Origin of the sequence: Pseudomonas sp. Lb2C2, from assembly GCF_052112205.1 — a bacterium.
In the GTDB taxonomy this organism is placed as follows: Bacteria; Pseudomonadota; Gammaproteobacteria; order Pseudomonadales; family Pseudomonadaceae; genus Aquipseudomonas; species Aquipseudomonas kilonensis.
Map to the genome: position 1 here is coordinate 740,034 of NZ_JAUTYW010000002.1, position 113,866 is coordinate 853,899.

The following is a 113,866-nucleotide window of genomic DNA, read 5'->3' on the forward strand; positions in this document are numbered from 1 at the left end:
GATCGCGGTCGCGCCGCTGCTTTTGGCAATCGCCAACAGCTTGTCCACCGCCAGGTAAGTACCGGCCGCCGCGCCTTCGCCCAGGCAGTGGGCTTCATCGGCCTGGAGGATATGCAAGCTGGCCGCGTCGGCCTGGGAATACACTGCGACGCCCTCGACCTTCAGCTCACGCAAGGTCCGCAGGATGCGGCAGGCGATGGCGCCACGGTTGGCGATCAGGATTTTTTCGAACATGGCATTGCCCCCTCAGGCATGTGTGCTGCCTGAACTGGGATGCGGGCCGTCCCGCAGTTTTCGATGGCCGCCGGGGTCGTCCCTGGCGACAAACCTCCAAACACCACTACTCCCCTTGTGGGAGCGAGCTTGCTCGCGATAGCGGCGGTACATCCAACCTTGATGTAACTGACAGACCGCTATCGCGAGCAAGCTCGCTCCCACAGGGGATCAGGGCGTTATTTGATGCACTGCCCCGACCGGCTCTGGCACAACACAAACAACCAGCGCCGCAGGCGGGTGAGTTTCAGTTCCATATCAACAGCTCCGCTGGCGTGGGGTTGTAGGCGTTGCACGGGTTGTTCAGTTGCGGGCAGTTGGAAATCAACACGATCACGTCCATCTCGGCCCGCAGGTCGACGTATTTCCCTGGTGCCGAGATCCCGTCTTCGAAGGTCAGGCCGCCATCGGCGGTGACCGGTACGTTCATGAAGAAGTTGATGTTCGGCCCGATGTCGCCCTTGCCCAGCCGACCGTCGTGGGCGCAGGCCCGCAGGTAGTTGTCGCGGCAACTGTGCATGTAGCGTTTTTCCAGGGCGTAGCGCACGGTGTTGCTTTCCTGGGCGCAGGCACCGCCGAGGGTGTCGTGGCGCCCGCAAGTGTCTTCGACGATGGTCAGCATCGGGTGGCCGAGGTTGGAATACAGCACGCTGCCGGTGCTCAGGTACACGCTGTTCTGCCGGCGCAGGGTGCGCTGCACATCGTAGCGCTCCTTGGGGTTAGCCAGGCTGTAGAACAGCGTATCGACCGCCTGGTTGCCTTCCAGGTCGAGGATGCGCAGGGTCTGGCCGGCCTTGACCTCCACCAGCCACGGTTCCCCGGCGGGGATGGTGGCGCGGTAGACGGCAGCATCGGGTTGCTTGTGTGCGGTGGCGATGGCGAGTGACATGGCAGCGATCCTCAGGCGAACAGGCGGTCGGTGTTGATGAAGCCGCGCTGGTTTTCCGGGCGCGAATGGCGACAGTGCTCGGCGACGCTGGCGTCAGCGTTCATCCAACTGAGCTTGAGCGGTTGCGGGGCGTATTGCGGGTTCGGGTCCATCGGGTGCTGCAGCGCGGTCAGCACCACCAGGGTGTCCATCGGTGCGTACATCTCGATGTAATCACCGGCCTTGGAGTTGCCTTCGACAAAGTGAAAGCCTCCAGCCTCATCGACATCGACCCGGCTGAACAGGTTGAGGGTCATCAGCAGGTCGGACAGGGCCAGCCCCCATTTGCCCAACTCCACCAGCAGGTTGTCGGTGCCGTTGCGAAAGAAGCCGTTGCGCAGTTCCTGGTAGCGGCCCTGACCGTATTTTTCAGCGACTTCCTCGGCGCAGAGCACACCGCCGAGGCTGTCGCTCCAACCGCAGGTGTCGGCGGTGATGGCCGCCAGCACCCGGCCCATGTCGGAGTAGAGGCAATGGCCGGTGGTGAGCTTGGCGGTGTGTTGGCATTTGAGGCTGTCGGGCAGGTTCAGGCGTTCGGTTTTTTCGTTGGCGTTGAGCAGCGTCAGGCTCACGTTGGCCCCGCCGCGCAGGTCGGTCAGGCGCAGCAGTTGGCCGCGCTTGAGCACGAAGGAACGGTGGCCGCCGCCGGGCAGCAGTTCTTCGGCGAAAGGTGTAAACAATTGGGTCGAGTCGGTCATGGAAAAAACTCCTTTCAAGCGATACGCAACGTGCCGGCCAGTCCGGCGGGCAGGGCGTCGACGGCGGCACGGGCGGTGCGGCGGTCGCTGTTCAATGGAATGTCGTAGGTAATGCGGGCGCCATAGGCGCCGGGGGCGTGCGGGTCGACACGGACCTTGTCGAACACCAGCAGGCGTGTGCCGAGGCTGAAACCTTCGGACAGGTCATGGGTGACCATGAACACCGTCAGCCGGGTTTCGCGCCACAGCTCCAGCAACAGGGCGTGCATGTCTTTGCGAATGCCCGGGTCGAGGGCGCCGAAGGGCTCGTCCAGCAGCAGGACGCGGGGCTTCATGATCAGTGCCTGAGCGATCGCCAGCCGCTGTTGCATGCCCCCGGACAGTTGCGCCGGGTATTTATCCAGCGCATGGCCCAGGCCGACCTTGTCCAGCAGTTGCGCGGCGTCGTCGCGGGCCTGGCGCTTGGCGCTGCCAAACAGGCGGCCCAGCAGCGGCGAGCGCGGCAACTCCAGGCCCAGGGCCACGTTGTCCAGCACGCTGAGGTGCGGGAACACCGAATAGCGCTGGAACACCACGCCCCGGCTGGCATCCGGCTCGCCGGCCAAGGGTTCGCCGTCCAGGAGAATCTGTCCGCGACTGGCGCGTTCCTGGCCCAGCAGCAAGCGCAGGAAGGTCGACTTGCCGCAACCCGAGGCGCCCACCAGGGTGCAGAACTCACCCTCAGAGACGCTCAGGTTCAGACGCTCCAGTACCACCTGGTCGGCATACTGTTGCCAGACGTTGTTCACCGTAATGAAGCTCATGCCTTCGCCCCCTCGTACCAGGGGAACGCTTGCCGGGTCAGTTGCTTGAGGCCCCAGTCCATCAGCCAGGCGAGCAGGGTGATCCACACCACATACGGCAAGATCACGTCCATCGCCAGGTAACGACGCACCAGGAAAATCCGATAGCCCAGCCCATCCGTGGAGGCGATGGCTTCAGCGGCGATCAGAAACAGCCAGGCCGAACCGAGCATCAGCCGCAGGGAAATCAACAGGCGCGGCAGCAGTTGCGGCAGCACCACCCGCAGCATCAGGGTCCAGGTCGACGCGCCGAGGGTCTGGGCCTTGATCAGCAGCTCGGGCGGAATTTCCCGGGCGCGCTGTTCCAGGTCGCGCGCCAGGCACGGTGTGATGCCAATCACGATCAGCATCACTTTCGACAGTTCCCCCAGGCCGAAGACGATGAACAGGATCGGCAGGATAGCCAGCGGCGGCACCATCGACACCACGGTGAGCAACGGCGACAGCGGTGCGCCAAACAGCGGCAACGTACCGGCGGCAATGCCCAGGCACAGCCCGGCCAGGGCGCTGATGCCCAGGCCGATGGCCAACCGACGCAAGCTCGACGCGGTGTCTTGCCAGAGCAGATAGTCGCCGCTGCGGGCATCGGCGGTGAAGGCCAGGCGTTTGACCGCATCGGCCATTTGCACGGCGCTGGGCAGGAGCTTGTCGTTGGGGTTGTCCGTCAACCGTTCGGCCGAGCCCATGAAGTAGGCGAACAACACCAGCGCGAATGGCAGGATCACCAGCAACAAGCGGCTGGGACGATCCGGGTAGCGGTTGATCAGGCGCATGCCAGGTCCTCCGGTTTACAGCTTGGCGTCGGCGGCCAGCTGTACGTAGGTCGGGTCAAAGCGCAGCTTGAGGTTGGCCTTGTCGCCGCGGGTCACGCCATTGGCGAACGTCATGCCGACTGCGTCGGTGCTCTTGGCGCCTTCGCCCAGCAAACCGTGCTGGAACGAGAACTCGGCTACCTTGCCCATGGTGGCGGGCAGTTGTTCGCCGGTGGCGAAGTTGAGCGCTTCCTTGGGTGTGGCGAACAATTTGGTGGTGTCCAGTTGCGCCTGGAAACCTTTGAGGTCGGTGCCCGACGCTTTGGCCATGTATTCCAGCGCAGCCTGGCTGGCGGCGTTTTTCGCGTTCATCAGCGCCACCACTTCGAACCAGGCGCCGGTCAACGCTTTGCCCAGGGCGGGGTTGTCCTGCAGGGTCTGGGTGTTGACCACCATCATGTCCATGATCTCGCCGGGAACCTGGCTGGAATTGAACACTTCGCTCACACCTGGCTGGGCCTTGATGTCCGAGAGCATCGGGTTCCAGGTGGTGACGGCCTTGACCTGGTCGGTGTTGAAGGCGGCGGAGATGTCGGCGTCGGAGGTGTTCACGACTTTCAGGTCTTTCTCGGCGAGACCAACCGAATCCAGGGCGCGGGCCAGCAGGTAATGGGACACCGACAGTTCCACCAGATTGACGTCCATGCCCTTGAGGTCGGCGACTTTCTTGCCTTCGCCCTTGAGGACGATGCCGTCGTTGCCGTTGGAGAAATCACTGATGATCAGCGCGGTGCTGTCCACGCCACCGGCGGCGGGAATGGTAAGGGCGTCCATGTTGGTCATGGTGCAGCCGTCGAACTGACCGGCGGTGTACTGGTTGATGGATTCGACGTAATCGTTGAGCTGCACGACATCGATCTTGATGCCGTATTTTTTCGCCCATTTATCGACGATGCCTTGGCTACCGGCGTATTCCCAGGGCATCCAGCCGGCGTAAATGGTCCAGCAGACGCTGAAGTGGTCTTTTTGGGCAGCGGCGGATGAGAAGCTCGCGAGGGCCGAGAGGGCGGCGAGGAGCAGGGCGGACAGACGAAGCTTGAGCATGGTAATTCTCCAGTTGATCAAGGGCGGACAGGAGCAACGCGGCACCGCGAACGGTGGCTTGTCTCCCGGGCTTTTGTCCCGCCGTGTAACCTCAACTGGAGGTCGCCAACTCTCGGACCAGCCACTCGCCAGAAGCGAGCCGGAACCCTAGTCAGCCATTGCAAATTGTGGTGCCGCGAACCTGTGATGACTCCTGCACGGAATTTGTTAAAGCGAGAGCCGTGCCAACTGGGGTCAAGGCCCGGTCCAGAGAGGGCGGGTGCCGCAAGTCGGTGTCTGGGGGCGGGCCGGGTGCGCAATTGTGGTGCCGCTGCGCACCGGCATGAGGCAAAGAGCTACATGTTTCAACTTATTGCTGGAGCGCACCAGATCTCGATTTCGCTGTCAGATTAATCGTCAGTCACCCAATAGATGACTGCCGCCCATCAGCGTCGCTGATGTGGCCCATCCGCGGTCCAGGAGGCCGCCATGTATCGACGACTGCTGCTCATTGCGTTTCTCGGTTTGACTCTTTCGGCCTGCGTGCCTTATTACGACGGAGACTCGAGCTACTACCGTTCCGAGGTCTACACCTCACCGGCACCGGTCTATTACAGCGGTGGCGGGAGTTACTATTCGGCACCGCGTGGCTATTACGCCCCGCGGTATTACCAACCGGCGCCGCGCTACTACTCGGCACCGCGTTACTACCAACATGGCCCACGCCACTACTCGCCACCGCGAGCGGCGTACCGACCTTATCCACACCGGGGTGGCTGGGACGGCCATAGCCGGGGTGGCTGGAATGATGACCGACGGGGTCGAGGCGGGCGTGATCATCGTGGACGCGGTGATTATGATCGTGGACGCGGCGATCACGATGGACGACGCAACCACCGCTGATCCCAGGGCAGAAAAAGGCGGCGCATCAAGCGCCGCTTTTTTATGTCTGCAATAAACCCGATGGGATAAGGCTTGTGGGAGCAAAGCTTGCTCGCGATGACAGGGGATCAGTCAGCCTCTCTGTGACTGGCATACCGCTATCGCGAGCAAGCTTTGCTCCCACAGATGTCACATCCCACAGATGTCACTCTCACAGAATGTCACTCCCACAGGGTGTCACTCAGGTTCTTTATTCGTTGGACAAATCCGCCAACGGATGCCGACCTTCCCACGCTTTGTGAAAGTGCGCCTCGACCGCCGCTTCGGGCACATGGTTGATGTCCGGCCAGTGCCAGTGGGGCTTGTGGTCCTTGTCGATCAGGCGCGCGCGTACGCCTTCGCTGAATTCCGGATGGCGGCAGCAGTTGAGGCTCAAGGTGTATTCCATCCGGAACACACCGGCCAAGGACAAATGGCGGGCCCGGGCGATCTGCTCCCAGACCAGACAAGCGGTCAACGGCGAGCCTTCGGTCATTGTCTTGGCCGCCCGGGCGATCAGCGGATCAGGGTGCTCCACCAGCAGGCTGAGGGCTTTCCAGGCGCAACGCACGTCGCTGACATCCAGCCATTCATCGATTTTCTGCCGGCGTGGCAGCCATTGGGCTTCGGGCATTTTGCCGACCGCTTCCTGCTGCAAAGCCTTGAGCAGGCTGTTGAGCTGCATCTCGGTTTGTTCCTGCCAATTGAGTTGCAGCAGGCCCTCGATCAGGTCGTCCTGTTGTTCATCCAGCAAAAAGCGGTCGGCCAGGTCCAGGTCGATGGCGTCCCGGGCATTCATGTGGGCGCCGGTCAGGCCGAGAAACAGCCCGAGCTTGCCGGGCAGGCGCGACAGGAACCAACTGGCGCCGACGTCCGGGTACAGGCCGATGCTGATCTCCGGCATTGCCAGGCGACTGCTTGGTGTGACGATGCGGGTACTGGCGCCTTGCAGCAGCCCCATGCCGCCGCCCAGTACATAACCATGGCCCCAACACAGCAGGGGTTTGGGGTAGGTGTGCAGGTTGAAGTCCAAGCGGTATTCCGCCGCGAAGAATTGTGCAGCCAGCGGCGGCACTTCGCCGGGATGGGCACGGCAGGCTTCCACCAGGCTGCGCACTTCACCGCCGGCGCAAAATGCCTTGGCGCCATTGCCGCGCAACAGCACACAAACAACCTGCGGCTCCCGGGCCCAGGCATCGAGACGATCACGCAAGGCGTTGATCATCGGCAGGGACAAGGCATTCAGGGATTTTTCGGCGTCCAGGGTGGCAATGCCGATACGGGCCCCGTCGATGCCGGTGAGCTCTTCGAAGTGCAGATTCATCGTGACCTCGATCAGAAATTGGAATGATCAGTATGACCGCTGCGTAGGAAAGTGCCGGTTCTGCGTCAGATCAATTGACAAGCCATGTAGGCTTTCCTAGGGTGCGCCCATTGTTTTTACCGGATGCAACCATGACTGCCGACGACCGTATCAAACTCGAACCGAGCTGGAAGCAGGCACTGCGTGCCGAGTTCGACCAGCCCTACATGGCAGAGTTGCGCGAATTCCTGCGCAGTGAATACGCCGCCGGCAAGGAGATTTACCCACCGGCACCGCTGATTTTCAATGCCCTCAATTCCACGCCGCTGGATAAGGTCAAGGTTGTGATCCTCGGCCAGGACCCGTACCACGGCCCGGGCCAGGCCCATGGTTTGTGCTTCTCGGTACAACCGGGCGTGCCGGCACCCCCCTCGCTGGTGAACATCTTCAAGGAATTGAAGCGCGATTTGAACATCGACATTCCAAATCACGGCTACCTGCAAAGCTGGGCCGACCAGGGCGTGTTGCTGCTCAACACCACCATGACCGTGGAGCGCGCCAACGCCAACGCTCACGCGGGCAAGGGCTGGCAGCATTTCACCGACCGGGTCATCGAAGTGGTCAGCGAACACCAGCCGAACCTGGTCTTCCTGCTGTGGGGCGCCCATGCCCAGGGCAAGCAGAAGCTGATCGACGCCACCAAGCATTTGGTGTTGACCTCGGTCCACCCGTCGCCGTTGTCGGCTTATCGTGGTTTCTTGGGCTGCGGGCATTTTGGCCGGACCAACAAATTCCTCGAGCAGCATGGCGAGGCGCCCATTGATTGGCGATTGCCGCCGCTTTAAATGGTCGGCAATAAGGGCCCCATCGCGAGCAAGCTCGCTCCCACAGGGTTCTAGGGCAACACAAATCCCCTGTGGGAGCGAGCTTGCTCGCGATGAAGGCAACTCGGTCTACAAGTCCGAATCTGGCCTGCGCATCCAATACCTGAACAACGGCTCCGCCAGAAACAGCACAAACAGCAATCGCATCACCTGTAACGCCGTCACCAAGGGCACCGACAGTTGCAACGTCTCGGCCGTCAGGCTCATTTCCGCGATGCCGCCGGGCATCATGCCGAGGGTCAATGAACGCAGGTCCAGCTGGGTCAAAGTACTCAGGCCCAAGGCCGCGAGAGTGGCGATCAGCATCGTCAACACCGTGCCGACCAGGGTGCGCCCCATGAACGACGGCGCCCGACGAAAGAACTGCCGGTTGAAATGACAACCCAATCCGCTGCCGATCAACCATTGGCCGACCTGGCTGGCGCCATTGGGCAGGCCGATGTGCAGGTCCCAACCGACGCTCACCGCCGCACTGACCAGCAATGGCCCGAACAACCAGGGATTGGGTTGGCGCAAGCGTTCCCAGACCCAGGCGAGCAGGGCGCCCGCCGGGAACAGGATCGCCAGCCACAGCCAGTCCACCGTGGTGGCGTGTTGCCCAGGGGCGCCTTCGCCCAACAGGTACTTGAAGGCCGCCGGCACGCACAGCACCACCACCAGCACCCGCAGGCTCTGGCCCGCCGCAACACGGCTGAGGTCCGCGCCGTTGCGGGCGCCGAGGTTGACCATTTCGCCGGAACCGCCCGGCATGCTCGAGAAGAAAGCCGTAGCGCGGTCCTCGCCGGTGCGCCGCATCAGCCAGACACTCACTACGCTGGACACGCTGGTGATCAGCGCGCCGAAGAAGATCAGGCCGAAGTGGCTCAGTACCTGTTCTATCACCACCGGGGTGAAGTGCAGGCCGATGCCGATACCCACCACCCATTGGCCGCATTTACGGCCGCCGGGGATTTCCATCAATTGCCACGGCGTGAGACAGCGCACCAGGATGATCGCCAGCAACGAGCCGACCATCCAGGGCAGAGGCCAGCCGATCAGGCTGGCCAGGTAACCGCCGGCCAGGCCGACCAGCGGTGTTCCCCACCACTGTCTGAAGGTTGCCTCAGACATTGGCCAGGGCGCGACGTTGCGCACTGCGGCGACGCCAGATCCGCAGCAGCGGCATGAACAGCATGATTGCCGTCAGGATCCAGCAGCCAAAGGTGATCGGGCTCGACCAGAGGATTTCCAGCCCACCATTGGAAATCGACAGCGCACGCCGCAGGTTCTGCTCCATCAGGCCACCGAGGATGAAGCCCAGCAGCACAGGCGACAGCGGGAAATCCAGCTTGCGCAGGATGTAACCGAAGATGCCGATACCGATCATCAGGAACAGGTCGAACGTGGTGGCATGCACCGCGTAGACACCAATCCCGGTGATGATCGCGATGACCGGTACCAGCGCCCAGTTCGGCACGGCCAGGATGCGGGTGAAGACGCGGATCATCGGGATGTTGAGGATCACCAGCATGATGTTGGCGACGAACAACGACGCGATCAGGCCCCAGACGATGTCCGGCTGTTGCTGGAACAGCAGTGGACCCGGGGTGATGTTGTACAGCGACAGCGCGCCGATCATCACCGCGGTGGTGCCCGAGCCGGGAACGCCGAGGGTCAGCATCGGCACGAGTGCGCCGCAGGCTGCGCCGCCGATAGCGGTTTCCGGCGCCGCGAGGCCACGCTTGTCGCCTTGGCCGAACGTGCCACTGGTGCCGGCGATGCGTTTTTCAGTCATGTAGGCCACGGCACTGGCCAGGGTTGCGCCCGCGCCAGGCAATACGCCCATGATGAAACCCAGTACGCCGCAGCGGATGTTCACCCAGAACACCGATGCCGCTTCCTTGAAGTTGAACATCATCCGCCCGGTGGCTTTTACCGCTTCCTGGCCGCGATGGGTTTTCTCCAGCAACAACAGGATTTCGCTGATGGAGAACAGGCCCAGCACCAGCACGACGAACTGGATGCCGTCGGTCAGGTGGATGTTGTCACCGGTGAAGCGATAGACGCCGCTGTTGGCATCGATCCCGACGCAGGACAGGAACAGGCCGATCAGCGCCGCGATAAACGTCTTGAGCGGCCGGTCGCCGGCCATGCCGCCGAGGCAGACAATGGCGAACACCATCAGGACGAAATATTCCGCCGGCCCGAACGCAATCGCCCATTTGGCCAGCAGCGGTGCGAACAACACCATGCCGCAGGTGGCGATGAACGCGCCGATGAACGAACTCCACGCCGACAGCGACAACGCCACGCCGGCCAGGCCTTGGCGGGCCATCGGGTAGCCGTCGAGGGTGGTCATCACGGTGGAGGCTTCACCCGGGATGTTGAGCAGGATCGAGCTGATGCGTCCGCCGTATTCGCAACCCAGGTACACCGCCGCCAGCAGGATCAGCGCCGATTCCGGCGGCAACCCCAGGGCAAAGGCAATCGGGATCAGCAGCGCCACGCCGTTGATCGGGCCCAGGCCCGGCAGCAGGCCGACCACAGTGCCGATCAGGGTGCCGGTCAGGGCCGTGACGAGGTTGTAGGGGGTCAGTGCAACGCCAAAACCCTGGCCGAGATAATTCAGGGTATCCATATCAATTCTCCAGGACGTCGAGCAGGCCCAGGGGCAGCGGCACGTCCATCAGCTTGTCGAACAACAGATAAAGACCGATGGCCATCAGGCTGATGATCACCACGCTCGGCACCCAGCGACCGCCGTAAAGGCGCGCCATCGGCACGCCGGTCAGGATGCTGGCGAGGATGAAGCCCAGGGGCTCGAAGGTCCCGGCGAAGACCAGCAGCAGCACCACGCAGATGCCGATTTTCTGCAAGGTTTCGCGGTCCAGGTGCGGATCGTCATCGCTGTGCACGACGGGGGTCGGGCGAAACAGCATGTACAGCAATGCCAGGCCCATCAGCCCTAGCATCAGCAAGGGAAAGGCGCGGGGACCGACCGGTTCGTAGGAAAAGGCGGCCTGGTAGGGCCAAGCCATCAGCGCCAGGCCGATACAGACCAGCAGCAGCACTGCGGCAAAAATACGTTGGATGGTGAGCATGACTAACTCCTGGGCGGCGCCGACAGTGCCAGCGCCGCCGCGAGAACAGAGACGGTTACTGGATCAGGCCGAACTCTTTGGCCAGCACCTTGTAATCAGCCACTTGCTTCTTCACGTAGGTGTCCAGTTCCGGGCCGGTCATGGCAAACGGGAACAGCTCGCGCTGATCGCGCAGCTTGGCGAACTCTTCGGAAGCCAGCAGTTTGTCGAAAGCGTCTTTCCACCAGGCGTAGTCTTCGTCGCTGACCTTCGGCCCGAGGTAGAAGCCGCGGACCACTGGCCAGACGATGTCGTAGCCTTGTTCCTTGGCGGTCGGAATGTCTTTCATTTCCGGCTCGTCGATGCGTTTCTCGGCAAACACGGCGAGCAGGCGCATGTCGCCGCTCTGGATGTGCGGCATGGAGTCGGAAATATCCGTACTGCCTACCTGGATGTGTCCACCGAGCAGTGCGGTGGCGATTTCGCCGCCGCCTTCGAGGGCCACGTAACGCAGGTCACGAGGGTTGATGCCGGCGGCCTTGGCGATAAGGGCGGTCTGCATCCAGTCCTGGCTACCGACGGTGCCGCCGGAGCCGATCACCACTGAGCCCGGGTCTTTCTTCAGGGCCTGGACCAGGTCGTCGAGGTTCTTGTAGGGCGAGTCGCTTTTCACGGCGATGGCGCCATAGCTGGTGCCGACGGCAGCCAGCCAGCGCACGGCGCTTTCATCGAAGCGACCGAATTTGCCTTGGGCCAGGTTCAGTAGCGAACCGCTGGACCAGGCCACCAGCGTGCCGGCGTCGGCCGGGCGCTGGGCGACCACTGCGTTGTAGGCCACCGCGCCGACACCGCCGGGCATATAGGTGACGCGCATCGGCTTGGTCAGCAGCTTCTGGTTGACCAGCGCGCTTTGTGCCAGCTTGCACGTCAGGTCGAAACCGCCGCCGGGGGAGGCCGGGGCGATGCATTCGGGGCGCTTGGGCTCTTTGGATGGATCGGCGGCGAGCAACTGCCCGGCGAACATCAGGCATCCGGCGGCCAGGGCTACTTTACGCAGTGATAGGTTCATTATTGTCTCCACAGGAGTTGTTGTTGTGTGTTGCCAATTGGGTGCTGCCGGATCCTCGCGGCCCCGGCAGCCTTCGGTTACCAGAGCGCGACGCTATAGCTGACCAGCAGACGCATTTCATCGGCATCGCGGGCTGAATAATTGGAACGATAGGTCGCGTTGCGCAGGCGTACGGCAACGTCCTTGAACGTGCCGCTTTGCACCACGTACTTGATCTCGCTGTTGCGTTCCCATTCCTTGCCGCTGTCGCCGTTGCGCAGCGAAATGTTGTCGCCGCTCACGTAGCGACTCATGAAACTCAGCCCCGGTATCCCCAGCTTGCCGAAGTCATAGTCGTAGCGCGCCTGCCAGGAACGCTCATCGGCTTCGGCGAAATCGTTGATCTGCACGAAGTTCACCAGGTATGGGTCGCTGCCATCGACATAAGGGAAGGCACTGTCACCGGACATGTGCTGGTAACCGGCGCTGATCTTGTGGCCGCTCAAAGCGTAGCTCACCAGGCCATTGAGGGACTTGTTGTCGATCTCGCCGCCGCGGGCCGCACCCTGGTCATCACTGATCGCCAGGCGCAGGTCGGCGCTGAACGTGCCGGGGCCGATGGCGTGGGAGGAGACCAGGCCGAGGAAGTGCTGGTTGTAGACTTCGCTGAGCTGGGCGAAGTGATAGCGGCCGGTGATCTTGTCGGTGAACTTGTAGTCAAGGCCGCCGAAACTGAAGTGTTCACCGGCCACGCTGCCGGTGAAACGGCCGTTCTTGTTGTTGAGGGCGATGTCCTCGTAATTGGTGTCGTTGCGATCCTTGGCGTTGTTCAAGCGCCCGCCCGTGAAGGTCAGGTTCTTGATTTCGTTGGAGGTCAACAAGCCGCCTTCAAAGGTCTGCGGCAGGATACGCCCGTCGTTGGGCTTGAGGATCGGCAGTTCTGGAATCAGGCTGCCGATTTTCAGTTCGGTGGCGGAGATCTTCACCTTGCCGGTCAGGCCCAGCTTGGAATATTCGTCAGCGGCGCGGCCGTCATCGTGGGTGGGCAACAGGCCGCTACCGGTACGGTCCGGGCTGGAATCGAGCTTGACCCCGAGCATCCCCAATGCATCGATGCCGAACCCCACGGTGCCTTCGGTGTAGCCCGATTGCAGGTTGAGCATGAACCCCTGGGCCCATTCGTCACGCTTGGATTGCTGTGCGCTGGTGCCGTCGCGAAAGTCGCGGTTGAAATACATGTTGCGGGTTTCGAAGGTTGCCGTACTGTCTTCGATGAAGGCAGCCTGGCTCATCGGCGAAAAACCGGCGAGGGCGGCGGCACTGGCTAGGGCGGTCTGGTTGAAGCGGGAAAGGCGAGCAGGCGCTGGGGCCTGGGGCTGCATGGACAGCATGGTGGTACTCCGCTTTATTGTTCTTATTTGGCGAAAACGCTTCGAGGCGTTTTTCGTTCGCGATGTGCGTCGCGACGGCAGCCGAAACTGTCCGTGGGAGGACTCTAACGGCCCAACCTTTCGCTAACCTTTCAAAAGCTTTCAGCGTGTTTTTTGGCTTCACAGTGGCAGATGCGGCTGTAAACTCCGCGCCAAAGAATGGCGTCGGCCATCCCTGAATCGAGGAATAACCCATGCGTGTCCTGCTCGTCGAAGACCATCTGCAGCTCGCCGAAAGCGTTGCCCAGGCGCTCAAGAGCACCGGTTTGACCGTGGACGTGTTGCACGACGGCGTCGCGGCCGACCTGGCCTTGAGCAGCGAGGAGTACGCCGTGGCGGTCCTGGATGTCGGGCTGCCGCGCATGGACGGTTTCGAGGTGCTGGCGCGTCTGCGGGCGCGTGGCAAGACCTTGCCGGTACTGATGCTGACCGCTCGCAGCGACGTCAAGGACCGCGTCCATGGCCTGAACCTGGGTGCCGACGATTACCTGGCCAAGCCATTCGAGCTCACTGAGCTGGAGGCCCGGGTCAAGGCGCTGTTGCGCCGTAGCGTGCTGGGCGGCGAACGCCAGCAACGTTGTGGCGGGCTGATCTATGACCTGGACACCCGTCGTTTTACCCTCGACGACGAATTGCTGACCCTGACGTCCCGCGAGCAAGCCGTGCTGGAGGCGTTGATTGCCCGGCCCGGGCGGGTGATGAGCAAGGAGCAACTGGCGGCCCAGGTGTTCGGCCTGGACGAAGAGGCCAGCCCCGACGCCATCGAAATCTACGTCCATCGCCTGCGCAAGAAACTCGACGGCCATGCGGTGGCGATCGTGACGTTCCGAGGCTTGGGCTACCTGCTGGAAAACCGCAATGCATAAGCCCGACAGCCTGCGCTGGCGGCTGCTCAGGAACCTGGCATTGCTGCTGGTGGTGCTGATGCTCGCCAGCGGCTTGAGCGCCTACTGGAACGGTCGCGAAGCGGCGGACACTGCCTATGATCGGACCCTGCTGGCCTCGGCCCGGACCATCGCCGCAGGCCTGTCCCAGCGCGACGGCAGCCTCAGCGCGGATGTGCCCTACGTGGCCCTGGATACCTTCGCCTATGACAGCGCCGGGCGTATTTATTACCAGGTCAATGACATCGACAAGAAACTGATTTCCGGCTACGAAAACCTCCCCGGCCCGCCGCCCGGGACGCCACGCACGGACGATTACCCGGCTCTGGCGCGCTTCTATAACGCCCAGTACCAGGGGCAGAACGTGCGGGTGGTGAGCCTGCTCAAGGCCGTGAGCGAGCCGAACATGAACGGCATGGCGGAAATTCGCGTGGCGGAGACCGAAGAGGCGCGGGTCAGCATGGCTCGCGGGTTGATGGCCGACACGCTGTTGCGCCTGGGCATGCTGGCCGTGGGTGCGCTGCTGTTGGTGTGGTTTGCGGTCAGCGCGGCGCTGCGTCCGCTGGAGCGCTTGCGCACGGCGGTGGAAGAGCGCCAGCCGGACGATCTGCGGCCGTTGCCGTTGGTGGAAGTGCAGCACGAATTATGGCCGCTGGTGCGGGCCCTCAACCATTTCACCGAGCGTCTGCGTGGGCAATTCGAGCGTCAGGCGCAGTTCATCGCTGATGCCGCCCATGAGCTGCGCACGCCCTTGGCCGCGCTCAAGGCGCGTCTTGAGCTGGGCTTGCGTGCCAGTGAACCGGCGACCTGGCGTGAAACCCTGGAAACCGCGGCCCAGGGCACCGATCGATTGACTCACCTGGCCAATCAGTTGCTGTCCCTGGCGCGCGTGGAAAATGGCGCCCGGGCCATTGCCGAAGGCGGCGCGCAGTTACTTGATCTCAGCCAGTTGGCCCGCGAATTGGGCATGGCCATGGCCCCGCTGGCCCATGCCCGAGGGGTGGCCCTGGCCCTGGAAGCTGACGAGCCGGTATGGCTTCGAGGCGAGCCAACCTTGTTGAACGAGCTGTTGAGCAATCTGGTGGACAACGCCCTGGCCCATACCCCATCGGGCGGCAATGTGATCCTGCGGGTTTCTGCGCCGGCCGTGCTGGAGGTTGAAGACGACGGGCCCGGCATCCCACTGCACGAACGGGATCGGGTGTTCGAGCGGTTCTATCGACGCAACCAGCAAGTGGCCGGTTCGGGGCTGGGATTGGCGATCGTCGGCGAAATCTGCCGTGCCCACCTGGCGCAGATCACCTTGCACGATGGGCAGGAACGCGGGTTGAAGGTGCGGGTGAGTTTTATCCCCGGATAAACCTGGCGATGCAAAACCCTGTGGCGAGGGAGCTTGCTCCCGCTGGGGTGCGAAGCAGCCCTAAGCTTTTGCGGCCGCTGCGCGCCCGAGCGGGAGCAAGCTCCCTCGCCACAAAAGCGTCTCCTGACCACAAAAGAGCAGCATGGTCAGAGAGGTCTTCATGGCTTCAGATGTTTCTAATAGAACATCGACCGCGCTTCTTCGATATCCGCGCAGCGGGCCTTGTTCTCCGGGTCGATGCCCAGTTTCTTGAAGGCTGGAACGCCGAACACGTCAATCTTGCTCAGGGGATGGTCGGTGTCCTTGTAGCAATACAGCGCAGCGACCTGCACCAGGTCGACATAATCGATTTGCTGGGAGTCCCGGGTGAAATCCAGATACAACCCCGGCAGTTTCACCAACCGCTCCGGAAACTCCCAGACGCTGAGTAGTTTGTCCCCCAGCACCGGGTGAATCGTTTCGATGACGTGGTTGAGGCTGACCGGGTCCGAGAGCAATTCATTGTTGTCTTGCGCATACGTCAGGATGGGCAGCACGCCGATCTGGTGCACCAGCCCACCCAGCGCGGCCTGGTCGGGTTTGAGTTGGGTGTAACCGCGACACAGCGCATAGCTGACGCCGGCGATCTCCAGGCTCTTGCGCCAGACTTCGCGCATCTTCAGTTCCACCACCTCGGAGCGGGCGTGGAAAATCTGCTCCATGACCAGGCCGATGGCCAGGTTGCTGCTGTAGTTGACGCCCAATCGAGTGATGGCCGTGTGCAGGTCGGTGACTTCCTGGGTGGCGCGCAGCAGCGGGCTGTTGACCACTTTTATCAGGCGTGCAGAGAGAGCCGTATCGCGGCCGATCACTTTGCTCAGGTTGCTGACGCTGATTTCCGGGTCTTCGGCGGCCCGGCGAATCTGCAGGGCCACTTCCGGTAATGTCGGCAGAACCAAGTCATCGTTATCGATGGCCTGCACCAAATCCCGTTGGACCTTATCCGCCAAATCGCTCATTTCGGTTCTCTAGGGTATTGCGGCAAATGCTGCGATCAGCGCTGGATTTCGCGGTCGCGATCCAGTTCGTAAGGCAGGTCCAACTGTTGAAGGCGTGGGCCTTCCAAGGTACCGAGGTGCAAATTGTCGTCTTCTGCTGCTTCGGCCTGCAATACCGCCAGCAGTTCAATGTTTCCTTCGCTGCGGGCGGCAATCACCACTTCGCCGATGGAACTGCCATGCGTGGGGGAGAACAGCGCCGTGCCGGGTTCCGGTAGTTCGCTGGCGTCCAGCTGCAAGCGGTACAGGCGTCGCTTGAGCTTGCCCAGGTATTGCATGCGGGCGACGATTTCCTGGCCGGTGTAGCAGCCTTTCTTGAAACTGACGCCGCCGACGGCTTGCAGGTTGAGCATCTGTGGGATGAACAGTTCGCGGGTGGTCGGCATGACCTGGCCGATCCCGGCGCGAATCTGGCCCAGCAGCCATGGGTTCAGGTCCGCCTCGGCCAGTTCTGCACGCAGGCGGGCCTGCAGCGTCTGTGCCTGTTCGGCGGGCGCCCACAGTTCGGCGCGGCCGGGAGAAACACGGACGGCGATCAAGGCTTCATGGCGTGCCACGCTGTCGGTGTCGCTCGGCAGTTCGAGGCCCAGGCCGGCCAGCGCCTTGTCGGCGTTTTCCAAGCCGAAGCGAACCCAGGCCGCGCTTTCGTCGGTGAGCTTGGATTTGGAGAATACGGCGTATTTTTTCAGGTCGGCCAGTTGCGGTTCGAGCAACTCGGTGGCCATGGCCATCAACACGCCGTCGCCTTCGAGCAGGATGCGAAAGCTCGATTGCATCCGGCCTTTCTGGGTGCAGCGGGCACCGAGGCTGGCCCGGCTGTCGCTCAGGTAGTCGAGGTTGCAGGTCAATTGGCCTTGCAGGAATTTGCCGGCATCCACGCCGCGGACCGCGAGAATGCCTTCGTGGGACAGGGTGCAGAAAAAAGCGGAATCAGCCATGGGTCATCGCATGATAAAAGGTCTGGTAGACATCATAAGGGGGCGCCCTTGAAATGGGTAGTTCACAAAGGATCGGTGATGCCCGACCAAAGCTGTCTGTTCCGCTGCGGCGGGGCCTGTATACTTGCGCTCTATTTGAGGAGCGCTCCATGGTCGAAGATGTTGAACTGAATCGCCTCTACTGGCACAGCCGCCGCGGCATGCTTGAGCTGGACGTGTTGCTGGTGCCATTCGTCAAAGAGGTTTATCCCCATCTCAATGAAGTGGACCGTGCCTGCTATGTCCGCCTGCTCGAATGCGAGGATCAGGACATGTTCGGCTGGTTCATGGAGCGCAGCGAATCCGAAGACCCTGAGTTGCAGCGCATGGTCCGGATGATCCTGGACCGTGTCCAACCCAAGTAATCGCTTCGAATGCCGCTGGCAGGCCTCCGGGCTGCTGCTGGCGGCTTACCTGCTGGCCCAGGTATTCGCCCTGGGGTCGTTGTTGCTGTTGTCCGTGCCCTCCTGGTGCGCAGCGCTTGGCGTCATAGTGTGCCTGGCCCATGGCGCCTGGGTGATCCCCCGGCATTTATTGCTGACCCATCGCCGGGCCTTCTGCGGGTTGCGGCGTAGTGCCGCGGGCTGGCAGCTCTGGAGCCGGGCCTATGGCTGGCGGGCTGTGCAACTGCGCCCCGATAGCCTGGCGCTGCCGATGCTCATCGTGCTGCGTTTTCGCGTGCCGGGTGAACGGCGCGTCCGCTCGCTGTGCGTGCCGCGCGATGCGCTGGCGCCGGATGTCCATCGGCGCCTGCGGGTGTGGCTCAGGTTCAGTCGGCGTAGGTGGGCGGCACCAGGATAGTGTCCAGTGCCTCGGGCAGCAGGTTCGGGTAGTCCAGGGTGTAATGCAGGCCCCGGCTTTCCTTGCGTTCCATGGCCGAGCGAATCATCAGTTCGGCCACCTGGGCCAGGTTGCGCAGCTCGATCAGGTCGCGGCTGACTTTATAGTTGCTGTAGAACTCGTCGATTTCATCCAGCAGCAAGCGCACGCGGTGCTGTGCCCGTTGCAGGCGCTTGTTGGTGCGCACGATGCCCACGTAGTCCCACATGAAGCGCCGCAGTTCGTCCCAGTTGTGGGCGATGATCACGTCTTCGTCCGAGTCGGTGACCTGGCTGGCGTCCCACGAAGGCAGGGCGGCTGGAATAGCGATCTGCGGCAATTGCGCCAGGATGTCTGCCGCCGCCGAGCGGGCGTAGACGAAACATTCCAGCAGCGAGTTGCTGGCCATGCGGTTGGCGCCGTGCAGGCCGGTGAAGCTGGTTTCGCCGATGGCATATAGCCCAGGCACATCGGTGCGGCCCTGTTGGTCGACCATCACACCGCCGCAGGTGTAATGCGCGGCCGGCACCACCGGGATCGGTTGTTTGGTGATGTCGATGGAAAACTCCAGGCAGCGCTCGTACACCGTCGGGAAGTGGCTCTTGATGAACGCTTCGGGCTTGTGGCTGATGTCCAGGTAAACGCAATCGATGCCCAGGCGCTTCATTTCATGGTCGATGGCCCGGGCGACGATGTCGCGCGGTGCCAGCTCGGCGCGCGGATCGAAGCGTTGCATGAAGCGCTCGCCGTTGGGCAGCTTCAAGTGTGCACCTTCGCCACGCAGGGCTTCGGTGATCAGGAAACTCTTGGCCAGCGGGTGATAGAGGCAGGTGGGGTGGAACTGGTTGAACTCCAGGTTCGCCACCCGGCAACCCGAACGCCAGGCCATGGCGATGCCATCGCCGCAGGCGCCGTCGGGGTTGCTGGTATATAGGTAGACTTTGGCTGCGCCACCGGACGCCAGGATGACGAAGCGCGCGCCGTAGGTGTCGACTTCGCCGGTGCCGCGATTGAGCACGTAGGCGCCGAGGCAGCGATCGCCGTCCAGGCCCAGTCGTTTTTCGGTGATCAGGTCGACCGCGACGCGCTGCTCCAGCAATTCGATGTTCGGCCGCTGTCGCGCTTGGGCGAGCAGGGTCTTGAAGATCGCCGCACCGGTGGCGTCGGCGGCGTGAATGATGCGCCGATGGCTGTGACCGCCTTCGCGGGTCAGGTGAAACTCGAAACCGCCGTCTTCGGTGCCCGATTGTTCGTCACGGGTAAACGGCACACCCTGGTCGATCAGCCACTGGATGGCTTCCCTGCTGTGTTCCACGGTGAAACGCACTGCTTGCGGATTGCACAGGCCACCACCGGCATTAAGGGTGTCGTCGACATGGGATTCAATAGTGTCGGTATCGTCCAGCACGGCTGCGACGCCGCCCTGGGCCCAGAAGGTCGAACCGTTGGCCAGGTCGCCCTTGCTCAGGACTGCAATGCGCAAATGTGCAGGCAAGGTCAGTGCAAGGCTCAATCCGGCGGCTCCGCTGCCGATTACCAGAACATCGTGTTGAAACTGTTGGCTCATTCGAATGGTTTCCGCTCAAGGCGACCCGGGTCGGGGTTGGCGCAAGACACCGCTTAAACGGGTCAGGCAGCCACGCAGCCCACTAGTATATAGAGGGGGGGATCGGCACAATAGTCGGGCATTCATGGCAATGTGAAACCAGCGTGACAGAAAAGCGACACGCTTCGTCGGATCGCTGGTTTTGGTTCAAGGTCGATAAGGCTACCGTTTCGAGGACAGAACGCAGTTTATCTCGTCACGGTTGCCTGATATTCAGTGCATAGCACTGTAAATAGAGGGAACTTTTGCCAAGCGCCTACGTTCAATAGACGGTTGTCTGCAAAAGGGAGCAGCATCGGGTTGGTGCAGGATTTCGATTGGAATCTCTGCCAACAGGCCCGGTGACAGATTATTCGCGCAGCCGGGGAATCTCCTGCTGCGTTTTTCGTGCGTGCCGAGATCAGAGCGCGCCGGAAACTTGCTTGAAAGGGGGAGAACTTTTGCGAAAAGCCCGAGTCTATGTTTGCAAGCCCGGTCAATTAGTAATGCAAGCCTCCTTCGAGCTTATCGAGGAGTGTTCATGCTAACCCAGGAAGAGGATCAGCAGCTGGTCGAGCGCGTCCAACGCGGCGACAAGCGAGCTTTCGATCTGCTAGTGCTGAAATACCAGCACAAAATTCTCGGGTTGATCGTGCGTTTCGTGCACGACACCCATGAAGCGCAGGATGTCGCTCAGGAAGCCTTCATCAAGGCCTACCGGGCACTTGGTAATTTTCGCGGGGACAGCGCGTTTTACACGTGGCTTTACCGCATCGCCATCAACACGGCGAAAAACTATCTGGTTTCACGCGGCCGCCGGCCGCCGGATAGCGATGTAAGTTCTGAAGATGCCGAGTTCTATGATGGCGATCATGGCCTCAAGGATCTCGAATCACCGGAACGTGCGTTGCTGCGGGATGAGATTGAAGGCACTGTCCATCGAACCATCCAGCAACTGCCCGAAGATTTGCGTACGGCTTTAACTTTACGTGAGTTCGACGGTCTGAGTTACGAAGACATTGCGAGCGTCATGCAGTGTCCTGTAGGCACCGTGCGCTCCCGGATCTTCCGCGCCCGGGAGGCCATTGATAAAGCCCTGCAACCTTTGTTGCAGGAAAACTAGAGACAGCGGCGACAGCCAAGAGAGGAACGCCATGAGTCGTGAAGCCCTGCAGGAATCGCTGTCCGCAGTGATGGATAACGAAGCGGACGAACTGGAATTGCGTCGGGTATTGAATGCCTTCGACGATGTTGAAACCCGTGAGACCTGGGCTCGTTACCAGATCGCCCGGGCTGTGATGCACAAGGACTTGTTGCTTCCACGCCTGGACATCGCTGCGGCCGTTTCTGCTGCATTGGCTGACGAAGCCGTACCGGCAAAAGCTTCTCGCGGACCATGGCGCAGCCTGGGTCGCCTGGCAGTAGCCGCTTCGGTCACCGTGGCCGTACTGGCCGGTGTGCGCCTGTACAACCAGGATGAGATTGCCGGCGTGCAAATGGCGCAGCAGTCCAACCAGCCAGGCCTGGTCGCTCCACAGGTCAAGGGCCCAGCGGTACTGGCCGGTTACAGCGAAGGCTCGGAAACCGCAGGCCCGATGGTCAACGGTGTTCTGCAAGGCCAACCTGGCTGGCATGATCAGCGTCTGCCCAACTACCTGCGTCAGCATGCTCAGCAAGCTGCCCTGAAAGGTACTGAAAGCGCGCTGCCTTACGCCCGTGCAGCCAGCCTGGAAAACCGTTAATAAGGAAAGCCATTGCGCGCCATACCTCTATTCACGCTTCTGCTTGGTGGCTGGTGTGCGATTCCAGCCCATGCCGATGAGGCTCAGGACTGGTTGAACCGCCTGAGTCAAGCCGAGCAACAGCAGAGCTTCCAGGGCACTTTCGTTTACGAGCGCAACGGTAGTTTTTCTACCCATAACATCTGGCATCGCGTCCAGGATGGAAAAGTCCGCGAGCGGTTACTCCAGCTCGACGGCTCGGCACAGGAAGTCCTGCGCATTGATGGGCATACTCAATGCGTCAGTGGCTCCTTGATCGCGGGGCTGGGCAATACGCCTGACGGCACCTCACGTACCCTCGATCCGCAAAAACTCAAGAATTGGTATGACCTGGCCGTCATTGGCAAGTCGCGCGTGGCCGGCCGTCAAGCGGTCATCGTTGCGTTGACGCCCAAGGACCAGCATCGCTATGGCTTCGAGCTGCACCTGGACAAAGAGACCGGCCTGCCGCTCAAGTCCCTGCTGCTCAATGACAAGGGCCAGCTACTCGAACGTTTCCAGTTCACCCGCTTGAACGTCGCCGCGCCGACCGATGGTGAGCTGCAAGCCAGCGCCGAATGCAAGGCTGTCGCCCAGGATCCGGGCAAGGCCGTTGCGGCGAAAACCGCCTGGCACTCGGATTGGCTCCCGCCTGGTTTCGAACTGACCAGCAGCGCTGCACGCAAGGACCCGGACACCCAGGTCCAGGTCAACAGTTTGATGTACGACGATGGCCTGGCGCGCTTTTCGGTGTTCCTGGAGCCGTTGAACGGTGCCAACGCCACCGATACCCGTACTCAGCTCGGCCCGACGGCTGCCGTCTCGCGCAGGCTCACGACGCCCCAGGGCGAAATGATGGTTACGGTGGTCGGTGAGATTCCTATTGGTACGGCGGAACGGATTGCGCTTTCCATGCGCTCCGACGTCACGGCGACTCAATAGCCTGCTGACTGCATGGGTGGTTCGATTGCGCGAGAGGCTGATGACGCCAGGGCTTGATCGAAGTGCCGAAACTTCCTGTCAGCATTTTCATTTGCAAAAACCCAGCTTTTTTTCTATAGGTCAGAGCCGCACGGCCCTGGCCTTGTCTGTTCCCGGAACAAAAATACCGGCGTATCTTTTCCTGGTATTCCTTGCTCCATATCGCTTAACCATGCTCGTCGTAACGGGAGCCGTATGTCGATACCACGCTTGAAAACCTATCTCTCCATCTTTGCCACCGTGCTTGTGCTCGGCCAGGCCGTTCCTGCCGTGGCGGTCGAATTGCCTGATTTCACGCAACTGGTCGAGCAGGCTTCGCCCGCCGTGGTGAACATCAGCACCACCCAGAAACTGCCGGACCGCCGTGTATCGGACCAGCAGATGCCGGACCTGGAAGGTCTACCGCCGATGCTGCGGGAGTTCTTCGAGCGTGGCATGCCACAACAACCACGCTCCCCCGGCGGTGGTCGCCAGCGCGAAGCGCAATCCCTGGGCTCGGGCTTCATTATTTCGCCTGACGGCTACATCCTGACCAACAACCATGTAATCGCCGATGCCGACGAAATCCTGGTGCGCCTGGCCGATCGCAGCGAGCTCAAGGCCAAGCTGGTCGGAACCGATCCACGTTCCGACGTGGCGCTGTTGAAAATCGAAGGCAAGGACCTGCCCGTGCTCAAGCTGGGCAAATCCCAGGACCTGAAAGCCGGCCAGTGGGTCGTGGCCATCGGTTCGCCGTTCGGCTTCGACCACACCGTGACCCAAGGGATTGTCAGTGCCATCGGTCGCAGCCTGCCGAACGAAAACTACGTGCCGTTCATCCAGACCGACGTGCCGATCAACCCGGGTAACTCCGGTGGCCCGCTGTTCAACCTCGCGGGTGAAGTTGTCGGCATCAACTCCCAGATCTATACCCGTTCGGGCGGCTTCATGGGCGTGTCCTTCGCGATTCCGATCGACGTTGCCATGGACGTGTCCAACCAACTGAAAAGCGAAGGCAAGGTCAGTCGCGGCTGGTTGGGCGTGGTGATCCAGGAAGTGAACAAGGACCTGGCCGAGTCGTTCGGGCTGGATAAACCCGCTGGTGCGCTGGTGGCACAAATCCAGGAAGGTGGCCCGGCTGCCAAGGGCGGCCTGCAAGTGGGTGACGTGATCCTGAGCATGAACGGTCAGCCGATTGTCATGTCCGCCGACTTGCCACACTTGGTCGGTGCCCTCAAGGCTGGCGCCAAGGCCAATCTGGAAGTGATTCGTGAAGGCAAGCGCAAGGATGTCGAATTGACCGTCGGCGCCATTCCTGAAGAGGGCAAGGAGCTGGATTCGCTGCCCAAGTCTGGCGTCGAGCGCAGCAGCAACCGTCTGGGCGTGGCTGTGGTCGAGCTGACCGAAGAGCAGAAGCGTACCCTGGAGCTCCAGGGCGGCGTAGTGATCAAGGAGGTACAGGAGGGGCCTGCCGCGCTGATCGGCCTTCAGCCGGGCGACATCATCACCCACCTGAACAACCAGGCCATCGGTTCCGCCAAGGAGTTCACCGACATCGCCAAGGCGTTGCCGAAGAATCGTTCGGTGTCGATGCGCGTCCTGCGCCAGGGGCGTGCGAGCTTTATCACCTTCAAACTGGCCGAATGATCGGTTAGCCGCTGAAAAAAAACCGCCTCGAGAGAGGCGGTTTTTTATTGTCTGGCAAATGCTCAGCCCATCATGTCCTTGACTATGCGTTCCTGCTCCATGAGTTCCCGCTGCCGGGCATCGATGCGTGACGACAGCGGGAAATTGGTGCCGGCGCGCCGTTTGGCGAAGTCCAACTGCTGAATGGCCTGACGGTAGTCGCCTACCAGTGCGAAGTACTCGGCACGAGCCTGATGCAGGCCGATGATATTGCCCGACAGCCCGCGGGTCTCGGCCACCATGTACCAGACGTCCGGATCGTCCGGGCGGGTCTTGAGCAAGGATTCCAGGGCCTTCTCGGCATCGGCGGGGCGGTTCTGCTTGAGCAGCAGATCGACGCGTACCTGGTTGAGCGGATAGTTGCCCGGGTATTGGCTCAGCATCCGCTCGACGCGCGATTGAGCGTCGGCGAGTTTGTTGCTGGTGATGTCCAGGTCCACCTGGGCGAGGTTGTAGATGATCTCGTTGGGCGATTTGGCCAGCAACGGCTTGAGGTTCTCCCGTGCTTCATTCAACTGGCCACCCTTGATCTGCGCGATCGCCAGGCCATAGCGCGCCACGTCGTTCTTCGGGTTCTCATCCAGCTGTGCCCGGAAGCGCTTGGCGCCCAGGCCCGGGGTTTCTTCATAGATCAACTGGACCCGTGCGCGAATCAGTTGATAGCGCACACTGTCCTCGATACCGCCCGGCTTGGCCTGTTCGGCGCGGTTGCGGGTGTCGGCGATCCGGGATTCGGTCACCGGGTGAGTCAGCAGGAATTCCGGGGGCCTGGCGTCGAACCGGTACTGGCGCATCAGACGCTCGAACATGGTCGGCATGGACCGTGGATCGTAGCCGGCTTTCTCGAGGTTCTGGATGCCGATGCGGTCGGCTTCCTGTTCGTTCTGGCGCGAGAAACGCCGTTGTTCCTGGATGGCCGCGGCCTGGGTCCCGGCGATGGCCGCGATCCCGGCATCACCGCCACCGGCGGCGGCAATCACGATGCCGGCCAGCAACGCGGCCATCATTGGCACCTGCATGCGCTGTTGGGCTTCGACGCCGCGGGCGAAGTGGCGTTGTGACAAGTGCGCCAGTTCGTGGGCCATGACCGAGGCGTATTCGCCTTCGGTCTGTGCGTTGAGGAACAGGCCGCCGTTGACCCCGACGATTCCGCCCGGTGCGGCGAAGGCGTTGAGCTGCGGGCTGTTGATCAGGATGAACTCCAGGCGCCGGTCGTTGACCTGGCTGGTTTCCACCAGTTTATAGACGCTGGATTCGACGTAGTCCTTGAGCTGTGGATCGTTGAGCTGTGAAACCTGGCTGCGCAGCAGCGCCAGCCAGGCGCGGCCCAGTTGGTGCTCCTGTTCTGGCGAGACGATGGCAGAACTGGCGTCGCCAAGTGACGGCAGGTCGTCGGCGAAGCCCGGTGAGGCAAGCAGGCAAGCGAGCGTCAGCAGGGTGGGGCGCAGAAATGTCATGCACGAAGCCTTAGTCGACAAAGACCTTACTGTAGCCGGACACCGGGCCCGGGACCAGATATTCTAGGCCGCTCAACGATATGCCGCGGAGTGAACCCATGACTGATGCTGTAGCCCACGATGCCGAACTGGACGCCAGCGGCCTGAACTGTCCGTTGCCGTTGCTCAAGGCCAAGCTGGAACTCAATCGCCTAGCCAGCGGCAGCGTGCTCAAGGTGATCGCCACGGATGCGGGCTCCCAGCGTGATTTCCGCACCTTCGCCCGATTGGCCGGTCATACGCTGCTGCGTGAAGAAGACGATAACGGCGTCTACCGTTACTGGCTGAAAAAGGCCTGAAAACCGACAGCGTCCCTTAAGGATTTTTAATGTTCAAAGTGTTACGCGACTGGATCCAGCGCTACTTCTCCGATGAAGAAGCTGTGGTCCTGGCAGTGCTGCTATTCCTGGCCTTTACCGCCGTGCTCACCCTGGGCGGCATGCTCGCGCCGGTGCTGGCGGGGATGGTGCTGGCGTACTTGATGCAAGGGTTGGTCACGACCCTGGAGCGCTTGCGGTTGCCGGGTGCGGTGGCGGTGGGCTTGGTGTTCGCCCTGTTCATGGGCTTGTTGTTGGTGTTCATAATCGTGATCGTGCCGCTGCTCTGGCACCAGTTGGTGACGCTCTTCAACGAGTTGCCGGGGATGCTTGCCAAATGGCAGTCCGTGCTGTTGCTGTTGCCCGAGCGTTATCCGCACCTGGTGTCCGACGAGCAGGTGTTGCAAGCCATTGAAGTCGTGCGCGGCCAGATCGGCAAGTTCGGCCAGTGGGCGCTGACGTTTTCGCTGTCCAGCCTGCCGCTTCTGGTCAACATCATGATCTACCTGGTGCTGGTGCCGATCCTGGTGTTTTTCTTCCTCAAGGACCGGGAAATGATCGGGCGTTGGGTCCGTGGCTACCTGCCGCGTGAGCGGGCGCTGATTACCCGGGTGGCCCAGGAGATGAATCGGCAGATCGCCAACTACATTCGCGGCAAAGTCATCGAGATTTTCATCTGCGGTGGCGTGACCTACATCGGCTTCGTCGCCCTGGGACTCAATTACGCCGCCTTGCTGGCGCTGCTGGTGGGCATCTCAGTGGTGGTGCCTTATGTCGGCACTGTGGTGGTGACCGTGCCGGTGGCCTTGATTGCGCTGTTCCAGTGGGGCTGGAGCGATCAGTTCATCTACCTGATGGCGGTCTACGGGATCATCCAGACACTGGACGGCAACGTGCTGGTCCCGCTGCTGTTCTCCGAGGCGGTGAACCTGCATCCGGTGGCGATCATCTGTGCGGTGCTGCTGTTTGGCGGGCTGTGGGGGTTCTGGGGGGTGTTCTTCGCGATACCCCTGGCGACGCTGTTCAAGGCGGTGCTGGATGCGTGGCCGAGCAAGGAGCCGGTGGTGGCGCCGTTGTTGTAGCTCTTTGAATAATGGTAGGGCTTATGCCCCATCGTCGGAACGCCGCCCGGAGCAAGCTCGCTCCCACACTGGATTGGTGGTGTTAGTCAAATCCCTGTGGGAGCGAGCTTGCTCGCGATGGCGCCAGTACAGGCAGCGAAAATTTCAGCCCTTGTTGAGGGCCTGGGCCGCCGCCAACACCGCATCCACATGCCCCGGCACCTTCACGCCACGCCATTCCTGGCGCAGCACGCCGTTCTTGTCGATCAGGAATGTGCTGCGATCAACGCCCAGGTATTCCTTGCCATAGAGCTTTTTCAGCTTGATCACGTCGAACAGCTGGCAGACGGCCTCGTCTTTGTCACTGATCAGCTCGAACGGGAATTCCTGTTTGCACTTGAAGTTCTCGTGGGACTTGAGGCTGTCCCGGGAGACGCCGAACACTTCGGTGTTGGCGGCCTGGAATTGCGCGTACTGATCGCGAAAACCCTGGCCTTCGGTGGTGCAGCCCGGGGTGCTGTCCTTGGGGTAGAAGTAGATCACCACCTGCTTGCCCTTGAGGGCGGCGAGGCTGACGGTCTGCCCGCTGGTGGCGGGTGCCTGGAAATCGGTAACCGGCTGGTCGACGGCAACGGCCATGAACGTTTCCTTACATTGGGTTTTGTGGGCGCCACGGTTCGATCAGCGCATCCAGGTTCATCGCATCGGCGAAGTCCAGGAACTGATCGCGCAGCCAACTGATCTGGGTGCCGGCCGGCAGGGTCACGGTGAACGTGGCGTTGAGCATGGTGCCGCCGGTCTGCGGAGCCTGGTAGGTGTCGCAGGTCAGGTTTTCCAGCTCGACGTGATGGTCCATGAAGAACTGGCACAGCTCGTTGATGATGTCCGGGCGGTAGGCCGAGCTCACATAGGCCACGTAGGGCAGGGCCTGGGGACGGTTCTCCAGGGCGGCGCTACGCACCACGTTGACGGTGAAGGCATGCTTCTTGGCCAGCACCGGCAGGCTGCCTTCCAGGCGCGCCAGGGCGTCCCAGCTGCCGGAGATCTCGAGCACGAGGGCACTGCATTCGCCATGACGGGTCAGGCGTGAGGTCACGACGGCGCAGCGATTTTCATGGCTGGCGCGGCACAGGACGTTAGTCAGCTCCATGGGGTTGGCGCCAAGGGCACTGATAACAAGGAATTGTTCGCGGACTGTGGGGGTGGACATGCAGCATTCCTAAAGCGATGAGCGGTCGGTACCTTTGCCGCTCGACACAGCGCCAGGCCCGGAAAAACGAACGGCTCAAGCCTTGTGCCCGGGGTTGCGCTGCATTCCGCGACAGCAGGAATGCACCAGGACAAACCCGGGATCGGGGCTTGCGGCGACGAAAACGGAGGCTGGAAACCGGCGTATGAGCTTGTCGGTACCGATCAAAGCCTGAAGGGTAGCGAAAACCATCGCCTAGGGGAATGGTAGTTCGCTTGTACAAGCATCTTGGCGCCAGTACCATTACCGCTCTCTTTTTCCGGCAGGAGCGGTTTCATGATTGCGGGCAGTATGGTGGCACTGGTCACACCCATGGATGCACAAGGGCATCTTGACTGGGCCAGCCTCAGCAAACTCGTGGACTTCCACCTTGAGAACGGCACCCATGCCATTGTCGCCGTCGGTACCACCGGCGAGTCGGCAACCCTCGACGTCAATGAGCACATCGAAGTCATCCGTGCCGTGGTCAAGCAGGTCAACGGTCGCATTCCCGTCATCGCCGGCACCGGCGCCAACTCGACTCGCGAAGCCGTCGAGCTGACCCGCAACGCCAAGGAAGCCGGTGCCGACGCCTGCCTGCTGGTCGTTCCGTACTACAACAAGCCGACCCAGGAAGGCTTGTACCAACACTTCAAGCACATTGCCGAAGCCGTCGACATCCCGCAGATCCTCTATAACGTTCCCGGCCGCACCTCCTGCGACATGCAGGCCGAAACCGTGATCCGCCTGTCCACCGTGCCGAACATCATCGGCATCAAGGAAGCCACCGGCGACATGAAGCGCGCCAAGGCCATCCTCGATGGCGTGAGCAAGGACTTCATCGTGCTGTCCGGCGATGATCCGACCGCAGTCGAGCTGATCCTGCTGGGTGGCAAAGGCAACATCTCCGTCACTGCCAACGTTGCCCCGCGCGAAATGGCCGACCTGTGCGAGGCCGCGCTCAAGGGCGACGCCGAGACTGCACGGGCAATCAACGAAAAACTGATGCCATTGCACAAGGACCTGTTCATCGAGGCCAACCCGATTCCGGTGAAGTGGGCCTTGGTTGAAATGGGCCTGATGCACGAAGGCATCCGCCTGCCACTGACCTGGCTGAGCACCCCCTGTCACGAACCGCTGCGGCAGGCCATGCGCCAGTCCGGCGTCCTGGTTTAATTGAGGAAGTACAACGCATGAAGCGAATGGCCGGACTTTCCGCACTTGCCTTGATTATCTCCAGCACCAGCGGCTGCGGATGGATCTGGGGGCCGGAAGGTTACTTCCGCGACCGTGGTAGCGATTACCTGCAGGCGCAACAGACTGCACCGATGCAACTGCCGCAAGACGTCAGCGTTGCCAAGCGCCTGGATCCGCTGCTGCCGATCCCGCGCAACGTAGCCGACGACAGCGTCAAGGGCGAATACATCGTCCCACGTCCACAGCCGCTGTCGGCCGTGGCCGATGCCAGCGACTACACCCTGCAGAAAAGTGGCGACTCCAGCTGGGTCATGGGCCAGCATCCACCGGCTGAAGTCTGGCCTGTGGCGATCCAGTTCTTCCAGGACAACGGTTTCCGCCTGGACGAACAGCGCCCGCAAACTGGCGAATTCACCACCACCTGGCAGCGCTCCGATGAATTGTCCGCCGCCATGGCCAAGCGCATGAGCGCCGCCGGTGTCGCGGCCGACAGCGAAACCCGCGTGCGGGTGCGTATCGAGCCAGGCGTGCAGCGCAACACCAGTGAGGTCTATGTGGTCAGCGCCGAGCGACCTGCCGGCAGCACCGCCGATGTGGCCTTCACCAACCGTTCGGTCAATACCGGCCTCGACGCTGCGCTGGTGGACGACATGCTTGCCAGCATGAGCCGTACCGCAGAGCAGGGTGGTTCGGTCTCGATGCTGGCGTCCAAGGAGTTCGATGCGCCGAGCCGCGTCAGCCTGAGCGAAGACGGCAGCGGTAACCCGGTGCTCAACGTCGGCTCCGACCTGGACCGTGCCTGGTCGAGCGTTGGCCGTGCGCTGGAGCAGGGCGAGTGGCGCGTCGAAGACATCAACCGCAGCCTGGGCCTGTACTACATCAACCTCGCTGAAAAGGCCGAGAGGAAGGACGAGAAGCCAGGCTTCTTCAGTGGCCTGTTCGGCAGCAAGCCGGACAAGGAAGAAATCGAAGCCCGCGCCGAGCGTTATCAGGTTCGCCTGAGCAAGGTCGGCGACAACGTCCAGGTCACCGTCGAGAAGAACATCAACACCGTGGCGCCGGCCGATGTGGCCCGCAAGGTGTTGGGCTTGATTCAGGACAACCTGGGCTGATCCGATGCGTTTTGCCGTTCTCGGCAGCGGTAGCCAAGGGAACGGCACGCTGGTAGCCAGCGCCGGCACGTATGTGTTGGTCGATTGTGGTTTCTCCCTGCGGGAAACCGAGAAGCGCCTGTTGCGCCTGGGTGTGCATCCGGCGCAACTGAGCGCGATACTTGTGACCCACGAACATGCCGACCACGTGCATGGCGTGGGTTTGCTGTCTCGGCGCTACAATCTGCCGGTGTACCTGAGCCGTGGCACACTGGAAGGCCTGCGCAAGCCCATCGAACCGGCCGGCTTCGTGGCCGGTGGCGAGCAACTGCGCATCGGTTGCCTGGATATCAGCGTGGTCAGCGTGGCGCACGATGCCCGGGAACCGACACAATATGTGTTCAGTGACGGCGAGCGGCGTTTTGGGCTGCTGACCGACCTGGGGTCGTATTGCAACAGGGTGATGGACAGTTACCGGGACCTCGATGCGTTGATGATCGAGTCCAACCACTGCCGCGACATGTTGGCGCGTGGTTACTACCCGTACTTCCTCAAGCAGCGGGTAGGCGGGGAACACGGACATTTGAACAACCACCAGGCAGCGTTCCTGGTGGCCGAGTTGGGCTGGCAAGGCCTGCAACACCTGGTCCTGGCCCATCTGAGCAGCAAGAACAACCTGCCGCAGCTGGCCCGGCAATGTTTTGTCGACACCCTCGGGTGCGACCCGGACTGGCTGCAACTGGCCGATCAAGATTCAGGGCTCGACTGGCGACATATCGCCTAGCCCACTACTTAGCAAGCGGAGCCCATCATGGAAAAACGTGAAGAACTCTACCGCGGCAAAGCCAAGTCGGTTTACAAGACCGACGACGCTGACCGCTTGATCCTGCTGTTTCGCAACGACACCTCGGCGTTCGACGGCAAGCGCATCGAACAGCTGGACCGCAAGGGCATGGTGAACAACAAGTTCAACGCCTTCATCATGCAGAAGCTCGAAGCCGCCGGCGTGCCGACCCAGTTCGACAAGCTGCTGGGCGACAACGAATGCCTGGTCAAGAAGCTGGACATGATCCCGGTTGAATGCGTCGTGCGTAACTACGCCGCCGGCAGCCTGGTCAAGCGCCTGGGCGTGGAAGAGGGTATGAAGCTCAACCCTTACACCTTCGAGCTGTTCCTGAAAGACGACGCCAAGGGCGACCCGTTCATCAACGAATCCCACGTCGTGGCATTCGGTTGGGGCACCGCCGAGCAACTGGTCCGCATGAAGGAATTGTCCCTCAAGGTCAACGAAGTACTGACCAAGCTGTTCGACGACGCCGGCCTGCTGCTGGTGGACTTCAAGCTTGAATTCGGCGTGTTCAGCGACGGCTCCATCGTCCTGGGCGACGAGTTCAGCCCGGACGGCTGCCGCCTCTGGGACAAGGACACCAAGAAGAAGATGGACAAGGACCGCTTCCGCCAGGGCCTCGGTGACGTCATCGAAGCCTACGAAGAAGTCGCCCAGCGCCTGGGTGTGCCGCTGTAATCGACGCAAGCATCTGATAGCACGGAAAAAATTTCGCTCGGGGGTTCGCTTCCGGCGAATGTGCTGGTATGATGCGCGCCACTGGAGAGATGCCGGAGTGGCCGAACGGGACGGATTCGAAATCCGTTGTACTGGCGACAGTACCTAGGGTTCAAATCCCTATCTCTCCGCCATTATTGTGTATGACTAAGCCCCTGAAATGGTTGAACATTTCAGGGGCTTTTTCGTTTTCGTCATCTGTCAGTCTGGCGTAAATCCTGTGGGAGCAAAGCTTGCTCGCGATTGAGGTAAACCAGCTGACAACGATATTGGCGACTCTACCGCTATCGCGAGCAAGCTTTGCTCCCACAGACTTTATCTCTAGCTGACAAGTATTATCCCTAGGCAGGTTCCGTATCCAAGCGTCGGGCGATGACATCGAGCATGTCGCAGCCATCCCTCAAGGGAATGCAGCATAGTTGTGCAAAGTCCTGGAGGACCACTGAGTCACTCGGAATGTCCCCTCGCATGGCGAGGTTCTCTAAAGCTGGGTGACCGCGCGAATTCTATAACCCGCCGTGTCGAGCAGGATGTGCAAAGGCGCAGAGGTATCGACGAAGAGGGGTTGATCGTCGGCATTGCTGGTAAGAGCCATGTATCTATTCATTTCAAACTCCGCTTGATTGAGGGCTTTCTTACCATTTGTCATTGAGTCGCCAAACCCAAGTCGCTCTTACGAACGACGCTTGGACTATAGGGCCTCGCTGGAGAAATCATCAATCAGATGATGAGTCAGAAAATTCTCTAAATTATGTGGGCGGGAAATGTCAGAAAATTCCCCGCAGCTATTGCCTCCCCCCGCCTTTTTTATCCCGCCCAACCCACTCCGCGACCTGCATAACCCCGGTGCCTGCCAGGCCCAAAGCTTTGTAACAATTAGACTAATGGTCTATAGCTCAAGGCATGGCTGCCGATAGGTAAGTTAATTCCCATGAAAGGAGTGACACCCCATGCTGCGGTTTTTTGCCGATCTGGGCTTTCGCTGGAAAATCACCCTTCCGATCGCATTCCTGGCTGTGTTGCTGGTGCTGATGGGGTGGGCGGGCATGCGCGGTATTGGTCAGGTGACTGAATCCAGTACGCAATTGACCAAACGTTATCTGCCGGCGATCAGCCTGCTGCTCAACGCTGATCGTGATCTTTATCAGGCTTTCGTTGCCGAACGTAGCCTGCTGGATGGTCATGCCAATGAGCATCTACAAGCGCTGAGCGCCAGTCATAGCGAGAATGCGAAGCAGGCTTATGACCGCGTGCAGAAATATGCTGCGATGCAACCTGGTGCCGAAGCGCAGGCGTTGGTCAGTCAGTTCAATGACAGTTTTGGGAAATGGATGCAGGTCTCCCGGCGCGTCCTCGAGCAGTCGGTAGGCGATCCGCAGGGTGCCAGCGCCCTGAGTTTTGGTGACAGTGAGCGCCTGTTCGAAACCATGCGCGACTCCATCGACAAGCTCGGTGAGCTGGAAGATGCGGCGTCCCATCGTGAAGGTGACGCAGCGATTGAAAACGGTGAGACGGTCGGCGTGCATCAAGGCGTGATTCTGCTGGTCGGCCTGCTTGGTTGCATCCTGGTGCTTGTCGTTCTGCCACTTGTGGTGCTGAGCCCTATGCGTCGACTGCTGCACCGCGTCGAGCAGATTGCCGAGGGTGGTGGTGATCTGAAAGGGCGTTTGGAGGTACGTTCGGCCGATGAGTTGGGCCAGCTCGGCAGTGCTTTCAACCGTTTTCTCGACAAGTTGCAGCCCCTGATCGCCGAAGTTGGACGGGTGACTGGGGAGGTCGATTCCGCAGCGCGTGCCATGGCCGATATGGCTGCGACGAATGACCGATTGATCAGCAGCGAACATGCGGCGCTCGATCAGGTCAGTACCGCCGCCACCCAGATGAGCGCAGCGGTGCATGAAGTGGCGCATAACGCGGCGAACGCCTCGGGTGCCGCGCAACAGGCGAGCAGTCAGTCTCGCGACGGCGCCGAGGTGGTCAGCAGCACCATCGAGTCGATCCGCCAGTTGGCCCAGGAAGTGGAGAGCGCTTCGGGCACGATCGAGGCATTGGCCCAGGAAACTTCCAGTATTGGCGCCGTGCTCGAGGTGATCCGTGGCATTGCCGAACAGACCAACCTGTTGGCGCTGAACGCTGCCATCGAAGCCGCTCGGGCCGGTGAGCAGGGCCGTGGTTTTGCCGTGGTGGCCGATGAAGTGAGGGCGCTCGCGGCCCGTACCCAGGACTCGACCAAGGATATCCAGGTTCGCATCGAGCGGTTGCAGAGCGGTGTCGCCAAGGCTGTACAAGCCATGCATGTGGGCAGCAGCAAGGCCCGGGACAGTGTCGAACGAGCTGCGGGCGTCGATCAGGTGCTCAGCGGTACCGGCGGTTCGATCCAGCGGATCAACGACATGGCCGCGCAAATCGCCAGTGCATGTGAGGAACAGAGCAGCGTCACTGAGGAAATAGCCCGCAATATTTCTGATATCCGTGATCTGTCCAACGAGGCGGCATCCAATTCTGCCCAGAGCATGCAGGCCAGCCAACAGCTTTCCAGCCTGTCGAGAAACCTGGCAGAACTGACCGGCCGCTTCCGCACCTGAGACAGGTGGTGTCGTGTCTACTGACGACCATTTGCGAGCCCTGCATCAGGACGGTTTCGTCCTGATGCCCGGTGTGTTGGATGCCCGGCAGATCGCCGACCTGCGCCACGCCATCGACCAGTTGAAGCCCCAGCATTGGGACTACAGCGGCGTCATCGATCATTACAAATGCGTGTTCAATCGCGATCCGTTCTGGCTGCCGTTCCTGGATGTGGCCGGGGTGATCGAGCTGGCCGAGGCGGCCCTGGGCGATGATTGCCATGTCATCGGCCAAACGGCCTGGCGCTGCCATCCCGGTTTTACCGGGGCGCCGTTGCATCTGGATTATCTGGCGATGCAATTGCCGCCAGGGCTGTTGGCCGACCCTGCCTTTGAACTGCCGATGCAGGTTTTTACCGCGCAGTTTTACCTGGATGACATCGACGCCGACTTGAGCCCGACCCAGGTCATTGCGGGCAGCCACAAAGCCGGCCGGGCACCAGTGAAGGGCGAAACGCAGTGGCAAGGGCGCTCCGCGCAGCCAGTGCTGTGCCGGGCGGGTGATGTGCAGATTCTGCGCAGCGAGCTATGGCACGCCGGCAGTGACAACCGGACCGCCGACCGCACGCGCTACATGCTCCAGGTGCACTACGGTCGGCGGATGGTCGCGCAGAAGTTTTCACCCTATCTGCACTGGCAGTTCAACCCTGAGGTGCTGGCCGCTGCCACACCTCGCCAGCGGCGGTTGTTGGGCGACCATCAGGAAGCGGAATACGATTGAGCCTGGCTCAGTCAGATCCACACATCGTTGACCGCCGTTCGCTCATTGGTTTCTTCGCCGGTATTGATGACGCCGCGAGGCTCGATCAACAGCAGTTTCACTTCCTGTGCTGCGCTGGGCTTGTGCTCCACACCTTTTTTAACCACGTACATCTCGCCTGGGCCAAGGGTCACCGCGCCATCGCGAAAGTCGATGCGCAGCTCGCCCTCCAGCACGATGAAGGTTTCATCGGTGTCGGCGTGGGTGTGCCAGACGAAGTCGCCTTCGAGCCGGGCGAGCTTGAATTGGTAGTCGTTCATCTCGGCCACGACTTTCGGTGTCCACTGTTCCTGGAACAGGCTGTATTTCTGGGCGAAGTTGATGGGGGTGTAACGGGTCATCGAGGCATGCTCCTTGGTCGCTGATGCGTCCTACTTTATTGTTCGTGCCAGCGTGCGTATTGGATGATCGTGCAGCTTTTTTGCAGTTGCCTTAGCGCAGCATTTTCAGCCAGCGTGCCGGTGAGATGCCAAAGGCCTGGGTATGCAGCCGGGTCATGTGGCTCTGATCGAAAAAACCGCAGGTCAGGGCCACTTCGCTCAGCGGCGTGCCGTTGAATGCCAGGCGCCGGGCTTCATTCAAGCGCCTTTGGGTGATGTAGCGATAGGGGCTGGTGCCGTACAGCGTCCGGAAATCCCGGGACAGACTCCAGCGGTCCCTGCCGCTTGCGTGCACCAGGTCGTCCAGGGTGATCACCTGGTCGAGGGCATCGTGAATGAACAGGCGGGCACGTTCCGCCGCCGGGTAGTCGATCAGCCGCCGTCCACGTCGGCTGCCCGCCGCGATGTCGAGTGCCTGGGCCACATCGTAGATGGCGTCCTCTTCCTCCAGCGGATCGAGGGGATGATCCAGGCCGTTCAGGAGCCGACGGGTGGCGATGTTGAGGCGAGGGTCGTTGGACAATCCTCCTTCGATGAAGGGCAATGGCTTGCCCCCCAGCACTTGCTGGATCACCGATGGTTCTATGTAGAACATCCGGTAGCGAAAACCCTCGCTCGTCCCGGCTTCGCCATCGTGCACCTCGTCCGGGTGCAGGACGATGGTGCCGCCGGGCTGGCTATGACGCTTGCTGTGGCGATAGTTGAAGCTCTGCACGCCGGAAAGTGTGATCCCGATGGCGTAGGTGTCATGGCGATGGGTGGTGTAGCCATGCCCGCTGAAATAGGCCTCGATGCGTTCCATTTTCCTCGATTCGGGCGCCCGCACCAGCCAGTCGTGGTTGTGGATTGTTCGAGTCATTGCACCGGGCTCCTGCTGTTGTGCGTATACCCTACCTGCCTGATGACATTCGTCACAGGTGGCAATGCAGTTCTCTCAAGAAAAACGATGAACCTGTGGCGAGGGAGCTTGCTCCCGCTTGAGTGCGAAGCGCTCACAAAAAGGGCTGCTTCGCAGCCCAGCGGGAGCAAGCTCCCTCGCCACAATGATTCAAACAAGCCAGAGAGATTGAGCCCAGGCCAATCTCACACAGCGCTGTTCATATCTCCTTCACAGGCGTTTCGCCCTGGACATTCTTGATCAGCCCGATGACATGAAGGCAGTCACTCTTGTTCACATAGGATTCGCCACTGGCGATCGTTTCGTGGTTGCCGGCTCTCAAGCGCCAGCGCCATTGGCCTTTTCCTGTGCTCGGGGTGCCTCGGGTCTGTCGATAAATTTCAAAATACATCGGTTCGCTCCCTGCGATTCATTCAGTCAAGACATGCGTTGAACATGTGGCTGCAAGCCTAGCCAAGTGGGTGGCTTTGGCTATGGGAAAATCGTATCCATTGGTTATCAAATATTGCTGGGCATGAGCCAGGATCGGGTATTCGACTATCTGCAGAAAAAAAGTCATGTTGCGAACATGCGGTCGGCTGAAGTTCAGGTCTGATCCTTGCGTTGCCCTGCTCGGTCCTGCTTAATACGTTTCGACGCCTAGGGCGGGAAGCCCGATGGAACTGAAAACACTATAAGAAAAAGAGCCATCAAGTGACTGAATATCCAGGAGCGGATCTGCAAGGTCGTCTAGCGCTTTCGCTTGTCATTCCGGTCTACAACGAAGTCCAGTCCATCGATGTGTTCATGGCCAGGATCGATCAGGTCTTTGCCCATGAAGCGTTGGTGAGCCTGGAGCTGGTGTTCGTCAACGACGGCAGTGTGGACGCCACATTGGTGCTGCTACTGGAACGGCAGAAGACCGACCCGCGCATTCGGATCGTCGACCTGAGCCGTAACTTCGGCAAGGAGGCGGCGTTGAGTGCCGGCCTGCAAGCCGCCCGTGGCCAGGCGGTGGTGCCGATCGATGTCGATCTGCAAGACCCTCCCGAAGTGATCCTGGAAATGATTGCCCATTGGCGCAACGGTGCCGAAGTGGTGCTGGGCCATCGGATCAACCGCGACTCCGACTCCTGGGCCAAGCAGGTTTCCGCCAACGGCTTCTACCGGCTGCACAATAAAATCGCCGACCACAAGCTGCCGGAGAATGTCGGCGATTTTCGCTTGATGGATCGCTGCGTGGTTGATGCTCTGCAAACCCTGCCTGAATCGCGCCGCTTCATGAAAGGGCTGTTTGCCTGGGTAGGATTCCGCACCACCTACGTGGACTACGTCAGGCCTGAACGGGCGGCTGGTGAAAGCAAGTTCAATGGCTGGCGCCTGTGGAATTTTGCCCTTGAAGGCATCACCAGCTTCAGCACCGAACCGCTGCGTATCTGGACGTACCTGGGGCTTGGCGTCTCGCTGGTGTCCTTTGCGTTCGCCATCTTCATCGTGCTGCGAACGCTGATTTCCGGGGTGGACCTGCCGGGTTATGCCTCGCTGATGGTGGCGGTCACGTTCCTGGGCGGGTTGCAACTGATCGGCATCGGCGTGCTGGGTGAATACCTGGGCCGCACCTATATCGAATCCAAGCGTCGACCGGTTTTCCTGGTGCGGCGCGTCTATGACGCCAAGGATTGACCATGGACCTCAAGGAAACCGACATCCTCGGTCCCGATATCGAGCAGCATTGGTACTACCGGTCGAAAGCGCGGGCCATGCTGCACATGCTCAAGGGCACCTCGGCCGGTACGCTGCTGGATGTGGGCGCCGGGTCAGGCTTTTTTTCCCATCACCTGCTGACCCATACCGCAACGGCCCAGGCCTGGTGCGTGGACATCAGTTACCCGGTCGACTCCGACGCCAGCACCGCCGGTAAACCGGTTCGCTACCGACGCGCCATCGACACGCTGGACGCCGACCTGGTGTTGCTGATGGATGTGTTGGAGCATGTGGATGATGACGTGGGCCTGCTCCAGGCCTACGTCGATAAAGTGCCGTCCGGCAGCCGCTTCCTGATCACCGTGCCGGCGTTCCAGTTTCTCTGGAGCGGGCATGACGATTTTCTCGAGCACAAGCGCCGCTATACCATCAAGCAGCTGGAAACCGTCGTGGCGCAGGCCGGTCTGCAGGTCCAGCAAGGTGCGTATTACTTCGGCCTGGTATTTCCCATTGCCGCCGGCCTGCGCTTGTTGCAGCGCAAGGTGTCCGGAGCCCCGGCCAAGTCGCAGCTTGCGCGGCATCATCCGTTGGTCAATGGCGTGCTGAGGTCTCTGTGCAGCCTGGAGCGTCCGTTCATGGGCGCCAATCGCATTGCTGGCCTGACGGTGTTCTGCCTGGCGCAGAAGCCGTGACCTGGACGCACTCGCCGTTGCTGCGACGTGCCTTGCGCTTTGCCATGACGGGGCTGGTTGTCACCGCAGTCCATGTGGTGGCTGCCGTGCTTTTCGTGCACCTGATCCTGGCAAACCCGCCACTGGCCAATGGTTTCGCCTTTGTCGTGGCGACTGTGGTGTCGTACCTGATCAACACCCTCTGGAGCTTTTCCAGCCGCCTGCATGGCCGCACCCTCGGCCGTTTCGTGGTGGTATCGATCGGTGGATTCTGGCTGGCGATGCTGGTGGCCTGGGTGGCGCAGCGCGTCGGCCTGGATTACCTGGCGGGCATCGCGGCCGTGGCGCTGGTTATCCCGGTGTTCACCTTCATCCTGCATAATTTCTGGACGTATCGATGACCGTTCGTGGTGAGCGTTACCCGGTTTCCTTGTTGCCCATACTGTTGGGCGCGCTGGCGTTTGTGCTGGTGATCGGCCCTCGGGTGCTGGACCCGACGAACATCGCCTGGCTGGGGGAGGGCGATGCGGCGACCCATTATATGGGCTGGGCGTTTTTCCGCAGTTCACCCTGGACCTTTCCGTTGGGCATGAACCCTTCCTATGGTCTGGAGTTGGGCAACGGCATCATTTTTTCCGATTCCAACCCGCTGCTGGCGTTCCTGTTCAAGCCCTTCAACGCCTGGCTTCCCGAGACGTTCCAGTATTTTGGCCTGTGGTTGCTGGCCTGTTTCATCCTGCAAGCCTGGTTCGCCTGGAAATTGGTTGGCCTGCTGACGCCGTCGCTGTGGATCAGGCTGTTGGGCGCCGGGTTGTTTGTGTTTTCGCCGCCGATGTTCCTGCGCATGGGCGGGCATCTGTCGCTGTCCGGGCATTTCCTGATCCTGGCGGCCCTGTACCTGGCGCTGCGGCCGGGCTTGCAGGCGCGGCGGCTGGCCTGGGGCGTGCTGCTAGCCGCGACGGCGTTGGTGCATGCGTACCTGTTGGCCATGGTGGCGTTGATCTGGCTGGCCGACCTTGCCAGCCAGGCCATCAAGGGCCGGTTGTCCCGACGCGATGCCTTGATCGAGCTGGGTGGCTTGTTTCTGCTGGTCGCGTTCTGTTGCTGGCAGGCCGGTTATTTCAGCGTGGGCGGTGGAACCGTGGCGGGCGGTTATGGCTTGTATCGCCTGAACGTAATGTCGCTGGTCAACCCCAGCGGCTGGTCACACACCTTGCGCGATATGCCCCAGGGCCCCGGGGATTACGAAGGTTTCAATTACCTGGGATTGGGTGTCCTCTTGCTGGCGATCTGCGCCGGCATGGCATTGCTGCAAGGTAACACCGGGTTGGTGAATGCCGTGCGCCACAGGCGACTGTTGCTGCTGGCATTGATCGGGCTGACGCTGTTTTCGCTGACCAACAACCTCGGCATAGGCATGCTGAATATGCATTACTGGCTGCCCAAACCCCTTGAGCTTCTGGCAAACGTCTTTCGCGCTGCCGGCCGGATGTTCTGGCCGGTGTTCTACGCCATCGTATTTACCGTCATTTTCCTGGTGATCCGCGGCAACAAGCCACGGGCAGCGGCGTGTCTGCTGGCCATCGCCCTGCTGGTGCAAGTCCTGGATACCCGCGCTGGATGGGCCGGCCTGCGTCAGAGCCGGATGATGCAGGCGGCTTCGAGTTGGCCTACGTCCATGAATGATCCGTTCTGGGCCAGTGCGGCTGGCCATTATTCGAAAGTCCGGACGCTGTTGCCGCAGAACCAGCCGGACAACTGGTTGCTGACCAGTCAATACGCCCTGACGCACGGCCTGGAAACCGATGGTGTATACCTGGGACGCATGGGGACTCGGGAAATCGAGCAAGCCCAGCAAAACGCCGCGCAGATGCTTGCCAGCGGCGTCTATGCAGCGGATTCGCTGTACATCCTCGACGCTCGCGCCGCGCTCCAGGCGGCGAAGACCGTCAATCGCCAGACCGACCTGTTGACCCGTATCGACGGCCTCGTGGTGCTGGCGCCGGGCTGGAAGTCTTGCACCCAATGCCCACCGTTTGCCGACGAGACACTGGACATGCAGGTCAAGCTCGGTGAGCGCCAGGTGTTCAGTCGAATCAACGCGATGTTGGCCAGTGGCTGGGGGCGCGTCGAGGATTGGGGTACCTGGTCGGAAGGGGGCGAGGCTGAGATTGTCTTGCGCATACCACCAGAGGCGCGTGCCATCTCGATCGAAGCAGCGGCATTCGTGCAGCCCACGCACGCGCGCCAGCGAGTGGACGTCTCGATCAACGGTGTGGTGGCGTTGTCGACGCAGTTCACGCGCTTGCAGGACAACACCCTTGAACTGCCCCTGACACCGGCCATTCGTGAGGCGATTGGCGCGAATGGGCAGGTGCGGGTGCATGTTCAGTTGCCTGATGCCATCAGTCCCAAGGCGCTGGGGTTGGGCAGCGACGAGCGAGTCATGGCGCTGGGCTTGAAATCATTGACCGTGAAGTAGGCTTTTCACTGTGGCGAGGGAGCTTGCTCCCGCTGGGCCGGTCCGACGCCTCGGGCGAAGCGGCCCCTAGATTTTTGCGGTTGCTGCGCAACCGAACGGGAGCAAGCTCCCTCGCCACAAAAGCAGTGTGCCTCTTCCAATTTATTTGACGGTACTGCACAGGCGCCCGGACTTTTTGCGCATAGACGCACAACCCCAGGCGTTTCTACACTGCAGCCAATCAAGGGATCGAGGGCAGTGGATGAACCGCAACGAATTGCGCAAGGCCGACATCAACCTGATGGTGGTTTTCGAAACGCTGATGCTTGAGCGTAACGTGACACGGGTGGCGGAAAAACTGTTCCTGGGCCAGCCGACCATCAGCTCGGCCCTCAATCGGTTGCGCAAGATGTTCAACGACCCGTTGTTCATTCGCGTCGGCCACCGCATGGAGCCGACGGCCCGGGCCGAGGAAATCATCCGGCACCTATCACCGGCGCTCGACTCGCTGTCGGTGGCCTTGAGCCTGACCCACGATTTCGATCCCACCAGCAGCACCATGACGTTTCGCATCGGCCTGTCGGACGACGTCGAGTTCGGCCTGCTGCCGCCCCTGTTGAGCAGCCTGCGGCAAGAGGCGCCGAAAATCGTGTTCGTGGTCCAGCACGTCGATTACTGGCGCATCCCCGATTTGCTGGCATCGGGCGACATCACCGTGGGCATCAGCCAGACGCGCGGGCTGCCGGCCAATGCCAAGCGCAAATTGTTGCGACACATCCAGCCCCGCGTGTTGCGCGCCGATGCGTCGGACACACCACTGACCCTGGACGAGTACTGTGCCCGGCCTCATGTGCTGGTGTCCCATACCGCGAACGTCGCCGGGTTTGCCGATGAATGGCTGGCCGAGATCGGACGCACGCGCCAGGTCGTGCTGTCGGTGCCGCAATACAGCGCATTGCCGGCGTTGTTGGCCGGCACTGACCTGATCGCCAGCCTGCCGGACTATACCGCCGTCGCCATGGCCGCCTCGGGCCAACTGTTCAACGAACCGTTTCCTTTCAGGACCCCGACCCTGGATTTGTCCATGGTCTGGCTGAGCCATGTCGACAGTGACCCGGCCGAACGCTGGTTGCGCTCGCGGCTGGAGGCGTTCATGGGCGAGCGCGTTGTCTCGGCGCAACCTTGAGCCCGTGAAACGACGAAACAAAACCTGCCCCAAAGAATAAAGTCGAGGTAAGGTTGTGGCGGCTGAAACCACCTCGTCATATTTTCGAATCGGAGTCGAACACATGCCTCACCTGCACATGGAGTACACCGCCAACCTGCCCGAGCTGAAGGCCGATGTCGCACTGTTGCGCCTGAACAATGCGCTGGTGGCCTCCGGTCAATTCGCCGCCGAGCTGGACATCAAGAGCCGGGCCGTGAAGCTCGAGACTTTCCGGGTGGGCACGGGGCTGGGCGAGCGAGGTTTCGTGCACGTGAAGCTGGCCTTGCTGAGCGGCCGCTCGCCGGAAATCAAGAAACAACTGGCCGATAGCCTGCTGGCGGTGATCCAGGAGCTGGGGCCATGGCCGGCCGACGTTAGCGTGCAACTGTGCGTGGAAATCCTCGACATCGACCGAGGGCCGTATGCCAAGGCCTTGATCGGTCAGTGACGATCAGGTGTCGCGGGCGGCACAAGCCTTGATGATCTGTTCGCGCAGCCAGACGTTGGCGCTGTCCTGATCGACAGCCAGACTCCACTGCATGTTCAAGGTAAACCCCGGCAGGCCCAGGGGCGCTTCGTGGTGATTGAAAATCGCCTCGTTGGCCAGCAGTTTCTGGATGCGGCGGGGCAGGGTGAGGATGAAGTCGGTGCCGGTGATCATCTTCAGGGCGGCGCTGTAGCTGTTGGCGCGAGCGGCAATCTGCCGTTGATGCGCCTGCTGCGACAGCCAACCGTCCACCATGTTGGTCGCTGACGTCCAGGGCGTTGGAAACACGTGTCGGCGCCGTACGAAAGACTGAAGGCTCAGTTGCGGCTCAAGTGGCGTCGCCCGTTTATCCACGACACAAACCAGGTCCTCCTCCAGCAACTGCCGGGATTTGAAATCGGCATGGTTGCTGTGAAAGTTCGGGCCGAAGCAGATCACCAGGTCGAGGCTGCCGTCGCGTAATTCTTCGGCGGGAATGTCGGCTTCGAGCTTGTGCACGTTCACCGCCACCGGCAGATTGGCATAATCGAAGCCTCGCAGCAGTTGCGGCAGGATCAGTTGTTCGAAATATTCCGGTGCGCAAATATTGAAGGTAATGGCTTGCCGCGTCGGATCAAAAGTTGGCGTTCCGGCATGGCACAGGTTGATGCTTTGTAAAATGGCGCGCACGTGATCGTACATGCCCTCGGCCTTATAGGTGGGGCGCATGCCGGTGCGGGTGTTGATGAATAGCTCGTCTTCGAAACAGGTTCGCAGTTTCTTGAGGCAATAACTGACAGTCGACTGACTGACGCACAATGCCTCGGACACGCCGGTGACACTGCTTTGCTCGTACACGGCGCTAAACACCATGAGGTCCTGCATGTCGAGCTTTCTGAGGGAGTTACTGTTCAGCATCCGTTCTGTCTCTCGCTGTGCTCCTTGCGCGGATTTTGCGCAAACCAGGCTGACGATCCTAACGGAACGATCGTGCCAAGAGAATGCCAGGCAGGCGCTTTCATGGTCGGGAACGGGACAGATAATGTAGCGAACACGACGTGTCGATCAACGACTGTTTGGTTTGCCTATGTTTAGTTAGCTGCGATCCAAGCTCCATCAAATCCAGGTTTAACCTCCCTGGGGACCGTGGGACGCTTGTCCGATGTGTTTCCTGTGATGCGCTCATGGACGGTTGGCCCCTGGCATTCCAATACCCTGCATCTGCATCTGCATCTGCATCTGCATCTGCATCTGCCGCGGTCGATCCGGTCGGCAGGTTCACGCCTGCCATGGCCCCAATCCTCAGTGCGTTACCCTCCGAGCTGGCCTTTTGGGCGCTCTGGCATTGCCGTCACGCCCGTCCTCCAGATATTCGTATTACCTGTTGATCACTCACGGTGCTCGCGCAATGGCGAGCACAGACTGACGGCGCCTTGTCGCCCGTCCGACATGGAAATACGAGCCTTCTCATGAGCCTTGCCAAGATTTCTTTCGCACCCGTGCAACACGCCGAGGCGTTCCTTGCCCAGAACCCCGATATCGAATTGTTCGAACTGTTCATCCTCGACAACAACGGTGTGCCCCGGGGCAAGTTGTTGCATCGGGACGAGCTGCTGGCGGTCTTCGAAAGTGGTCGGCCACTGCCCAGTACAATTCTCGGGCTGACCGTCAATGGCGATGATGTGGAAAACTCCGGACTGGTGTGGGACGTCGGTGACATCGATTGCCGTGCCTATCCCCTCAGCGGCAGCTTGCAGCGCATGCCGTGGCGATTGATGCCCACGGCCGCCGTGCAGGTCAGCATGCATCCCCAGGAGGGCATGCCGGCGACCATCGCCGATCCGCGTTATCTGCTCAGCCAGGTGATCGAGGCCTTGCAGGCCGACGGTTATTACCCGGTGATGGCGGCGGAGCTGGAGTTCTATCTGCTGGACACGCAACGCGATAGCCAAGGCCGGCCACAGCCGGCGCGGGACGGCGACGGTAGTCGACCGCGTGCCACCCAGGTCTACGGTTTGCGCGAGCTGGAGCAGATCGAGCCGTTCCTGGCCGACCTGTACGCCGCGTGCAAGCTGCAAGGCATTCCAGCCCGGACCGCCATTTCCGAATACGCACCGGGGCAAGTGGAGATCACCCTTGAACACCGCAGCGATGCCTTGCAAGCCATGGATGAGGCGGTGCGCTACAAGCGGCTGGTCAAGGGTGTGGCCCACAAGCACGGCATGCAGGCGTGCTTCATGGCCAAGCCGTTCGATCACTTGGCGGGCTCTGGCATGCACATGCATGTCAGCCTGGCGGACCGCGATGGCCACAACCTGTTTGCCAGTGAAGCCGCCGACGGCACGCCGCTGTTGCGCCAGGCAGTGGGTGGGATGCTCGACACCTTGCTCGATTCGCTGTTGATGTTTTGTCCGAACGCCAACTCCTACCGGCGATTCCAAAGCAACAGCTACGCACCGCTGGCGGCGACCTGGGGCGTGGACAACCGCACCGTGAGCCTGAGGGTGCCGGGCGGCCCGGCGTTCTCGCGGCACATCGAGCATCGTATCTGCGGCGCCGATGCCAACCCGTACCTGGCTGCGGCGGCGATATTGGCCGGCATTCATCGCGGTATACGTGAACAGTGCGATCCCGGGAAACCTGTCGAAGGCAACGGCTATGCCCAGGCGACCGAGTTGCTGCCCACCGACTGGCTCACCACCCTGCGTGCCCTTGAGGCATCGGCCTGGGCGCGGGAAGCGTTTGGCGATGAGTTTCTTGGCGTTTATCTGGCGGTCAAGCGCGCCGAGTACCGTCAATTCATGGGGGAAGTCGGGGAGCAGGATTGGCGCTGGTATCTGAATCAAGCTTGAAACCGGCTTGCGGCATGTTTTTTAAATAATTATTTAGTGGCAACTTTTTCACGAAAAATTGATGGTGGGCTACCTAAAGTTTGTGTTGCCGTAGGGAGCGATCTTTTCACACGTTTCCTGCGGCCCTTCTTTTTTAAAGAGCAACTTTCAGGAAGCCGTCAATCATCATGCTGACTATTAAAGCCGTGCGCCCCGAGTGGGTGACGCTGGCCGCCAGTGCCTTTTTATTAGTGGGCTTCAACATTGTTCTCTGGCAACACTTGCTGGCGATCACCACGGCTGACGTTCAGGGCCTGCTGATGTGCGTGGCGTTTGGCCTGATGATTTTCTGCGCGTTCAACCTGATGCTGACGCTTGTGGCCTTCCGTCCGCTGCTCAAGCCTGTGCTGATGCTGCTGTTCCTGATCAGCGCCGGCGTGGCGTATTTCATGGCCCAATACGGCGTATTGATCGACGCCGGCATGTTGCGCAACTTTGCGGAAACCAATGCCACGGAAGTTCGTGATCTGTTGTCGCTGAAGTTGTTTGTTTATATCGGGTTGTTGGGGGTGTTGCCTTGCTGGTTGTTGTTCAAGACACCGATCAACTACCGTCGCTGGCCCAAAGAACTATTAAGTAAGTTGCTGGTCGGCGTGGCCTCGGCCGCGGTGATTGGCCTGGTCGCCCTGGCCAACTACCAAGGCCTGTCTTCATTGTTTCGCAACCACCACGAGTTGCGCTTGATGGTCGTGCCGAGCAATTACATCGGTGCGTCGCTCGGCTACTTGCGTGAGCAGGTCGCGTCGGCCAAGCAGCCGTTTATCACACTGGGCGAGGACGCCAGTCGCAACCCCGCCTGGCAAACCCACGGCCGCAAATCCCTGACCGTACTGGTGGTAGGCGAGAGTGCCCGGGCCGAGAACTTCGGCATCCTCGGCTATAACCGCGATACCACGCCGACACTGGACAAAGAGGCCGGCCTGATCGCGTTCACCGACGTGCAATCCTGCGGCACTGAAACCGCCGTGTCGGTGCCCTGCATGTTCTCCAATATGGGGCGCAAGAACTACGACGCCAGCAAGGCCCGGAATGAAGAGGGTTTGCTGGACGTACTCAAGCGCGCCGGGCTGGAGGTGATCTGGCGGGACAACCAGTCCGGCTGCAAGGGCACTTGCGATCGGGTCACGCTGCAGGATGTCAGCAATCTCAAGGACCCGGCCCTGTGCGCCAACAGTGAGTGCCGCGACGAGATCCTGCTCCAGGGGCTGCAGCATTTCATCGACACCCTCGACAAGGACACCGTGCTGGTGCTGCACCAGATGGGCAGCCATGGGCCGGAATACTTCAAGCGCTATCCCAAGGAATACGAGCATTTCACCCCGGTGTGCGAAAGCAACGCGCTGAACAATTGCAGCCGCGAGAGCATCGTCAACGGCTACGACAACACGCTGGTGTACACCGATCATGTGCTGTCGACCCTGATCGATCTGCTGCGGGCCAACCAGGACAAGGTCGACACAGCCATGCTGTACCTGTCGGACCATGGTGAGTCCCTGGGCGAATACAACCTGTTTCTCCATGGCACGCCCTACATGCTCGCCCCGGAGCAACAGAAACACGTGGCGATGCTGGCCTGGTTTTCCGACAGCTATCAGAAGTCTTTCTCGGTTGACACCCATTGCCTGCAACTGAGCCGGGAAAAGCCCTTGAGCCAGGACAACCTGTTTCACTCGATGCTCGGGCTGCTGGAAGTCAACAGCCACGTCTACAACCGGGACCTGGACCTGTTCGCCAACTGTCGCGGCGCGGTGATTGACGGTGTCCTGGCGCGGGAGTGATGGCGTGGACCTTTTTTTCACGCGAGGTTGTTTAACCTGTCATCCAATCTTTACCAAGAGCCGTTGGTATGTCCGGGCTACCCCCATCCGCCGTCGAGCTTGAGTTCGCCAGGCAGCATGATCAGGAACATGCGCAGGTCTGCTGTCGGCCGGCACCTCGACGCTTGCGCCTGGCGTTCTGGCGCGACGAGCAAATGGTGCGCAACGCCCTGAAGGTGGCGGGCGAGCCCGGGTTGGTGCTGGATGTGGCCTGTGGGGCGGGGCGGTTCTGGCCGGTGCTGGCCGAGCATGCGAACCGGGTGATCCTGGCGGCGGACCCGTCGCCGGACATGCTCGAACATGCGCTCACCCACCATGGCGGCGCGTTGCTCCAACGGGTCAAGACCTTCCCGAGTTCAGCATTCACCATTGGGCTTTCGGCCAACGCGGTGGATTGTATTTTCTGTCTGCAACTGTTTCGCCACGTCAGCGCCAGCGAGCATCGCCTGGCGTTGTTGCGTGAGTTCCATCGGGTCAGTCGCGACACTGTGATCGTTTCGGTGCAAATCGAAGGACGCCTCAAGATCGGCCAGGCGCCGCAACGAAGCCTGGCCGACAAGGCCGATGTCGAAGCCGAGTTTCGCCAGGCCGGTTTCAGCCTGCTGTGGTATCAGGATTTCCTGCCCGGTTTTGCGCTGACGCGTGTTTATGTACTGCGTAAGACCGGTTAAGTCCTGATGTAGGACTATTCTTGCTTTTTCGCAGGCGATTTCTCTCAGGCAGCTGCTCTACAGATGCTCGCAATCGCCAGCGGCGATATATACTGCGCGCCATTCTTCAAGGGAGAGCCGTGTGGCCATCGATATTCACTGGATTCGCGACAACGATAGCCTCGGTCAGTTTTGCGCCGAGTGGCAGCAGTTGCCATTCGTCGCCCTCGACACCGAATTCATGCGGGTCGACACCTTTTACCCTATTGCTGGTTTATTGCAGATCGGCGACGGCAAGCGTGCCTACCTGATCGACCCCTTGACCATCGACAATTGGCAACCCTTGGCCGCACTGCTGGAAAACCCGGCGGTGCTCAAGGTGTTGCACGCCTGCAGCGAAGACCTTGAAGTGCTGCTGCGCCTGACTGGCAGCCTGCCTGCGCCGCTGTTCGATACTCAACTGGCCGCCGCCTACCTGAACCTGGGTTTCTCCATGGGCTATTCGCGGCTGGTGCAGGAAGTGCTGGGTATCGAGTTGCCCAAGGGCGAGACTCGTTCCGACTGGCTGCAACGGCCTCTGTCCGAGACGCAGATCAGCTACGCGGCAGAGGATGCCGTGCACCTGGCAGAAGTTTTCGTACTGTTGCGCCCGAAGCTTTCCGACGAAAAATACCGCTGGGTCCTGGAGGACGGCGCCGAACTGGTGGCCAACCTGCGTCGCGAAGTCGACCCGTACGAGGTCTACCGCGAGGCCAAGCTCGCCTGGAAACTGTCCCGCGCCCAATTGGCCGTGCTGCGTGAGCTGTGCGCCTGGCGCGAACATGAGGCGCGGGCCCGTGACCTGCCGCGCAATCGCATCATCCGCGAGCATTCGCTGTGGCCCCTGGCCCGCACCCAGCCGGATAACCTCGGCGCGCTGGCGAAGATCGAAGACATGCACCCGCGCACCGTGCGCCAGGACGGCCAGTTTCTGCTGGACCTGATCCAGCGCGCGGCCAGCGTGCCGCCCGAGCAATGGCCGCCGGCGGTGGCCGAGCCGTTGCCCATTGAGGCCTCAGCCCTGGTCAAGCGTCTGCGGGCGCTGGGGCAGGCAGAAGCCGAGCGCCTGGAAATTGCCCCGGAGCTGATGCTGCGCAAGAAAACCCTCGAAGCGCTGATCAAGAGCGGCTTCCCCGAGGGCCCTTACCAATTGCCTGATTCGCTGCGTGGCTGGCGCCGCGAATTGATGGGCCAGGCGCTGCTCGACAGCCTGGCCACTGTGGGAGAACAGCCTTGAAACGTATCTGCTCCATCTACCGAAGCTCGAAGAAAAACGAGATGTACCTGTATGTGCTCAAGAGCGATGCCTTGGAGCGTGTACCTGAGCCGTTGATGGCCGCCTTTGGCAAGGCGATCCATGCCTTCGACCTGGTGCTGAGCCCCGAGCGGGCGCTGTCCCGGGAAGACATCAACAAAGTGCTGGAAAATCTCGATACCCAGGGCTATCACTTGCAGATGCCGCCGGCCGAAGATGAGTACATCGAGCATTTGCCCGAAGAGTTGCTACGCCGCAACGACCCGATCTGACGATTCCCTGGGCCCCCTGTCCTGGGGGCTCTTGAAGCACACTGGAATAGTTTATTGGCGATGACCGCCTGGATGGAGCGACACTCTGTCGGCGGTTGTCTGCACTGTTTTTGAAAGGTTTGATTCATGCGCGTTCTGATTGCCGAACACGACCACCCGGTGTACGCCCAGCTTTTGCGTCAGGCGGCACCCGATATTGAAGTGCTGACCAGCGGCGACTCCGCCGAACTGTCGCGCCTGGCCACCGATTGCCCGGTCTGGCTCGGTCAGCCTGATCTGCTGGCCACCCTGTTGCGTCAAGGCCATAGACCCAGCTGGCTGCAATCGACTTGGGCGGGCATCACGCCGTTGCTGGCCGAGGGCTTGACGCGCAATTACCGCCTGACCCGTGCGGTGGGCATTTTCGGCCAGGTGATGGCCGAATACGTGCTGACCTACATGCTCGGCCATGAGCGCGAGGTGCTGGCGCGGCTGGTCAGCCAGGTCGAGCGCAAGTGGGACAACCGTCAGGGGCAAGGCCTGGCCGGGCGCAAGGTGTTGATCGTCGGGACCGGTGACATTGGCCAGCGTGTGGCGCAGTTCCTCGTGCCGTTTGGTGTGCAGCTGTATGGCGTTGCCAGCGAGGGGCGGGCGTTGGCGCCGTTCCTCGAGGTCGGGGCGCTGAAGGATCTGCCGCGCCTGGTGGGCGAGGTGGATTACGTGATCAATCTGCTGCCCAACACCCCCGATACCCATGATGTGTACGACGCGGCGCTGTTCAAGCAATTCAAGCCGACCGGGTTGTTCATCAACGTCGGCCGCGGCGTGGCGGTGGTGGATGCGGACCTGGTGCAGGCCCTGAAGGACGGGCACCTGGCCGGTGCGGTGATCGACGTCTGCCGCCAGGAGCCACTGCCGCAGCGCCACCCCTTCTGGACCGCCTGGGGCCTACTGCTCACCGGCCACAGCTCGGCACCGACCTCGCCACCGATGATGGTGCAGTTGTTCCTGGAAAACCTGCGGGCCTACCAGGCGGGCGACGCGCTGCGCGGTGAAGTGGACTTCAGCCGGGGATACTGAAGCTAACCCCAATCAAACTGTGGGAGCGAGCTTGCTCGCGATCGCGGTGCATCAGTCGACATCAATGTTGGCTGATCTGACGCGATCGCGAGCAAGCTCGCTCCCACAGTGGGTCTCCAGCGGTCATGAAATGGGATTACAGGCTGAAATCGCCTTCTGCCACCAGTTCGCTCAACGGCCGGCGCGGGCTCGGGGTTTCGCGGGCCTGGAGGTATTCGGCCAGTGTCGATTTGTCCCCCAGCTTGCCAATCGCCACGGCGGCGTGCAGAGCGTAGCCTTCCGGGATCTTCAGTTCCTTGCGGGTCAACTCCTGGTCGAAACCGGCCATGCCGTGGGTATGCCAGCCGCTGAGGCTGGCTTGCAGCGCCAGGTGGCCCCAGGCCGCTCCGGTGTCGAAGGTGTGGCTCTGTGCTGGGGTTTCTTCGGTGGCGCCGGGTACGGCGAAGGTGGTTTTCGAAACAATGATCACCAGTGCCGAGGCCTGTTGGGCCCAGCTGCGGTTGAATTCATTGAGCAGGCCCAGGAAACGCTCCCAATTCGGCGTGTCGCGGCGCGCATACAGGAAACGCCATGGCTGGGAGTTGTACGCCGACGGCGCCCAGCGTGCAGCTTCGAAAAAGCCCAGCAGGGTTTCTTCGGCAATGGTCTCGCCGGTAAAGGCGCGGGGCGACCAGCGCTCGATGAATTGAGGGTGAATCGCGTAATCGGCAATGCGGGGATTGGCACTCATGGGCTTACCTGGCTGGGGTTTGGAAAGTCAATGAAACAACCTACGTCCCGCCGGTCGGGCTGACAAGTCCCGGCCTACCGACAGTCGCCAATGCTTGGCCTGAAGAGGCCCGGGCACTAGACTGTCGGCCTTTTCACCACCTGATGTTGATGCTTGAGCCATGGCCGCCAAAGTCGAACCGTTCTGGATACGCAAAACCCTCGATCAGCTCGACCTGCAGGAGTGGGAATCGCTGTGCGATGGCTGTGGCCTGTGCTGCCTGCAAAAGCTCGAAGACGAAGACGACAACAGCGTCTACTACACACGTATCGCCTGCAAACTGCTGGACCTGAAAACCTGCCAGTGCACCGACTACCCCAACCGCCGCGACTTTGTCCCCGACTGCATCCAGCTCACGCCGGGCAAGGCCGATGAGTTCAAGTGGCTGCCGCCGACTTGCGGTTATCGGCTGGTCAGCGAGGGCAAGGACTTGCCGTTGTGGCACCACCTGGTCTGCGGTGATCGCGATGCCGTGCACCACGAACGTATTTCCCAGTCCGGGCGTATGCTGGCCGAAGGCAGCGTGCCGGAAGACGATTGGGAAGATCATCTGATTTTCCGCGCCGGCTGAACCGCCGGGCGGCGCACCACCAGGGAGACCCCATGGCTGCAGGATTGAAACGGATGCTGGCGGCCGGGCTGCTGGCGGTGTGCGCGCCGCTGTGGGCGGCGCAGAAAGTTGACCTGGATTATCACGTGCACCTGTTGCCCCAGAGCGATCAGGCCGAGGTGCGCCTGACCCTGGCCCGGGGTTCGGCGGTGCGCAGCCTGGATTTCGACCTCGGCGACGGCAGTCGCTACAGCGATTTCAAGGCCGACGGCCAGTGGCAACGCACCCCCGGCAAGGTGGCGCGAGGTGTCTGGCGCCCGGCCGCCGACAAGGCCAGCCTGAGCTACCGCGTACGCATCAGCCATGCGCGCAAGAACGCCACCTTCGAAACCCGCATGACCCCGACATGGGCGTTGCTGCGCGGCGACGATCTGGTGCCGTCGGCCAAGCTCGACCAGCAGGACGGTGTCGAACTGGTGGCCCGTCTTGAAGTTGAATTGCCCGCTGGCTGGAAAAGCATCGAGACCCCCTGGCCGCGCATCGGCAAGCAACGCTTTCGCATCGACAATCCCTCGCGGCTGTTCGACCGCCCCACGGGCTGGATGCTCGCCGGCAAACTGGGCAGCCGCCGCACACGCCTGGGCGAAACCGAAGTGACGGTGGCCTCGCCCCAGAGCCAGGGCATGCGCCGGATGGATGTGTTGACATTGTTGACGTTCGTCTGGCCGCAGGTGCAAGCGCTGGTGCCGCGCCATCCGGCCAAGTTGCTGATTGTCGGCGCCGGTGATCCGTTGTGGCGTGGCGCCCAGGCCGGCCATGACTCAATCTACCTGCACAGCCGACCGCCGCTGGTCAGCGAGCGGGGCAGTAGCCCTTTGTTGCGGGAGTTGGTGCAGGCGCTGGCCAGGGTCAATGATCATGATCGTAGCGACTGGATCAGCGAGGGGCTGACCGAGTACTACGCCATCGAACTGCTGCGCCGCGCCGGCGGCCTGAGTGATGAGCGCTATCAGACCTTGAACGACCGGCTCGCCCGCGACAGCAAGGGCGTCACGACCTTGCGCGGCGAACAGCTCAGCTCGGCGGCGGTGGCCAAGGCGGTGTTGCTGTTGCAGGAACTGGACCGCGAGATTCGCCTGAAAACCCGCAACAAGCGTTCGCTGGATGATGTGTTGCAGGCAGCGATGCGACTGGAGACAGTTGATACCGAGGAGTTTGTGCAACTCAGTGAAAGTGTCCTGGGTGGGAGCTCGACTGTGCTGGATACCCAGTTAATTCAGTAATACCGCTATCGCGGGCAAGCCTTGCTCCCACAGGATTGAGTCGTACCAAACATCTCACCCGGTGAAGATCCAGTGTGGGAGCAAGGCTTGCCCGCGATGAGGGCATCAGCCTCACCACTAAATCAGAGCCCAACCTTCGGCGAATCCAACGAATCATTCCCCGTCACCGTAGCCGTGCCAGTCGCCGCCTCGGCATTGGCTTTCAAGCGGCTCAGTTCGTCACCGGCCTGCTCAATGCGGGCGCGGGCGCTGTTCAGATTCTGGCGATTCTTTTCCAGCAGGCTCTTGGCCGAGCAATGCCCGGTGATCCCCCGCGCCAGCGCCATGCCGCCGATCGCCAGTTGAGCCAGGCCGAGCACACCGCCACGGCGCAAGCCCTTGCCCATCATCAGCACACCGCCGGCCAGTGAGCCAATGCGTTCCCAACCCTGCACGTTTTGCGGCGGATGGGATTGGAAAGGGGTGGTCTCAATCGGCTCGAACGGATTGTTATCGCTCATGATCTGTCTCCAGTGTGGGGATTGGTATAAAACTGACTGCCCGAGCGCTTGCCTTGTTCAATCCAATTGCGCACCGATCAGCGGAATTGCGGCCCTGAGCGGGTGTTGTTGCCTTTGGCCATGCGGTCATACAGCACGACGTTGACGGTGGCGGCCAGATTCATGCAACCGGTGGTGGGTATGTACACCACGTCCTCACACCAGTCGCGAATGTCCTTGTCGAGCGAGCCGTCTTCCGGGCCGAAAATGTACAGCGCCCGGTCCGGGTGGGTGTATTCGGGCAGCGGGCGAGCGCCTTCCACCAGTTCCACGGCCACTGGCACACAGCCCAGGGGCAGGATTTTCTTCAGGTCGTCGATACCGATCAGCGGGATGTCGTAGTGGACTTTCTTGGTGTCGGTGACGAAGTCGGCGGCACGCTCATAGCGCTTGCCGGTGTAGAACACCGACGCCACGCCGTAGCAGCCGGCGGCACGCATGACCGAACCGACGTTTTCCGGTGACTTGGGGTTGAACAGACCGATGCAGCTATAGCGTTTGTTGGCCACGGGCGGGGTGCCTTTGGGGAAAAGGCGCGATTATACGGGGAATGGGGGAGGGTGGTCAGTTTCGAGATGTGTGGTGTTTGTTTGATCGCCATCGCGAGCAAGCTCGCTCCCACATTGGACTTGTGGGGGGTGATGGTCGGTTACCTGTTCACGAACCTGACCAATCGGTAACGTCCCCGCCAGCGTCGTGAAAGGCACCAGTCGTTATGGTTTGCCTGACAAATGACTGCTGGAGTTCCTCATGAAGACCCTTGATGCCTTGCTCGCCGTTTCGATCCTGTCCCTTTCTTCCCTTGTCTTGGCGGAAGGCGGAGGTGACCGGGTTTATGGCCAGATGATCCAGAACAATCAACAAGCCATGGCGCGATACGCCGCCGAAAACGACAAAGCCGTCGCCGAAATCGTTCATTACGAATACGGCATGAAGCTCGATGTAAAAAAAGTGGTGAGCATTACACCGGCCAATAAAGGCTGTGGTGTCGGACCGTCGCGCATGACTTACGAAGACTCGAACGGCAAGCTCAATACCCTGGAATACAGGCTCCTGGGTGATAACTGTCCGAATGGCGGCTGATTACCGTCTCGTTTGTTCTCCTTTGGTTTTGAGACGGTCAGGCGCCCTGGTGGCGCCTGTTTTTGTGCGGATTATTGTGCTGGCGTGTTACGCAACCTCAAGGCATTGAACACCACCGACGCCGAACTCACGCTCATGGCGATGGCGGCAATCATGGGCGAGAGCAAGTGACCGGTCAGGGGATACAGCAGGCCGGCTGCCAACGGAATACCCATCGAGTTATAGAGGAAGGCAAAGCCGAGGTTCTGGCGCATGTTTCTAACGGTTGCCACCGAAAGGGTGCGGGCTCGCAAGATGCCCATCAAATCGCCTTTTACCAAGGTCAGTTGGGCGCTGTTCATCGCTACGTCCGTACCTGTCCCCATCGCAATGCCGACGTTCGCTCGAGCCAGGGCGGGAGCATCGTTTATTCCGTCACCCGCCATCGCAACCTGGCGGCCATCGTGCTGCAGGTCCGCCACCAGGCGCTCCTTATCCTCGGGTTTGACTTCGCCATGGACCTCTTCAATGCCCATCTCCCTGGCCACGGCGCGAGCAGTGGTGAGGCCGTCGCCGGTGGCCATGATGATTTTTATGTTGTGAGCCTTGAGCTGGCTGACCGCTTCCCTGGAGGTTGGCTTGATCGGGTCCGAGACGGCCAGCAGCCCGGCCAGCGCACCGTTGATGGCCATGTAGATAATGCTGATGCCTTGCGCGCGTAGCTGCTCGGCCTGTTGTTGCAATGGGCTGACGCTGATATTGGCGGCGTTCATCAGGGCAGTATTGCCCAAGTGGACCTGTTTGCCGTCCACCTGGCCACTGACACCGATGCCGCTGCCGGATTCAAATGAAGCCGGCTTGATCAGTTCAAGGTGCTCGGATCGTGCGTGATCGACGATGGCGTGGGCCAGGGGATGCTCGCTGCCCTGGTCGAGACTGGCGGCCAACAGCAGCACCTGGCGGTCGTCGAAGCCCTGGGTGGCTTTCACGCTGTGAAAGGCCGGGCGCCCTTCGGTCAGGGTGCCGGTCTTATCGACGATCAGCGTGTCGATCTTGCACAAGTTCTCGATGGCGCTGGCGTCCCGGAAAAGCACGCCCAGGCTGGCAGCCTTGCCGGTAGACACCATGATCGACATGGGGGTGGCGAGCCCCAGCGCACAGGGGCAGGCAATGATCAGCACGGCGACGGCATTGATCAGCCCGAAGACCCAGCCAGGTTCGGGACCTAACAGCCCCCAGCCGAAAAAGGTCAGCACGGCGATGGCAATCACGCCCATGACGAAATAACCCGCGATCACGTCGGCCATGCGCTGCATAGGGGCTTTCGAGCGTTGGGCCCGGGCGACCATCTGAACAATTTGCGCCAGGACGGTCTCGGCGCCGACCTTCTGCGCCGTCATCACCAAGCTACCGTGGGTGTTGATCGTGGCGCCGATCAGGCTGTCCCCGGCGCGTTTGATCACCGGAACCGGCTCGCCGGTGAGCATCGACTCGTCAACGGCACTTTCACCTTCGAGCACCGTACCATCGACCGGGACCTTTTCACCGGGCCTGATCCGCAGGTGGTCACCCTGATGGACGTGGGGCAGGGGGATGTCTTGTTCCTGGCCATCGGCATCGATCCGGCGCGCGGTCTTGGGTGACAGCCCCAGCAGCGACTTGATGGCGGCCGACGTCTGCGAGCGAGCCTTGAGCTCCAGCATCTGCCCCAGCAAGGTGAGGGAGATGATCACCGCAGCGGCTTCAAAGTAGACGCCGATCCGCCCCTCTTGCATGAACGTGGCGGGAAATCCTCCAGGCCAAAACGTGGCGGCGACACTGTAGAGATAGGCCGCCGCGGTGCCCAGGCCAATCAGGGTCCACATGTTCGGGCTACGCTGGCGAACGGACGCCACTCCCCGCACAAAAAACGGCCAGCCTGCCCACAGGACCACGGGTGTCGCCAGGAGAAATTCGACGAGATTTTGCGTTTCACTGTGAAACAGCGACAAGGCGTGCCCCGCCATGGCGAGCACGGTGACGATCACCGTCAACGGCAGGGACCACCAGAAGCGGCGGGTGAAGTCCTTGAGTTCTGGATTGTCCTCTTCTTCCAGCGCGGGCATCACCGGTTCCAGCGTCATGCCGCACTTGGGACAGGTGCCAGGGCCGGGTTGGCGTATTTCCGGGTGCATGGGGCAGGTGTATTCAGTCGCCATGTCGCCGCTGGGCGCTGAAGCGCTGTGGTGAAGGTGCACTGGAGTGTCGGGCATGGCTAGGGGCCTTCCTGATCCCTGCGGTTGACGGGTGGTTCGCCATGTCGTCCATGACCGCCATGGCCGTGTCCGTGTCCGAAGATATGCATCAAGGGACATATCAGGAGAATCAGGTACGGCCAATTCGCCGCGATGTGGCTGAAGTGTTCTCGCGCCAGATAGAAGAGGCCAATGGCCAACAACATGATCAAGACAATGCCGGTCTTGCCCCGCCAGAATGGCGTTGCGCCAGTTGGGGGTTGATGAGTGTTCATGGTGTCGCTCCTTCAGGCCGGGCGCGCCACCGCCACCGATAACCACAGCATAGGCAGGGAGGGCTTTGGCAGATTGATATTCATCAACCTTGGCTTACTTCACCTGCAAATGAGGGAAGTAGCGGGCATGCTAAAGGTGCGAGGCTGTCAGCGACCTGACGGGGGCATTGCAGATTTGTCAGCGGGGCCATGAAAGCGGCCGAGGCAGCCGCTCCACAGTCGAGTAAGCCATTTTGGGCGAGGGGATTTGATCCGTGGAGCAACACTTTGCAGCGCACGATAAACCCGCTCGTCACAACGGCTAATTACTCGTCCTTCTTCATCAACCCAGCCAGCGCGGCGAAGGGGTTGTGGGTCGCCTTGGCGATTTTCGGGGTGCTCAGGGAGCCGTCGCCGAAGTATTGCTGGTCGGTGTAGCGCGAATGTTCGTTGTCGTGGCAGTACAGGCACAGCAGTTCCCAGTTGGAACCGTCCTGCGGGTTGTTGTCGTGGTTGTGGTCGCGGTGATGAACGGTCAGTTCGCTCAGGCGCTTGCCGGAAAACTCACGGGCGCAGCGGCCACAGACATGGGGGTACATTTTCAGGGCTTTGTCGCGGTAGCCCATCTCCCGGTCGCGCTGGGCATCGGCGAGGATGCGGTCCAGCTTGGCGGTGTTGGACGGTGGCGTTGACGAACTCATGGGTTCACCTTTGTAAAAAAGACTGATGACGGTTGGGCACAGTTTAGCTCAGCCCTTGAGCTTCTCGGCAATCCAGATGGTGTGGCGGGTGCCTTTGTTGCCATGGGCGAACACTTGCACCTCTTCGGCCTTGAAACCGGCTTTCTTCAGCTTGTCGGAAAACTGCCGGTCAGCGCTGGCCGACCACACCGCCAGCACGCCCTTGGGCCGCAGGGCCTTGGCGCAGGCGGCCAGGCCTCCCGCCGAATACAGCCAACTGTTGGCTTTCTGGGTCAGGCCTTCCGGGCCGTTGTCGACATCGAGCATGATCGCGTCGAAACCCTGGGGTTCGGCTTGCAGCACCTTGGCCACGTCTTCCATGCGGATCACCGTGCGCGGGTCCGACAGCGGCCGCCCGGCCTTTTCACCCAATGGGCCACGGTTCCACTCCACCACGCCGGGCACCAGTTCAGCCACCACCACTTCGGCGGTCTTGCCCAGGTGCTTGAGGGCCGAGGCGAGGGTGAACCCCATGCCGAGGCCGCCGATCAGCACGCGCGAGCCAGGACGACCGGCCACCTTGCGGCAAGGAATCTCTGCCAAGGCGTCTTCGGAGCCGTGCATGCGGGTGTTCATCAACTGTCCGCCGTCACCGCCCTGGATCTTGATGACGAAGTCTTCGCCGTACTCGAACAGGCACAGGGCACCGCCGTTATCAGGGATGGGCGTGGTGTCGAGCAGAACGAAACGTTTCATGGAAATCTCGTAGGAGGGCAGACCGGCGCGGTAACGACTAGCCTTAAAGCAGACAATAGCCACGGAGCCATTGATGAAGTGCATCATTCTAACGGCCATTGCCCTGGCGGCGCTCTCAATAAGTTGCGCCCAGGCTCAACAACCGACGATTCCGGTTAACCCGCCGAGCATCCCCGGGTCGCCTGGTACCTCTACTCCCATGCCCTATCCGCCGGTCACGCCCAACGGTGTGCCCAAGGCTGGCACCGGAAGCGGTGGGCCGCCGTTGCTGCCACCGATCGAAATGCCCAAGCCGCCCAAGGACCAACCGATACCGGGCATGGAGCCGAAGCCGGTGAAGGCCAAGTCGCCGGGGGGGTAGACCTGAAGCCCGTCGGTGAAAGAACTGAATGGTAAAAACCTGTGGGTTCGGGCATTGCGGTGGACTCTGTGGGAGCAAAGCTTGCTCCCACAGGTTCTGTGTTTCAACTGACAGAGGGAGGTCAGACCTGCTGCGACAACAACTGCCCATCGGCCATGCGCAGGCGCTTGGACAGGGAGACGGCGAGGGCGCGGATGATCTTGGCGGCGATCTTCGGGGCGTCGTTGAGCATTTTTTCCAGGGAATCCTTGCCCAGGTTCAGCAACTGGCAATCACTGGCGGCGATGCAACTGGCCGAGCGCCGTTCGCCGTCGAGCACGGCCATTTCGCCGAATGCCCGGCCACTGCGCAGCGTGGCGATGGTCACGGCTTGACCGTCGGGGCCGGTTTTCTGCACGGCCACCTGGCCGGTGTGGATGATGCACATGAAGCTGCCGGCATCGCCCTCGCGGAAAATCGCTTCGCCCTCGGCGATGGCGCTGATGCTGAAATAGCCCGACGCCGCGGCGAAGTCGACAGGCAACAACTGGTCGAACAGACCGCAGTCCATCAGCCAGTCGCGGATTTCTTTGTTCAGTAAGGTCGGTTCTGACATGTTGGCACGGTCTTTTTCTTGTGTTTGTTGCAGGTTCAGTTTGGCCCGGGTGTAAGCAGACCTCTGGGACAGGCTTTTATCTTTTGTGGGAGCAAGGCTTGCCCGCGATACAGGCGACTCAGTTCTGTCTGTCAGATCAAGCCGATGCCATCGCGGGCAAGCCTTGCTCCCACAAAGCCTTTCCCACATTGGGCTGTGTTACAGCAAGGCCCGGCGCATGGAGCTAAGACCCGGCCATCCCACAGAGTTCCTCAGACCATCCCCAAAACCTTCAAGACAAATGCATATTCGAGCGCTACGTCACGCAATCCCTGGTAGCGCCCGCTCATTCCACCGTGGCCGGCGCCCAGTTCGGTCTTGAGCAGCAGAGGGTTGTCGTCGGTCTTGGTGGCCCGCAATTTCGCCACCCACTTGGCCGCTTCCCAGTACTGCACACGGCTGTCGTTGTAACCGGCGATCACCAGCAGCGCCGGGTACGCCTGGGCGCTGACGTTTTCGTACGGGGCGTAGGCCCGGATCCGGTCATAAACGTCCGGCTCCTCTGGATTGCCCCATTCGTCGTATTCGGTGACGGTCAGCGGCAGGTCGGGGTCGAGCATGGTGTTGAGCACATCGACGAACGGCACCTCGGCAATCGCGACCTTGAACAGCTCCGGGCGTTGATTGAGCACTGCGCCGATCAGCAGGCCACCGGCACTGCCGCCACTGATCGCCAGTTGCTCGGCGGTGGTGAAACCGTTGGCGATCAAATGCTCGGCGCAAGCGATGAAGTCGCCGAACGTGTTGTGCTTGTGTTCCTGCTTGCCGGCGCGATACCAGGCTTCCCCCAGCTCGCCGCCGCCCCGCACGTGGGCGATGGCAAACGCCACGCCGCGGTCCAGCAGGCTCAGCCGCGCATGGGAAAACCACGGGTCGAGGCTCTCGCCGTAGGCGCCGTAGCCGTACAGGTACAGCGGTACCGGCTGGCCGAGGGCTTCGCGCTTGACCACCAGGCTGATGGGCACCTCGGTGCCGTCCGCTGCCGTCGCCCAGAGCCGCTGGCTGACGTAGGCATCGGCGTCGAACGGCCCCAGCACCGGAGTTTGCTTGAGCACGACCTGTACACCGCTGGCCAGGTCCAACTGACGGATCTGCGCCGGACGGTTCAGGGCCTCGTAGCGCAGGCGGATGCGATCGCTGACGAATTCCAGGCTGTTCTGCACATGCAGGCTGTAGGCCGCATCCGGCAGTTGCACCCGATACGCTGGCAAGCCCTGTGGATGCACCTCGATGATCGGCAAGCCGCCCTCACGCAGGCTCAAGGTCATGGCTCCGGCGTTCAGGCTCAGGCCGTCGATCATCACCGTGTCGCTGTGGGGGATCAGGTTCTGCCAGTCAGCTTCGGTCGGCGCCACGCCCGTGTCGGCAGCCTGGTACAGGGCGAAGTTGATCCCGTCGCGGTTGCTGCGGATCAACCAGGTCCATTGGCCATCGAGCAGGCCGTGGTCGACGTCGTATTCGTGGTTTTCCCGGCGTGGCGCCAGGCAGGTGAAAGGTTGTTGCGGCTGCGCAGCGTCCAGCACCCAGATCTCACTGGTGGTCTTGCTACCGAGGGACAGGATCAACTGCTTTTCTGAGCTGGAACGGTAGCAATGCAGGAAAAAACGCCCGTCCGGCTCATGGAATACTTCTTCGGCGGCCGTGCCATCCAGGCGATAGCGCCAGAGTTTGTGCGGGCGATGGGTGTCGTCCAATTCGCCAAAAAACAGCGTCAGGCTGTCGTTGGCCCAGGTCATGCTGCCGTCGCAATCGGTGAAGGACAGTTCGCTGACCTTGTCGTTGGACAATTCCTTCACGAACAAGGTGTAGATCTCGTCGCCCGTGGTGTCCAGGCTGTAGGCCAGGCGCTGGTGGTCGGGGCTGATGCTGAAAGCGCCCAGGGAAAAGAAGCCACCGCCAGCCAGCACGTTCGGGTCCAGCAGCAGTTGTTCGCGGCTTTCATCCACGCTCAGGCTATCGTCGGCCGGACGCGGGCAGCGGTAGTGGCGCGGGTATTCGTCACCAGCCGTGGTACGGGTGTAATACAGGTACGGGCCCCAGGGCGAGGGCAGTGACAGGTCGGTCTCGAGGATCCGGCCCTTGATCTCCTGGAACAGGGTTTCGCGCAGTTCGGCCTGGTCGGCGAGTTGCGCCTCCTGGTAGCTGTTTTCCGCCTTGAGGTAGTCGAGCACGGCGTCGGTGTCGCGTTCCTGCAGCCAGGCGTACGGGTCAACACCGGCGTCCCTGCGGGCAATCGGGGTGTTGGAAACGTGGGCAGATAGGGACATGAAAGGCTCTCGAACGTTATACGAAAAGGGATACGTGGCCTGGACAAAACCCACTACACAGGCCATTCGCCAGACGCCGGGGCAGCCTGACGCGCGAAAAGCCGTTACTATAAGCGTCTCTTTGCCTGCCTTGCCATGGACACCATGACCGAGAACGACTATCTGATCGCCTGGGGCCTCTACGCCTTCGCCGCCCTGGGCTGCCTGCTGGTGTGGATGCGCATGACCCGCTGGATGTGGCGCTGGTTGCGCGAACCGCTGCGCTTGTTGATGGCGGTGTTGCTGTTCAGCCCCACCGTCGTCGACCCGGTGAAGGACAAGGTTGCCCCGGCCTTGGCCATTGTCGCCCTGGACGTCATGTTCAAGGTCGGCAACAACGTCTGGCGGGCGGCTTCCGATCTGCTCATGTACGGCATGATCGCCTTCGGCCTCTACTTGATTTTAGTGCTGATCCGCTTCCCCATCGAGCGCGCCGCCAACGCTCGCAAGGAACGGGCTGCCGCCGCAAAAGCCGCCGCTGCGGCCGATGAGCCGGAGGACGAACCACCGTTCGGCGTGGCCGGTGATGACCGTTATGGTCGCCCGCCCGTGCCGAGCAACCCCCAGCGTTCGCGTATCGAACCGCGCCTGTAACCGGGCCTGCCCCTTGAAGCGAGAGTTCGAGCATGTGTGAGTTATTGGGCATGAGCGCCAATGTGCCGACCGACATCGTGTTCAGCTTCACCGGGCTGATGCAGCGCGGCGGCAAGACCGGGCCGCACCGGGACGGTTGGGGTATCGCCTTCTATGAGGGCCGTGGCCTGCGTCTGTTCCAGGATCCGGCCGCCAGCAGCGAATCGGAAGTGGCGAACCTGGTGCAGCGCTATCCGATCAAGAGCGAAGTGGTGATCGGGCATATTCGCCAGGCCAACGTCGGCAAAGTCTGCCTGTCCAACACCCACCCGTTTGTGCGTGAGTTGTGGGGCCGCAACTGGTGTTTTGCCCACAACGGCCAGCTCGCCGATTTCCAGCCGGGGGTGAGCTTCTACCGCCCGGTGGGCGATACCGACAGCGAAGCGGCCTTCTGCGATCTGCTCAACCGCGTGCGCCAGGCCTTCCCCGAACCGGTGGAGGTGGAACAATTGCTACCGGCGTTGATCGAGGCCTGCGCTGAATACCGCAGCAAAGGCGTATTCAACTGCCTGCTCAGCGATGGCGACTGGCTGTTCTGCTATTGCTCGACCAAACTGGCCCAGATCACCCGTCGTGCGCCGTTCGGCCCGGCTCGCCTCAAGGATGTGGATGTGATTGTCGATTTCCAGGCTGAAACCACGCCCAACGACGTGGTCACGGTGATCGCCACCGAGCCCTTGACCGAAAATGAAACCTGGACCCGCTACGAACCGGGCCAATGGAGCCTGTGGCGACGCGGCGAATGCGTCAGCCACGGCCGGACCGAATAAGGACGTCACGCTATGTTGCTCAGTTATCTACGTCTGGTGTTGTTCGCGGTGGGCCTGTTGGTTGGGGTCCAGGTGCCGGGCTTCATCAGTGATTATGCCAAGCGGGTCGAGGCGCACCTGATCGAGGCGCAGACCGGCCTGCAAGGCTTCCAGGGCACCGCCAACCAGTTCTTCAAGGGCGACATGCAGGCCCTGGTGGCCCATTACCGTGCCAGCGAAGACCCGATCTTTCGCAGCGATGCCGACAGCCTGAACACTTTGCTCGTGCGCCAGCAGGCCCTGGACAAGCAGTTCCAGGCGATGCAAGGCCCGTGGTACATCCGCTTGCTGCAAGTGGCGCTGGCCGCCGACCCGGACATTCGCAAGGAAACCTGGAACGGCTACAGCTACCAGATCCTGCTGACCCCCGAGGCCATGGTCTGGGGCATCAGCGGTGCGATGTTGCTGTCGTTCGGCCTGGAATGCCTGTTCCGCCTGATCGACTGGGTGGTGCTGGGCGGCAAGCGCCTGCGCCAGGGCCGGCCGATTGAAGAGCGCGACCTGCGCGGGCTGTAACACCGCTGGGCAAAAGGCTCTTGTGGGAGGTAGCAAGCCCCCTCCCACAGGGGATCTCGAGTGTGACGAAGATCCAGTGTGGGAGCGAGCCTGCTCGCGATGAGGCCCTGAAAGACGCCAAAAACTTACTTGGAAAGAAACCGCATCCCTTCCTCCAACCCCCGCAAGGTCAGTGGATACATCCGGTCTTCCACCAACTCGCGCACGATGTTGGTCGAGGCGGTATAGCCCCAGGTGTCCTTGGGGTACGGATTGATCCAGATGAGCTTCTTGTATTTCTCCATGAAGCGCTGCATCCACACATAACCGGCTTCTTCGTTCCAGTGTTCGACGCTGCCGCCGGCCTGGGTGATTTCATAGGGCGCCATGGCGGCGTCACCGATGAAGATCACTTTGTAGTCGGCGCCGTACTTGTGCAGCAAGTCCTGGGTCGAGGTGCGTTCCGACGTGCGGCGCAGGTTGTTCTTCCACACCGATTCGTAGACGAAGTTGTGGAAGTAGAAGTACTCCAGGTGCTTGAACTCGGTCTTGCAGGCCGAGAACAGTTCTTCGCAGATCTTCACGTGGGCATCCATCGAGCCACCGATGTCGAACAGCAGCAACAACTTGACGGTGTTGCGTCGTTCCGGACGCATCTGGATGTTCAGAAGACCGGCATCCCGGGCGGTGTGGTCGATGGTGCCGTCGATGTCCAGCTCTTCGGCCGCACCCTGGCGGGCGAACTTGCGCAGGCGGCGCAGGGCGATCTTGATGTTGCGGGTGCCCAGTTCCACCTGGTCGTCGAGGTTCTTGTATTCGCGCTGGTCCCAGACCTTCACGGCCTTGCCCTGGCGCTTGCCTGCGTCGCCGACCCGGATGCCTTCGGGGTTGAAGCCGCCGGAGCCGAACGGGCTGGTTCCGCCGGTGCCGATCCACTTGTTGCCGCCGGCATGGCGTTCCTTCTGTTCTTCCAGGCGTTTCTTGAATTCTTCGATCAGCTTGTCCAGGCCACCCAGGGACTGGATCTGCGCCCGCTCTTCGTCGGTCAGCGAACGCTCGAACTCCTTGCGCAACCAGTCTTCGGGAATCAGCGCCTGGAGGTGATCGTCGAGTTTCTCCAGGCCGTTGAAGTAGGCGGCGAACGCCCGGTCGAACTTGTCGAAATGCCGTTCGTCCTTCACCAGGATCGCCCGGGACAGGTAATAGAATTCGTCCATGTCGGCGAAGATCACCCGCTGTTTCAGCGCGTTGATCAGGTCCAGCAGTTCGCGCACCGACACGGGCACCTTGGCGGCGCGCATCTCATTGAACAGGTTAAGCAGCATGGCAATCGCCCTCGCTCTTGTTAGACGAAGAGGATCAGCGAGTGCCGCGACGGCTCATGAACGCCAGGCGCTCGAGCAATTGCACGTCCTGTTCGTTCTTGACCAGGGCGCCGGCCAGCGGCGGGATGGCCTTGGTCGGATCACGCTCGCGCAGCACCGCTTCGCCGATGTTGTCGGCCATTAGCAGCTTGAGCCAGTCCACCAGTTCGGAAGTGGAAGGTTTTTTCTTCAGGCCCGGCACCTTGCGCACATCGAAGAACACGTCCAGCGCTTCGCTGACCAGGTCCTTCTTGATGTCCGGGTAATGCACGTCGACGATTTTCTGCAGGGTGACGCGGTCGGGAAAGGCGATGTAGTGGAAGAAGCAGCGGCGCAGGAACGCGTCCGGCAGTTCCTTTTCGTTGTTGGAGGTAATGATGATGATCGGCCGTTTCTTGGCCTTGATGGTTTCGTCGGTCTCGTAGACGTAGAACTCCATCTTGTCGAGTTCCTGCAGCAGGTCGTTGGGGAACTCGATGTCGGCCTTGTCGATTTCGTCGATCAGCAGGATCACCCGCTCCTCGGACTCGAACGCTTCCCAGAGCTTGCCCTTCTTCAGGTAATTGCGCACGTCGTGGACCTTGTCCACGCCCAGCTGCGAGTCCCGCAGGCGACTGACCGCGTCGTACTCGTAGAGGCCCTGGTGGGCCTTGGTGGTGGACTTGATGTGCCAGGTAATCAGGCGCGCGCCAAAGGATTCGGCCAGTTGTTCGGCCAGCATGGTCTTGCCGGTGCCCGGCTCGCCCTTGACCAGCAATGGTCGCTCCAGGGTGATGGCGGCGTTCACGGCCAGTTTCAGGTCATCGGTGGCCACGTAGGCGCTGGTGCCTTCGAACTTCATTCTGCAATTCCTCGAACGGTGTCGCCGGCCTGACGAGGCGGGGCGCGGGAAATAAATATCGTGCCCGACTATAACGCGGCGCCCCGCCGACTGTGAACGCAGACGCTGTATTCAGTCTCTGAATGGGGCGTCACATGTTGACTCAGTCTCGGCGCCTTGCCAGTATTGCGTATCGCCAAATTGGCGATACGCTCGGTGGCATGTCTACTAAATATCGATTCAAAAATACGTACCGCATTCAATTGCGCGAAAGGGATCATCCACCGCCCCATGTCCACCTCACCGGTGGCGGGGTGGATGTGGTCCTGAGGCTGGACCCCGTCGAAGTGATGATGGGCCGGGCGCCGCCATTGATCATCAAGGAAGCGCTGGACTGGGTCAGCGCCCATCAAGCGCAACTGCTGGAGGATTGGCAACGATGCTACCCATGAAACGGCCACGGCTATTGGCCGTGCAGCCTTTATTGCCGTTCAGTCTGGACCTGACGTTCATTGACGGTCAGCAACTAAGGCTGGACTTGAGCGCCGATGTACAACGTTATCCAGGCTTGCAGCCTTTGCTTGAAGATGGAGCGTTTGAGGGCGCAGTCCTGGGCGACGATGGCTGGAGCGTGGAATGGCCTGCGCTGGATATCCAGATCGGTGCCGATACCTTGTATCTGGACGCACTGGCGCAGAACGCCGTGGACGAAAATACCCGCATCTTCATCGGTTGGCGCGCCCGCACGGGCCTGCCGCTGAACCAGGCGGCTGAAGCACTGGGGGTCAGTGCTCGCAGCATCAGCCGCTACAGCAGTGGCCGTGAGGCTGTGCCGCGTTCGCTGGCCCTGGCGTGCCTGGGCTGGGATTCGTTGCAACGTAGAGGCGCAAGCGTGGCGGCGGAACCGACCGGTCGTTACACCGTCACGCGCAAACCCTAGTCGGTCGATGGCGGTGGCTGCTCATAACGGGCATTGAAGGCCTGGACGAAACCGTTACGCAGGATCTGCAGGAAGGCTTCGAAGGCACTGATGTCCTGCTGGTGAACATTGCCGCTGAGTTCCACCCGGGTGGCGAACTGGTTCTTGCGCTGGTTCTTGAGGGCCGTTTCACCCGTGCCCACCAAGGCTTCCCAGACCGAGCGGAAGATGTTCTTGTTCTGGTTCTCCACGTCCTGCTGCCAGTCGAACACGTCGACATCACGCAGCAGTGGCTTGATGTAGCCGCTGAGCCTGGCGTTGTCGGCTTCGGCCTCAACCACCAGGTCGCCGTGGCCGGCATTGAAATCGAATTTGCCATAGGCCGCGGCGAAATCATTCAGGCGCTTGAGTTCGATGTTCGTCGCCCGAAGGCGGAAATCGAAGTCTTCGAAATTGCTCAGGGGGTCGAAGGTGGCTTGCATCTCCAGGGGCGCATGCTCGGCCACCAGGGCCTTGCCTTCGAAACGGGCGTCGCGCCTGCCTTTGGTGTCGACCACGTTGGTCAGGTTGTAGAAGCTGGCGTTGACGTCGGTGGCCCGCAGGTTGACCGGTGGCTTGGAGTTGAAATTGCGAAAGGTGACCTTGCCGTCCCTGATGCGCACTTCGTTGAAGGTGATGGGCAGCAGTTTGCTCAACTGCTCGCGCCAGTTGGTGCCCTGGCCAGTCTGGGAATTCTGGCGGTTGGCGCCGCCGTCGACGAAGTTCACTTCGGCGCGGGCGAATTCAACCTCGGCGACCACTGCATGGTCGTACCACAGCGAGTGCCAGCTCACAGACAGGTCCACCAGCGGTGCGCTGACGAACGGCACCGGGACCTTGCCATCGACCTTGACGATTTCCAGGCCATTGATCCGGTAGGCACCGCGCCACAGGGCCAGGTCCACGTCGGTGATCCGGCCGCGATAATCGCCCATGTTGGCCAGTTTTTCGTTCAGGTAGTCGCGTACCAGGTAAGGCAAGGTGAAATGCAGGGCCACCAGCACCGCGGCGATGGCGGCGAAAACCCACAGTGGCCAGCGGTATCGACGCTTCATGTCAGTCAGTCTCCAGCGTTTGTTGGGGAGCGCCTCCTAATGCCATTGACTGTCGCAACAACGGGAACGTTCGGTGCAACTGGACGACCATGGGCAACAGGCATACCTTTAAAGGCTTACATTCCCGCTGCATCAAGGACCCAGCCATGAGCCGTATATTCGCTGACAACGCCCATTCCATCGGTAATACGCCGCTGGTGCAGATCAACCGCATTGCCCCGCGCGGTGTGACCATCCTGGCCAAGATCGAGGGGCGCAACCCAGGGTATTCGGTCAAGTGCCGGATCGGCGCGAACATGATCTGGGACGCCGAAAGCTCGGGCAAACTCAAGCCGGGCATGACGATTGTCGAACCGACTTCGGGCAACACCGGGATCGGCCTGGCGTTCGTCGCCGCCGCCCGTGGCTACAAGCTGATGCTGACCATGCCCGCTTCCATGAGCATCGAGCGGCGCAAGGTGCTCAAGGCCCTGGGCGCGGAGCTGGTGCTCACCGAGCCGGCGAAGGGCATGAAGGGGGCCATCGAGAAAGCCACCGAGATCCTGGCCAGCGATCCGGCCAAATACTTCATGCCGCAGCAGTTCGATAACCCGGCGAACCCGGCGATCCACGAAAAAACCACCGGCCCGGAAATCTGGAACGACACCGACGGCGCGGTGGATGTGCTGGTAGCGGGTGTGGGCACCGGCGGAACCATCACTGGGGTATCGCGGTATATCAAGAACACCTGTGGCAAACCGATCCTGTCGGTGGCGGTCGAGCCTGAGGTTTCGCCGGTGATTACCCAGGCGATGGCGGGCCAGGAGATCAAGCCCAGCCCCCACAAGATCCAGGGGATCGGCGCCGGGTTCGTGCCGAAGAACCTTGACCTGTCGATCGTTGACCAGGTCGAGCGGGTCACTGACGACGAGTCCAAGGCCATGGCCCTGCGCTTGATGCAGGAGGAGGGCATTCTCTGCGGGATCTCTTGTGGCGCGGCGATGGCCGTGGCCGTGCGCCTGGCAGAGAAACCGGAAATGCAGGGCAAGACCATCGTCGTGATCCTGCCGGATTCGGGCGAGCGCTACCTGTCGAGCATGTTGTTCAGTGATCTGTTTACCGAGCAGGAGATTCAGCAGTAACCGTGAATTCAATGCGGTAGTGAGTGAACCCTGCTGTGGGAGCAAAGCTTGCTCGCGATACAGGCGCCTCGGTTTATGGCAGACCGCATCATCTTCATCGCGGGCAAGCCTTGCTCCCACAAAGGGCCTGCCTGCAAAGGTTCATATAGCGGTGTTTTAACAGGCGTCAGCCAAGGTTCAGGTGGCGCCTGTTAGAAAGTGTTTATTGCGTTTTACTCAACAGAGAATGTTGCGTCAGACGATTTTTACCCGGGCCATGCATGTTGATCATGGCCCTTGGCTACGCCGGGCAGTAGGCGTTGCGTCAGTTGTTTTTGGACAAGGAGTGGTAAAAATGACCGTTTCGTTTGTCGCCAAGGCCTCGGTGTTGCTTCTGTTTGTGGGCAGTACGCTTTATGTGCATTTGCGTGGCAAGGCGCGTTTGCCGGTGCTGCGTCAGTTCGTCAACCACTCGGCACTGTTCGCCCCCTATAACACCCTGATGTACCTGTTCTCCGGCGTGCCCTCGAGACCTTACCTGGATCGCAGCCAGTTCCCCGAACTGGATGTGCTCAAGGACAACTGGCAAGTCATTCGCGACGAGGCCATGCACCTGTTCGACGAGGGCTACATTCGCGCTGCCGAGAAGAACAACGACGCGGGTTTCGGCTCGTTCTTCAAGAAGGGCTGGAAGCGTTTTTACCTCAAATGGTACGACAAACCGCTGCCGTCGGCTGAGTTGCTGTGCCCCAGGACGGTCGAGTTGGTCAGTCGGATCCCCAACGTCCGGGGCGCGATGTTTGCGCTACTGCCCGGTGGCAGCCATCTGAATCCCCACCGAGACCCCTTCGCCGGTTCGTTGCGTTATCACCTGGGGCTGTCCACCCCCAATTCCGATGATTGTCGGATCTTCGTCGACGGTCAGATCTACGCCTGGCGCGACGGCGAAGATGTCATGTTCGATGAAACCTATGTGCACTGGGTCAAGAACGAAACCCCGCAGACCCGCGTGATCCTCTTCTGTGATGTCGAGCGGCCCTTGAACAGCCGATTGATGACCCGCCTCAATCGCACCATCAGCGCTTTCCTGGGACGCGCCACCGCGCCGCAGAACCTCGACGATGAACACGTCGGCGGGATCAACCAGGCTTATGCCTGGAGCAAGTCGTTCAGCGACGGCATCAGCGGCCGGGTCAAGCAATTCAAGCGCAAGCATCCCAAGGCCTACCGGGTGATGCGGCCGGTGTTGGCGGTGGCGGTGCTGACGGCGCTTGGCTATTGGTTGTTCGTTTAAACATTGCGCAGTCCATCGAGCGCTGGTTATAGTCTGCGCTCTTCGGGTTTTCGAACCCCCTTCAAGAGATCGGCTCATGCCTGCATCCCCTGTCATCGCGGTCGTGGTTCCAGCGTTCAACGCTGGCGTCGTGCCGTGTGGGAACCAGCAGCCTGCGCAGATCGGTCAATACCCCCCACCTGTCAGTAGCTCATCGGTGTACGCCTTCGTATCACCGCCGGGTGTTGGCATTCAGGGCTGATCGGCAACGGTTGCCATCCCCTGTGCCCGCCTGAAAAAACTACTGGACTTCAGCTTCGGCTGAGTTGGCTTTTTGCCTGACTACAGGTGGTATCCATGTTTTCCCTTTCCAAAAACGCCTTGTTGGCGGCGGCTTCCACGAGCCTGTTCGTTTTGCTGTGGAGCAGCGGGGCGATCTTTTCCAAGCTGGGCCTGGCCCACGCTTCTCCCTTCGCCTTTTTGCTGATCCGTTTTGCCATCGCGCTGTCGGCGCTGGTGCTGTTGATTCCGTTGCTCAAGTTCAAGCTGCCCAAGACTGGCAAGCCGATGTTGTACGCGGCGACCACCGGGATGGTGCTGCTGGGCGCCTACCAGATCTTTTATCTGCTGGCGCTGCAAATGAGTGTCACGCCGGGGGTCATGGCAACGCTGATGGGTGTGCAACCGATCCTGACCGTGGTGCTCATGGAACGTCAGCGTTCCTGGTCGCGGATGTTCGGCCTGGCGCTGGGTTTGGTCGGGCTGGTGATGGTGGTGTACCAGGGCATCGGCCTGGCCGGTATGTCCCTGGCCGGGATGCTCTGCGGGTTGCTGGCACTGGTGAGCATGACGGCCGGCTCCATCATGCAGAAGCGCATCACCGACAACCCACTGGGCACGCTGCCGGTGCAGTACCTGGCCGGGCTGGTGCTGTGCGCGGTGTTCGTGCCGTTCCAGCCGTTTCATTTCGAGTACAGCACGGGGTTCTTCGTGCCGGTGTTGTGGATGGGGCTGGTGGTGTCGGTGCTGGCGACGTTGCTGCTGTACCGACTGATCGCCCGCGGCAACCTGGTGAATGTCACCAGCCTGTTCTACCTGGTGCCGGCGGTGACGGCGATCATGGACTACCTGGTGTTTGGCAACCGGCTGGCGTTGTTGAGCTTGCTGGGGATGGTGCTGATCATCGTGGGGTTGGTGTTTGTGTTTCGTAAAAGTCGCTGAGTTTTGGCTGCTCGCTGACTGAACAACCGCCATCGCGGGCAAGCCAAGCTCCCACAGGTTATGTGTAGTCCTTGTGGGAGCAAGGCTTGCCCGCGATGGCATATTCGGCTACACCGATGAGCTACCGGGCAGACACCTCAGCCGGTTTCACCCCCCCTGGCTTGAGCACCAACCACAACGCCGCCGCAATCAACACCCCACCATACAGATGCGCCATCCCCAACGGCTCATCCAGCAGCAACGCCCCCCACAGCACGCCGAATGGCGGGATCAGGAAGGTCACGGTCATGGATTTGACCGGGCCGATGGAGCTGAGCAGGCGGAAGTAAAGAATGTACGCCAGCGCAGTACACACCAGGCCCAGCCCCAGCAGTGACAGCCAGACGCTCCAACCACCCCAACTGGCCGGTGGCTGGCTGATGACGCTGTAGCCAAACAGCGGCAGCAAGAACACCGTGGCGCCGAACATGCTGCCCAGGGCCGAGAGACGGCTGTCCAGGCCCCCTTGCTGATCGAGCCAGCGACGGGTGAGGAAACCGGCGAAGCCGTAGCAGGTGGTGGCCAGCAGGCAGGCGAGGGCGCCCATCAACAATTGCAGGTCGAACGCCACCGGGCCGGCGCGGGTCAGGATGCCGACGCCGAACAGGCCCAGGCAGACACCGCTAACCTTGGCTGGGGTGAGTTTTTCGCTGAAGAACAAACCGCCGATCAACACCCCCATCAACGGCGTGGTGGCGTTGAAGATCGCCGAGTAACCGGCCGGCAGCACCTGGGCCGCCAGCGAATAGAACGTGGCCGGAATGCCGGAGTTGATCAGGCCCAGCCCCATCACGACCTTGAGCTTGCCGCGAAAATTCCAGTCGACGCGCATCAGGGCCAGGATCACCAGCAGCCCGACGAAGGCGATGGACACGCGAAAAAATGCCGTGGGGATGGTGCCAATGACGGGGGCGATAATGCGCATGAACAGGAAACTGGCGCCCCAGATAGCGGCCAGTGACAGTAAACGCAGGATATCGACGAGGTTCACGAGTCATTCCTTCCTTGATTGGGCGGCAAGTGTCGCCGCCCTGAATAGCGATGGCAATGGTTGCGTTGGCGCGTGATTGGCCTCTAAGCTCAGTCGCCAATAACAAGCATGACCCGCCGAGGTTTACCCTATGCCGCAGCCATGGCCCGCCATCGAAATCGCCCGTTCGATCCTCGACGGCTTCGACGATTATCGTGAGCATTTCCGGCAGATCACCGATGGCGCCCGCGCCCGGTTCGAACAGGCCTTGTGGCTGGAGGCGCAAGCGGCTTCGGCGGCGCGCATCAACTTGTATGAAGAAAAAGTCTTCGAAACCGTCGCCAGGCTGCACAACGCCTTCGATGACGAAACCCTGATGGACGTGAGCTGCTGGCCGCTGGTCAAGAGCGCCTACATCAGCCTGATCGACCTGCGCTTCGACGATGAGCTGTCGGAAACCTGGTACAACTCGATCTTCTGCGGGCTGTTCAGCCACGACCTGATCAGCGACGGCACCATGTTCATCCACACCACCCGGCCCAGCCTGCGCCGGGCTCGCGCCGCCCAGACCCGCACCTACAAGCCCCAGGGGCAGTTGGACCGGATGCTGGCGAGCGTGTTCGCCGATTACCGTTTCAGCGAGAACTACGCCGATCTGCCGGGTGACCTGCAGCGCCTCGAAGCGCAGTTGCGCGAGAACCTGCCCGACTGGGTCTGCAAGGACCCGGAGCTGACGGTGGAGTTGTTTTCTTCAGTGCTTTATCGCAACAAGGGTGCCTACCTGGTGGGCCGGATCTACACCCGCGAGGACCAGTGGCCGCTGGTGATCCCGCTGTTGCACCGCGAGGGCCGGGGTATCCAGATCGATGCGCTGATCACCGACGAGGCGCAGGTGTCGATCATCTTCTCGTTCACCCGCTCGTACTTCATGGTGGACGTGCCGGTGCCGGCGGAATTCATCGGCTTTCTCAAGCGCATCCTGCCGGGCAAGCACATCGCCGAGTTGTACACCTCCATCGGTTTCTACAAGCACGGCAAGTCCGAGTTCTACCGGGCACTGATCAACCACCTGGCGAACACCGACGACCAGTTCATCATGGCCCCGGGGGTGCGTGGCATGGTCATGAGCGTGTTCACCCTGCCGGGCTTCAACACGGTGTTCAAGATCATCAAGGACCGTTTCTCGCCGTCGAAAAACGTCGACCGGGCCACGGTGATCGAGAAATACCGACTGGTGAAAAGCGTCGACCGGGTCGGGCGCATGGCCGATACCCAGGAGTTCGCCGATTTCCGTTTTCCCCTGAGCAAGTTCGAGCCGGCGTGCCTGGAGGAACTGCTGGAAGTGGCGCCGTCCACGGTGTCGGTGGAAGGCGACACGGTGCTGATTCGCCACTGCTGGACCGAACGCCGGATGACGCCGCTGAACCTGTATCTGGAAAACGCCAACCCGGACCAGGTGCGCGAGGCGCTGGAAGACTATGGCCTGGCCATCAAGCAACTGGCGGCGGCCAATATCTTCCCCGGCGACATGCTGCTCAAGAACTTCGGCGTGACCCGCCACGGCCGCGTGGTGTTCTACGACTACGATGAAATCTGCTTCCTGACCGAAGCCAACTTCCGCCACATCCCCCAGCCCCGCACACCGGAAGACGAAATGGCCTCCGAGCCCTGGTATTCCATCGGCCCGCTGGACGTCTTCCCCGAAGAGTTCCCGCCGTTCCTGTTCGCCGACGCCGGGCAGCGCAAGCTGTTCGACCAGTTGCACGGCGAGTTGTACAACGCCGACTACTGGAAAGGCCTGCAAGAGGCGATCCGGGCGGGGAAGGTGATCGATGTGTTCCCGTATCGGCGCAAGGACCTGGACAACGAATAACCCGGCAAGAGTCCTCAATAAACCTGTGGGAGCAAGGCTTGCCCGCGATGAAGATGACGCGGTCTCCCGGGGGACCGAGGCGCCTGTATCGCGAGCAAGCTTTGCTCCCACAGGTTTATTTGTGCGCAAATCTGCGACAATCGCCCCCTGCTCAAACCGACGACCCTTGCGTACCTGATGACTGACCAAGCCCCCGCTATCGACAAGCTGCTGAAAAACCTCGACCACGCCATGCTCGCCGACCGTAACCGGTTGCGGCGCCAGTTGTTCGAGCTGCGCAAGAAGCCCGACGAGGCCAAGCTGGCCCAGTGGGTGGCGCGCATGCAGGCGTCGTGCGATCAGGTGTTGGCGCGCAAGGCGAGCCTGCCGGTGATCCGCTACGACGACAATTTGCCGATTGCCGCCAAGCGCGACGAAATCAAGGACGCGCTGCTCAAGCACCAGGTGCTGATCATTGCCGGCGAAACCGGCTCGGGGAAAACCACGCAGTTGCCGAAGATCTGCCTGGAAATCGGTCGCGGCCAGCACGGCTTGATCGGCCACACCCAACCGCGACGGATCGCCGCGCGCAGTGTGGCGAGCCGGGTGGCCGAGGAACTGGCCACGCCGTTGGGGGCGCTGGTGGGCTATCAGGTGCGGTTCGAGGACCAGAGCGACGCCAACACCCTGATCAAGCTGATGACCGACGGCATCCTGCTGGCCGAGACCCAGAATGACCGCTACCTCGAGCGCTACGACACGATCATCGTCGACGAAGCCCACGAACGCAGCCTGAACATCGACTTCCTGCTGGGTTACCTCAAGACCCTGCTGCCACGCCGTCCGGACCTGAAAGTCATCATCACCTCGGCGACCATCGACCTGGAGCGCTTCTCCAAGCATTTCGATGACGCGCCGATCGTCGAAGTCTCGGGTCGCACGTTCCCGGTGGACACCTGGTATCGCCCGCTGACCCTGGAGCAGGACGAAGAAGGCAACCGGGTCGAAGACGACTTGACCGTCGACCAGGCGATCCTCGCCACCCTCGATGAGATCGCCGCCTACGAGCGCAGCGAGCGGCGCAGCCCTGGGGACGTGTTGGTGTTCCTGCCGGGTGAGCGGGAGATTCGCGACGCGGCCGAAATGCTGCGCAAAGCCCAGCTCAAGCACACCGAAATTCTGCCGCTGTATGCGCGATTGTCGCCGGCCGAACAGCAGCGCATCTTCCAGTCCCACCCGGGCCGTCGCGTGGTGCTGGCGACCAACGTCGCCGAAACCTCGCTGACCGTGCCGGGCATCCGCTACGTGATCGACAGCGGCACCGCTCGCATCAGCCGCTACAGCTATCGGGCCAAGGTCCAGCGCCTGCCCATCGAAGCCATTTCCCAGGCCAGTGCCAACCAGCGCAAGGGCCGCTGCGGGCGAGTCGAGCCGGGGATCTGCGTGCGGTTGTACAGCGAAGAAGATTTTCTTGGACGGCCGGAATTTACCGACCCGGAGATCCTGCGCACCAACTTGGCGGCGGTGATCCTGCAGATGCTGCACCTGCGCCTCGGCGAGATCACCGATTTCCCGTTCATCGAACCGCCGGATGGCAAGGCCATCAGTGACGGTTTCAACCTGCTGCAAGAGTTGTCGGCGGTGGACCGCAACAGCCAGTTGACCCCGCTCGGTCGCCAGTTGGCGCGCCTGCCGGTGGACCCGCGCATGGGCCGCATGCTGTTGGAAGCGGCGAAGTTGGGCAGTTTGCAGGAAGTGTTGATCGTCGCCAGTGCCATGTCGATCCAGGACCCCCGCGAGCGTCCGCCGGAGCGCCAACAGGCGGCGGACCAGGCCCATGCCCAGTGGAAGGACGCGGATTCGGACTTCGCCGGGCTGGTCAACCTGTGGCGCGGTTTCGAAGAGCAGCGCCAGGCCCTGACCGCCAGCCCGCTGCGCAATTGGTGCCGCAAGAACTTCCTCAATTACCTGCGCCTGCGCGAGTGGCGTGATTCTCATCGGCAGTTGAGCTTGATCTGCCGTGACATGCAGTTGAGCCTCAACAAAGAACCAGCTGATTTCCCGAAACTGCACAAAGCGGTGCTCTCGGGCCTGTTGAGCCAGATCGGCCAGAAAACCGAAGACGGCGACTACCTGGGCGCTCGCCAGCGGCGGTTCTGGGTCCACCCCTCGTCGGGCCTGGGCAAGAAGCGTCCGCAATGGCTGATGACCGCCGAGTTGGTGGAAACCACCAAGCTGTATGCGCGCATGGTGGCCAAGATCGAACCGGACTGGATCGAACCGCTGGCCGGGCACCTGATCAAGAAAAACCACTTCGAACCCCATTGGGAGAAGAAGCGCGGGCAGGTGGTGGCCTATGAGCAAATCACCCTGTTCGGGCTCATCGTCGTTGGTCGGCGACCGGTGCATTACGGGCCGGTGGACCCGGTGGTTTCCCGTGAATTGTTCATCCGCGAGGCATTGGTGCGCGGCGAGATCCAGTCCAAGGCCAAGTGCCTGAGCGCCAATACCCGGTTGCTGGAGCAACTCGACGAGCTGGAAGCCAAGGCCCGCCGCCGCGATATTCTGGCGGACGAGGAAACCCTGTTTGCCTTCTACGACGCGCGCTTGCCGGCCGAGATCCACCAGACCGCGACATTCGACAGCTGGTACCGGATCAACAGTCAGAAAGACCCGCAACTGCTGATCATGCGCGAAGAAGACGTGTTGGCCCGCGAAGCCAGCGAAGTCACCGCCGCGCATTACCCCGACACCTTGCGCGTCGGCGACCTGACCTTGCCGCTGAGTTATCACTTCGAGCCCAACCACCCGCGCGACGGCGTGACGTTGCGAGTGCCGGCGCCACTGCTGCCGATGCTGCCGCCGGAACGCCTGGAATGGCTGGTGCCGGGGGTGATCGAGGCCAAGTGCATCGCCCTGGTGCGCAACCTGCCCAAGGCCTTGCGCAAGAATTTCGTGCCGGTGCCGGATTTCGTCAAGGCGGCGCTGCAACGCATCACCTTCGCCGAGGGCTCGTTGCCGCAGTCCCTGGGCCGTGAATTGCTGCGCATGACGGGCGCGCGGGTCAGTGACGAAGCCTGGGCCGAAGCCGCCCAGCAGGTGGAAAGCCACCTGCGCATGAATCTGGAAATCGTCGACGGCCAGGGCAAGTTCCTTGGCGAAGGCCGCGACCTGACCGAGCTGACGGCGCGTTTTGCCGAAGCCAGCCAGGCGGCCTTGGCCGTACCGCAAACGGCGAAAAGCCAGGCACCGGTGGAGGCGAAGGTCTTCGCGCCGGTGGCCGAGAAAACCCAACAGAAGATCGCCGGGCTGTCGATGACGGTCTACCCGGCGCTGGTGGAAGAGGGCGGCGTGGTCAAGGAAGGGCGTTTCCCTACGCCGGCCGAAGCCGAGTTCCAGCATCGACGGGCCTTGCAGCGCTTGCTGATGCAGCAATTGGCCGAGTCGGCCAAGTTCCTGCGCGGCAAGCTGCCGGGGCTGACGGAGCTGGGCCTGCTGTACCGCGACTTGGGCCGCATCGACAGCCTGGTGGAAGACATCCTGCTCACCAGCCTCGACAGTTGTGTGCTCGAAGGCGAAGCGAGCCTGCCCCGTGACGGCGCCGCACTGGCCTCGCTGGTCGAGCGCAAGCGCGGCGGCTGGACCGAGCACGCCGAACGCCTGGCGAAGCTGACCCTGGACATCCTCAAGCTCTGGCATGGCCTGCAAAAACGCTTCAAGGGCAAGATCGACCTGGCCCAGGCCGTGGCGCTGAACGATATCAAGCAGCAACTCAGCCACCTGGTCTACCCGGGCTTCGTCCGCGAAACCCCGCATCAGTGGCTCAAGGAACTGCCGCGCTACCTCAAGGCCATCGAGCAACGCTTCGAGAAGCTCGGTAGCCAGGTGCAGAAAGACCGGGTCTGGAGCGGCGAGCTGTCGAACCTCTGGGCCCAATACCAGGCCCGCGCCAGTAAACACGCCCAGGAAGGCAAGCGCGACCCGCAACTGGAGCTGTACCGCTGGTGGCTGGAGGAATACCGGGTGTCGCTGTTCGCCCAGCAACTGGGGACCAAGGTGCCGATCTCGGACAAGCGCCTGGGCAAGCAGTGGGGGCAGGTGGAGGGTTGATGCCACAAACCATCAACCCCCTGTGAAACCCCTGTGGGAGCGAGCTTGCTCGCGATAGCGGTGTATCAGTCAATATCAATGCAGGCTGAACCACCGCTATCGCGAGCAAGCTCGCTCCCACAGGGTAGGGTGTTGTAGCTCAAGGAGAATGGGCCAAACGCCAGCGTTTATGGCAAACTTCGCGGCTATAAATGCCGGTCCCGTGGTTTTGAGCTTCAATGCCTCGGGCGGATCGGAATAAAGCGATGCCAGGGCTGCTTCCCCGGATGGGAAAAGTCCCTTTGTGTATTGGTACGTCGGTGCCAATGCTTTCTGCCTGAACAGATCAGAGACACGACCATGCATAACGTCGTCATCAGCGGCACCGGCCTGTACACCCCGGCCAACAGCATCTCCAACGAAGAGCTGGTGCAATCTTTCAATACCTATGTCGCGCAATTCAACGCCGACAACGCCGACGCCATCGCGCGCGGTGAAGTCGAGGCCTTGACCGAATCCAACGCCGCGTTCATCGAAAAAGCCTCCGGCATCAAGAGCCGCTTTGTCATGGACAAGGATGGCATCCTCGATCCGCAACGCATGACCCCACGGTTGCCCGAGCGCTCCAACGACGAGTGGTCGGTGCTGTGTGAAATGGCCATCGGCGCCGCGAAACAGGCCCTGGAGCGCGCCGGCCGCACCGTCGCCGACATTGATGGGGTGATCGTCGCCTGTTCCAACCTGCAGCGTGCGTACCCGGCCATCGCCATCGAAGTCCAGGAAGCCCTGGGCATCGAAGGTTTCGGTTTCGACATGAACGTGGCCTGTTCCTCGGCCACTTTCGGCATCCAGGCAGCGGCCAACAGCGTGCAACTGGGCCAGGCCCGGGCGATCCTGATGGTCAACCCGGAAGTGTGCACCGGCCACCTGAACTTCCGTGATCGTGACAGTCACTTCATCTTCGGCGACGCGGCCACCGCCGTGATCATCGAACGGGCGGACCAGGCGACCTCGCCGTACCAGTTCGACGTGGTCAGCACCAAGCTGCTGACCAAGTTCTCCAACAACATCCGCAACAACTTCGGCTTCCTCAACCGCGCCGCGGAAGAGGGCGCCGGTAGCCGCGACAAGTTGTTCGTCCAGGAAGGCCGCAAGGTGTTCCGCGACGTCTGCCCGATGGTGGCCGAGCTGATCGGTGCTCACTTGGAAGAAAACCAGCTGAACGTTGGCGAGGTGAAGCGCTTCTGGTTGCACCAGGCCAACCTGAGCATGAACCACTTGATCGTGCGCAAACTGCTGGGACGCGAAGCCACCGAAGAGGAAGCCCCGGTGATCCTCGACCGCTACGCCAACACCAGTTCGGCCGGTTCGGTGATTGCATTCCACAAATACCAGGATGACCTGCCCAGCGGCTCGGTTGCCGTACTCAGTTCGTTCGGCGCCGGTTATTCGATTGGCAGCGTGATTTTGCGCAAGCGTTGATCCACTTTAGCGGCCAGAGGATTTATTCCTGCTGGCCTATGGCCTATGGCCTATGGCCTATGGCTTGTGGAACCTGTGGGAGCAAAGCTTGCTCGCGATGCAGACGCCTCGGTTTCCCGGAAGACCGCGTCACCTTCATCGCGGGCAAGCCTTGCTCCCACAAGCTGCAACAACCGCGATTCATCCAACAATAGGGCGTTGAATGACGGTCACCGATGACACCCGCCTGCTCCAACGCCTCCTGGCCGGCGAGCAGCAGGCCTACAAGGAGCTGGTCAGCGCCTACCAGAGCCCGATGCGCGCCGTGGCCTATGCCATCGTCGGCAGCCGCCATGCCGACGAAGTGGTGCAGGACGCGTGGTTGTCGGTGGTACGCAATCTCAGTGGGTTCCAGGGCCGTTCCAGCCTCAAGACCTGGCTGTTGACCATCACGGCCAACGCCGCCAAGGGGCGCTACAAGCAAAACCGCCGAGAAGTGCTGCTCGATGACCTTCCGTCCCCCCACGGCACCCTGGGCGATGATCGTTTCGCCGCCGATGGTCATTGGCTGCTGGCGCCGTTCGCCTGGCACCAGGACACGCCTGAGGCGCTGCTCACGATGAGCGAATTGCGCGATTGCCTGGAGCACACATTGCTCAGCCTGTCGGAACTGCAAGGCAGCGTACTGACCCTGCGGGAACGTCAGGGCCTGGAACTCGACGAGATCTGTAATCTCCTGGACATCTCGCTCTCCAATGTACGCGTGCTGCTGCATCGAGCCCGACTGAAGGTCTTCGCGACTGTTGAACATTTCGAGGAAACCGGCGAATGCTGACCTGCAAGGAACAAGTGGCGCGCTCCAGCGACTATCTCGACGGACAACTGAGCTTTCGTGAACGCCTGATGGTGCGCCATCACCTGATGTTCTGTGCCAAGTGCCGGCGTTTTATCCGCCAGATGCGGCTGATGCAGGCGACCCTCAAAAAACTGCCGCAACCACCTATTCCCGACCTGGATCACCTCGCCGAGAAACTCGCCGCCGAGCGCCGCAAAAACATCCGCTAAACCCCCAGGCACCACCCAATCCCACAGGGTTTTCGGTTATTCCTATTCGAAGTAAAAAGTTCCGCTGTCATAAAATCTTTATCTGGCAGCAACTCCCCTGACACAACCCATCGCCAAGATCCCCTCCCAACACCAGCGGGCCCAGTTCCGCGTGTTTTCTAACGGCATGACTACCAACAGGGGAATTCTTCGATGATCCGCAAGCACTTCGCAGGTGTTGCCGCCAGCGCACTGGCAATGGCAGTAACCGCCCAGGCTTTCGCCGGCACCGTCACCACCGATGGCGCCGATATCGTGGTCAAAACCAAGGGCGGCCTTGAGGTCGCTACCACTGACAAAGAGTTCAGCTTCAAGCTCGGTGGTCGTCTGCAGGCTGACTACAGCCAGTTCGACGGTATCTACACCGACAATGGCGACAAGGCCGATGCCGCTTACATCCGCCGCGGCTTCCTGGAGCTGTCGGGTGTGCTGTACACGGACTGGGCCTACACCATCAACTACGACTTCTCCCATAACAGCGGCGACTCCGATAACGGCTATTTCGACGAAGCATCCCTGGCCTATAACGGCTTCAAGCCGGTATCGATCAAAGTCGGTCGCTTCGACCCCGACTTCGGCCTGGAAAAAGCCACCAGCTCCAAGTGGGTGACCGCGCCTGAGCGTAACGCCGCTTACGACCTGATCGACTGGGCCAACGGCCATCAGAACGGTCTGGGCATCCAGGCCTCCAGCACCTTCGCCGATTCGTTCTACGCCTCGGCCGGTGTATTCAGCAAAGACACTGACGACACCGACGGCAACAGCATCAAGCAAGCCAACGGTCGTTTCGTGTTCGCCCCGATGCACGAAGCCGGCAACGTATTGCACTTCGGTTTGAACGTGGCCTCCCGTGACGTTTCAGACACCGCCTTCGACGCTCGTTATCGCTCCCGTTTGGGCATGCGCGGTGTTGAAACCCTGGGTGGCAACGACGCTGGCCCTAACGGCAACCGTCCGGTCCTGGGCGGCGCCAACAACTCGCCGGCCGGTTCGTACGACACCGACACCGCCTTCGGCCTGGAAGCTGCTTTCGCCATGGGCCCTGCGTCGATCCAGGGTGAGTACATCTCCCGCAAGACCAAGGCTGACAGCGACGCCTTCGAAGACCTCAAAGGCCACGGCTTCTACGTCCAGGGTGCCTACACCATTACCGGTGAGTCCCGCGGTTATAAGGTCGGCAAGTTTGATGCGATCAAGCCTCAGAACAAATCCATCGGCGCCTGGGAAGTGTTCTACCGCTTCGACAGCATGACCGTCGAAGACGACAACATCACCACTGCCTCGGCCACCCGTGAAGTGGGCGATGCCGAAGCCAAGGTGCACAACCTGGGCGTGAACTGGTACGCCAACGAAGCGGTGAAAATCACCGGTGCCTACGTCAAGGCCAAGACTGACAAAGTCACCAACGCCAATGGCGATGACGATGGCGACGGTTTTGTGATGCGTGCCCAGTACGTGTTCTAAATCGCGCTGACTTGATACACCGCTCTGACTTCATCCGTTAAAGCGCTCCTTTGAACCCCGCCTCTGGCGGGGTTTTTTTATGTGCGCCCGGTCAGGATCGGCGATACTCGCTCCATCCGTCGTCTGGCTATCGAGTAACCGCATGCCGCTTCACGTCTTGGACAGCCTATCCGCCATCGCGCCGCACGAGTGGGACGCGCTGGTGCCCGCCAACCAGCCTTTCCTGCGCCACGCCTTCCTCAGCACCCTGGAAGACAGTGCCAGCCTGGGGCCGAGTTCCGGTTGGCAAGCCGAGCATTTGCTGCACATTGAGGACGGTCGTCTGCTGGCGGCCTTGCCCAGTTATCGCAAGTGGCATTCCTACGGCGAATACGTGTTCGACCATGCCTGGGCCGACGCTTGCGCCCGCGCCGGCATCGAGTACTACCCCAAGCTGCTGACGGCGGTGCCGTTCAGCCCGGTCAGTGGCCCGCGGTTGCTGGCAGCGCGCGCGGAAGATGGCCTGGAACTGCTGGGTAGCCTGCCCGGCTATCTGGAAATCGAAGGGCTTTCCAGCGCCCACATCAACTTCACCGACCCCTTCACCGACGCGGCACTCGCCGGGCAGGAGGGCTGGCTGCAGCGGATCGGCTGTCAGTATCACTGGCAAAATCGCGGTTATCGGGACTTCCAGGATTTTCTCGATGCCCTCAGTTCCCGCAAGCGCAAGCAGATGCGCAAGGAACGCGAGCAAGTGGCGGGGCAGGGCATCGCGTTCGAATGGCTCGAAGGTCATCAGTTGGACGAGGCGCAGTGGGACTTTGTCTACGCCTGTTACGCCAACACCTATGCGATACGACGCCAGGCGCCGTACCTGACCCGGGCATTCTTCAGCCTGCTGGCCGAACGCATGCCCGAGGCCATTCGCGTGGTGCTGGCCAAGCAAGGTTCACGGCCGGTGGCGATGGCGTTCAGCCTGGTGGGTGGCGACAGTTTCTATGGACGTTATTGGGGCTGCCTGGCGGAGTTCGACCGCCTGCACTTCGAGACCTGCTTCTATCAAGGCATGGACTACGCGATTGCCCACGGTTTGCAGCGCTTTGACGCCGGTGCCCAGGGCGAGCACAAATTGATTCGCGGGTTCGAGCCGGTGATTACCCGCTCATGGCATTACCTGCGCCACTCCGGTTTGAAAGCCGCGGTCGAAGATTTTCTCGCCCGGGAACAGGAGGGTGTGCTGGCGTATGCCGAAGAGGCGAAGACAGCACTGCCTTATCGGCAGTGCTGATCTTCGCGGGTGTGGCTCAGCGGTTTTCCTGGCCCAGCCAGCGGTACGAGACACCACCGATGACGGCGCCCAGCAGCGGCGCCACCCAGAACAGCCACAGTTGCTCGATCGCCCAGCCACCGACAATCAGCGCCGGACCGGTACTGCGGGCCGGGTTGACGGACGTGTTGGTGACCGGAATCGAGATCAGGTGAATGAGCGTCAGGGCCAGGCCGATGGCAATCGGCGCCAGCCCGGCCGGTGCACGTTTATCGGTGGCGCCGAGGATGATCAGGATGAACATCGCCGTCATGACCAGCTCGGCGACAAAACCGGCCGCCATCGAATACCCGCCAGGCGAATGCTCGCCGTAACCGTTCGAGGCCAGGCCGGACGCGGCCAGGTCAAAGCCTTCCTTGCCGCTGGCGATGAAGTAGATCAGCGCGGCGGCCAGCACACCCCCTATGACCTGGGCAATGATGTAGGCGGGCAACTCCCTGGCCGGAAACCGCCCGCCCACGTACAAGCCCAACGAAACGGCCGGGTTCAGGTGGCAACCCGAGATATGCCCGATGGCGAACGCCATGGTCAACACCGTCAAGCCGAAGGCCAGGGCAACCCCCAGCACGCCAATCCCGGAGGCGGCCAATACCGCGCTGCCACAGCCGCCCAGTACCAGCCAGAACGTACCCAACAACTCAGTCGTTGAACGTTTGAGTAAAGACATAAGTATCCTTGATAAAACAGTCGTGATAATCGGTTATGCATCCAGCAGTATTACGACAGGTTCATCTCCAGAACCTGGGCTGAGTACAGCAGAGTGTGGCGACAAATCCAGCGACATAAAAAACCGCCAGCGTCATGGACGGTGGCGGTTCCGGCCGTGGTCGGCGGGGAGTATGTCGTTGCGGTGTGGGCTAGATGGATCCTGGACAGAATTTTTCAGAATGGCGTTCGGACACTGGGCTGTGGGAGCAAAGCTTGCTCGCGATGCAGGCGCTCGGGCCATCCGGGAGACCGCGTCATCTTCATCGCGGGCAAGCCTTGCTCCCACACGATCCCACACCTCCTGTCTGCAGAAGGCTCAGTCGATCCCCACGAACCCACCCGTCTGGTGCTGCCACAGCCGCGCATACAACCCGCCATGGGCCAGCAACTCGGCATGGCTACCGGTTTCGGCGATGCGGCCATTCTCCAGCACCACCAACCGGTCCATCCGGGCGATGGTGGAGAGGCGGTGGGCGATGGCGATCACGGTCTTGCCTTGCATCAAGGTCTCGAGGCTTTCCTGGATTGCCGCCTCGACTTCCGAGTCCAGCGCCGACGTCGCTTCGTCCATGATCAGGATCGGCGCATCCTTGAGCAGCACCCGTGCGATAGCGATACGCTGGCGCTGGCCGCCGGACAGTTTCACGCCGCGCTCACCTACATGGGCATCGAAGCCGGTGCGGCCTTCGGCGTCCGACAGCAGCGGGATGAACTCATCGGCCCGGGCCTTGCGCACGGCTTCCCAGAGTTGCGCATCGGTGGCGTCTGGCTTGCCGTAGAGCAGGTTGTCGCGAATCGAACGATGCAGCAGCGAGGTGTCCTGGGTAATCATGCCGATGCGCTCGCGCAGGCTTTCCTGGCCGACTTCGGCGATGTCCTGGCCGTCGATGAGGATACGCCCGCCCTGCACGTCATAGAGGCGCAGCAGCAGGTTGACCAAGGTGGATTTACCCGCGCCGGACGGGCCGATCAGGCCGATTTTCTCGCCGGGCTTGATGGTCAGGTTGAGGTCGCCGATCACGCCGCTTTTCTTGCCATAGTGGAAATCCACATGCTCGAAACGCACCTCGCCCCGGGCCACGGCCAGGGGCTTGGCCTGGTCACGGTCGGTGACACTGACCGGCTGGGCGATGGTCTGCAAACCATCCTGGACCATGCCGATGTTTTCGAAGATGCCGGTGACGACCCACATGATCCAGCCTGACATGTTGACGATGCGGATCACCAGCCCGGTGGCCAACGCGATGGCGCCGACGCTGATCAGCGACTGGGTCCACAACCACAGCGCCAGGGCCGTCGTGCCGACGATCAGCAGCCCGTTCATGCTGGTGATGACCAGGTCCATGCTGGTCACCACCCGGCCAGCCAACTGGGCTTTTTCGGTCTGCTCCTGGATGGCTTCGCGGGCGTATTGCTGTTCGAAATTGGTATGGGCGAACAGCTTCAGGGTGGTGATGTTGGTGTAGCCATCGACGATCCGCCCCATCAGCTTGGAGCGGGCATCGGACGACACCACCGAGCGCTCCTTGACCCGCGGCACGAAATAGCAGAGTGCGCCGATGTAGGCGGCAATCCACATCAGCAGCGGGATCATCAGGCGCCAGTCGGCTTCGGCGAACAGCACCAGGGAACTGACGGCGTAGATCAGCACGTGCCAGAGGGCATCCACCGCCTGCACCGCCGAGTCACGCAGGGAGTTGCCGGTCTGCATGATGCGCTGGGCGATGCGCCCGGCGAAGTCGTTCTGGAAGAAATTCAGGCTCTGCTTGAGCACGTAGCTGTGGTTCTGCCAGCGAATCAGGCTGGTCATGCTGGGGCTCAGGGTCTGGTGTACGAGCAGGTCATGCAGGGCCACGAAGATCGGCCGGAAAACCAGCGCCACCACGGCCATCCAGGCCAGCTCCAGGCCATGGACCTTGAAGAAGTCGACGTTGGGCGTGCCCTGGGTCAGGTCGATGATGCGACTCAGGTAGCTGAACAGCGCCACTTCGATCAGCGCGCCGATCAGGCCCACCACCAGCAATACGGCGAAGCTGGGCCAGACCTGTTTCAGGTAATAGGTGTAGAAGGGCAGGACGCGATTCGGCGGGGCCGAGGTGGGGGCGTCGCGGAAGATATCGATCAGTGTTTCGAAACGGCGATAAACCATCAGTCAATGCCCTGGCAAGGGCTCTCCTTTTGCTATGGGCGGCGCGGGATCACCGCGCCGCCCAGGCTTGCCATGTGCCTCTTCAGTCGACGCGCTTGGCCGACTTGATGAGCACAGGGTCGATCGGCACGTTTTGCATGCCTTGTTTGGTCGTGGTCTGGGAGTTGACGATGATGTCCACCACGTCCATGCCCTTGACCACTTTGGCGAACACCGCGTAACCGGCGTCACGGCCCGGATCGAGGAAGGCGTTGTCGGCCACGTTGATGAAGAACTGGCTGGTGGCCGAGTCCGGGTTGGAGGTGCGGGCCATCGACAAGGTGCCACGAACGTTGTGCAGGCCATTGCTGGCTTCGTTCTTGATCGGTGCCTTGGTGTCTTTTTGCTGCATCTGCTGGGTAAAGCCGCCGCCCTGGGCCATGAACCCCGGGATCACCCGGTGAAAAATCGTGTTGTTGTAGAAGCCACTGTCCACGTACTCAAGGAAGTTCTTGGTACTGATGGGGGCCTTGACCGGGTCCAGTTCGATTTCGATCTGGCCGTTGGTGGTGTCCAGCAATACATGCGGTGCCTTGGCGGGTGTCGCGGCCATCAGGTTGGCGGCAAACAGTACGGTGCCGGCGGCAAGGGCGAGTTTTTTCAGCATGGGGTCAGAGATCCTGAGTGGTGGAATCGGTTGCGGTCAAAAAGTCGAGCAGGGTTTGGTTGAAGCGTTCGGGTTGATCCAGCGGGGTAGCGTGCCGTGAATCGGCGATGACCACCAGCCGTGCATCGGGCAGCCGTTTTACATAGGCTTCTTTCAGCGCCACCGGGGTGTAGTCGTGGTCGGCGCAGATGACGAGGGTTGGACAGGTGACCTGTGAAAGTCGTTCCTGAACGCCCCAGCCTACGATCGCATCGAAGCTGGCGAGATAAGCACGTTTGTCGTTCTTTGCCCAGCGTCGGGCCATTTCCAGGCGTAACTCGGTTTGTTCGGGCTTGGGGAATAACTTGGCGCCGAGGGCCTTGCCGATGGTCTCCAGGCTGAGCAGGCGCATCAGGCTCCAGCGCTTGAACCATTGCCAGCAATCGTCGAGCGTGCGGACCTTGACCTCCGGTGCGCTGTTGACGATGCACAGGCTCTTGACCCGATGGGGCTCATCCACCGCCAACTGAAAAACAATCATGCCCCCCATGGACCAACCCACCAGATGCACCGGGCCCAGGCCCAGGTGTTCGATCAAGGCGATCAGGTCGGCGCTGAAGCCTTCGATGCTGTAGCGCTCCGGCGGCTTGTCGGAGCGACCGTGGCCGCGCACATCCACCACGATCAGGTGGTAATGGGCGGACAGCACCGGGATCTGCTTTTCCCAATCCCGGGTACTGGAGCCCAGCCCGTGGACCAGCAGCAAGGGCGCGCCGTGGCCGTATTCCTCGTAGTGCAGGTTGCAACCTTCGTGTGAAAAATAGGCCATCGTCGAAGTCCTTGTCAGGCTTGTTCAGGGGCGGCGAACGGTGCATCCAGCGGCGCAGTGTCGAAGGTGCGCAGCAATTCGACCAGGATTTGCGTGGCCGGGCCCAGGGGTTTTTCCTTGTTCGAATACAGATAGAAGCTCGGGTTGCGACTGCCGCCCTGATCCAAGGGTAGCTGTTTAAGCGTGCCTTCCTTGAGTTCCCGCTCAATCATGTGCCGGGGCAGCCAGGCGAAGCCCAGGCCGCTGCCCACGAAAGTCGCAGCGGTGGCCAGGCTGCCGACGGTCCAGCGCTGCTCGGCACCGAGCCAACCCACGTCACGAGGTTGCTGGCGTCCAGAGTCGCGGATCACCACTTGCAACTGGCTTTCCAGATCCTGGAACGTCAGCTCGCGGTTGAGGCGATGCAGGGCGTGTTCGGGATGGGCCACCGCGACGAATTCAACGTCGCTCAATTCGGCTCCCAGATAGCCAGGAATGCTGAAGCTGCTGATGGCCAGGTCGGCCACGCCTTCGAGCAGCACTTCTTCGACACCCGACAACACTTCTTCGCGCAGCCGCACCCGGCAGCCACGGCTTTGTGGCATGAACGCCGTCAAGGCGCGAACGAGGCGGGCGTTGGGGTAGGCCGCGTCGACCACCAGGCGCACTTCCGCTTCCCAGCCTTGCTCCATGTGGTGGGCCAGGTCTTCCAGTTGGCTGGCCTGTTTCACCAGTTGTCGCGAGCGGCGCAGCAGCACACCGCCGGCTTCGGTCAACACGGCCTTGCGCCCATCGATGCGCAGCAACGGTACGCCGAGCTGATCCTGCATGCGGGCCACGGTGTAGCTCACTGACGACTGGGAGCGATGCAGCACTTCAGCGGCCTGGGCGAAACCGCCGTGGTCGACCACGGCCTGCAAGGTGCGCCATTGATCAAGGGTCACGCGGGGCGCTTTCATATCGGGCTCCTCTTGTCCTAAGCTGGCAGTCCCTTGGTGGAGACTGCCGAATGAAGAAAATCTGTTGTGTGGTGCTGGCCTTGCTGCCACTGACTGCGTTTGCCTACCCGATCGATGTGGAAAAACACCTCAACGGGCTGAGCATCGACTACAACGCCTATGACACCGATGCCGATATCGGTTCCATCCAGGTCAACAACTACGGCAGCACCGATGCGGCCTGCACCGTGGTCTTCAGCAATGGCCCTGAAGCACCTCGCACCCGCAAGATCGAAGTCGCCGCCGGCAAGTTCAAGAACGCCACGGCCAAGTTCAACCGCAACATCATCAAGCTGCGCATCAAGCTGACCTGTCAGCCGAAATAGCCCGGGAGTGGGGCAGGCAATATTGCTTGCTCCGCTTATAAACGAATTTATCGATGCTTTACAGCAGTTATTTGCGCTTTTTCATCGATATGCTCGCGTTTAACCTTCACTCCATCGACTGACAACATTCTCAGATGGAGCCTACAAGCCATGTCCCGCGTTCTGATCATCGAAAGCAGTGCCCGCCAACAAGACTCGGTGTCCCGTCAACTGACCCAAACCTTCATCAGCCAGTGGAAAGCGGCGCATCCGGCCGATGAAATCAGCGTTCGCGACCTGGCCATCAACCCGGTGCCACACCTGGATGCCAATCTGCTGGGTGGCTGGATGAAGCCTGCCGAGCAGCGCAATGACGTTGAAAACACCTCGCTGGAGCGCTCCAACCAACTGACCGATGAGTTGCTGGCCGCTGACGTGCTGGTGATGGCAGCGCCGATGTACAACTTCGCCATCCCCAGCACCCTGAAAGCCTGGCTCGACCACGTGCTGCGTGCTGGCGTGACGTTCAAATACACTCCCACCGGCCCCCAAGGCCTGCTGGCCGACAAGCGCGCCTTCGTGCTGACCGCCCGTGGTGGCATTCATGCCGGCGGCAGCACTGACCATCAAGAACCCTACCTGCGCCAGGTCATGGGCTTCATCGGGATCCATGACGTGACCTTCATCCATGCCGAGGGCATGAACCTGGGCGGCGACTTCCAGGAGAAGGGCCTGAATCAGGCCAACGCCAAACTGTCCCAGGTCGCTTGATCCGTTAATCCTCGGATAATCGCCAGATGGTCTATTGAGCTGGCGCTTCCCTTCAAACCGTTTTGCGCATCGAACCTCCCTTTGCACTTATTGCTCCTGAGTGCATCAGCCCGATTGAACGCGTTAGCGAGATCGGGCTTTTTTTTGGGGAATAGAAACAGCGACCACTTAAATGGACGGCCCTTCACGTCTTGAGGGCTGGAAGATGTGCAGGCTGCAGACCCAATCGGATTGGGCAAGTCTCTCGACGCTGGCTGTGGTAATTTACGCGCGCTATTACGGTAGGGAGACTGTGACATGTTAAAACTCAAACGGAAAACATGGGCTTTATTCCTGGTCTACCTCCTAGGGGCGGGTGGCTATATCTACTACCTCTATGTCGAGACGCAAAGCGTCCTCACTGACAATATCAATAATAAATTGTTGCATGCCGCGCTGGGCGCTTCGGCCATCCTCGGCGACCGTTACCATGACAATCTGGTTGATAGACAATCCAAATCGCAAGCGCAAGACTGGGATACCATTGAACGGCTCTCCAGCTTCAACGAGTCCATGGGCACTGCTTTTGTCTATAGCGTGATCAAGCGAGGTGGAAAAGCTTATCTGGTCAGTTCCAGCGCATCGAAGAAAGAAATTCAAGAGAACAATTTCGTGCGTTTCTTCGATCCTTATCCCGATGCCAGCCAGGCTTTACTCGATAGTTTTGAGCGCACTGCGCCAACCTGGATCGACTACTCGGATCATTGGGGTGATTTTCGCGCGGTCTTTGTTCCCTTAAAATCACAAGACGGTACGGTGTATGTTGTCGGGGCGGAAGTTACCTTGGCGGACTACTACCAACAACTTAATCATGACTCCCTCTACCATATCATCCTGGCCATTCTGGTATTTCTCGCTTTCCTCCTTTTACGCATGCGTGCTCATCTCCAGCAACTGCGAGTCAATGAACAGGTATTGAATCAGGCGAAAAATGCCGCCGAGGACGCTGATCGTTCAAAAACCAGCTTTCTGGCAACCATGAGTCATGAGATTCGCACCCCCATGTACGGTGTCATTGGCGCGACCGAGTTACTGGCCCGCTCCGCCCTGGATCCCGAGCAACGCCGTCTTCTCACAACGATTCATTCCAGTGGACGGACCCTGCTGTCTCTTATCGATAACATTCTCGACCTGGCAAAAATCGAAGCGGGCAAACTTGAATTGAAACCCCGTGTTTTCGAAGTGAGAGCGCTGGTTTCATCCTGCATGGAAATAATCCGGCAAAATATTCAGGACAAACCCATAGAATTGGAGGCGCAGTTTTCCCCGGACGTACCGCCTTTGGTCAAGACCGATATGGATTGCCTTCGCCAGATATTGATCAACTTGCTGGGCAATGCGGTCAAATTTACCGAAGCCGGAAAAGTATCACTTCTGGTCACCTCCAGCGGTTACGGCTCTCAAGCGTGGCTCGACTTCTCCATCCGTGATACCGGCATCGGTATCCCCGCCGAACGGCAAGACAATCTGTTCAAGCCCTTTGCCCAGTTCAAAGGGCCGGCTAGCCAACGCTTCACGGGGAGTGGCTTGGGTCTTTCGATCTGTAAGAACCTGCTCGAGGCGCAGCAGGGGACTTTATCGTTCACCAGCCAGCCCGGTGTCGGCTCGACATTCTCTTTTTCTCTCCCCATGGCGCTTTTTTCAGTCTCGGAAATACCCGACAGGGATGATCATGCGGCGGTTGGCTTCGACTCGTCTTTTGCCGAGGATTATCCGCTCGATATCCTTCTGGTGGAGAACCATTCGGTGAGCCAGAAAGTGGCCATGGCGATGCTACACGAGTTGGGCTATGCACCCGACCTTGCGTCAGATGGCCTGGAAGCGCTCAATCGCTGCACGGCTTCGATGCCAGAGATCATTCTGATGGATATCAACATGCCCGTGATGGATGGGTTGGAGGCGGTGCGTAGAATCCGCGAATTACCAAAGGGCGATACTTGCTACATCGTTGCGTTCACCGCGAGTGTTTTTTCCAGCGAGATAGAACGCTTCAGGGCCGCGGGTGCCGATGACATCTTGACCAAACCGGCCAACTTCCAGGCGCTGACCCGAGTGCTCCAGCGTGCCGCCAGCCATCGGCACCAGCGTCAGGCCAATTCTTCGGTCGTGGATGAAATTCCAAGTTAATGGGATACCTGTGGGAGCGAGCTTGCTCGCGATTACGGTGGGTCAGAAATACAGATGCTGACTGACACCCCCAATCGCCAGCAAGCTCGCCTCCACCGTTCAAAACCGCTATCTTCGCCGCCATTCGAAGCGAGGGGCGGTATGGGCTATCTACTGTTTGTGACATTGATCCAGGCGTTTTCCTTCAGCCTGATCGGCGAGTACCTGGCCGGGCATGTGGATAGTTATTTCGCGGTGCTGGTGCGGGTGTTGCTGGCCGGGTTGGTGTTCATCCCGCTGACGCGCTGGCGCCAGGTGGAGCCGGCGTTCATGCGCGGCATGCTGTTGATCGGTGCCTTGCAGTTTGGCGTGACCTACGTCTGCCTGTACCTGAGTTTCCGGGTATTGACGGTGCCCGAGGTGCTGCTATTTACCATCCTGACGCCCCTGCACGTGACCTTGATCGAAGACGCGCTGAACCGTCGCTTCAATCCCTGGGCACTGATTGCGGCACTGGTGGCCGTGGCCGGCGCGGCGGTGATTCGCTACGACCGGATCAACCCGGATTTCTTCATGGGCTTCTTGCTGCTGCAACTGGCCAACTTCACCTATGCGGCCGGGCAGGTGCTCTACAAACACCTGGTGGCTCGCCATCCGAGCGACCTGCCGCATTACCGGCGTTTCGGTTATTTCTATCTCGGTGCGCTGATGGTGGCGTTGCCGGCTTTCCTGCTGTTCGGCAAGGCCAACTTCTGGCCTGAAGCGCCGCTGCAATGGGGCGTGCTGGTGTTCCTCGGCCTGGTCTCCACCGCCCTGGGGTTGTACTGGTGGAACAAAGGCGCGTGCCTGGTCAATGGCGGGACGCTGGCGGTGATGAACAACCTGCATGTGCCGGTGGGGCTGCTGGTGAACCTGCTGATCTGGAACCAGCACGAGGCACTGGGGCGGTTGCTGCTGGGTGGGTCGGTGATATTGGCGGCGGTTTGGATCAGTCGGTTGGGGATACGCCAACCTCAGCCTTCGCCCTGAACACTGTGGGAGCGAGCTTGCTCGCGATAGCGGAGTATCAGTCAACATCTATGTTTCTGACACACCGCTATCGCGAGCAAGCTCGCTCCCACAAGGGATCTCTGGTGTTTGAGGGTCAAACCACCTGCTTCTGCGGCTCCGGCAGGTGGCTCGCCCCCAGCACCGCCGGCAGCAGCCCCGAACGCAGGTCCGTGCCGCTTGGCTGCTGGTACAGGTTCAACCCGAACTCCGGCATCACCGCCAGCAGGTAATCGAAAATATCCCCCTGGATGCGCTCGTAGTCGGTCCACGCGGTGGTGCGGGTGAAGCAGTAGATTTCCAGCGGGATGCCCTGGGCGGTGGTTTGCATCTGCCGGACCATGCAGGTCATGTTCGGTTGGATCTCTGGATGGCTCTTCAGATAGGCCAGCGCATAGGCGCGGAAAGTGCCCAGGTTGGTCATCCGCCGACGGTTGGCCGACATCGCCGCGACGTTGCCCTGGGCCTCGTTCCAGGCCTTGAGTTCGGCCTGTTTGCGGCCGATGTAGTCGGTCAGCAGGCGCACCTGGGTCAGGCGCTGCTCTTCCTCGTCATGCAGGAAACGCACGCCGCTGGCGTCGATGAACAGGCTGCGCTTGATCCGTCGTCCACCGGACTGCTGCATGCCGCGCCAGTTCTTGAACGACTCGGACATCAGGCGCCAGGTGGGGATCGAGACGATGGTCTTGTCGAAGTTCTGCACCTTGACCGTGTGCAGCGTGATGTCCACCACGTCACCGTCGGCACCGACCTGGGGCATCTCGATCCAGTCGCCGACCCGCAGCATGTCGTTGCTGGTCAGTTGCACGCTGGCGACGAACGACAGCAGGGTGTCCTTGTAGACCAACAGGATCACCGCCGACATCGCACCCAGGCCCGACAGCAGCAACAGCGGCGAGCGGTCGATCAGGGTGGCAACGATGATGATCGCGCCGAACACATACAGCACCATCTTCGTCAGTTGCACGTAGCCTTTGATCGAGCGGGTCCGCGCATGTTCGGTGCGTGCGTACACGTCCAGCATGGCGCTGAGCAGGGCACTGAGGCTCAGCACCATGAACAGGATGGTGAACGCCAGGGCGACATTGCCCAGGAAAATCATGCTGGTCTTGCTCAGTTCCGGCACCAGGTGCAGGCCGAACTGGATGATCAGCGACGGCGTCATTTGCGCCAGGCGATGAAAGACCTTGTTCTGGCGCAGGTCGTTGACCCAGTTCAAGGCCGGTTGGCGCCCCAGCAACTTGGCGGCGTGCAAAATCAGGTAGCGCGCCACGCGCCCAAGCACCAGGGCGATGACCAGCAGCAACATCAGGGCGAGGCTGGAATGCAGGATCGGGTGCTGGTCAAGGGCACCCCAGAGGTCTTGGATGTTGACCCAGAGTTGTTTGATGTCCATGGACGAAACGGTTCTTCTATAAAGACGCGACGGTGCGATTAGAGCATTTAAGCCCGGTCAAGTGACCGTTGATGCAATAGCAGCTGATAAAAATGCACTGATTTACCGCCGTTTGTATAAAGAAACTCGGCCTTCGCGCTCGAAACCGTTACCCTATGCAGCTGTTTTTTTGCATTTCTTCGAGGTAGCACCCGTGTTTTCCCAATTCGCCCTGCACGAACGCCTGCTCAAAGCCGTGGCCGAGCTTAAATTTGTCGAGCCAACGCCGGTGCAGGCAGCGGCTATTCCGCTCGCGCTCCAGGGGCGTGACCTGCGGGTGACGGCGCAAACCGGCAGCGGCAAGACCGCCGCGTTCGTGCTGCCGATCCTCAACCGCCTGATCGGCCCGGCCAAGGTCCGCGTCAGCATCAAGACCCTGATCCTGCTGCCGACCCGTGAACTGGCCCAGCAGACCTTGAAGGAAGTGGAGCGCTTCTCGCAGTTCACCTTCATCAAGTCCGGCCTGATCACTGGCGGCGAAGACTTCAAGGTCCAGGCCGCCATGCTGCGCAAGGTGCCGGACATCCTGATCGGCACCCCAGGGCGGATGATCGAGCAGTTGAACGCCGGCAACCTCGACCTCAAGGAAGTCGAAGTGCTGGTGCTGGACGAAGCCGACCGCATGTTGGACATGGGCTTTGCCGAAGATGTGCAGCGCCTGGTGGACGAATGCGTCAATCGCCAGCAGACCATGCTGTTCTCCGCCACCACCGGCGGCTCGGGCCTGCGCGAGATGATCGCCAAGGTGCTGAACAACCCTGAGCACTTGCAGCTCAACGCGGTCAGCCAACTGAACTCCACCACCCGCCAGCAGATCATCACCGCTGACCACAACCAGCACAAAGAGCAGATCGTCAACTGGTTGCTGGCCAACGAGACCTACGAAAAAGCCATCGTGTTCACCAACACCCGGGCCATGGCCGACCGCATCTACGGCCGCCTGGTGGCCCAGGAATACAAGGCGTTCGTACTGCACGGCGAGAAAGACCAGAAGGACCGCAAGCTGGCCATCGACCGCCTCAAGCAGGGCGGCGTGAAGATCCTCGTCGCCACCGACGTCGCCGCTCGCGGCCTGGACGTGGAAGGCCTGGACATGGTCATCAACTTCGACATGCCCCGCAGCGGTGATGAGTACGTGCACCGCATCGGTCGTACCGGCCGCGCCGGCAACGACGGCCTGGCGATCTCGTTGATCTGCCACGGCGACTGGAACCTGATGTCGAGCGTCGAGCGCTACCTCAAGCAGAGCTTCGAGCGCCGCACCATCAAGGAAGTCAAAGGCACCTACGGCGGGCCGAAGAAGGTCAAGGCTTCGGGCAAGGCCGTTGGTGTGAAGAAGAAAAAGGTCGACGCCAAGGGCGACAAGAAGAAAACCGGCGCCAAGGCCCCGACCAAGCGCAAGACCGCCAACCGCCCGAAGAGCGACGCTCCGTCGCTGGTCAGCAAGGACGGCATGGCCCCGCTCAAGCGCCGCAAGCCAGAGGCACCGGCGGCTGAGTGAAGCCGCATTAGCGCTTGATAAAAAGAACCGGACCTTGAGTCCGGTTTTTTTATGGGTGAGTACTCAAACTCAAGTCCAGCGCAGGGCCCCTGTGGCGATGGGAATTTGTGGGAGCAAAGCTTGCTCGCGACACAGGCGCCTCGATTTCTGAAAGACCGCATCGCCTTCATCGCGGGCAAGCCTTGCTCCCACAAATCCCCACGCCACAAAAGCAGGTTGGGCTCGGCTGTGGCTAATCACCCAGCTTTCTTTTCTGCGTTCTTCAATTCTTCCAGGCGCTTATCAATCAGCTGGCACTTATCCGGCACATCCTTACTGGCAGTCTCCAGGTCCATGGCCTGCAACTCGTCGTTGATTTCCTTGGCTTTGGCCGGGTTCTGTTCGGTGAGCTTGGTCACTTCCTGGGCCAATTGTTCACGCTTGGCAGTCGCTTCCTCAGGCGTACAAGTGGCCCAGGCGGGCAGGGCGCAGGTGAGGGTGGCGGCAAGGGTGAGTGTCAGGAGGGTTTTCATGGCAGGGCCTCATATTCCTTGTTGGGCAGGTAATGGGTTGAGGCCGGTGTGGGGTGGAAAGTTCATTGGCTGAGTAGTTGTGTGCCCGTGTGGTAGGAGGTTTCCAGCTCTGCGCCGGATCTTTCGCACCCCCGTACCGGAGTCATCTGATTTCAGATGAACGGTTTCAGCAATAGCCTCAAAGCTCAATCCATTTAGTTGACGTCAAAATGATGGCTCATTAATATCGCGCCACTATTTTGATGTCACTTTCCGCTCGAGGGATCGAACATGTCCTCACCCGCCTTTTGGGCGAGGTTGTGCGTGGCTTTGCTGTGCCTTTCTCCGCTGACCCTGGCCCACGCCGCTCCCACGCCCGGTGACACGGACTTGATCCGCGAACGCCAGAATCGCTTGCTTGAAGAGCAGCGTCGGCGCCTGGAAGAGCTCAAGGACCTGCCCGGCAAGGAGGCGAAGCCGAGCCAGCCGACAGCGCCTGCCGATACCCGTTGCTTCCCCATCAAGACCATCGAACTCAAAGGCGCCGACAGCCTTTCCGCCGGCGAGCGCGAGCAGTTGCTCAAGCCCTACATCGGTCAATGCTTGGGTGTGCCGCAGCTTAACGAACTGCTCAAAGTCATCACCGACCTTTACATCGAAAAAGGCCTGGTCACCAGTCGTGCCTATCTGCCGCAACAGGACCTGTCCGGCGGGCATTTGAGCGTGTTGGTGGTGGAAGGACGACTCGAAGGCCTGAAGGGTGCCGAGAACAGCAAGCTGTCGGACCGCGAGTTGGCGATGGCTTTTCCCGGTGTGACCGGCGAGCTGGTCAACCTGCGGGAGATCGAGCAGATGGTCGATCAGCTCAATCGCCTGCCGTCGAATCAGGCAAAAATGGAGCTGACGCCCGGCCAGAATGTCGGTGGCAGTGAGGTGCGGGTCACCAACGAACCGAAAAAGCCTTGGCGCGCCGGACTGTCGCGCAGCAACGACGGCCAGCGCAGCACGGGCGAGCAGCAGTGGGGCAGCAGTTTCGAGTGGGACAGTCCGCTGGGCCTGGCCGACCAGTTGATGCTGCGCGGTGGTCACGACGCGATGACCGACCACCAGCACACCTCCCGAAACGCCATGCTCTATTACAACCTGCCGTTTGGCTGGTGGAACGTCAGTTACACCTACAGCCAGAGCGAGTACCGCTCGCAGATCCCGGCCAACGGTTTCAACTTCAAGCAGACCGGCGACAGCCAGAACCATCAGGTGCGGGTCGAGCGGGTGATCCACCGTGATGCCCTGAGCAAGACCTCCCTCAACACTGGCCTGGCGTACCTGCGCACCAATAATTTCATCGAGGACAGCAAGCTCGCTGAAAGCAGTAATCGCATCAGCGAGGCGCAGTTCGGCATCAACCATGGCCGGCGGGTCGGCAATGCCTTCGTCAACCTCGACCTGGGTCTGCAAAACGGCATCGGTGCCCTCGATGCCCAGGGCGATCATGACCCTGGCCCCGGGCTGCCGGATGCCCGTTACCGCAAATACACCGCCACCGCCAGCTACCTGCAACCGTTCCAGGTGTGGGGCGAATCCTTCAGCTTCAGCAGCCTGATGACCGGCCAGCGCAGCGAAGACGTGTTGTTCAGCCCCCAGCGCATGAGCCTGGACGGCCAAGCGTCGATTCGTGGCTACAAGGATCAGTCGTTGTCCGGCGACAGCGGCGGCTACTGGCGCAACGACCTGCGCTGGAGTCGCCCGGTGACGCTGGAGTGGCTGCGCCCGGTGTTCGGCGAATACGGCACCAGCCTCGGTTATGACCAGGGCGTGATTCGTGGCAATCGCTACAACGGCGACCAGCACGGACGCATGTCGAGCAATTCGCTGGAGCTGTTTGCCCGCGGTGAGCACCTGAACGCCAGCGTCACCTTCGCCCATTCCCTGGAACGTCCGGATGCCCTGACCGAGCGCGAAGCGCCGATCTACTTCCGCGTGGATGTACTCCTCTAATTCCGCTGCAACGAGACCTGAACATGGACGACCGTCAACACGCCTTCCTGGCCCGCCAACCCTGCGCAGCCCTGCAACCCCGCGAGCAGTTCTGGGGCATGCCCAAGCGCGGCCTGGCGTTCCTGTTGGCCAACGTCATGTTCTGGCAACCGCTGTGGGCCCAGGCCGACGGCATCGTGGTCAGCGCACCGGGCACCGGCCTGGACCGGGCGGGTAACGGCGTGCCCATCGTCAATATCGCCAAGCCCAATGGCAACGGTTTGTCCCACAACCAGTTCAAGGATTACAACGTCGGCAGCAACGGCGTGATCCTCAACAATGCCACGTCCCGCACCCAGTCAACGCAACTGGGCGGGATCATCCTTGGCAACCCGAACCTCAACGGTACGGCCGCCAAAGTCATCCTCAACGAAGTCAACGGCGGCAACCCCAGCCAATTGCGCGGCTATACCGAAGTGGCGGGGCAGTCGGCCCACGTCATCGTCGCCAACCCCTACGGCATCACGTGTAATGGCTGTGGCTTCATCAACACGCCCAAGGCGACCCTGACCACCGGCAAGCCGATCATCGAAAACGGCCAGGTGGGTCGCTATCAAGTGGACCAGGGCAGCGTCGCTATTGAAGGCGCGGGCCTCAACGCCAACAACGTCGACCGCTTCGAAATCATCACCCGCAGCGCCAAGATCAACGCCGAAATCCAGGCCAAGAACCTGACCATCGTCGCCGGGCGCAACGACGTCAACGCCAATACCCTCGACGCCACCGAACGCGCGGATGACGGCAGCACCAAACCGCAACTGGCCATCGACTCCTCGGCCTTGGGGGGGATGTACGCAGGCGCCATCAAACTGGTGGGCACCGAGGCCGGCGTCGGTGTGAAGCTGGACGGCAAGTTGATTGCCAGCGGCGGTGATATCCAACTCGACGCCAACGGCCGCCTGAGCCTGGCCGAGACCTCGGCCAGCGGCGCCATCAACGTCAAGGCCGCGAGCCTCGATGCTCGCAGTGCGGTCTACGCCGGCACTACCCTGAACGCCCAGACCCAGGGCAACTTGAGCAACCAACAAACCCTCGCGGCGCGGGACAGCATCACGCTGAATGCGGGTGGGCAACTGAGCAACAACGGCATCATCGAAGCCGGGGTCAATGCCGATAACACGCGTAATGCCACGGGTGATGTGAGCCTCACCGCGCAAAACCTCAGCAACAACGGCAAGAACATCATCGCCAGCCGCAACCTGACGGCCAACGTCACGCAGACCCTGAACAACCAAGGCGGGACCTTGAGTGCCGGGCAAACCGCGACAGTTAAAGCCGGGACCCTGGACAACCAGAACAAAGGACGGGTGCTGAGCCGCAACACCCTGGACGTCACCGCCGATAAGCTCATCAACGCCCAGGGTCTGATCAGCAGCAATGGCAACCTGACGGCCAATGTCGGGCAGTTGAACAACAGCAACGGCGAACTCAACAGCTTGAGCAACGTCACGCTGCGCGTCGCGTCGTTGGATAACGTGGCCGGTCTGGTGGCGGCGGGGCAGATGCTCGACATCAACGCCAGCGGTCAAGTGAACAACCGGAGTGGGCGTCTCTCCGCCAGCAAAAGCGTTAAGTTGACGGCGGCGTCTGTGGACAATACCGCAGGCCGATTGCTCAGCGACGGTGCGCTCACCGCCAGCATTTCGGCACAGTTGCTCAATCAGGCCGGATTGTTGTCATCGGCTGGCCTGTTGACCCTCAACGCGACGAGTCTGGATAACCGCCAGGGCTCGCTTTATGCACAGCAAGGCCTGAATCTGAACCTGGGCGGGTCACTGCTCAATGCCCAGGGCAGCGTGAAAAGCGACACCACCGCCAGCGTCAAAGCCGCCGAGGTGAATAACGACGGCGGCCAGATCTCCAGCGTCGGTGCGTTGAACCTCGACAGCGCGGCTACCCTGAGCAACGTCAGCGGCAGCGTGATCAGCAGCGACACGCTGCTATTGAAGGCCGGCCAGGTGAATAACGCCAGCGGCCGCATCGCCAGCGCAAAAGCCCTGAATGCCAGTGTCACCGGCCTGGATCAACAGAACGGCCAGTTGTTCAGCAACACCAGCCTGTCCCTCGACCTCAACCATGGGCAGTTGAATAACCAGGGCGGGCTGATCAACGCCCCGGGCAGTCTGTTGTTGAAGAACCTGGCAGCGGTGAACAACCGCGACGGCGAGATTTCCAGCGACCAGACGTTCAGCTTGAATGCCACGAGCCTGGACAACCGCGCCGGTTCGATCATCAGCCAGCAGCGTCTCGATTTGGTCATTACCCAGGCGTTGAATAACGCCAAAGGCCTGATCTCGGCCAACGGCCTGGAGGTGCGCGCAGCCAGCCTGGACAACAGCGGCGGCAACCTGGGCAGCGATGCGGACCTGAGCGTAAACGTCGACGGCACGTTGACCAACCTCGATGGCGAGATTTCCAGCGCGGGCCTGACTCGGCTCAGCGCGATGGCCCTGAATAACAGCAACGGCCAAATCCTGGGCGACAGCGCCTTGAACATTGACCTCGGCGGCGCACTGGACAACCGCAATGGCGTGCTTGGCTCGGGTAAGGTTGTGGACATCAAGGCGGCCAGCCTGAACAACAGCGACGGCGGCCAGTTGATCAGCGACGGCGCCCTGACCGCGCGCATCAGCGGTTTGCTGGACAATCAGAACCAAGGCCAAGTGCTTGCCAAAGGCGCGCTTGACCTGCAAACCGGCAGCCTCGATAACCGCGGTGGTCGCCTGATCGGCAATGACCTGCTGACCGTGCACAGCGATTCGCTCGACAACCGTGGCGGGAGCCTGCGCGCCGACAAGGCGCTGCAATTGACGGTCGATCAACTGGATAACCGTGATAACGGCGTCATCGCGGGCAAAAGCAGCGTCACCTTCGAAGGCTCGCGTCTGGACAACAGCGCGGGTCTGCTGACCAGCGTTGGCGTGCTGACCTTGAAGGCCGCTGAAGTACAGAACGGCCTCGGTCGTATCTCCAGCCAAACCGACCTCACCGCTGTTATCGATACCTTGCAACAACAAGGTGGTGCGCTGGTGGCTCAAGGCAATCTCAGCCTGACCGGCAACACGCTGGATAACCGTAACGGCGGTTTGGTCGGCACCACAAAAGCGCTGGATCTGCAGGTCGGGCAGATCGACAACCGCGCGGGCGAACTGTCCGCGGGGCTTGGCATGAAGATGGACGGCCAGCGCCTGGACAACAGCGATGGCGGCAAACTCATTGTCGGCACTGACCTGGAAGCGAAAGTTGCTGAGCTGATCAACCAGAGCAAAGGGCTGATCCACGCTCAAGGTCGCATGACCCTGAGTGGCACCACGCTGGACAATAACGAAGGCGTACTCAACAGCCTGAACGGTCTGGTGATCACGCTCGATAACGCACTGTTGAACAACAAAGGTTTGATCAGCAGCGAAGGGGAATTGAGTGTCGACGCGGGCCGCCTCGACAACACCGCTGGCAACCTGAGCAGTGCCGCCACGTTGTCGATCGTCAGTGGTGGCGGGTTGATCAACCAGGGTGGCTCCATCAGCACCGACGCCGCGTTGACCCTCGAAAGCGCCAGCCTGGACAACAGCCAAAAGGGCCTGATCTCGGGCAAGGCCGCGACCCAAGTCACCACCGGCGCCCTCAATAACAGCCAGGGCGGGCGCCTGACATCGGGCACTACGCTCACGCTCAACGCCACACAGGTAAACAATGCCGCAGGCCGTATTGCCAGCAGCCAAGCCCTGACCGCGTCGGTCACCGGGCTGGATCAACAGCAAGGTGAACTGTTCAGCAACACCCGCCTGAGCCTGGACCTGAACCAGGGCCAGTTGAACAACCAGGGCGGCCTGATTAACGCCTCGGGTGCGTTGCTGCTGAGCAACCTCAAGAACGTCAACAACCAGGGCGGGGAAATCTCCAGCCAGCAAGCCTTCACACTGACCACGCAAAACCTCGATAACAGCGACGGTAAATTGCTGAGCAGCCAAGGCCTGATACTGAGAACCGCCCAGGTGCTCAACAACACCCGCGGCGTCATCTCGGCAGCGTCCCTGGACAGTCGCAGCGACAGCCTGGACAACCGCGATGGTCTGATCAGCAGCCGTGACCGCCTCGACTTGAAGGTTGAAACCGTGCTCGACAACCAGCGTGGCTCGTTGATTGCCGACGGTGCGCTGTTGCTGGTCGCTGATCGCCTGGACAACCGTGCCGGGAATATCGCCGGCAAGACCGGGTTCAACGCCACCGTCGACACGTTGGATAACCGTCAAGGCACGTTGATCAGCACCGACGCCCTGACGCTGAAAGCCGCCAGTCTAGACAACCGTCAGGCAGGTTTGATCGGCGCGACAAAAGCGCTGGATCTTAACGTTGACGATCTCGACAACCGTGGCGGTGAGTTGTCGGGCAATGCTGACGTCACGCTGATCAGCCAGAACCTCGATAACAGCGATGGCGGCCAGGTGTTCGCCGGCCAAGCGCTCAAACTGACCGTGGATAAGCTGCTCAACCGCACCAAAGGCCTGCTCAGTGCCAAGACCGGGTTGGACCTGGAGGGCGGTGAGCTGGACAACAGCGGCGGTTACCTGATCAGCCAGCAGAACCAGCGCATCAACCTGAGCCGCGATCTGCTCAACACCCAGGGCCAACTCAGCAGCGAAGGCACGCTGAATGTCAGCGCCGCCAACCTGACCAACACCGGCGGCAGCCTGTCCAGCGCGGCGGACCTGACCGTGAACAGCCTGGGGCGTCTGGACAACCAGGGCGGCGAACTGGTCACCGACGGCGCGTTGCTGCTCACCAGCACGGCACTGGACAATCGTCAGCAGGGCAACATCAGCGCTAAAGGCGCGTTAAACGTCACCACCGGTGCGTTCGACAACAGCCAGAAAGGACGGCTCAACAGTGGCAGCACGCTGAACCTCACCGCCGCCCAGGTCACCAACCAGGAGGGCGGTCGCATTGGCAGCCAAGGCGCGTTGACCGCGTCGGTTGCCGGCCTGGATCAACAGGGCGGTCAACTGTTCAGCAACACCTCGCTGAGCCTGGACATGAACAACGGCCAGCTCAACAACCAGAGCGGCTTGATCAACGCCCCCGGCGCGTTGCTGCTGAAAAACCTCAATGGCGTGAACAACCAGGGCGGCGAAATCTCCAGCGCCCAAGCCTTCACCCTGACGGCTAAAAACCTCACCAACGATGACGGTCGGCTGCTCAGCAACCAGGGCCTGACCCTGCGCATCGCCCAGGCGCTGAACAACGTCAAAGGCACGATCGGTGCGGCCAGCGTCGATACTCACGCTCAAAGCCTGAACAACAACGGCGGCACGCTCACCAGCCGTGGCAATCTGGTCCTGACGATCGATCAGCAACTGGATAACCAAGCTCAAGGCCTGATCAGCGCCGCGCAATTGCTCACGCTCGACAGCGGCGACCTGAACAACCAGGGTGGTAGCGTGCTGGCGGGTGGTGCTTTGGTCCTCAATGCCATGGCTCTGAACAACAGCGCCAATGGCCTGATCAATGCCCAAGGTGACCTCACCCTCGAGGCCGATTCCCTGGACTCCAGCAATGGCGGCGAAGTGTCGGCCAAGGGCGATATGGACCTGACCCTGGCGGCGCTGACCCAAAACAGCGGCCGTCTGTTGGGCGAGCAGGCCATGACGCTGAACCTGGGCGGCCATGATCTGAACAATCGTAATGGCCTGATCACCGCTAAAGGTCCGTTGACCCTCAACGGTCTGCGCGACCTGAATAACCAGGGCGGCGAAGTTTCCAGCAGCCAGAGCTTCACCCTGGCCGGACGCACCCTCGATAACACGGGCGGCAAGCTGATCAGCAGCAACCTGCTTAGCCTCAACGCCACCAGCCTGATCAATCAGAACGGCCTGATCTCCGGCTGGCAAGGGCTGCAGGTCAACGGTTCCAGTCTTGATAACCGCAACAACGGCACACTCTCCAGCCGCAATGGAGACGTCGGCGTCACCCTCAGCGGGGCACTGCTCAACAGCGCTGGCGGTGCGCTGGTCGGCCAGAAAAACCTCACCATCAGCGCCGCCAGCCTGGACAACAGCAGCGGCGGGATTCTGTCCAGCGGCAGCGACCAGACCCTGACCGTCACCGGCGGTTTGCTCAACAACGCCCAAGGTGGCCTGATCGACAGCGGCGCCATTCTGGTCATGAACGCCATGACCCTGGGCAACGCCGGCGGCACCGTCAACGCGCAAAAAGCCTTGAGCTTCACCGGCACCACACTGGACAACAGCGGCGGCAGCCTGATCGGTAACGCCGCTGTGACTCTGGACCTGCTTGGTGCGCTGACCAACAGCAATGGCAAAGTCGCCAGTGTTGGCCCATTGCGGGTCGAACGCGCCACGCAAATCAATAACCAGGGTGGCCAGATCGCCAGCCAGGGCTTGTTGACCTTGCTCACTGATGGCCTGGACAACAGCAATACCGGCACTGTCGCTGCGAAAAATGCCCTGACGATCACTGCCTCTGGAGCCGTGCAGAACCACACCAACGGCCTGATCTACAGCCAGACGGCCGACGTTGCACTCGATGCCGCGAGCCTTGCCAACGGCCAGGGCGAGATGCAAGGCCAGACCGGCCTTAAGCTTGAACTGGACGGTAATCTGGATAACCAGGGCGGCAAACTCATCGCCCAAACCGGCGATGTCAACCTGACCGCGGCCAACATCGACAACCGTGGCGGCACCCTCGCCAGCCTCAAGGGCGCCCTTGAGGCGCACACCGTGGGCGTGCTGCGCAACGGCTTCGATGTGAACAACAAGGGCGGTGTGATTCAAGGCCAACGCCTGGACCTGCGTGCCTTGGCCGGGCTGAACAACAACGGCGGTCGAATCGCCGCGCAGGCCGGCGATGTCGTCATCGACACCGCCAGCCTGAACAACCGCAGTGGTGGTCTCTACGCCTCTGGCCTGATCAATGTCGCCGGCAACGGTGCCAGCCTGGACAACACCGCCGGCCAGATCGCCGGCAACGCCATCAGTTTGGATCTGGACGGCGCCCTGACCAACCGTGGCGGCATTCTGGAAAGCGACAGCACCTTGGTGGTCAGCGCTGCAAGCCTCGATAACCAGACCGGCCAACTGCGTGCCCTTGGGGTAGCGGGCAAAACCGATTTCCAGATCGGCAGCCTCTTCGACAACCGCAACGGCAAGCTGGAAAGCGTCAACACTCACCTCACCCTATCCGCCAACAGCTTCCTCAACAGCGGCGGCCAATTGCTGCATCTGGGCGACGGCGCGTTCGACATCTCCCTGGCCAACGTCACTGGTGCCGGCGGCGACATCGTCACCCGCGGCGGTCTGACACTCAAAGCCGACACCTGGACCAACACCAGCGCCATCCAGGCCGGACGGCTGACGGTCGACGTCAACAACTTCACCCAGACCGCGACCGGGCAACTGCTGGCTTCGACGCAACTGGAAGGTAAGGGCGGGAACTGGGTCAACAACGGGTTGATCGCCAGTGATGGTGGCCTGGGCTTGCAGTTGACCGGGCGGTACAGCGGCAATGGCCGGGTCACCAGCCTGGGCGACATGACGGTAGATGCCGCTGCGATCGACTTGAGTAGCGTGGCTAGTATCACTGGCGGCGGGACCACTACGATCGGTGGGCGCGGGGGCTTGAGCAGCCTGAACAACTACGGGCGGCTGACGTCGGCGGGTGCGCTGAATATCAATGCGGGTACCGTTAATAACTATGGGACGGTTGCCGGTGCGGATGGATTGAAGCTGACGGCTTCGACCTTGTTGAACGACCAGGGTGGGTTTTTGTTCAGCGGTGGGGATATGAAGTTGCGGGTGGGGAGTTTTACCAACCGTAAGTCGGATGTTTATGCATTAGGGAATATTGATGTAGCGCGCAATGACTTGGGGGGACGCGCGGCGTTGCTGGAGAATGATTCGGGCACCATGGAGAGTGGGCGGGATTTTTCCATTAATGCGGATTCGATTATTAATAAGCGGGGGGATTTTAAGACTGAGGTGGAGTTGTATTCTTCTGCTATAGGGGTCCGGTGCTATAGCTGCGTTACATTGCCGGCTTCCTGGGGTGATAGACCCGATTATCATTTTGTTTTTGAAGAGAAATATAAAGTCAAGGTCGTGGATGGCGAAAGCTCTAGTGCGGCTTCTATATCGTCAGGTATGAATTTAATTGTAAAAGGTGCTTCTTTTTTAAATTATAATTCGTCGGTCTCAGCCAAAAATAATATAACCATTGATGTCTCCGAATTTGAAAATTCCGGGACAGCATTAGGTGATTATGTTAGTCAAAGATATTACGCGGATCAAGGCAGTAGCTTCCGTGATAGAGCTGATCGTTGGTGGGATTTAGTTAATTATAATACTTATAATGATGCTGAATATAATAAAAATATTCATTTCTGGAACGTAGCGGGCGTTGAGTCGATGGTTCTGCCGAAGCTCACGGTAATCGGGAATGGAAGTGGTCAGGAACCTGATCGTTTTCAGATTTTTGGTCCGGCTGTTCTGGAACTTGGGACCTCCGGCGCACGAATTGATCCTGTTGTATTTGGTGCCTCTCAGTACGCAAGCGGAATCAGAACTGAAATTCCAGATTTTATTAAGAATGCTACGCCATTTAATCAAATAGTTATTTCATCTACCGCATCTGATAACTTTGCCCCCGCCATCATCCAAGCCGGCGGCAATGTCTCCATTACCGCAACAAACAAAATCACCAACGGCGTGGAACGCCCATTCTCCACCGGCATAACAACGTCATCCCGCAACACCACAACCGCCGCCTCAGGCTCAGGCAAAACCACGGTCGTGACCCTGAATAGCCAACTCCCGCCGGACCTGGCTCAACAACAAATAAACCCCCTGACACTCCCCGGCTTCAGCCTCCCGACCGGGCAAAACGGTCTGTTCCGGCTGAGCGGGCAGGGCGCCAGCGACGCGTTAGTCTCCCAGACACCCGCCGTGTCGCAGAACTGGACAATCGGCGGCGCCAGCGTGAGCGCATCGAGTCGATCCACCTCCGCCCCAACCGCTAATGTTCGCGACTTCCAGATCGCCGATGTCACCCCGATCTCCGCCGCCGAACGACAGGTGCAATTGTTGAATCGTGACAGCGGCGGCGTCACCGCCGGCGCGTCCGCCATTCAGGTCACCGCCCCAACGGACTCATCCACAGGCACGCCGCAACTGCCAGGGCATTCCCTTGACGGCACCATCACCCGTGGCGCCGACATTGCGCTGGACACTTCGGGCACTCCGCCGATCGACGTAGGTCGCCCCGCGCCAGTGTCTGTCACCGGTCAAACGGTGGCGCGGGTGACCGGGCTACCCAGCGCAACCGTGGCTTCCAAACCGCAAAAATACCTGATCGAGACCAATCCGGTTCTCACCGAACTCAAGCCATTCATGAGCTCGGATTATTTGCTGCGGAACCTCGGCTACGACCCCGACACCAGCGCCAAGCGCCTGGGCGACGGCCTATTCGAGCAAAGACTCATCCAGCAAGCCGTCGTCGCCCGCACCGGCCAACGTTTCATCGACGGCCAGACCTCCGACGAGGCGATGTTCAAGTACCTGATGAACAACGCCATCGCCAGCAAGGATGCCCTCAACCTGTCAGTAGGTGTCACCCTCACCGCCCAACAAGTCGCCGCCCTGACCCACGACATCGTCTGGCTCGAAGAGCACGAAGTGAACGGCGAAAAGGTGCTGGTGCCGGTGCTGTATATGGCCCAGGCCAATAACCGCCTAGCGCCTAATGGGGCGTTGATTGCCGGTCAGAACGTTACGTTGATTGCTGGCAAGGATCTGGAAAATGCCGGCACGCTTCGGGCTACGAAAAACCTCTCCGCATCTGCTGGCGAGAACCTGACCAACAGCGGATTGATTGAAGCCGGCAACCGTCTCGACCTGTTGGCCGGCAACACCATTGTCAATAAATCCGGCGGCATCATCGCCGGGCGTGACATCAGCATGAATGCGATCGTTGGCGACATAATCAACGAGCGCACGTTGACCACCGCAAGTATCAGCAACAAGGGCTACACGCAGCGGCAGGACTATGCGGATAACGCCTCGCGTATCGAGGCGGCCAACGACCTGACCATGGGCGTCGGTCGAGACGTCAACAGCGTTGGCAGCGTCATGGCCAGCGGGCGCGACACGCAAATCGATGCAGGGCGGGATGTGAATATCGTCTCTGCGCAGCAACAGACCTCCAATACCGGTGGTACCCGCAGAAGTTCGATCACCCAACTAGGCTCGGAGGTGGATGCGGGGCGCGACATCGTTGTGAATGCCGGTCGAGACTTCAACGCTATCGCGAGCCAGATCAGTGCCGATCGCAACGTAGCCTTGGCCGCCGACGAGAACATGACAATCTCTTCTGGCGCTAACGAAACACACTCTTACTACAAGTCGAAAAAGGTCACGGCCCAAGAGGATCACGTCAAACAGATTGGCAGCACTATTAGTGCTGGAGGCGACGTAAGGTTGGATGCCGGGAAAGACATGGCGCTCATCTCCAGCCGTATCAGCGCCGGTGATGAGGCTTATCTGGTGGCTGGAGAAAGCCTGGCGCTTCTGGCCGCGCAGGACAGCGATTATTCGCTGTATGAGAAAAAGAAGAAGGGCAGTTGGGGGAAGAAACAGAGTCGGCGTGATGAGTTGACCAAGGTGACCCATGTGGGGAGTGAGATTACCACTGGGGGCGATCTGACACTGGTTTCCGGTGAGGATCAGCGGTATCAGGTAGCGAGGCTGAACAGTGGCAATGACCTGACCTTGCAAAGCGGCGGCTCGATTGCCTTCGAGGGCGTCAAGGACCTGCATCAGGAGAGTCACGAGAAAAGCAAATCCAGCGCCGCCTGGTTCAGCATGAAGGGCAAGGGCCGTACCGATGAGACTCTACGCCAAAGCGAACTGACTGCTCAAGGCGACTTGGTCATCAGCGCGGTGGGCAAGATTCATGCGGACGTGCTGCAGGTGAACAAGCAGACGGTTAGCGAATCCATCGATGCGATGGCCAAGGCCGATCCAAAACTGGCGTGGCTCAAGGAGCTTGATGCGCAGGGTGGTGTTGACTGGCGGCAAGTACAGGAGATCCATACCAGCTTCAAATACGCGAACTCCGGTATGGGGCCTGCCGCGCAGATGATAGTCGCCATTTTGATGACGGTTCTGCTCGGCCCTGCTGGCGCCGGCCTGAGCGGTGCAACCCTGGCAGGCGCCGCCAGTCTGGCAACCACCGGCACGGTCGCGACCATCAACAACGAGGGCGACCTGGGGGCCGGGTTGAAAGCGGTGGTCAGCAAAGACGGCCTTACCGACGCGGCGATCGCGGCCGTCACAGCCCATGTTGCCAAGAATTATCTGGGCGATATGACCATGACCAAGGAGATCAATGGCAAGACGGTGATTGACTTAGGGTCGATCGAAGCCGTCAGCCACTTTGCGGGTCAGCAGTTGATCAACAATGCGTCTGCTGCTGCGATCGCTAAAGCTTTCGGTCGGGACGTTACGTTGGCGGGCATCCTGCAATCGACGGTCTACAACACCCTGGCGGCGTATTCCTTCGATCAGGTGGGTAACCTCGACCTGAAGACTGGCAGCCCAGAAAAGATCGCCCTGCACGCATTGGTCGGCGGCATGATCGCCGAAGCGTCGGGCAGCGACTTCGCCGTCGGTGCGATGGCGGCGGGTGTGAACGAGGCGTTCGCTAACCAGTTGCGACGGGTGTCGGCTCAGATGGATCCGGAGAACCGTGACCATCTGATGCTCATGTCTTCGCAACTGCTAGGCGTAGTGGCTGCTGCCGCCGTGGCTGGCGATGACGCGAACAGTCTGCAGACCGGCTCGTATGTGGCTGGCAACGCGACCCAGTACAACAACCTCAATCACCATGACATGAGCGACTTTGTTGGAGACATGGATGCCTGTGGTAACAACGAGATTTGTCAGAAAAAAACATGGGAAGGGGGGAAGTACGATCAGATCAGTAACGAAATCACCGATTGGTCGGAGAAGGCCGTCAGTGGTGCACTTGCGAAAACCTTGCTGACCTCGATCCAGGGCGGGCTGACCGCACTGAATGACCTCAATTGCACGACGGCGACTTGTACGCAATACCAAGACACTCTGACTGAGCGTGCGTTGAACGACCTGACGAACTTGGCGAAGGTTACTGACACGTGGGAAAACGCAACAAGCGTGGCTACGCTGGTTATACCGACCTCAGGCGGCGCGCGTGGTGCTGGCGTTGGCGAAGGAGGGATTTCGCCTAGGGTTCAGGCGGCTTTGGATAAGTTTACGGAGGCCAAGGCCATACGTACGGGCGCGACCCTAACGGCGGAAAAAACCGCTTTGCCGGCAGGTTATCGCGAAGGTAATTCAGTGGGTGCGGCTTTCAACGAGAGGGGTGGGTTACCGGAGGGCTACCGTCGGGTCATCAACACTAAAACTGGTAACACGGAGGTGTTGGCAGCGGACGGAAAGCTCTACCTTGAGACTAGTAATGGACTGACACCGAAGGCTGGGGGTAACCTTGCGGGGCTGGTTGATGCAGAGAAGAATATTGCCGGCGCAAAAGGAATTTCAATTACGATTGAGCCAAAGATTGCCGACCAAATGGGTAAGCGGGGTTGGACGGAAAGCTCCATACAGTCTGTAATCGATAAACCAATCAAAACGGTTGTGACGAAAGATACTCGTTTTGATACTGTGTCAGGGAGCCGCCTTAATGATCCCGCTACTGGGTATATCGCTAAGGACGGTTCTTATGTGGTGAGGAATGATCGCACGGGAGCGATTGTCCAAGTCTCCAATAAAAATGACCCTGGGTGGGTTGCACCATGGGACTGATTGCAGTTGAAGTATCCGTAGAGGATTTACCTATCACTCCTACATTGATGTGGAGTGGCACTCCTTTGTTTGATGTTGGTGATGGAATTAGACTGATCAACTACTGCAAAAATAACGATATTGCAGTTCTTGGTATTGAAGGTTTTAAAATCAAGGGAAGCAAGAGAATTCCAGACATGGATTGTATCGTTGACTTTTCCTCGTCATTAAATGAAATAAATTTCGCTGTGAAGTCGATAGAGGCGAGTCGGATAATTATTGAAAGTATGATTGGTGGTGGCATTTTGATGGAGTTTGTGCTCGTTAGAGTTTAGATAGTGAAAAAGTGAAAAAGTGAAAAAGTGAAAAAGGGGACAGATTTATTTTTTAATTCTTTGCTACGCTGAAAGCTTCCACGGAGGAGGAATCAAATATGCCCAGGATGGGACGTGAGGAAAAAGGGGACAGATTTATTTTTTGATTCTTTGCTACGCTGAAAGCTTCCACGGAGGAGGAATCAAATATGCCCAGGGTGGGACGTATTGTTTTACCGAATTACCCACACCATATCGTACAACGCGGTCATAACCGTCAGGTGGTGTTTGCTATCGCTGAGGATTATCAACGCTACCTCACGGACCTGCGTGAACTTAAGGATGCATTTGGCGTAAAGGTCTACGCCTATTGCCTGATGACCAATCATGTTCATCTGTTGCTGGCTCCGGGGGAGTCGGTCGCTGGGTTGGGGCAGTTGATGAAGGCTCTGGCGGCACGTGCGACGCGCTACCGCAATCGGTTGGAGGGGCGTTCAGGTACTTTATGGGAAAGCCGTTACAAATCCAGTGTGGTGCAGTCGGATTCTTACTTGCTTGCCTGTTGCCGTTACATCGAACTGAATCCTGTACGGGCTCGTATGGTGGCTGATGCTGCGGATTACCCATGGTCGAGCTATCGAGCCCGGGTAGGTAATGTGCCAGACGGCCATTGGCTGGATGCTGATCCATGCTTTGTTGCTCTGGGTAATACAACTGCGGAGCGTTGTTGTCGGTATGAGACGTTCGTACGCCAAGCCGTTCCAACGGATGAGATCAGATTGATTCGCGATGCTCTGCAACGAGGTCAGTTGACGGGGACGAGCCGTTTTGTGGACGAGGTGGAGCGGATTGTTGGTGTACGAATAGAGCAACGAGGGCAGG

The 113,866-nt window shown here is 60.7% G+C and carries 100 protein-coding genes, 1 tRNA gene, 2 pseudogenes and 1 riboswitch (2 of these 104 only partly in view); of the genes and pseudogenes, 60 read left to right on the forward strand and 43 right to left on the reverse strand.

What is annotated here, in order from left to right; translation table 11 throughout:
• The 6 genes from uca to Q7F16_RS07710 all read right to left on the reverse strand — a co-directional run.
• Positions 1 to 234, reverse strand: partial view of an urea carboxylase gene (gene uca / locus Q7F16_RS07685; RefSeq protein WP_409556391.1) — the start only. 3,408 nt of this gene lie to the left of the window's left edge; 234 of the gene's 3,642 nt are visible here — the first part of the coding sequence; it begins with the start codon at positions 232 to 234; its stop codon lies off the left edge, out of view.
• Positions 235 to 520: 286 nt separating this feature from the next.
• Positions 521 to 1,162 (reverse strand): urea amidolyase associated protein UAAP2, encoded by a 642-nt coding sequence (locus Q7F16_RS07690; RefSeq protein WP_014337011.1) that lies wholly within the window; start codon positions 1,160 to 1,162, stop codon positions 521 to 523.
• Positions 1,163 to 1,173: 11 nt separating this feature from the next.
• Positions 1,174 to 1,899 carry an urea amidolyase associated protein UAAP1 gene (locus Q7F16_RS07695; protein WP_409556392.1) on the reverse strand — a complete coding sequence of 242 codons (726 nt, stop codon included), beginning with the start codon at positions 1,897 to 1,899 and terminating at the stop codon, positions 1,174 to 1,176.
• Positions 1,900 to 1,913: 14 nt separating this feature from the next.
• Positions 1,914 to 2,702 (reverse strand): ABC transporter ATP-binding protein, encoded by a 789-nt coding sequence (locus tag Q7F16_RS07700; protein ID WP_186649620.1) that lies wholly within the window; start codon positions 2,700 to 2,702, stop codon positions 1,914 to 1,916.
• Positions 2,699 to 3,514, reverse strand: coding sequence for an ABC transporter permease (locus Q7F16_RS07705; RefSeq protein WP_046065143.1), 816 nt, complete (start codon positions 3,512 to 3,514; stop codon positions 2,699 to 2,701). The genes Q7F16_RS07700 and Q7F16_RS07705 overlap by 4 nt, the downstream gene beginning before the upstream one ends.
• A gap of 15 nt (positions 3,515 to 3,529) precedes the next feature.
• On the reverse strand, positions 3,530 to 4,597 hold the full coding sequence (locus Q7F16_RS07710) for a putative urea ABC transporter substrate-binding protein (protein WP_409556393.1): 1,068 nt from the start codon (positions 4,595 to 4,597) through the stop codon (positions 3,530 to 3,532).
• 60 nt (positions 4,598 to 4,657) lie between these two features.
• Positions 4,658 to 4,759: riboswitch (guanidine-I (ykkC/yxkD leader) on the reverse strand.
• A gap of 306 nt (positions 4,760 to 5,065) precedes the next feature.
• Here Q7F16_RS07710 and Q7F16_RS07715 point away from each other — a divergent pair.
• Positions 5,066 to 5,479, forward strand: a complete 414-nt coding sequence (locus Q7F16_RS07715) for a hypothetical protein (RefSeq protein WP_079303793.1) — start codon at positions 5,066 to 5,068, stop codon at positions 5,477 to 5,479.
• 229 nt (positions 5,480 to 5,708) lie between these two features.
• On the opposite strand, the gene Q7F16_RS07720 is transcribed toward Q7F16_RS07715, so the two are convergent.
• Complete coding sequence (locus tag Q7F16_RS07720) at positions 5,709 to 6,821, reverse strand: enoyl-CoA hydratase/isomerase family protein (protein WP_409556394.1); 1,113 nt, start codon at positions 6,819 to 6,821, stop codon at positions 5,709 to 5,711.
• Positions 6,822 to 6,952: 131 nt separating this feature from the next.
• Between Q7F16_RS07720 and ung the strand changes: the two genes are divergently transcribed.
• The gene (gene ung, locus Q7F16_RS07725; RefSeq protein ID WP_014337017.1) at positions 6,953 to 7,645 is read left to right on the forward strand and encodes a uracil-DNA glycosylase; all 693 of its coding nucleotides are present in this window, start codon (positions 6,953 to 6,955) and stop codon (positions 7,643 to 7,645) included.
• 108 nt (positions 7,646 to 7,753) lie between these two features.
• On the opposite strand, the gene Q7F16_RS07730 is transcribed toward ung, so the two are convergent.
• From Q7F16_RS07730 to Q7F16_RS07750, 5 genes are all read right to left on the reverse strand, one after another.
• Positions 7,754 to 8,794, reverse strand: coding sequence for an AbrB family transcriptional regulator (locus Q7F16_RS07730; protein ID WP_046065138.1), 1,041 nt, complete (start codon positions 8,792 to 8,794; stop codon positions 7,754 to 7,756).
• Positions 8,787 to 10,301, reverse strand: a complete 1,515-nt coding sequence (locus Q7F16_RS07735; RefSeq protein WP_046065137.1) for a tripartite tricarboxylate transporter permease — start codon at positions 10,299 to 10,301, stop codon at positions 8,787 to 8,789. The genes Q7F16_RS07730 and Q7F16_RS07735 overlap by 8 nt, the downstream gene beginning before the upstream one ends.
• Before the next feature lies 1 nt (position 10,302).
• The gene (locus tag Q7F16_RS07740) at positions 10,303 to 10,764 is read right to left on the reverse strand and encodes a tripartite tricarboxylate transporter TctB family protein (RefSeq protein ID WP_079303799.1); all 462 of its coding nucleotides are present in this window, start codon (positions 10,762 to 10,764) and stop codon (positions 10,303 to 10,305) included.
• Positions 10,765 to 10,819: 55 nt separating this feature from the next.
• Positions 10,820 to 11,812, reverse strand: a complete 993-nt coding sequence (locus Q7F16_RS07745) for a Bug family tripartite tricarboxylate transporter substrate binding protein (protein WP_014337021.1) — start codon at positions 11,810 to 11,812, stop codon at positions 10,820 to 10,822.
• Between the two features lie 77 nt (positions 11,813 to 11,889).
• Positions 11,890 to 13,182, reverse strand: a complete 1,293-nt coding sequence (locus Q7F16_RS07750) for an OprD family porin (RefSeq protein ID WP_046065135.1) — start codon at positions 13,180 to 13,182, stop codon at positions 11,890 to 11,892.
• Positions 13,183 to 13,415: 233 nt separating this feature from the next.
• Between Q7F16_RS07750 and Q7F16_RS07755 the strand changes: the two genes are divergently transcribed.
• On the forward strand, positions 13,416 to 14,087 hold the full coding sequence (locus Q7F16_RS07755) for a response regulator (protein ID WP_046065134.1): 672 nt from the start codon (positions 13,416 to 13,418) through the stop codon (positions 14,085 to 14,087).
• Positions 14,080 to 15,465 (forward strand): sensor histidine kinase, encoded by a 1,386-nt coding sequence (locus Q7F16_RS07760; RefSeq protein ID WP_046065133.1) that lies wholly within the window; start codon positions 14,080 to 14,082, stop codon positions 15,463 to 15,465. The genes Q7F16_RS07755 and Q7F16_RS07760 overlap by 8 nt, the downstream gene beginning before the upstream one ends.
• Positions 15,466 to 15,641: 176 nt before the next feature.
• Here Q7F16_RS07760 and Q7F16_RS07765 read toward each other — a convergent pair whose 3' ends face one another.
• Together Q7F16_RS07765 and ygfZ are read right to left on the reverse strand one after the other, a co-directional pair.
• A complete protein-coding gene (locus Q7F16_RS07765) occupies positions 15,642 to 16,463 on the reverse strand; it encodes an HDOD domain-containing protein (RefSeq protein ID WP_014337024.1) in 822 nt (273 codons plus the stop codon).
• 35 nt (positions 16,464 to 16,498) lie between these two features.
• A complete protein-coding gene (ygfZ, locus tag Q7F16_RS07770) occupies positions 16,499 to 17,440 on the reverse strand; it encodes a CAF17-like 4Fe-4S cluster assembly/insertion protein YgfZ (RefSeq protein WP_409556395.1) in 942 nt (313 codons plus the stop codon).
• Positions 17,441 to 17,589: 149 nt separating this feature from the next.
• Here ygfZ and Q7F16_RS07775 point away from each other — a divergent pair, with 149 nt between their 5' ends.
• Positions 17,590 to 17,844: an FAD assembly factor SdhE gene (locus tag Q7F16_RS07775; protein WP_003184348.1), complete on the forward strand. Its 255-nt coding sequence runs from the start codon at positions 17,590 to 17,592 to the stop codon at positions 17,842 to 17,844.
• On the forward strand, positions 17,828 to 18,280 hold the full coding sequence (locus Q7F16_RS07780; RefSeq protein ID WP_409556396.1) for a protein YgfX: 453 nt from the start codon (positions 17,828 to 17,830) through the stop codon (positions 18,278 to 18,280). The genes Q7F16_RS07775 and Q7F16_RS07780 overlap by 17 nt, the downstream gene beginning before the upstream one ends.
• Here Q7F16_RS07780 and nadB read toward each other — a convergent pair.
• Complete coding sequence (nadB, locus tag Q7F16_RS07785) at positions 18,249 to 19,865, reverse strand: L-aspartate oxidase (RefSeq protein ID WP_046065130.1); 1,617 nt, start codon at positions 19,863 to 19,865, stop codon at positions 18,249 to 18,251. The genes Q7F16_RS07780 and nadB overlap by 32 nt on opposite strands.
• 559 nt (positions 19,866 to 20,424) lie before the next feature.
• Here nadB and rpoE point away from each other — a divergent pair.
• The 4 genes from rpoE (at position 20,425) to Q7F16_RS07805 (ending at position 24,250) form a co-directional block, all read left to right on the forward strand.
• Complete coding sequence (rpoE, locus tag Q7F16_RS07790) at positions 20,425 to 21,006, forward strand: RNA polymerase sigma factor RpoE (protein WP_003172477.1); 582 nt, start codon at positions 20,425 to 20,427, stop codon at positions 21,004 to 21,006.
• A gap of 31 nt (positions 21,007 to 21,037) precedes the next feature.
• Entirely contained in the window at positions 21,038 to 21,625 is a 588-nt protein-coding gene (locus tag Q7F16_RS07795) for a sigma-E factor negative regulatory protein (protein ID WP_046065129.1), read from the forward strand.
• A gap of 12 nt (positions 21,626 to 21,637) precedes the next feature.
• The gene (locus Q7F16_RS07800; protein WP_053178425.1) at positions 21,638 to 22,585 is read left to right on the forward strand and encodes a MucB/RseB C-terminal domain-containing protein; all 948 of its coding nucleotides are present in this window, start codon (positions 21,638 to 21,640) and stop codon (positions 22,583 to 22,585) included.
• Between the two features lie 234 nt (positions 22,586 to 22,819).
• Entirely contained in the window at positions 22,820 to 24,250 is a 1,431-nt protein-coding gene (locus Q7F16_RS07805) for a DegQ family serine endoprotease (RefSeq protein ID WP_046065127.1), read from the forward strand.
• A gap of 62 nt (positions 24,251 to 24,312) precedes the next feature.
• Here Q7F16_RS07805 and Q7F16_RS07810 read toward each other — a convergent pair whose 3' ends face one another.
• Entirely contained in the window at positions 24,313 to 25,746 is a 1,434-nt protein-coding gene (locus tag Q7F16_RS07810) for a M48 family metalloprotease (protein ID WP_409556397.1), read from the reverse strand.
• 98 nt (positions 25,747 to 25,844) lie between these two features.
• On the opposite strand from Q7F16_RS07810, the gene Q7F16_RS07815 reads away from it, so the two are divergent.
• Complete coding sequence (locus tag Q7F16_RS07815; RefSeq protein ID WP_014337032.1) at positions 25,845 to 26,084, forward strand: sulfurtransferase TusA family protein; 240 nt, start codon at positions 25,845 to 25,847, stop codon at positions 26,082 to 26,084.
• A 29-nt stretch (positions 26,085 to 26,113) separates the two neighbouring features.
• Complete coding sequence (locus Q7F16_RS07820; RefSeq protein ID WP_014337033.1) at positions 26,114 to 27,184, forward strand: AI-2E family transporter; 1,071 nt, start codon at positions 26,114 to 26,116, stop codon at positions 27,182 to 27,184.
• Between the two features lie 144 nt (positions 27,185 to 27,328).
• Here Q7F16_RS07820 and Q7F16_RS07825 read toward each other — a convergent pair whose 3' ends face one another.
• Positions 27,329 to 27,802: a peroxiredoxin gene (locus Q7F16_RS07825; RefSeq protein ID WP_046065124.1), complete on the reverse strand. Its 474-nt coding sequence runs from the start codon at positions 27,800 to 27,802 to the stop codon at positions 27,329 to 27,331.
• 10 nt (positions 27,803 to 27,812) lie between these two features.
• The gene (locus Q7F16_RS07830; RefSeq protein ID WP_003184325.1) at positions 27,813 to 28,373 is read right to left on the reverse strand and encodes a glycine cleavage system protein R; all 561 of its coding nucleotides are present in this window, start codon (positions 28,371 to 28,373) and stop codon (positions 27,813 to 27,815) included.
• Between the two features lie 315 nt (positions 28,374 to 28,688).
• Between Q7F16_RS07830 and dapA the strand changes: the two genes are divergently transcribed.
• The 5 genes from dapA (at position 28,689) to Q7F16_RS07855 (ending at position 32,377) form a co-directional block, all read left to right on the forward strand.
• Positions 28,689 to 29,567 carry a 4-hydroxy-tetrahydrodipicolinate synthase gene (dapA, locus tag Q7F16_RS07835; RefSeq protein WP_046065123.1) on the forward strand — a complete coding sequence of 293 codons (879 nt, stop codon included), beginning with the start codon at positions 28,689 to 28,691 and terminating at the stop codon, positions 29,565 to 29,567.
• A 17-nt stretch (positions 29,568 to 29,584) separates the two neighbouring features.
• Positions 29,585 to 30,700: an outer membrane protein assembly factor BamC gene (gene bamC, locus Q7F16_RS07840; RefSeq protein WP_014337036.1), complete on the forward strand. Its 1,116-nt coding sequence runs from the start codon at positions 29,585 to 29,587 to the stop codon at positions 30,698 to 30,700.
• Positions 30,701 to 30,704: 4 nt separating this feature from the next.
• Positions 30,705 to 31,463 carry an MBL fold metallo-hydrolase gene (locus tag Q7F16_RS07845; protein WP_046065122.1) on the forward strand — a complete coding sequence of 253 codons (759 nt, stop codon included), beginning with the start codon at positions 30,705 to 30,707 and terminating at the stop codon, positions 31,461 to 31,463.
• Between the two features lie 27 nt (positions 31,464 to 31,490).
• Positions 31,491 to 32,204, forward strand: a complete 714-nt coding sequence (purC, locus tag Q7F16_RS07850) for a phosphoribosylaminoimidazolesuccinocarboxamide synthase (RefSeq protein ID WP_018606833.1) — start codon at positions 31,491 to 31,493, stop codon at positions 32,202 to 32,204.
• An 83-nt stretch (positions 32,205 to 32,287) separates the two neighbouring features.
• A tRNA-Ser gene (locus tag Q7F16_RS07855) sits at positions 32,288 to 32,377 on the forward strand.
• 207 nt (positions 32,378 to 32,584) lie between these two features.
• On the opposite strand, the pseudogene Q7F16_RS07860 reads toward Q7F16_RS07855, so the two are convergent.
• Positions 32,585 to 32,850: pseudogene (locus Q7F16_RS07860) on the reverse strand (short-chain dehydrogenase).
• Between the two features lie 343 nt (positions 32,851 to 33,193).
• On the opposite strand from Q7F16_RS07860, the pseudogene Q7F16_RS07865 reads away from it, so the two are divergent.
• The 3 genes and pseudogenes from Q7F16_RS07865 to Q7F16_RS07875 form a co-directional block, all read left to right on the forward strand.
• A pseudogene (locus tag Q7F16_RS07865) lies at positions 33,194 to 33,970 on the forward strand (MCP four helix bundle domain-containing protein); the annotation flags it as partial.
• Between the two features lie 78 nt (positions 33,971 to 34,048).
• Positions 34,049 to 34,828: a methyl-accepting chemotaxis protein gene (locus tag Q7F16_RS07870; RefSeq protein ID WP_373419643.1), complete on the forward strand. Its 780-nt coding sequence runs from the start codon at positions 34,049 to 34,051 to the stop codon at positions 34,826 to 34,828.
• A 13-nt stretch (positions 34,829 to 34,841) separates the two neighbouring features.
• Positions 34,842 to 35,588, forward strand: a complete 747-nt coding sequence (locus Q7F16_RS07875; RefSeq protein ID WP_409556398.1) for a phytanoyl-CoA dioxygenase family protein — start codon at positions 34,842 to 34,844, stop codon at positions 35,586 to 35,588.
• A gap of 11 nt (positions 35,589 to 35,599) precedes the next feature.
• Here Q7F16_RS07875 and Q7F16_RS07880 read toward each other — a convergent pair whose 3' ends face one another.
• From Q7F16_RS07880 to Q7F16_RS07890, 3 genes are all read right to left on the reverse strand, one after another.
• Positions 35,600 to 35,968, reverse strand: a complete 369-nt coding sequence (locus Q7F16_RS07880) for a cupin domain-containing protein (protein ID WP_046065119.1) — start codon at positions 35,966 to 35,968, stop codon at positions 35,600 to 35,602.
• 91 nt (positions 35,969 to 36,059) lie between these two features.
• A complete protein-coding gene (locus Q7F16_RS07885; RefSeq protein WP_046065118.1) occupies positions 36,060 to 36,866 on the reverse strand; it encodes an AraC family transcriptional regulator in 807 nt (268 codons plus the stop codon).
• A gap of 238 nt (positions 36,867 to 37,104) precedes the next feature.
• On the reverse strand, positions 37,105 to 37,296 hold the full coding sequence (locus Q7F16_RS07890) for a YegP family protein (RefSeq protein ID WP_014337049.1): 192 nt from the start codon (positions 37,294 to 37,296) through the stop codon (positions 37,105 to 37,107).
• 302 nt (positions 37,297 to 37,598) lie between these two features.
• Between Q7F16_RS07890 and Q7F16_RS07895 the strand changes: the two genes are divergently transcribed.
• From Q7F16_RS07895 to Q7F16_RS07920, 6 genes are all read left to right on the forward strand, one after another.
• On the forward strand, positions 37,599 to 38,567 hold the full coding sequence (locus Q7F16_RS07895) for a glycosyltransferase family 2 protein (RefSeq protein ID WP_046062910.1): 969 nt from the start codon (positions 37,599 to 37,601) through the stop codon (positions 38,565 to 38,567).
• Between the two features lie 2 nt (positions 38,568 to 38,569).
• Positions 38,570 to 39,280: a class I SAM-dependent methyltransferase gene (locus tag Q7F16_RS07900; protein WP_409556399.1), complete on the forward strand. Its 711-nt coding sequence runs from the start codon at positions 38,570 to 38,572 to the stop codon at positions 39,278 to 39,280.
• Between the two features lie 44 nt (positions 39,281 to 39,324).
• Positions 39,325 to 39,660 (forward strand): GtrA family protein, encoded by a 336-nt coding sequence (locus Q7F16_RS07905; protein ID WP_409556540.1) that lies wholly within the window; start codon positions 39,325 to 39,327, stop codon positions 39,658 to 39,660.
• Entirely contained in the window at positions 39,657 to 41,741 is a 2,085-nt protein-coding gene (locus Q7F16_RS07910) for a DUF6311 domain-containing protein (protein WP_409556400.1), read from the forward strand. The genes Q7F16_RS07905 and Q7F16_RS07910 overlap by 4 nt, the downstream gene beginning before the upstream one ends.
• A 241-nt stretch (positions 41,742 to 41,982) precedes the next feature.
• Entirely contained in the window at positions 41,983 to 42,906 is a 924-nt protein-coding gene (locus Q7F16_RS07915) for a LysR family transcriptional regulator (protein ID WP_409556401.1), read from the forward strand.
• Positions 42,907 to 43,009: 103 nt separating this feature from the next.
• Positions 43,010 to 43,375 carry a 5-carboxymethyl-2-hydroxymuconate Delta-isomerase gene (locus tag Q7F16_RS07920; RefSeq protein WP_003198841.1) on the forward strand — a complete coding sequence of 122 codons (366 nt, stop codon included), beginning with the start codon at positions 43,010 to 43,012 and terminating at the stop codon, positions 43,373 to 43,375.
• 3 nt (positions 43,376 to 43,378) lie between these two features.
• On the opposite strand, the gene Q7F16_RS07925 is transcribed toward Q7F16_RS07920, so the two are convergent.
• Positions 43,379 to 44,311, reverse strand: coding sequence for a LysR substrate-binding domain-containing protein (locus tag Q7F16_RS07925; protein ID WP_409556402.1), 933 nt, complete (start codon positions 44,309 to 44,311; stop codon positions 43,379 to 43,381).
• Positions 44,312 to 44,877: 566 nt separating this feature from the next.
• On the opposite strand from Q7F16_RS07925, the gene Q7F16_RS07930 reads away from it, so the two are divergent.
• From Q7F16_RS07930 to Q7F16_RS07955, 6 genes are all read left to right on the forward strand, one after another.
• Positions 44,878 to 46,245 (forward strand): glutamine synthetase family protein, encoded by a 1,368-nt coding sequence (locus Q7F16_RS07930; protein WP_409556541.1) that lies wholly within the window; start codon positions 44,878 to 44,880, stop codon positions 46,243 to 46,245.
• A gap of 167 nt (positions 46,246 to 46,412) precedes the next feature.
• Positions 46,413 to 48,062 carry a phosphoethanolamine transferase gene (locus Q7F16_RS07935; RefSeq protein WP_046062917.1) on the forward strand — a complete coding sequence of 550 codons (1,650 nt, stop codon included), beginning with the start codon at positions 46,413 to 46,415 and terminating at the stop codon, positions 48,060 to 48,062.
• A gap of 68 nt (positions 48,063 to 48,130) precedes the next feature.
• On the forward strand, positions 48,131 to 48,772 hold the full coding sequence (locus Q7F16_RS07940; RefSeq protein ID WP_041475781.1) for a class I SAM-dependent methyltransferase: 642 nt from the start codon (positions 48,131 to 48,133) through the stop codon (positions 48,770 to 48,772).
• A 121-nt stretch (positions 48,773 to 48,893) separates the two neighbouring features.
• Positions 48,894 to 50,027: a ribonuclease D gene (gene rnd, locus Q7F16_RS07945; protein ID WP_095973977.1), complete on the forward strand. Its 1,134-nt coding sequence runs from the start codon at positions 48,894 to 48,896 to the stop codon at positions 50,025 to 50,027.
• Positions 50,024 to 50,317, forward strand: coding sequence for a YcgL domain-containing protein (locus tag Q7F16_RS07950; protein ID WP_014337057.1), 294 nt, complete (start codon positions 50,024 to 50,026; stop codon positions 50,315 to 50,317). The genes rnd and Q7F16_RS07950 overlap by 4 nt, the downstream gene beginning before the upstream one ends.
• Before the next feature lie 126 nt (positions 50,318 to 50,443).
• Positions 50,444 to 51,376: a D-2-hydroxyacid dehydrogenase gene (locus Q7F16_RS07955; protein ID WP_409556403.1), complete on the forward strand. Its 933-nt coding sequence runs from the start codon at positions 50,444 to 50,446 to the stop codon at positions 51,374 to 51,376.
• A 136-nt stretch (positions 51,377 to 51,512) separates the two neighbouring features.
• Here Q7F16_RS07955 and Q7F16_RS07960 read toward each other — a convergent pair whose 3' ends face one another.
• A complete protein-coding gene (locus Q7F16_RS07960) occupies positions 51,513 to 52,106 on the reverse strand; it encodes a nitroreductase family protein (protein ID WP_046062921.1) in 594 nt (197 codons plus the stop codon).
• Between the two features lie 160 nt (positions 52,107 to 52,266).
• Between Q7F16_RS07960 and Q7F16_RS07965 the strand changes: the two genes are divergently transcribed.
• Complete coding sequence (locus tag Q7F16_RS07965) at positions 52,267 to 52,716, forward strand: YcgN family cysteine cluster protein (RefSeq protein WP_014337060.1); 450 nt, start codon at positions 52,267 to 52,269, stop codon at positions 52,714 to 52,716.
• Positions 52,717 to 52,748: 32 nt separating this feature from the next.
• On the forward strand, positions 52,749 to 53,978 hold the full coding sequence (locus Q7F16_RS07970; RefSeq protein ID WP_046062922.1) for a hypothetical protein: 1,230 nt from the start codon (positions 52,749 to 52,751) through the stop codon (positions 53,976 to 53,978).
• Positions 53,979 to 54,100: 122 nt separating this feature from the next.
• Here Q7F16_RS07970 and Q7F16_RS07975 read toward each other — a convergent pair whose 3' ends face one another.
• Positions 54,101 to 54,478 carry a YgaP family membrane protein gene (locus Q7F16_RS07975; protein WP_046062923.1) on the reverse strand — a complete coding sequence of 126 codons (378 nt, stop codon included), beginning with the start codon at positions 54,476 to 54,478 and terminating at the stop codon, positions 54,101 to 54,103.
• Between the two features lie 77 nt (positions 54,479 to 54,555).
• Positions 54,556 to 55,026: an RNA methyltransferase gene (locus Q7F16_RS07980; RefSeq protein WP_003198862.1), complete on the reverse strand. Its 471-nt coding sequence runs from the start codon at positions 55,024 to 55,026 to the stop codon at positions 54,556 to 54,558.
• A 241-nt stretch (positions 55,027 to 55,267) separates the two neighbouring features.
• Here Q7F16_RS07980 and Q7F16_RS07985 point away from each other — a divergent pair, with 241 nt between their 5' ends.
• Positions 55,268 to 55,600, forward strand: a complete 333-nt coding sequence (locus tag Q7F16_RS07985; RefSeq protein WP_409556404.1) for a DUF2790 domain-containing protein — start codon at positions 55,268 to 55,270, stop codon at positions 55,598 to 55,600.
• Between the two features lie 71 nt (positions 55,601 to 55,671).
• Here Q7F16_RS07985 and Q7F16_RS07990 read toward each other — a convergent pair whose 3' ends face one another.
• From Q7F16_RS07990 to Q7F16_RS08005, 4 genes are all read right to left on the reverse strand, one after another.
• Positions 55,672 to 57,831, reverse strand: a complete 2,160-nt coding sequence (locus Q7F16_RS07990; protein ID WP_409556405.1) for a copper-transporting P-type ATPase — start codon at positions 57,829 to 57,831, stop codon at positions 55,672 to 55,674.
• A 2-nt stretch (positions 57,832 to 57,833) separates the two neighbouring features.
• Positions 57,834 to 58,088: a DUF2933 domain-containing protein gene (locus Q7F16_RS07995; protein ID WP_079305158.1), complete on the reverse strand. Its 255-nt coding sequence runs from the start codon at positions 58,086 to 58,088 to the stop codon at positions 57,834 to 57,836.
• A gap of 305 nt (positions 58,089 to 58,393) precedes the next feature.
• Positions 58,394 to 58,768, reverse strand: a complete 375-nt coding sequence (locus Q7F16_RS08000; RefSeq protein ID WP_003184246.1) for a YajD family HNH nuclease — start codon at positions 58,766 to 58,768, stop codon at positions 58,394 to 58,396.
• Between the two features lie 48 nt (positions 58,769 to 58,816).
• Positions 58,817 to 59,503 (reverse strand): spermidine synthase, encoded by a 687-nt coding sequence (locus Q7F16_RS08005; protein ID WP_003184244.1) that lies wholly within the window; start codon positions 59,501 to 59,503, stop codon positions 58,817 to 58,819.
• A 73-nt stretch (positions 59,504 to 59,576) separates the two neighbouring features.
• Here Q7F16_RS08005 and Q7F16_RS08010 point away from each other — a divergent pair, with 73 nt between their 5' ends.
• A complete protein-coding gene (locus tag Q7F16_RS08010) occupies positions 59,577 to 59,864 on the forward strand; it encodes a hypothetical protein (protein ID WP_409556406.1) in 288 nt (95 codons plus the stop codon).
• A 121-nt stretch (positions 59,865 to 59,985) separates the two neighbouring features.
• Here the strand turns inward: Q7F16_RS08010 and Q7F16_RS08015 are convergent, their stop codons facing one another.
• Both Q7F16_RS08015 and Q7F16_RS08020 read right to left on the reverse strand, forming a co-directional pair.
• Complete coding sequence (locus Q7F16_RS08015; RefSeq protein ID WP_046062928.1) at positions 59,986 to 60,459, reverse strand: cyclic nucleotide-binding domain-containing protein; 474 nt, start codon at positions 60,457 to 60,459, stop codon at positions 59,986 to 59,988.
• A 251-nt stretch (positions 60,460 to 60,710) separates the two neighbouring features.
• Positions 60,711 to 62,765 (reverse strand): S9 family peptidase, encoded by a 2,055-nt coding sequence (locus Q7F16_RS08020; RefSeq protein WP_409556407.1) that lies wholly within the window; start codon positions 62,763 to 62,765, stop codon positions 60,711 to 60,713.
• Between the two features lie 135 nt (positions 62,766 to 62,900).
• Between Q7F16_RS08020 and Q7F16_RS08025 the strand changes: the two genes are divergently transcribed.
• Genes Q7F16_RS08025 through Q7F16_RS08035 form a run of 3 tightly spaced genes read left to right on the forward strand, consistent with a single transcriptional unit; the run spans position 62,901 to position 64,762 of the window.
• Positions 62,901 to 63,398, forward strand: coding sequence for a hypothetical protein (locus tag Q7F16_RS08025; protein ID WP_014337067.1), 498 nt, complete (start codon positions 62,901 to 62,903; stop codon positions 63,396 to 63,398).
• A gap of 32 nt (positions 63,399 to 63,430) precedes the next feature.
• A complete protein-coding gene (locus tag Q7F16_RS08030; RefSeq protein ID WP_014337068.1) occupies positions 63,431 to 64,207 on the forward strand; it encodes a class II glutamine amidotransferase in 777 nt (258 codons plus the stop codon).
• Between the two features lie 12 nt (positions 64,208 to 64,219).
• Positions 64,220 to 64,762, forward strand: a complete 543-nt coding sequence (locus Q7F16_RS08035; RefSeq protein WP_014337069.1) for a DUF2937 family protein — start codon at positions 64,220 to 64,222, stop codon at positions 64,760 to 64,762.
• A gap of 125 nt (positions 64,763 to 64,887) precedes the next feature.
• Here the strand turns inward: Q7F16_RS08035 and Q7F16_RS08040 are convergent, their stop codons facing one another.
• Positions 64,888 to 66,066, reverse strand: a complete 1,179-nt coding sequence (locus Q7F16_RS08040; RefSeq protein WP_003198888.1) for a vWA domain-containing protein — start codon at positions 66,064 to 66,066, stop codon at positions 64,888 to 64,890.
• 34 nt (positions 66,067 to 66,100) lie between these two features.
• The gene (locus Q7F16_RS08045; RefSeq protein WP_024618564.1) at positions 66,101 to 66,946 is read right to left on the reverse strand and encodes an AAA family ATPase; all 846 of its coding nucleotides are present in this window, start codon (positions 66,944 to 66,946) and stop codon (positions 66,101 to 66,103) included.
• Between the two features lie 200 nt (positions 66,947 to 67,146).
• Between Q7F16_RS08045 and Q7F16_RS08050 the strand changes: the two genes are divergently transcribed.
• Positions 67,147 to 67,377 (forward strand): DUF4160 domain-containing protein, encoded by a 231-nt coding sequence (locus Q7F16_RS08050; RefSeq protein WP_024618563.1) that lies wholly within the window; start codon positions 67,147 to 67,149, stop codon positions 67,375 to 67,377.
• Complete coding sequence (locus Q7F16_RS08055; RefSeq protein ID WP_046062931.1) at positions 67,365 to 67,865, forward strand: DUF2442 domain-containing protein; 501 nt, start codon at positions 67,365 to 67,367, stop codon at positions 67,863 to 67,865. Before Q7F16_RS08050 ends, Q7F16_RS08055 begins: the two co-directional genes overlap by 13 nt.
• Here the strand turns inward: Q7F16_RS08055 and Q7F16_RS08060 are convergent.
• Positions 67,862 to 68,938 (reverse strand): DUF748 domain-containing protein, encoded by a 1,077-nt coding sequence (locus Q7F16_RS08060; RefSeq protein ID WP_409556408.1) that lies wholly within the window; start codon positions 68,936 to 68,938, stop codon positions 67,862 to 67,864. The two genes, Q7F16_RS08055 and Q7F16_RS08060, sit on opposite strands and share 4 nt — an antisense overlap.
• Positions 68,939 to 69,084: 146 nt before the next feature.
• Here Q7F16_RS08060 and cysK point away from each other — a divergent pair, with 146 nt between their 5' ends.
• From cysK to Q7F16_RS08075, 3 genes are all read left to right on the forward strand, one after another.
• On the forward strand, positions 69,085 to 70,059 hold the full coding sequence (gene cysK, locus Q7F16_RS08065; RefSeq protein ID WP_014337073.1) for a cysteine synthase A: 975 nt from the start codon (positions 69,085 to 69,087) through the stop codon (positions 70,057 to 70,059).
• 334 nt (positions 70,060 to 70,393) lie between these two features.
• Entirely contained in the window at positions 70,394 to 71,332 is a 939-nt protein-coding gene (locus Q7F16_RS08070; protein ID WP_046062933.1) for an aspartyl/asparaginyl beta-hydroxylase domain-containing protein, read from the forward strand.
• A gap of 336 nt (positions 71,333 to 71,668) precedes the next feature.
• Positions 71,669 to 72,532: a DMT family transporter gene (locus Q7F16_RS08075; RefSeq protein WP_018607563.1), complete on the forward strand. Its 864-nt coding sequence runs from the start codon at positions 71,669 to 71,671 to the stop codon at positions 72,530 to 72,532.
• Between the two features lie 121 nt (positions 72,533 to 72,653).
• Here the strand turns inward: Q7F16_RS08075 and Q7F16_RS08080 are convergent, their stop codons facing one another.
• Positions 72,654 to 73,562, reverse strand: a complete 909-nt coding sequence (locus tag Q7F16_RS08080; protein ID WP_079305168.1) for a DMT family transporter — start codon at positions 73,560 to 73,562, stop codon at positions 72,654 to 72,656.
• Between the two features lie 130 nt (positions 73,563 to 73,692).
• Here Q7F16_RS08080 and aceK point away from each other — a divergent pair, with 130 nt between their 5' ends.
• The 7 genes from aceK to Q7F16_RS08115 all read left to right on the forward strand — a co-directional run bounded on the left by aceK (position 73,693) and on the right by Q7F16_RS08115 (position 84,778).
• On the forward strand, positions 73,693 to 75,414 hold the full coding sequence (gene aceK, locus Q7F16_RS08085; RefSeq protein WP_079305170.1) for a bifunctional isocitrate dehydrogenase kinase/phosphatase: 1,722 nt from the start codon (positions 73,693 to 73,695) through the stop codon (positions 75,412 to 75,414).
• 177 nt (positions 75,415 to 75,591) lie between these two features.
• Entirely contained in the window at positions 75,592 to 79,503 is a 3,912-nt protein-coding gene (gene hrpA / locus Q7F16_RS08090) for an ATP-dependent RNA helicase HrpA (protein WP_046062937.1), read from the forward strand.
• Between the two features lie 339 nt (positions 79,504 to 79,842).
• A complete protein-coding gene (locus Q7F16_RS08095) occupies positions 79,843 to 80,964 on the forward strand; it encodes a beta-ketoacyl-ACP synthase III (RefSeq protein WP_046062938.1) in 1,122 nt (373 codons plus the stop codon).
• 202 nt (positions 80,965 to 81,166) lie between these two features.
• Positions 81,167 to 81,778, forward strand: coding sequence for an RNA polymerase sigma factor (locus Q7F16_RS08100; RefSeq protein WP_046062939.1), 612 nt, complete (start codon positions 81,167 to 81,169; stop codon positions 81,776 to 81,778).
• Positions 81,772 to 82,008 (forward strand): anti-sigma factor family protein, encoded by a 237-nt coding sequence (locus Q7F16_RS08105; protein ID WP_046062940.1) that lies wholly within the window; start codon positions 81,772 to 81,774, stop codon positions 82,006 to 82,008. Before Q7F16_RS08100 ends, Q7F16_RS08105 begins: the two co-directional genes overlap by 7 nt.
• Positions 82,009 to 82,200: 192 nt before the next feature.
• On the forward strand, positions 82,201 to 83,511 hold the full coding sequence (locus Q7F16_RS08110; RefSeq protein ID WP_014337082.1) for an OprO/OprP family phosphate-selective porin: 1,311 nt from the start codon (positions 82,201 to 82,203) through the stop codon (positions 83,509 to 83,511).
• A 142-nt stretch (positions 83,512 to 83,653) separates the two neighbouring features.
• Positions 83,654 to 84,778: a GNAT family N-acetyltransferase gene (locus tag Q7F16_RS08115; protein ID WP_046062941.1), complete on the forward strand. Its 1,125-nt coding sequence runs from the start codon at positions 83,654 to 83,656 to the stop codon at positions 84,776 to 84,778.
• 16 nt (positions 84,779 to 84,794) lie between these two features.
• On the opposite strand, the gene aqpZ is transcribed toward Q7F16_RS08115, so the two are convergent.
• The 5 genes from aqpZ to Q7F16_RS08140 all read right to left on the reverse strand — a co-directional run bounded on the left by aqpZ (position 84,795) and on the right by Q7F16_RS08140 (position 90,066).
• Positions 84,795 to 85,484 (reverse strand): aquaporin Z, encoded by a 690-nt coding sequence (gene aqpZ, locus Q7F16_RS08120; protein WP_409556409.1) that lies wholly within the window; start codon positions 85,482 to 85,484, stop codon positions 84,795 to 84,797.
• Between the two features lie 357 nt (positions 85,485 to 85,841).
• Positions 85,842 to 87,674, reverse strand: a complete 1,833-nt coding sequence (locus tag Q7F16_RS08125) for an ABC transporter ATP-binding protein (RefSeq protein ID WP_014337085.1) — start codon at positions 87,672 to 87,674, stop codon at positions 85,842 to 85,844.
• A gap of 82 nt (positions 87,675 to 87,756) precedes the next feature.
• A complete protein-coding gene (locus Q7F16_RS08130) occupies positions 87,757 to 88,320 on the reverse strand; it encodes a peptidylprolyl isomerase (RefSeq protein ID WP_014337086.1) in 564 nt (187 codons plus the stop codon).
• A 4-nt stretch (positions 88,321 to 88,324) separates the two neighbouring features.
• Positions 88,325 to 89,128 carry an alpha/beta fold hydrolase gene (locus Q7F16_RS08135; RefSeq protein WP_046062943.1) on the reverse strand — a complete coding sequence of 268 codons (804 nt, stop codon included), beginning with the start codon at positions 89,126 to 89,128 and terminating at the stop codon, positions 88,325 to 88,327.
• A gap of 14 nt (positions 89,129 to 89,142) precedes the next feature.
• Positions 89,143 to 90,066 carry a LysR family transcriptional regulator gene (locus Q7F16_RS08140; RefSeq protein ID WP_014337088.1) on the reverse strand — a complete coding sequence of 308 codons (924 nt, stop codon included), beginning with the start codon at positions 90,064 to 90,066 and terminating at the stop codon, positions 89,143 to 89,145.
• A 50-nt stretch (positions 90,067 to 90,116) separates the two neighbouring features.
• Between Q7F16_RS08140 and Q7F16_RS08145 the strand changes: the two genes are divergently transcribed.
• The 4 genes from Q7F16_RS08145 (at position 90,117) to Q7F16_RS08160 (ending at position 94,355) form a co-directional block, all read left to right on the forward strand.
• The gene (locus Q7F16_RS08145; protein WP_003198925.1) at positions 90,117 to 90,431 is read left to right on the forward strand and encodes a hypothetical protein; all 315 of its coding nucleotides are present in this window, start codon (positions 90,117 to 90,119) and stop codon (positions 90,429 to 90,431) included.
• Between the two features lie 150 nt (positions 90,432 to 90,581).
• A complete protein-coding gene (locus Q7F16_RS08150) occupies positions 90,582 to 91,181 on the forward strand; it encodes an FMN-dependent NADH-azoreductase (protein WP_014337089.1) in 600 nt (199 codons plus the stop codon).
• Positions 91,182 to 91,478: 297 nt separating this feature from the next.
• Positions 91,479 to 93,347 carry an ATP-binding protein gene (locus Q7F16_RS08155; RefSeq protein WP_409556410.1) on the forward strand — a complete coding sequence of 623 codons (1,869 nt, stop codon included), beginning with the start codon at positions 91,479 to 91,481 and terminating at the stop codon, positions 93,345 to 93,347.
• Positions 93,348 to 93,488: 141 nt separating this feature from the next.
• Positions 93,489 to 94,355, forward strand: a complete 867-nt coding sequence (locus tag Q7F16_RS08160) for a carboxylate/amino acid/amine transporter (RefSeq protein WP_046062945.1) — start codon at positions 93,489 to 93,491, stop codon at positions 94,353 to 94,355.
• A 115-nt stretch (positions 94,356 to 94,470) separates the two neighbouring features.
• Here Q7F16_RS08160 and Q7F16_RS08165 read toward each other — a convergent pair whose 3' ends face one another.
• Positions 94,471 to 95,769, reverse strand: a complete 1,299-nt coding sequence (locus Q7F16_RS08165; protein WP_046062946.1) for a mechanosensitive ion channel family protein — start codon at positions 95,767 to 95,769, stop codon at positions 94,471 to 94,473.
• A 193-nt stretch (positions 95,770 to 95,962) separates the two neighbouring features.
• Here Q7F16_RS08165 and Q7F16_RS08170 point away from each other — a divergent pair, with 193 nt between their 5' ends.
• Positions 95,963 to 97,309, forward strand: a complete 1,347-nt coding sequence (locus Q7F16_RS08170) for a DEAD/DEAH box helicase (RefSeq protein ID WP_014337093.1) — start codon at positions 95,963 to 95,965, stop codon at positions 97,307 to 97,309.
• Positions 97,310 to 97,545: 236 nt separating this feature from the next.
• Here Q7F16_RS08170 and Q7F16_RS08175 read toward each other — a convergent pair whose 3' ends face one another.
• Complete coding sequence (locus Q7F16_RS08175) at positions 97,546 to 97,821, reverse strand: hypothetical protein (RefSeq protein WP_046062947.1); 276 nt, start codon at positions 97,819 to 97,821, stop codon at positions 97,546 to 97,548.
• A gap of 270 nt (positions 97,822 to 98,091) precedes the next feature.
• Here Q7F16_RS08175 and Q7F16_RS08180 point away from each other — a divergent pair, with 270 nt between their 5' ends.
• The 4 genes from Q7F16_RS08180 to Q7F16_RS08195 form a co-directional block, all read left to right on the forward strand.
• Positions 98,092 to 99,798, forward strand: coding sequence for a ShlB/FhaC/HecB family hemolysin secretion/activation protein (locus Q7F16_RS08180; protein WP_409556411.1), 1,707 nt, complete (start codon positions 98,092 to 98,094; stop codon positions 99,796 to 99,798).
• Positions 99,799 to 99,821: 23 nt separating this feature from the next.
• A complete protein-coding gene (locus Q7F16_RS08185; protein ID WP_409556412.1) occupies positions 99,822 to 112,691 on the forward strand; it encodes a two-partner secretion domain-containing protein in 12,870 nt (4,289 codons plus the stop codon).
• Positions 112,682 to 113,005, forward strand: coding sequence for a hypothetical protein (locus Q7F16_RS08190; protein WP_409556413.1), 324 nt, complete (start codon positions 112,682 to 112,684; stop codon positions 113,003 to 113,005). Before Q7F16_RS08185 ends, Q7F16_RS08190 begins: the two co-directional genes overlap by 10 nt.
• Positions 113,006 to 113,193: 188 nt before the next feature.
• Positions 113,194 to 113,866 carry the 5' portion of a transposase gene (locus tag Q7F16_RS08195; protein WP_082097940.1) on the forward strand. Its footprint extends 29 nt past the window's final position, so the window shows 673 of its 702 coding nt (coding positions 1-673); it begins with the start codon at positions 113,194 to 113,196; its stop codon lies beyond the right edge, outside the window.

Bases quoted from the DNA above. Each gene is read 5' to 3' on its own strand.
- bamC (WP_014337036.1), top strand. From the start codon at position 29,585: ATGAAGCGAATGGCCGGACTTTCCGCACTTGCCTTGATTATCTCCAGC.
- Q7F16_RS07700 (WP_186649620.1), bottom strand. From the start codon at position 2,702: ATGAGCTTCATTACGGTGAACAACGTCTGGCAACAGTATGCCGACCAG.
- Q7F16_RS07900 (WP_409556399.1), top strand. From the start codon at position 38,570: ATGGACCTCAAGGAAACCGACATCCTCGGTCCCGATATCGAGCAGCAT.
- Q7F16_RS07735 (WP_046065137.1), bottom strand. From the start codon at position 10,301: ATGGATACCCTGAATTATCTCGGCCAGGGTTTTGGCGTTGCACTGACC.
- Q7F16_RS07880 (WP_046065119.1), bottom strand. From the start codon at position 35,968: ATGACCCGTTACACCCCCATCAACTTCGCCCAGAAATACAGCCTGTTC.
- Q7F16_RS08070 (WP_046062933.1), top strand. From the start codon at position 70,394: ATGACCGTTTCGTTTGTCGCCAAGGCCTCGGTGTTGCTTCTGTTTGTG.
- Q7F16_RS07805 (WP_046065127.1), top strand. From the start codon at position 22,820: ATGTCGATACCACGCTTGAAAACCTATCTCTCCATCTTTGCCACCGTG.
- Q7F16_RS07985 (WP_409556404.1), top strand. From the start codon at position 55,268: ATGAAGACCCTTGATGCCTTGCTCGCCGTTTCGATCCTGTCCCTTTCT.
- Q7F16_RS08135 (WP_046062943.1), bottom strand. From the start codon at position 89,128: ATGGCCTATTTTTCACACGAAGGTTGCAACCTGCACTACGAGGAATAC.
- Q7F16_RS07915 (WP_409556401.1), top strand. From the start codon at position 41,983: ATGAACCGCAACGAATTGCGCAAGGCCGACATCAACCTGATGGTGGTT.
- Q7F16_RS07760 (WP_046065133.1), top strand. From the start codon at position 14,080: ATGCATAAGCCCGACAGCCTGCGCTGGCGGCTGCTCAGGAACCTGGCA.
- Q7F16_RS08035 (WP_014337069.1), top strand. From the start codon at position 64,220: ATGTTGCTCAGTTATCTACGTCTGGTGTTGTTCGCGGTGGGCCTGTTG.
- Q7F16_RS08150 (WP_014337089.1), top strand. From the start codon at position 90,582: ATGTCCCGCGTTCTGATCATCGAAAGCAGTGCCCGCCAACAAGACTCG.
- Q7F16_RS07730 (WP_046065138.1), bottom strand. From the start codon at position 8,794: ATGTCTGAGGCAACCTTCAGACAGTGGTGGGGAACACCGCTGGTCGGC.
- ygfZ (WP_409556395.1), bottom strand. From the start codon at position 17,440: ATGGCTGATTCCGCTTTTTTCTGCACCCTGTCCCACGAAGGCATTCTC.
- Q7F16_RS07940 (WP_041475781.1), top strand. From the start codon at position 48,131: ATGTCCGGGCTACCCCCATCCGCCGTCGAGCTTGAGTTCGCCAGGCAG.
- Q7F16_RS07935 (WP_046062917.1), top strand. From the start codon at position 46,413: ATGCTGACTATTAAAGCCGTGCGCCCCGAGTGGGTGACGCTGGCCGCC.
- Q7F16_RS08190 (WP_409556413.1), top strand. From the start codon at position 112,682: ATGGGACTGATTGCAGTTGAAGTATCCGTAGAGGATTTACCTATCACT.
- Q7F16_RS08045 (WP_024618564.1), bottom strand. From the start codon at position 66,946: ATGAAGTTCGAAGGCACCAGCGCCTACGTGGCCACCGATGACCTGAAA.
- Q7F16_RS07825 (WP_046065124.1), bottom strand. From the start codon at position 27,802: ATGGCCGTTGCCGTCGACCAGCCGGTTACCGATTTCCAGGCACCCGCC.
- Q7F16_RS07955 (WP_409556403.1), top strand. From the start codon at position 50,444: ATGCGCGTTCTGATTGCCGAACACGACCACCCGGTGTACGCCCAGCTT.
- Q7F16_RS07705 (WP_046065143.1), bottom strand. From the start codon at position 3,514: ATGCGCCTGATCAACCGCTACCCGGATCGTCCCAGCCGCTTGTTGCTG.
- Q7F16_RS08145 (WP_003198925.1), top strand. From the start codon at position 90,117: ATGAAGAAAATCTGTTGTGTGGTGCTGGCCTTGCTGCCACTGACTGCG.
- Q7F16_RS08050 (WP_024618563.1), top strand. From the start codon at position 67,147: ATGTCTACTAAATATCGATTCAAAAATACGTACCGCATTCAATTGCGC.
- Q7F16_RS08000 (WP_003184246.1), bottom strand. From the start codon at position 58,768: ATGAGTTCGTCAACGCCACCGTCCAACACCGCCAAGCTGGACCGCATC.
- rpoE (WP_003172477.1), top strand. From the start codon at position 20,425: ATGCTAACCCAGGAAGAGGATCAGCAGCTGGTCGAGCGCGTCCAACGC.
- Q7F16_RS08015 (WP_046062928.1), bottom strand. From the start codon at position 60,459: ATGTCAGAACCGACCTTACTGAACAAAGAAATCCGCGACTGGCTGATG.
- ung (WP_014337017.1), top strand. From the start codon at position 6,953: ATGACTGCCGACGACCGTATCAAACTCGAACCGAGCTGGAAGCAGGCA.
- Q7F16_RS07750 (WP_046065135.1), bottom strand. From the start codon at position 13,182: ATGCTGTCCATGCAGCCCCAGGCCCCAGCGCCTGCTCGCCTTTCCCGC.
- Q7F16_RS08130 (WP_014337086.1), bottom strand. From the start codon at position 88,320: ATGCTGAAAAAACTCGCCCTTGCCGCCGGCACCGTACTGTTTGCCGCC.
- Q7F16_RS07775 (WP_003184348.1), top strand. From the start codon at position 17,590: ATGGTCGAAGATGTTGAACTGAATCGCCTCTACTGGCACAGCCGCCGC.
- cysK (WP_014337073.1), top strand. From the start codon at position 69,085: ATGAGCCGTATATTCGCTGACAACGCCCATTCCATCGGTAATACGCCG.
- Q7F16_RS08125 (WP_014337085.1), bottom strand. From the start codon at position 87,674: ATGGTTTATCGCCGTTTCGAAACACTGATCGATATCTTCCGCGACGCC.
- Q7F16_RS07815 (WP_014337032.1), top strand. From the start codon at position 25,845: ATGACTGATGCTGTAGCCCACGATGCCGAACTGGACGCCAGCGGCCTG.
- Q7F16_RS08075 (WP_018607563.1), top strand. From the start codon at position 71,669: ATGTTTTCCCTTTCCAAAAACGCCTTGTTGGCGGCGGCTTCCACGAGC.
- Q7F16_RS07970 (WP_046062922.1), top strand. From the start codon at position 52,749: ATGGCTGCAGGATTGAAACGGATGCTGGCGGCCGGGCTGCTGGCGGTG.
- Q7F16_RS07965 (WP_014337060.1), top strand. From the start codon at position 52,267: ATGGCCGCCAAAGTCGAACCGTTCTGGATACGCAAAACCCTCGATCAG.
- Q7F16_RS07765 (WP_014337024.1), bottom strand. From the start codon at position 16,463: ATGAGCGATTTGGCGGATAAGGTCCAACGGGATTTGGTGCAGGCCATC.
- Q7F16_RS07995 (WP_079305158.1), bottom strand. From the start codon at position 58,088: ATGAACACTCATCAACCCCCAACTGGCGCAACGCCATTCTGGCGGGGC.
- Q7F16_RS07745 (WP_014337021.1), bottom strand. From the start codon at position 11,812: ATGAACCTATCACTGCGTAAAGTAGCCCTGGCCGCCGGATGCCTGATG.
- Q7F16_RS07870 (WP_373419643.1), top strand. From the start codon at position 34,049: ATGGCTGCGACGAATGACCGATTGATCAGCAGCGAACATGCGGCGCTC.
- Q7F16_RS07885 (WP_046065118.1), bottom strand. From the start codon at position 36,866: ATGACTCGAACAATCCACAACCACGACTGGCTGGTGCGGGCGCCCGAA.
- Q7F16_RS08055 (WP_046062931.1), top strand. From the start codon at position 67,365: ATGCTACCCATGAAACGGCCACGGCTATTGGCCGTGCAGCCTTTATTG.
- Q7F16_RS07690 (WP_014337011.1), bottom strand. From the start codon at position 1,162: ATGTCACTCGCCATCGCCACCGCACACAAGCAACCCGATGCTGCCGTC.
- Q7F16_RS08160 (WP_046062945.1), top strand. From the start codon at position 93,489: ATGGGCTATCTACTGTTTGTGACATTGATCCAGGCGTTTTCCTTCAGC.
- Q7F16_RS08095 (WP_046062938.1), top strand. From the start codon at position 79,843: ATGCATAACGTCGTCATCAGCGGCACCGGCCTGTACACCCCGGCCAAC.
- Q7F16_RS07820 (WP_014337033.1), top strand. From the start codon at position 26,114: ATGTTCAAAGTGTTACGCGACTGGATCCAGCGCTACTTCTCCGATGAA.
- Q7F16_RS08185 (WP_409556412.1), top strand. From the start codon at position 99,822: ATGGACGACCGTCAACACGCCTTCCTGGCCCGCCAACCCTGCGCAGCC.
- Q7F16_RS08180 (WP_409556411.1), top strand. From the start codon at position 98,092: ATGTCCTCACCCGCCTTTTGGGCGAGGTTGTGCGTGGCTTTGCTGTGC.
- Q7F16_RS07830 (WP_003184325.1), bottom strand. From the start codon at position 28,373: ATGTCCACCCCCACAGTCCGCGAACAATTCCTTGTTATCAGTGCCCTT.
- Q7F16_RS07925 (WP_409556402.1), bottom strand. From the start codon at position 44,311: ATGCTGAACAGTAACTCCCTCAGAAAGCTCGACATGCAGGACCTCATG.
- Q7F16_RS08005 (WP_003184244.1), bottom strand. From the start codon at position 59,503: ATGAAACGTTTCGTTCTGCTCGACACCACGCCCATCCCTGATAACGGC.
- Q7F16_RS08020 (WP_409556407.1), bottom strand. From the start codon at position 62,765: ATGTCCCTATCTGCCCACGTTTCCAACACCCCGATTGCCCGCAGGGAC.
- Q7F16_RS08165 (WP_046062946.1), bottom strand. From the start codon at position 95,769: ATGGACATCAAACAACTCTGGGTCAACATCCAAGACCTCTGGGGTGCC.
- Q7F16_RS07845 (WP_046065122.1), top strand. From the start codon at position 30,705: ATGCGTTTTGCCGTTCTCGGCAGCGGTAGCCAAGGGAACGGCACGCTG.
- Q7F16_RS07910 (WP_409556400.1), top strand. From the start codon at position 39,657: ATGACCGTTCGTGGTGAGCGTTACCCGGTTTCCTTGTTGCCCATACTG.
- Q7F16_RS08025 (WP_014337067.1), top strand. From the start codon at position 62,901: ATGGACACCATGACCGAGAACGACTATCTGATCGCCTGGGGCCTCTAC.
- dapA (WP_046065123.1), top strand. From the start codon at position 28,689: ATGATTGCGGGCAGTATGGTGGCACTGGTCACACCCATGGATGCACAA.
- Q7F16_RS08115 (WP_046062941.1), top strand. From the start codon at position 83,654: ATGCCGCTTCACGTCTTGGACAGCCTATCCGCCATCGCGCCGCACGAG.
- Q7F16_RS08155 (WP_409556410.1), top strand. From the start codon at position 91,479: ATGTTAAAACTCAAACGGAAAACATGGGCTTTATTCCTGGTCTACCTC.
- hrpA (WP_046062937.1), top strand. From the start codon at position 75,592: ATGACTGACCAAGCCCCCGCTATCGACAAGCTGCTGAAAAACCTCGAC.
- Q7F16_RS07710 (WP_409556393.1), bottom strand. From the start codon at position 4,597: ATGCTCAAGCTTCGTCTGTCCGCCCTGCTCCTCGCCGCCCTCTCGGCC.
- Q7F16_RS07810 (WP_409556397.1), bottom strand. From the start codon at position 25,746: ATGACATTTCTGCGCCCCACCCTGCTGACGCTCGCTTGCCTGCTTGCC.
- Q7F16_RS07795 (WP_046065129.1), top strand. From the start codon at position 21,038: ATGAGTCGTGAAGCCCTGCAGGAATCGCTGTCCGCAGTGATGGATAAC.
- Q7F16_RS08175 (WP_046062947.1), bottom strand. From the start codon at position 97,821: ATGAAAACCCTCCTGACACTCACCCTTGCCGCCACCCTCACCTGCGCC.
- nadB (WP_046065130.1), bottom strand. From the start codon at position 19,865: ATGAGCCAACAGTTTCAACACGATGTTCTGGTAATCGGCAGCGGAGCC.
- Q7F16_RS07975 (WP_046062923.1), bottom strand. From the start codon at position 54,478: ATGAGCGATAACAATCCGTTCGAGCCGATTGAGACCACCCCTTTCCAA.
- Q7F16_RS08030 (WP_014337068.1), top strand. From the start codon at position 63,431: ATGTGTGAGTTATTGGGCATGAGCGCCAATGTGCCGACCGACATCGTG.
- Q7F16_RS07755 (WP_046065134.1), top strand. From the start codon at position 13,416: ATGCGTGTCCTGCTCGTCGAAGACCATCTGCAGCTCGCCGAAAGCGTT.
- Q7F16_RS07990 (WP_409556405.1), bottom strand. From the start codon at position 57,831: ATGCCCGACACTCCAGTGCACCTTCACCACAGCGCTTCAGCGCCCAGC.
- Q7F16_RS08010 (WP_409556406.1), top strand. From the start codon at position 59,577: ATGAAGTGCATCATTCTAACGGCCATTGCCCTGGCGGCGCTCTCAATA.
- Q7F16_RS08060 (WP_409556408.1), bottom strand. From the start codon at position 68,938: ATGAAGCGTCGATACCGCTGGCCACTGTGGGTTTTCGCCGCCATCGCC.
- aceK (WP_079305170.1), top strand. From the start codon at position 73,693: ATGCCGCAGCCATGGCCCGCCATCGAAATCGCCCGTTCGATCCTCGAC.
- Q7F16_RS07905 (WP_409556540.1), top strand. From the start codon at position 39,325: ATGACGGGGCTGGTTGTCACCGCAGTCCATGTGGTGGCTGCCGTGCTT.
- Q7F16_RS08100 (WP_046062939.1), top strand. From the start codon at position 81,167: ATGACGGTCACCGATGACACCCGCCTGCTCCAACGCCTCCTGGCCGGC.
- Q7F16_RS07695 (WP_409556392.1), bottom strand. From the start codon at position 1,899: ATGACCGACTCGACCCAATTGTTTACACCTTTCGCCGAAGAACTGCTG.
- Q7F16_RS07740 (WP_079303799.1), bottom strand. From the start codon at position 10,764: ATGCTCACCATCCAACGTATTTTTGCCGCAGTGCTGCTGCTGGTCTGT.
- Q7F16_RS07715 (WP_079303793.1), top strand. From the start codon at position 5,066: ATGTATCGACGACTGCTGCTCATTGCGTTTCTCGGTTTGACTCTTTCG.
- Q7F16_RS07720 (WP_409556394.1), bottom strand. From the start codon at position 6,821: ATGAATCTGCACTTCGAAGAGCTCACCGGCATCGACGGGGCCCGTATC.
- Q7F16_RS08110 (WP_014337082.1), top strand. From the start codon at position 82,201: ATGATCCGCAAGCACTTCGCAGGTGTTGCCGCCAGCGCACTGGCAATG.
- Q7F16_RS08105 (WP_046062940.1), top strand. From the start codon at position 81,772: ATGCTGACCTGCAAGGAACAAGTGGCGCGCTCCAGCGACTATCTCGAC.
- Q7F16_RS08040 (WP_003198888.1), bottom strand. From the start codon at position 66,066: ATGCTGCTTAACCTGTTCAATGAGATGCGCGCCGCCAAGGTGCCCGTG.
- Q7F16_RS08140 (WP_014337088.1), bottom strand. From the start codon at position 90,066: ATGAAAGCGCCCCGCGTGACCCTTGATCAATGGCGCACCTTGCAGGCC.
- Q7F16_RS07920 (WP_003198841.1), top strand. From the start codon at position 43,010: ATGCCTCACCTGCACATGGAGTACACCGCCAACCTGCCCGAGCTGAAG.
- aqpZ (WP_409556409.1), bottom strand. From the start codon at position 85,484: ATGTCTTTACTCAAACGTTCAACGACTGAGTTGTTGGGTACGTTCTGG.
- Q7F16_RS07960 (WP_046062921.1), bottom strand. From the start codon at position 52,106: ATGAGTGCCAATCCCCGCATTGCCGATTACGCGATTCACCCTCAATTC.
- Q7F16_RS07890 (WP_014337049.1), bottom strand. From the start codon at position 37,296: ATGTATTTTGAAATTTATCGACAGACCCGAGGCACCCCGAGCACAGGA.
- purC (WP_018606833.1), top strand. From the start codon at position 31,491: ATGGAAAAACGTGAAGAACTCTACCGCGGCAAAGCCAAGTCGGTTTAC.